Here is a 109044-nt window from a genome sequence, read left to right on the forward strand (position 1 = left end):
TGGGTTGATCCCGCCAAACTCGTCGGCTACGGCCTCACCGCCGACGACGTCAACAAGGCGATCACCGCGCAGAACGCCCAGGTCGCCTCCGGCAGCGTCGGCGCCGAGCCGAGCACGCCGGAACAGAAGATTTCCGCCCTGGTGCTGGTCAAGGGCCAGCTTTCTTCGCCGGACGAGTTCGGCGCGATCACGCTGCGCGCCAATCCGGACGGATCGACGGTGCGGCTGCGCGACGTCGCGCGCATCGAGATCGGCGGGCTCAGCTACCAGTTCAACACGCGACTCAACGGCAAGCCGACCGCGGGCCTCTCGGTGCTGCTGTCGCCGACCGGCAATGCGCTCGCCACCGCCAGCGCCGTCGAAGCCAAGATGAAGGAACTATCGAAGTTCTTTCCGGCCAATATCGGCTACGAAATCCCCTACAACATCACGCCCGTCGTCAAGGCCTCGATCAACAAGGTGCTGATGACGCTGATCGAAGCGGTGGTGCTGGTCTTCATCGTGATGTTCCTGTTCCTGCAGAACATCCGCTACACCATCATCCCGACCATCGTGGTGCCGGTGGCGCTGCTCGGCACCTGTGCGATGCTGATGGCGGCCGGCTATTCAATCAACATGCTGACCATGTTCGGCATGGTGCTGGCGGTCGGCATCCTCGTCGACGACGCCATCGTCGTGGTCGAGAACGTCGAGCGCATCATGGCGGAGGAGGGCCTGCCGCCGAAGGAGGCCACCCGCAAGGCGATGTCGCAGATCACGAGCGCCATCATCGGCATCACGCTGGTGCTGATGGCCGTGTTCGTGCCGATGGCGTTCTTCCCGGGGTCGGTCGGCATCATCTACCGCCAGTTCTCGGTCACCATGGTTTCGGCGATCGCCTTCTCGGCGCTGATGGCGCTGTCGCTGACGCCGGCTTTGTGCGCGACACTCTTGAAACCGGTCGAAGCCGGCCACGGCCATGCGCGCACGGGCGTGTTCGGCTGGTTCAACCGCGTGCTGGAGAGCAGCCGCGGCGGCTATACGCGTACCGTGAAGGGTTCGCTGAAGCGCACCGGGCGCCTGATGCTGATTTACGCCGTGCTGCTGATCGGGCTCGGCTGGGCCTTCGTCCGGCTGCCCGGCGGCTTCCTGCCCGTCGACGACCAGGGCTTTATCACCACCGACGTGCAGACGCCGTCGGACTCCTCCTATGCCCGCACCGAGGCGGCGGTCGAGCAGGTCGAAAAATACCTGCGCGAGCGCGCTGGCGTCGAGGACGTCACCTTCCTCACCGGCTTCAGTTTCCTCGGCCAGGGCATGAACACCGCGCAGGCCTTCATCACGCTGAAGGACTGGTCGGAACGGGGCAAAAGGGATTCCGCTGCCGCCATCGTCGCCGACATCAACCGCGATCTCTTGTCGATCCGCGACGCCAAGATTTCGGCGTTGCAGCCGCCACCGATCGACAATCTCGGCAATTCCTCGGGCTTCTCGTTCCGCCTGCAGGACCGCGGGCAGAAGGGCTATCCGGCGCTGGTCGCCGCCGCCGATCGCCTGATCGCCGAAGCCAATGCCAGCCGGGTGCTGCACAAGGTCTATGTCGAGGGTCTGCCGCCGGCGCCGCAGGTCAATCTGATGATCGACCGCGAAAAGGCCGGCGCGTTCGGCGTCACTTTCGAGGACATCAACCAGACCATCTCGACCAATCTCGGCTCGAACTACATCAACGACTTCCCGAACCGTGGGCGCATGCAGCGCGTGATCGTGCAGGCCGACCGCGCCAGCCGCATGAACGCCGACGACATTCTCAATTACAACGTCAAGAACAGCCGCGGCCAGCTGGTGCCGTTCTCAGCCTTCGCCACCGTGCAGTGGTCGAAGGGGCCGACCCAGATCGCGGGCTTCAACTATTATCCCGCCGTGCGCATCTCCGGCGAAGCCAAGCCCGGCTTCACGTCCGGCGACGCCCTCGCGGAGATGGAGCGGCTCGCGGGCAAGCTGCCGCGCGGCTTCGGTTTCGAATGGACTGGGCAATCATTGCAGGAAAAGCTGTCGGGCTCGCAGGCGCCGTTCCTGCTTGGCCTGTCGGTGCTGGTGGTGTTCCTGCTGCTCGCCGCCCTTTACGAAAGCTGGACCATTCCGCTCGCCGTGCTGCTGACGGTGCCGCTCGGCATCTGCGGCGCGGTGATTGCAGCCACGATGCGCGGCCTGCCGAACGACGTCTATTTCACCGTCGGCCTGATCACCATCATTGGCCTCGCGGCCAAGGACGCCATCCTCATTATCGAATTCGCCAAGGATCTGCGCGCGCAGGGCAAGCCGTTGATCGAGGCGACAATCGAAGCCTGTTCGCTACGCTTCCGCCCGATCCTGATGACCGGCCTCGCCTTCGTCTGCGGCGTCTTGCCGATGGCGATCGCCACCGGCGCCGGCGGCGCCAGCCAGCAGGCGCTCGGCACCAGCGTCATGGGCGGCATGATCGCGGTGGTGATCCTGGCCCTATTGATGGTGCCGGTGTTCTTCGTCAGCGTGCAGCGCGTGCTGGCGGGAGACCGGGAGAAGGTGGAGGAGGGGGCCGTGGCCGAGCCGTATGGACCGCCGGCGCCGGTCAAGTCCTAACCCGTCATGCCCCGCCACCGGGTCTCGCCTTCGGCGAGCCCGATGACAGGCTCCGGCGGGGCATCCAGTACTCCGTGCCGCCACGTGGCACGTCACTGCTGCCGCGGCGTACTCATCCGCCGGAGCCTGTCATCGGGCGCGCATTCGCGCGACGCGTTGGCGGATGATGACAGCAAACGTGGTGGCGCCTACGACCCCGGCGGCTTCAGAATCTTCACCAGTGAACTCATCAATTTGCGGGGCTGACGCCGCGCCAGAGTCCGCTATGTCCCCGATAGCCGACGTACTGCCGCATGGCAACGAAACGGTGCTATGTGCCAATTGGCGACATCCGGTCGCTCACTGAAGTCTCGACAGAATCGGCCAAGGTAACGCTTCCTTCCTCCAGCGGTATCATTCGGGGAGCCCGGCTCGCCGCAATCCTTCTTCGTATCGCGAGATGTCTTCGGCACGCCGATAAGGTCCCAGCACGTTTTTGAGGTTGGAAACCCGCAGTGTAGAATTGAGTTGGCGCAGGCGCACGACCGCCTTCTGCGCTTGATCCAGCCGTCCCGCCATCGCATTGCTCGCAGCGCCAATACGAAGTAGAGGTTGAGAGTTTGGATTGTCCTGCAACGCCATTGCCGCCCACGATGCCGCTTCGTCATAGCGACCTAGGAAGAAATGTGCATGCGCAGTCCCAGCTCGCATCGGTGCGACCCACGGATCAAGTGGGCTTAGGCGTATGGCACGCGTGAAGCGCTTGATCGCCAGCTCGTACTCGCCGAGCCAATTCTTTACCCAGCCACCGCAATCCCACGCCTCGGCCACATTGGAATTGAGCGCAAGCGCGCGATCGATTAAAGCGGCGCCTCGATCGAGATCGCGAACAACATATGCCAATGCCCATCCGCTATTAGCGAGCGCGATCGCATCATCCCTACCTAGCTCAACCGCTCGCTGAGCGAGCCTCGATACCTCGGCAACCTCTTCCGGTGTGAGTGAAATCCAGCCAAAGGCCTTGGCATTGGCATAGCAAAAGGCGGCACGAGCGTAGGCTGTCGCAAAGTCTGGGTCGAGCTTGATCGCGCAGTTGAATAGGTGCAGTGCCTCGCTGCACGCTTGCTGACTAGCATCTTGATAAGACTTAGCTAAACCGCGCAAGTAGTGATCATAGGCGTCGAGACGCTCGGTCGGCTTGCTTCTGGCGCGCTCGATCTCGGCTTTTTCAACCGCCGGCGCGATCGCTCCGACAATGCTCTCGGTTACCTGGTCCTGCAGATCGAAAATGTCGCCGAGCCCACCATCAAACCGGTTCGCCCAAAGATGCGCGCCAGTAGCGGTATCGACAAGCTGTCCCGTGATGCGCACCCGGTTTGCGGCCTTGCGAACGCTTCCTTCCAACACATAGCGCACTCCAAGCTCACGCCCGACTACCTTCACGTCGACGGCGCGCCCCTTGTACGTGAAGCTGGAGTTGCGGGCGATGACAAACAGCGCCTTGAAATGAGATAGCGCCGTGATGATGTCCTCGACCATTCCATCGGCAAAGTAGTCCTGTTCTGGATCCCCGCTCATGTTGGTGAAAGGCAGTACGGCAATCGACGGTTTGTCCGGTATCGCGAGTGCGGGGTTTGCCGATTGCGTCCGCAGTTCGATATCCGGTGTTGCAATCCGGAAGACGCGGACCGGCCGGGCGATGTTTTTGAGCTGCCGCTCGCCCAGATCCTCGAAGCCCAGACCCAGCTTGTCGCGCACCTGATCGTGTACGACTCTGCTTACGCAGATCCCATTGGCTTCGGCGAGGCCTTCGAGCCGTGCCGCAACGTTAACGCCATCGCCATAAATATCGTCGCCGTCAATGATGATGTCACCGAGGTTGATGCCGACGCGGAACTCGATGCGATGGTCCGCCGGCACGTCCGAATTACGCTCCTGCATCGCGCGCTGGACCTCGACCGCACATTGGACGGCTTCGATCACGCTCGGGAATTCGATCAGAAGGCCATCGCCAGTTGTCTTGACGATGCGGCCCTGGTGCTCGGCAATGTTCGGGTCGATCAAATCTCGTCGATGCGTCTTGAGCGCTGCCAAGGTCTCGGCCTCGTCGACACCCATCAGCCGGCTATAGCTGACAACGTCGGCGGCGATGATGGCGGCGAGCTTCCGGGCCATGCGCATACCCGTTCCCGTTCGGGAGCTTAGGCAACAGTCTACCCGACGAGGTGCCGACGGTCATCCGGTCCGTAGCGCGGTTCCGGAATTCCGTTAGGGGTCAATCGCGACGTTTCGACCGGAGGCCGACCACTTGCGCTCTTCCCCGACTAGTAGACGTTTGCGCGAACCACTCAAGTTGAGTTTCGAAAAATTAATCGGTAAATCACCCTACGTGTGTGAAATCACTCACACCCATAATTTTATTTTGACATATCGATGAGGCCGCTTCATCTCTGTAGAGAGAGAATGTTTGCTTTGGGTCAAAATGCGAAGAACTCAACGTGAGCAAATCGGGTCCGCTATACCCCGCTGTCCGGACCTCGACGAGGTGGGCGGACAATTCGCAGAAGGGCCAGCGCCGGACCTCGGCTAAAGCCCGTACGCTAGTTCACCTTTGATGTCCGGCAAAGCTCAAGTGTCTGCGCACGATTCTCGGCTCCTTGATGACGATCTAACGCTTTGCGTCGATCAAGATCACCTTATCTTGCGCGTTGACGGCCGCGCAGTTTACCGTGGAGGCGCGGCGCTCCCCGTGGTCGGCGCCGGAATCTTGTACTCGCCCCGGAGTTCGTCCCACAAGGCCGTGTCGCTGACCAGCACGACGTGGTACTCACCGCGGCCCGTGATTCCTGCATATTTTCCCGTGCCGCCAGTGAACTCGAAGGTGCCGCGGAACTCTTTCGGCTTCGCGTCTTTCAGGACGTACTTGGCAAATACCTTGGATCCGTCGGCCTCTGTGAAGGTCTTGTGGCCGCCGCTGGAAGTGCCAGCATCCGTTAGATCAACCACCTGATAGCGGGCTTTGTCGAGGAAGGGCTTGCCGTCGGCATTGAACACGGCGCCGTCGAATTCCGTGACCGACACCGTATGGTCAGCCCGGTCTTCCACCTTCACGCTCTTGCTGGACAGGGTGACCAGAACGGCTCGACCGAACCATTGGCCCGCTTCTTCCGCCGCGGCTGGGATAGCGGCCGCCGGGGCCGCCAAAGCAAGCACAACACAACCACATATGCATGATGAATTGAGATCATACCTCATGGTTTCCTCCCAGATGGGTTGCAGCTTACAATTTTGTCGGAGCAAATGCCTCCATGATTGCCCTTCTAGAATTCTTACCTCGACCCTTTGGTTGCCCGTCTACTTAAACAAACGCCTCCATTTGTTGAGTAGCATTCACATCGCGCAACCGCAGCGGACCTCTTCAACGACTGGACCATCGACCATCAAGCCTCGCAAGCCGCCTTTTGGCGACTGGCTCCCAAAGCGTGACTTACCTGCATACCAGCAATCCGGACGAGGAGCGTGGGCCGCGTTGCACGCAGGAAGCGGAAAGCAGCAGCGAACACGACCAGTCGTCTGATTCTTGATTGACGCATAACAACAGGCTGTCCCCTTTCTTCAATCCAGGTTTGACAATTTCCGGTTTGGGTCAATCGCTACTCGGGCGATCCAGCGCCAAGTCCGGCCATGTCGGCCACGCCTCCAGAAGCGGAAGTAAATTCAGAGCAGTCGGTTTCGCGATAGGCCGGTGCGCGTGCTCGATGGCATCTTTTGGGTCCTGCATTCAGGCGCGCCATCGCGCGAGCCGCCGGCGACCCATGGTCCCCGCACGACTTGTTACAATCGCTTCGTTCGGTGAATGATGGACTTATCTCGCTGATTTGCCCGACGTGTCAAATGTCTACTTCGGCAATCGACGAGTGCCGGCTACTGTGCATGGGGTTGTTTTCAATATTTTGGCTGGGAGCGCTGAGGCTCCTCCGTGTCCTTCCGCCGCCTCCGGAAGGCTGCATCACCCCGATCGCGGATGATGCGACGGCGCGTCGCTTGGAAACGTCGCCCTACTTCTCCAGCGGCTTCAGTATCTTCACCAGCTCCCCGTGCACGAACTCGTTGCCGCAGATCACGTGCCCGGTCTTCAGCGGATCGTCGTTGCCCTCGATGCCCGAGATCGTCCCGCCCGCTTCCCGTACCATGATCTGCCCGGCTGCGATGTCCCAGGGCTGCAGGTTACGTTCCCAGTACCCGTCAAGGCGGCCGGCGGCGACGAAGGCGAGGTCGAGGGAGGCGGCGCCGAAGCGGCGGAAGCCGGCGACCTTGTTTTGCAGCGCGGCCATTTCCTTCAGCGCCAGTCCATGGTCGCCGCGGCCGATATGCGGCAGGCCGCAGGCGACGACGCATTCGTCGAGCTGGCGGCGGCCGGCGACGCGCAGGCGCTGGTCGTTGAGGAACGCGCCCTTACCGCGCTCGGCGATGTAGAGCTCATCATTGGCGGGGTTGTAGATCACGCCGGCGATGATGGTGTCTTCGCGCCGCAAGCCGATCGAGATCGCAAACTGCGGGATGCCGTGCAGGAAGTTGGTGGTGCCGTCGAGCGGGTCGACGATCCAGGTGTGGGTCTTGTCGGCGCCCTCGCGCGTGCCGCCTTCCTCGCCGATGAAGCCATAGCCCGGCCGCGCCTTGGCGAGGTCCTCGTACAGCATTTCCTCGGCGCGCTTGTCGGCCTTGCTGACGAAGTTCGCCGGCCCCTTCAGCGATACTTGCAGATGCTCGATCTCGCCGAGATCGCGCTTGAGGCTGCGGCCGGCGCGGCGCGCGGCTTTCACCATGACGTTGATAACGGCTGAATAGAGCATGATGCGGGCTTGTGGTGTGAGGGAACGGCCCAACGCCGTCAGAGGTTAGGGACTGGGTGCCCTGCAGATGTGCCGCCGTCAAGGCGTCATTTGCTGGCCGTTGTTCCGGTCCATTTCTTCGCCGCCTCCTGAACCTTGGCGCGATCCTCGGGGCTGAGCTCCGAGAGCCGCTCGTCCAGCTCGGGGTCGCCCTTGCCGGCGGTCTTGGCGACAAGGTGCCACTTCAGGCCTTCGATCTTGTCCATCGGCGCCCCCTGTCCGCTGATCAGCACGCGCGCGAGGCGGTTTTGTGCGATCGGCGAGTTCTGTCGCGCCGCCTTGCGCAGCAGCGCGACCGCCGCGGGCTGGTTCCTGGGCGTGCCGGTGCCGTTATAGAGTGCAATCGCGTATTCGACCTCGGCGTCGACATTGTCGGCGAGCGCAGCCGCCTGCAGCAGCCGCACCGCCTTGTCGAGGTCCTTCGGCACGCCGGTGCCTTCCTTGTAGAAGGTCGCGAGCGCGTATTGCGCCTCCGGGTTGCCTGCGTCGGCGGCGCCGCGCAGCAGTTCGGCGGCGCGCCGCACGTCCTGCGGCAGCGTGTTGCCGTCGAGATAGAGCAGCGCCAGATTGTAGGCCGCCTTCGCGTTGCCGAGCTTGGCCGAAGAAGCCAATAGCTTCACCGCCTGCTCGCGATTGGTGTTACCGCCGCGGCCGGACAGCCGCATCATGGCGAGCGCGAACATGGCCTCGCGGTCGCCGGCATCTGCCGCACGCTGGTACCAATCGGCGGCCTTGGCATAATCGCGCTTGACGCCGAGCCCGTTGGCATAGAGCTCGCCCAGCATCGTCATCGCCTTCGGGTCGCCGTTGTATTGCGCGCGCGTCGTCGCGAGATCGAACGCGGTCTTGTAGAGGCCGCGCTGATAGGCGCCATAGACGAGGTCGGCGTTCGGGTCCTCGAAGGCGGCCGTCGGTGAAGGGAAGGGCGTCGGCGTGGCCGCCGGTTTGGGCGCTGCCGCCGGCTTCGGCGTAGCGGCCGGCTGCTTCGCGGCCGGCGGCGCCTTTGGCTTGGGCGGCGCTTCCTTTTTTGCCGCCGGCGGGCTTGCGGCCGGTGGCTGCGCCGCAGGCGGCGTCAGCGAGACCTGCGCGGAGGCGCCGGCCATCGTTATCGAGAGGCAGGCAAGCAGCAATATGGGACGCAGCAGTTTCATATCCGGTGTTATCCGTGCCCGGCCTGATCGGCGCCGGGTTTGGCCTTTCCGAACGTTGCTTCGTATCCTTCCGCGATCGCCTGCGCGGCATCGATCAGCGCAGCCTTGGCGCCGCGCGGGTCGGCCCAGATGAAATCGCCGGCGAGCACGAAGTCCGCCCCGGCTGCTGCAAATTCGAAAGCCTCCTCGCGCGAGGTGGCAAAGCCGACGCAGGGCGGTTCGAACAGTTCGTCCCACCATTGCAGGCGCTCGGCAATTGCTTCCGTCGAGGGTCGCTGACCCCTGGCATCGGGCTCGCCGAACAGCACGTAATCGGCGCCCGCCTCGCCCGCGGCCATCGAATCGTGCCGTGTGGCAAGGCCGCCGACGCCGGCAATCCGGTCCGGCTTCAGCGACGGGAAAGCATCATCCAGTGCGGCAAGGCCGTTCAGATGCGCGCCATCGGCGCCCGCGCGCGCCACCAGCTCGACATGGCCGTCGAGCAGGAGCGCTGCGCCGGCATTCTGGATTGCCGGCGCCAGCGTTTTCACGCGGGAAGTCATGGTCTTTTGATCGGTCTGCTTCAGCCGCAGCAGCACCGCCGCGACGTCGGCCGCGGCCAGCAGCTCGGTGAGCTGACTTGCGAGCCCAGACGGATCGTCCACTTCAGGCGTCGCGAGATAGAGGCGCGGCGCCGGGCGCGGCGGGAGAGGTTTGGTAGCCAAGTCTAGGCGACCTTCTTTTCCAGGCCGGTTTCCCACTCGCCCTTGCTCGCCAGCGCATTCATCCGCGCACGGTGCGTGAACGCGCGCTGGCCTGCGGCGACGTTCTCGGCCTTGCCGGACCACGCCTTTTGCGGCGCTGCCTGCAGCGCGCGGCCATAGGAGAAGGTCAGCCGCCACGGCAGGCCGCCGATCCGGTTCATGGCGTCCAGATGCGCGGTCGCTTCCTCGTCGGATTGTCCACCGGAAAGGAAGGCGATGCCCGGCACGGCGGCGGGAACGCAGCTCTTCAACAGGCGAACGGTCTTCTCCGCGACTTCATCGACAGGAGCCTGCTTCGCGCACTTCTTGCCTGAGATGGCCATGTTGGGCTTCAGCACCATGCCTTCGAGCTCGACGCGCTGAACCCGCAATTCCTGGAACGTCTTGTTCAGCACGCGCTGGGTCACGTCATAACAGCGATCGATATCGTGATCGCCGTCCATCAGCACTTCCGGCTCGACGATCGGAACGATCTGCGCCGCCTGGCACAGCGCGGCGTAGCGCGCCAGCGCATGCGCGTTGACGCTGATCGCGGTCATCGTTGGGATGCCGCTGCCGATATCAATCACCGCGCGCCATTTGGCAAAGCGTGCGCCGCGGTCGTAATACTTCTTCAGCCGCTCGGCGAGCTTGTCGAGACCGACGGTGACCAGTTCGCTCGGGCACTGCGGCAGCGCCTGCGTCCCTTCGTCAACCTTGATGCCGGGGATCGCGCCGGACTGCTCGATCAGCTTGACCAGCGGCGTGCCGTCCTTGGCATTCTGCCAGATGGTCTCGTCGTAGAGGATCACACCCGAGACATACTTGCTCATCGCCTCGGTGGAGCGGAACAGCATCTCGCGATAGTCGCGGCGGTTCTCCTCTGTCGATTCGACCTTGATGGCGTCGAAACGCTTCTTGATCGTCCCTGAGGATTCGTCGGCGGCGAGAATGCCCTTGCCTGGGGTGACCATGGCGAGGGCAACCTTGTTGAGGTCAGCAAGATTCATGGGAACGTTCTCCGGAAACATCATGCCCTTGCTGGCCAAAATAGGCGGTTCTCGGGCAATTGCCTAGAAAACGTTCGTCGCACCTTGGGTGTTTGCTGGGCGCGCGGGTGCCGGCCCAGGCGACCTTGTCAGGCGACCTTGGTCAGGCGACCTTTTCAGGCGATCTTGGGGTCGAGTTCACCCTTGGTGTAGCGCTTGGCCATTTCGGCCGTCGTCAGCACCTTCTTGATCTTGCTGGCTTGCCCCGCGGTATTGAACTCCTGCAGCCGCTGCTTGCACAGCTTGGCCATGGCTTCCATCGCGGGCTTCAGATACTTGCGCGGATCGAATTCTTCCGGATTGTCCTTCAGCACCTTGCGGATCTGCCCGGTCATCGCCATGCGGTTATCGGTGTCGATGTTGATCTTGCGCACGCCGTTCTTGATGCCGCGCTGAATTTCGGAAACCGGCACACCCCAGGTCGGCTTCATCTTGCCGCCATTGGCGTTGATGATTTCCTGCAGGTCCTGCGGCACCGAGGACGATCCGTGCATCACCAGATGCGTGTTCGGCAGCTTGCGATGAATCTCCTCGATCACATTCATGGCGAGGATGTCGCCATCCGGCTTGCGGGTGAACTTGTAGGCGCCGTGCGAGGTACCCATCGCAATCGCCAGCGCGTCGACCTTGGTCTCTTTCACGAACTTCACGGCTTCGTCGGGATTGGTCAGGAGCTGGTCGTGCGACAGCTTGCCTTCGGCGCCGTGGCCATCTTCCTTGTCGCCCATGCCGGTCTCGAGCGAGCCGAGCACGCCGAGTTCGCCTTCCACCGAGATGCCGCCGAGATGGGCCATGTCGGTGACGGTCTTGGTCACGCCGACATTGTAGTCCCAGTCGCCGGGGGTCTTGCCGTCGGCTTTCAGCGAGCCGTCCATCATCACGGAAGTGAAGCCGGCCTGGATTGCGGTCATGCAGGTCGCGGGCTCGTTGCCGTGGTCGAGATGCACGCAGACTGGAATCTGCGGATAGATTTCGGTGACGGCGTCCATCATGTGCTTGAGCATGACGTCATTGGCGTAGGAGCGCGCGCCGCGCGAGGCCTGGATGATGACGGGCGCATCGAGCGAGGAGGCGGCCTCCATGATGGCCAGCGCCTGCTCCATGTTGTTGATGTTGAACGCCGGCACACCGTAATCGTGCTCTGCCGCGTGATCGAGCAGTTGACGCAAGGTAATGCGAGCCATTCAGATTCTCCTGTATTTGCCGCGCCTGTGGCGCCCATCGAGTCTGGATTTAACGCTGTTTCAGAACTTCCACGCCGGGCAACGGTTTCCCTTCCATCCATTCGAGAAACGCGCCGCCGGCCGTCGAAACATAGGAAAAATCGTCGGCCACGCCGGCCTGGTTCAGCGCCGCGACGGTGTCGCCGCCGCCGGCGACCGAAATCAATTTCTTGGCCTTGGTCCGCTCTGCGGCGTGCTTCGCCGCTACTATGGTGCCACGGTCGAACGGCGTCATTTCGAACGCGCCGAGCGGGCCGTTCCAGACCAATGTCTTGGCGTCATCGATCGCGGCGTGAATGCGCGCGGTCGATTGCGGGCCGACATCGAGGATCATGCCGTCGGCCGGAATGGCGTCGAGGCCATAGGCATGCGAGGGCGAGTTGGCCGCGAAGTGATAGGCGACCACGGCATCAACGGGGAGGATGACGGCGCAGTTCGCGGCCTCGGCCCTTTCCATGATGCGCAGCGCGGTTGCCGCGAGATCTTTCTCCGCCAGCGACTTGCCGACGCTGACGCCCTGCGCGTGCAGGAAGGTGTTGGCCATGCCGCCGCCGATCACCAGCGCATCGACTTTGGTCACGAGGTTTTCGAGCAGATCGATCTTGGTCGAGACCTTGGCACCGCCGATGACCGCGATGACCGGCTTGGTCGGCGCTTCCAGCGCCTTGGAAAGCGCGTCGAGCTCGGCCTGCATGGTGCGGCCGGCATAGGCCGGCAGCTTGTGGCCGAGGCCTTCGGTGGAAGCGTGCGCACGGTGCGCGGCCGAGAATGCGTCGTTGACCCAGATGTCGCCGAGCTTGGCGAGTTCGGCGACGAACGCCGGATCGTTCTTCTCTTCCTCTTTGTGGAAGCGGGTGTTCTCCAGGCAGAGGATGTCGCCGTCCTTCATGGCGCCGACGGCCTTCGCTGCAGCCTCGCCGATGCAGTCGTCGGCAAACGCAACCGGCTTCTTGATGACCTCGCCCAGCGCCGTCGCGACGGGCTTGAGCGAATCCTTGGCATCGCGCCCCTTCGGGCGGCCGAAATGGGCGAGCAGGATGACCTTGCCGCCCTTGTCGGAAATTTCGGTGATGGTCGGCGCGACGCGCTCGAGCCTTGTCGCGTCGGTGACGCGGCCGTTCTCCATGGGCACGTTGAGGTCGACGCGCAGCAGCACGCGCTTGCCCTTCACGTCGACGTCATCGAGGGTGCGGAATGATTTTGTCATGGGCGGGCTCGGACTCTCGGCGGTCATTCCGGGGCGATGCGAAGCATCGAACCCGGAATCTCGAGATTCCGGGTCTGGTCCTTCGGACCACCCCGGAATGACGGAACAAGAATGCCCGGCACAAGGCCGGGCATGACGACATCTAGAATCTTACAGCAGCTTCCCCATCGCAACGGCCGTGTCGGCCATGCGGTTGGAGAAACCCCATTCGTTGTCGTACCAGGACATCACGCGCACCAGCGTGCCGTTCTGCACCTTGGTCTGGTCCTCGTGGAACGTGGACGAGTGGGGATCGTGGTTGAAGTCGATCGAGACGTTCGGCGCAGTAGTATAGCCGAGGATGCCCTTGAGCTGCTGCTCGGACGCGCGCTTCATCGCTGCGTTGATTTCCTTGGCGTCGGTGGCGCGCTTGGCGACGATCTTGAGGTCGACCACCGAGACGTTCGGGGTCGGCACGCGGATCGCGACGCCGTCGAGCTTGCCCTTGAGCTCGGGGAGCACGAGGCCAATCGCTTTCGCCGCACCGGTCGAGGTCGGGATCATCGACATCGCCGCGGCGCGGCCGCGATAGAGGTCCTTGTGCAGGGTATCGAGCGTCGGCTGGTCGCCGGTGTAGGCGTGGATCGTGGTCATGAATCCCGTCTCGATGCCGACGGTGTCGTTCAAGACCTTGGCGACCGGCGCCAGGCAGTTGGTGGTGCAGGAGCCGTTGGAGACGACCAGATGATCCTTGGTCAGGGTGTCATGATTGACGCCGAACACGATGGTCGCGTCGGCATTGTCGGCGGGCGCCGAGACCAGCACGCGCTTGGCGCCGGCAGTCAGGTGTGCGGAGGCCTTGTCCTTGGCGGTGAAGATGCCGGTGCATTCCAGCGCGATGTCGACGCCGAGCGCCTTCCAGGGCAGCTTGGAGGGATCGCGCTCGGCGGAAACCTTGATCTTGCCATTGCCGAGGCTGAGCGAGTCGCCGTCGACGGTCACCGTGCCGGGGAAGCGGCCATGCACGGAGTCGAAGCGCAGCAGGTGGGCGTTGGTCTCGACCGGGCCGAGATCGTTGATCCCGACCACTTCGATATCCTTGCGGCCAGATTCCGCAATCGCCCGCAACACGTTGCGGCCAATGCGGCCAAATCCGTTGATCGCGACGCGGATTGCCATGCTGGTCTCTCCTCTAATAGCCGGTGCCGGCCCCGCGGAGTCGTTCCACGGAGGGGCTTACGGCGGAACGCCCGGTTCTGCCGGGCGGGAACGGTCAAGATGGGGGTCTAGGTAGTCCTTTTTCCCCAAGAGCTCAACCGTCAGCCCAGGCCCTTCACGGCAGCGTTAACGACGGCCTCGGCGGTAATTCCGAAGTGCTTGAAAAGGTCCTTGGCTGGCGCGCTGGCGCCGAAACCGTGCATGCCCACGAATTCACCATCGTGGCCGATGATGGCATCCCAGCCCCACCGTACCGCGGCCTCGATGGCGACCTTGACCGGTGCATTGCCGATGATGGCTTGCTGGCGGTCCGCCGGCTGCGCCAGCAACAGCTCCAGCGAGGGTACCGAGACCACCCGCGACGGGATGCCGCGTTCAGCCAGTTGCTTCTGGGCGGCCACGGCGACCTCGACCTCGGAGCCCGAGGCGAACAGCGACACCTTGGCCTCACCCTGGGCTGCGACCAGTTCATAGGCGCCATGCGCGCAAGGGTTATCGTTCGGCGCGTTGGTGCGCAGTTGCGGCAGGTTCTGGCGGGTCAGCGCCAGCACCGTCGGACCGTCGACACGGTTCAGCGCGAGCTCCCAGCACTCGGCGACCTCGACGGCGTCGCAGGGGCGGAACACGCGCATGTTGGGAATGGCGCGAAGTGCTGCGAGATGCTCCACCGGCTGGTGCGTCGGTCCATCCTCGCCGAGCCCGATGGAATCATGGGTCATCACATAGACGACGCCCGCGCCCATCAGCGCGGCAAGCCGCATCGCGGGCCGCGCATAGTCCGTGAACACCAGGAACGTCGCGCCGTTCGGCGCGAAGCCGCCATGCAGGAAGATGCCGTTCATCGCCGCGGCCATGCCGTGCTCGCGGATGCCGTAATGGATGAAGCGACCCTTCGGCGTCTTGGCCGAAAACGCGACAGCCGATTTTGCCTTGTTGTTGTTGGAGCCGGTGAGATCGGCCGAGCCGGCGAGGAATTCCATCGGCATCGCAGCCGCAATTGCCTCGATCGCGGATTCGGAGGATTTCCGCGTGGCGACATTCTGCGGCGATTCCAGCAATGCCTTCTTGTGCGCGCGCAGCGCCTTCGACAGCGCGGCCGGCCGCTCGTGCCGCATCCGCCGCTCAAACTCGGCGCGCTTGCGGGGGCCGAGCTCGGCGAAAACGCTTTCCCATTCCTGGCGCGCGGCAGCGCCACGGCTGCCGGCCTCACGCCATGCCTTCAGCACATCGTCAGGTACCGAGAAGGCTTCCAGCGAGATGCCGAGCTTTTCCTTGGCGCCCTTGAGCTCGTCGGCGCCGAGCGCCTCGCCGTGGGCCTTCGCCGTGCCGGCCCGCGTGGGCGCGCCATAGCCGATGGTGGTCTTGCAGGCGATCAACGACGGCTTGTTGGATTTCTGCGCGCGGGTGATCGCGGCGGCAATCGTCTTCGGATCATGGCCGTCGATCAATTCCGCCGCCCAGCCGGCGGACTTGAAGCGCTTCACCTGATCGACCGAATCGGCGAGCGAGGTCGGGCCGTCGATCGAGATGCCGTTATCGTCATACAGCACGATCATCTTGTTCAGCTTCCAGTGCCCGGCCAGCGCGATCGCTTCCTGCGACACGCCTTCCATCAGGTCGCCGTCGGAGGCGAGCACGTAGGTGTGATGGCCGACCACCTTCTTGCCGAACTCGGCGGCGAGCATCTTTTCCGCCAGCGCCATGCCTACCGCGGTGGCGATGCCCTGGCCGAGCGGGCCGGTGGTGGTCTCGACGCCGCTGGTCTCGAAGTTCTCAGGATGGCCCGGCGTCTTGGAGCCGAGCTGGCGGAAATTCCTGATCTGGTCGAGCGTCATGTCCTTGTTGCCGGTGAGGTACAGCAGGGCATAGAGCAGCATCGAGCCGTGTCCGGCCGAGAGCACGAAGCGGTCGCGGTCCGGCCAGTTCGGATCAGTTGCATCGAATTTGAGGAACTGTGTGAACAGCACGGTCGCGATGTCGGCAGCGCCCATCGGCAAGCCGGGATGGCCGGATTTCGCCTTTTCGACGGCATCCATGGCAAGCCCGCGAATCGCATTGGCCATACGGGTGTGATCGACTTGCGTCATGATGAAAATCCGCCTGAAATGAGGTGCTTGGTTAGGGGTACGTACCGGGCGAAGGCCGGAATACGGGCGTGCTTAGGGGAAAGTGCGGGCTGGATAGCACCTCAATCCCCCCGAGTCCAAGGCGGGGAAACGCCCTTCCGGTCCAAAAAGTTGCTTAGCAGTGCATAGCTTCGCGTCGGCGTTGCGCTTCCCTCGCTTGCCACGTAAATTTCGGGCTCTAACCGCTTGCCGAACCGCGGATTTTGCTGCCGTCCGGCGGGCTCACGCGAAGGTGCGCGCTGTCTCTCATGAGCGATCGTCACACTAACGGTATCGGCAATGCCGAGCCGGTCCAAGTCGACATCGATGTCGCCACTCGGCGCCTGATGCTGGCACTCGACGCGCTCGAGGCTGCGGCCGAGCGGCGGCGCGATGCCGACCGCGACGAGAACGAACTGGCGAGCCGGATCCAGGCGCTCGGCGCCGATCGCTCGCGTCTTGCCGACGAACTCGACGGCTCGCTGGTGAAGACGCGCAGGCTGGAGCGCGCCAATCGCGAGATATCAGAAAAACTCGATGCCGCGATCGGCACCATCCGCGCGGTGCTCGACGCCGGAGAGGATGAATGAGCCACATCAACGTCACCATCAACGGCCGGCAGTACCGCATGGCCTGCGAGGAAGGGCAGGAAGTGCGGCTCCTCAAACTCGCCGAGAGCCTGGAATCGCGGGTCGGAGAGTTGCGCGGCAAGTTCGGCGAGATCGGCGATGCGCGGCTGACGGTGATGGCCGCGCTGACGGTGTGCGACGAACTGGTCGATGCCAACGCGCGCATCCGCGCGCTGGAGGGCGAACTCGAAACCCTGCGCAACGTTCGCACGGCCGCCGCCGACCGCGCCAAGGCCACCCAAGTGGCCGTCGCCAACGCCCTCAACGCCGCCGCCGACCGCATCGAAAAGACCACGCAGGTGATCAACCGCACCATCGGCAACGGCGTCGCAATCGGGTGATGTCTCTTTCACCCTCCCCTGGACGGGTCGAGACGAGCGAAGCTCGCTCTTGGGGTCGCCGCGCAGCGGCGGGGCGGGGTGACAGTCTATCGTCGTCGATGGTGTCTGAGGCGCAGGGGCCTCCGTTCACGTGCGCCGCATAAAGCCACGCAAAAGCGCTCAAGCACCGCGTTGAGATCACCGCTGGCGGATTCCGCCCGTAACGCCTACATTGGTCCTTGCGAAGCTGCGTCGCGCGTCAGGAGCCATATATCCCCGGGGCCTTATCGATCCTTTAGGGAACTGTCCCTGGCCGGGTCCGTGGATCCGGACATATGGTGCCCACCTACTTTCGTAGGGAACTCCGGGATCGAGTGCTTCAACGGCGATCGCGGCTTCGCACTCTTGTTTGTTCTTGCTCGTGACTTTGTCCTACCCGCGCACGTCCCGTCATACCCCGCGCATGCGGGGTATCCAGTACGCCGCGGCGTCTCGGTTGAATCACTGAAGTCTCTGGAATACTGGATCACCCGCATTCGCGGGTGATGACGGCGAAGAGCAGCATGGCATGACGACAACCCTCTCCAAAGCCGACCTCCGCACGACAGCGCTCGCCAAGCGCGACGCATTGAGCGACGAGCAGCGCGCCGCTGCAGCGCAGGCGATCGCCAAGCGCGGCCTGCCATTTGGAATCGAGCCGGGCCTCGTTGTGTCAGGATATTCGCCGATCCGCAGCGAGATCGATCCGGCGCCCCTGATGCGCAAGCTCGCCGGGCAGGGCGCAAAGCTCGCGTTGCCGGCCGTGCTGTCGCGCGGAAAATCGCTGGCGTTCCGCGCGTGGTCGCCCGACGATCGCCTGATGCTGGGCCCGCTCGGCATCCTCGAACCATCGCCTGCGGCCGAAGAACTGATTCCCGACATCATGCTGGTGCCGCTGGCGGCGTTCGACCGCGAGGGTCACCGCATCGGCTATGGTGCAGGACATTACGACTTCACGCTGGCGCATTTGCGAAAAGCCAAGGCGATCACGGCGATCGGCGCCGCCTTTTCCGTGCAGGAAATAAAAACCGTTCCCGCGCTGCCGCACGACGTGGCGCTGGATTATGTGCTAACGGAAAAGAAAGTGTTCGATTTCCGGAGCTGAACTTTGCGTATTCTTTTCGTAGGCGACGTGGTCGGTCGCGCTGGCCGTACCGCGATCGCGGAACATCTTCCCGGCATGATCAGGGGCTGGGCGCTCGATCTCGTCGTCGTCAATGGCGAGAACTCCGCCGGCGGGTTCGGCATCACCGAGACGATCTATCAGGAACTGCTCGATGCCGGCGCGGATGCCATCACGCTCGGCAATCACGCCTGGGATCAGCGCGAGGCGCTGGTGTTCATCGAGCGTGCGCCAAAGCTGATCCGCCCCGCAAACTTTCCCAAGGGCACGCCGGGCCGCGGTGCGGCGCTGGTCGATACCAAGAACGGCAAGCGCGCGCTCATCGTCAACGCCATCGGCCGCGTCTTCATGACGCCGTTCGACGATCCGTTTCAGGTCCTCAATCGCGAGCTCGAGGCCTGTCCGCTCGGCGAGGCGGCGGACGCGATCGTGATCGATTTCCATGGCGAAGCGACCAGCGAGAAGCAGGGCATCGGCTATTTCTGCGACGGCCGCGCCAGCCTCGTCGTCGGCACCCACACCCATGTGCCGACCGCGGATCACCAGATTCTCGCCGGCGGCACCGCCTACATGACCGACGCGGGCATGACCGGCGACTATGACTCTATCATCGGGATGCAGAAGGAGGAGCCGCTGCGGCGCTTCACGACGGGCATTCCGTCAGCCCGCTTCGAACCGGCGGCCGGTGTTGCGACACTCAGTGGCGTTGCAGTCGAGACCGATGATGCCACCGGCCTCGCGCTGCGCGTTGCGCCGGTGCGGGCCGGCGGCAGGCTCGAGCCGGCAGTGCCGGGATTCTGGAGCTGACAAGTCCTCTCAATTGAACTGAATCACCTTGTCCAGCGTGATCGGCAGGTCGCGCACGCGCTTTCCCGTTGCATGGTAGACCGCGTTGGCGATCGCCGCCGCGACGCCGACGATGCCGATCTCGCCGAGGCCCTTGATGCCGAGCGGGTTGACCATCTCGTCCGGTTCGTCGACAAAGATGACCTTGATGTCGTGGATGTCGGCATTCACTGGCACATGGTATTCGGCGATATTGGCGTTCATCACCCGTCCGAAGCGATGGTCGTAGAGCGTTTCTTCGTGCAGCGCCATGCCGATGCCCCAGACCACGCCGCCCATGACCTGGCTGTGGGCCGTCTTGGGGTTGAGAATGCGGCCCGCGGCGACGGCTTTGACCACGCGAGTCACGCGGACGATGCCGATCTCTTCGTCGACCTTGACCTCGGCGAAGATCGCCGAGTGCACATTGCGCGCGTGAGACTTGTCTTCGGAAGGCTGGTTGGTTTCCTCGCGCGTGATGCGCTCGGCCTTGCCTGATTGCATCGCGCTCGCGATCGAGACCGCGCGGCCTGCATCCCGCTTGCTGACGATCTTGCCGTCGATCAGCGCAACGTCGTCTACGCCGGCGCCCGACAGCGGTGAATCCGTCGTCGTCTTTGCAAGCTCCAGCAAGTCGCCGCGAACCGCGCGGGCGGTATTCGCGATGGCGTTGCACACGGATGATGCGATCCACGAGCCGCCTTCCACCGGACACTGCGGCAGGGTGGAATCGCCGAGCTTGACGCTGATATTGTCGATCGGCAGGCCGAGCATGTCGGCCGCCACCTGCGCCATGATCGTGTAGGTTCCGGTGCCGATATCGGAGGCGGCGGTCGCCACTTCGGCGTGGCCGTTCGCCGTCAGCACGATGCGGACCGTGGCCGGCACCTGCAGCGCTTCCCATACGCCGGATGCCATGCCCCAGCCGACCAACTCGCTGCCGTCGCGCATCGAGCGCGGCTCGGCGTTGCGCTTGTTCCAGCCAAACACCTCCGCGCCCTGCGCGTAGCACTCGCGAAGTTGCTTGCTGGTATAGGGAAGGTCCTCGCCCTGATGGCGGTCGGAATAGCATTGCAGCCGTAACTGCACCGGATCGGTCTTGAGCGCGGTGGCAAGTTCGTCCATCGCGCATTCCAGCGCATAGACGCCGGTCGCAGCGCCCGGCGCCCGCATGTCGCAGGACGTCGGCAGATCGAGCTTGACGAGTTTGTGCTCGAATTTCGCGTTGGGACTCTTGTAGAGCAGATTGCCCCAGCCGGTGTCGTTGCGCGCAAATTCCTCGAACTGCGAGGTCACGGCGATGGCTTCATGTTGCATGGATTCGAGTGTGCCGCTGCTGCTCGCGCCGAGCGCCAGCCGTTCGATGCTCGCCGGCCGGTAGCCGAGCGCGTACATCTGCGCCCTCGTCACCATAACGCGGACCGGGCGCTTGAGCGCGGTAGCTCCCAGCACGGCCAGCACGACCTGATATTGCGGACGCAAGCCCGCGCCGAAACCGCCACCCATATAGGGCGACATGACACGAACCGCGTTGGGCTGCAGCTTGAAAACCTTGCAAAGATACTGCTGGACGTTCTGCACTCCTTGCGTCTTGTCGTAGACGATAAGCTGGCCGTTCTCCCAGATCGCGGTCGAGGCAAACAATTCCATCGGATTGTGGTGCTCGGTCGGAATGGTGTATTCGGCCGCGTGGCGGACGGCGGCGGACGCAAATGCCTTTTCGGCATCGCCGCGCGGCTTCTCCGACGTGTCGATGGCATACGCCCTGGTGCGCTCTGCGTGCAGGTCGGTGACGTGCGGCTCCTTCTGGTATTCGATCCTCACCTGCGAGGCGGCGACGCGCGCTGTTTCCCAATCTTCCGCCAGCACCAGCGCGACCGGCTGCCCGGTGAATTGGATCCTGTCGTCGTAGAGCGGGCGGTAGGGCGAACCCTTCTCGGGCGCGACCTCGTCCTTGTAGGCGTCATCCTTGTCGGCCATTGGCGGTCGATTGTGGTGGGTGAGCACGTCGATCACGCCGGCAATGCCCAGCGCGCCGCTGGTGTCGATGCGCACGATCCGCCCCTTCGGGATGACCGACTCGACGACATAGCCGTGGACGAGACCGGGAACGTTGAACTCGCCGGCATATTTGGCTTCGCCGGTAACCTTGGCCCGGCCGTCGACACGGGACGTCGCTGTTCCGATGTAGCTTGCCATTGCATTCACCGTATTTTCTTATCGGAGATCGATTGCGGCGTGCCTCGCGCAGCCTGACCAAGCGTCCGCACGATGGCGCGCCGCGCCAGGCCGATCTTGAAGTCGTTGTGTCCGAAACCCCTGGCGCCGCGCAGCAGGATGTCTGCGGCGTTCGCAAATGCGCTCGCGTCAGCGCGCTGGCCGCGCAGAACGACTTCGGCCGCCGAACTGCGCCATGGTTTGTGCGCCACGCCCCCGAGCGCCAAGCGTGCCTCCTTGATCGTGTCGCCGTCAAGCTCGAGCGCTGCCGCCACCGATACCAGCGCGAACGCATAGGACAGGCGATCGCGGATCTTCAGGTAGGAGTAGTTTGTGCTGAAACCTTTTGCCGGCAGTTCGATTGCCGTGATGATCTCGTCGGGCTCCAGATTGGTGTCGATCTGCGGTGTGTTGTCGGGCAGGCGGTGGAAATCCGCGAATGCAATGGTGCGCGCTCCGGCCGGACCTGTGACATGCACGATCGCTTCCAGAACGGCGAGCGCCACGCACATGTCGGATGGATGGGTGGCGATGCAGGATTCGCTCGTGCCCAGTATTGCATTGATGCGGTTGATGCCGTCGACTGCCGAACAGCCGCTGCCCGGTTCGCGCTTGTTGCATGGCGTCGTCGCGTCATAGAAATAGAAGCAGCGCGTCCGTTGCACGAGATTGCCGCCAGTCGACGCCATGTTGCGCAACTGCTGCGACGCACCAGCCAGAATTGACCGTGACAGCAGCGGATAGCGCGCTTCGATCAGCGGATGGTAGGCGAGGTCGGTGTTCGGGACCAACGCCCCGATCAGAACGCCGCCGGTCGCGGTCTCCTCCACGTTCCTGAGCGGCAGGCGTGAGATGTCGATCAGCCGGGTAGGCGTCGCGACATCGTACTTGATCAGGTCGATCAGGTTGGTGCCGCCCGCGATGAATTTGGCGGACGGGTCTGCGGCGATCTGCTTGATGGCGTCGGCGATGTCGCTGGCGCGCGTGTATTGAAACGGGGTCATGATCGCTCCATCGCCTGCTGAATCGCCGCCACGATGTTCGGATAGGCGCCGCAGCGGCAGATGTTGCCGCTCATCAGTTCGCGGATCTCGTCGGCCGTCCTCGCCTTGCCCTCGGCGATCAGGCCGGCGGCCGAGCAGATCTGTCCCGAGGTGCAATAGCCGCATTGAAACGCGTCGTGATCGATGAAGGCCTGTTGCAGCGGGTGCAGTTCACCGTTGCGTGCAAGGCCCTCGACGGTGGTCACCTCGGCGCCTTCCTTCATCACCACCAGCGTCAGGCAGGAATTGATCCTCCGTCCGTCGACCAGCACGGTGCAGGCGCCGCACTGGCCGTGATCGCAGCCCTTCTTGGTGCCGGTCAGGTCGAGACGGTCGCGCAGCGCATCCAGCAGCGTCGTCCACGGCGCGACTGAAAGCTTTACCTCTGCGCCATTGACAGTCAGTGTGACCGGGATTTTCTCCAGCGCGGCGGTGATCGTCGCTTTGGACTCCGCTGTCCCAGAATGCGTCATTTTCATCTCCGCCTGCTTCGGTGCTAGGGGATGTCATATCCGCGCGTTAGTACGATGACTTTCACCGGCCTGTTTGTCGTGCGCAAAAGCGATGGATGTGATATGCTGATTTTGCGGATCGGGCACACGCCACGATACGCGTCTGCAACGGCGAAGAGATTGGATGGCCCTACAGAAACGCCGTCGCGCTGCGCTTTCTGCAGGCGGCCTGCGGCAATTCGGGCGAAGCGACGCGTGCTATTTGATGAAATGTGCGATTACATCTTGTGGGCCATGGCGTCGCCCCAGTGACGGCGCCCGCATGTCGAAGGCCAAGTCACGACAACCGATTATGCGTTAGTTTTGCCGAAAACCCATCCGGAAGGCGCCCCAGTGGCGGCCGCGGATGAAGATCGGTGACGACAGGTCTTTCATCAGCACGAAATTGCCGCCGCCCATGTCGCGCCGGTAGGTCTGCAGCAGAAACGGTTTTGTGTTCGCCGCCACCTTCTTCACCGCGCGGTCGTTGAACAGGCGGCGGTTGCGGCAATTGGCGTTGTTCCAGACCGGATCGGGGCCCTGCGGCAGGCGGTAGTTCGGATTGTGGGTCGGCAGATAGCCGCCTTTGGCCCAGGCGACGCAGAACACGATGCGCGGATCGGATTTCTGGATGGGATCCTGGATCTCGGGCAGCACGCGGTCGGTGAAGTCGACGTAATTGGTGAGATACTGCTTGGGATCGGTGCCGGATATCTCGCGGTACTTCTCGTCCATGAACTGGTCGAGCGTGATCTCGCCGCGGTCGATCGCGGCCTCGAATTCGGTCGAGATGCGCTTGGCGGTGTCGACGACGACGCGGATCAGCGGTGCATCCGAGGTCTCGACGCCGCTGTCGGCGATCAGCGCGATCAGGCCTTCGGAGGTCTCGAGCAGCTTTGCCACCCGGTCGTCTGCGTGCTTGAGATCGTGCGAGGAGAGGTCGACGCCCTTGGCGAGTTCGCTGAGCTCGGTGATGACAGTGTCGCAATGGCCGAGATTGGACGTCGCGGCCCTGGCGACGCCGTCGATCTCCTGGCCTACGGACGCGATGCCCTGGTGCACGCGCGCGATGATACCGCTGATCTCTTGTGCGCCTTCACCGGCGCTCTTGGCGCGGAGTGAGGCGTCGCTGCTCTCGCCGATCAGGCTGCCGATCTGGCCGTCGAGATCGCGCATGGTATCGGAAATCTGTTGCGTGGCCTGGCGAGTCCCCTCGGCCAGGTTCTTCACTTCGCTCGCGACCACGGCAAAGCCGCGGCCGGCGGTCCCGGCGCGCGCTGCCTCGATCGTGGCATTGAGCGCCAAGAGGTTAGTCTGCTTCGCAATCGCCTCGATCGAGCCGGAAACTTTTGCAACCTGCGACAGCGCCGAGCCGACGGCGCTGAGCCGGGCCTCGATGCGGCCGACCGCTTCGACGAGTTCGGCGATGTGCTGGACGGCCGCATCCACCGCACTGCGCGACTGAACGATCTCTACGACGGCTGCGGACATGGTCGATTGCACCGCCTGCGATGCGTTGGCGATGTCGCGGTTGGCCGAGACCATCGTCTCGGCCGTCTTCTGCAGGTGGTGGAACCGCTCCGACTGGTTCGCGACGCGGCTCGCGACCTCCTGGACGTTGCCGGCGATATCGGCAAGCTCCACGCCGAGCCCGCCGATGCGGTCGGCGAGCTGGTCAATGAGCCGTTCGGCCAGTGTCTGGTTGGATTGCGTGTCCAGGACTGCACGCTGCACAACGGACATATCAGAGCATTCTCCAGTCGGAGCCGATGATCGGCCCACCGCGGTGATCGCATTCCAATTCCAAGTTTAGGATGTGATTCGCGCCTTGGAGTCTTGCCTGAGAGCGCACTAGAGCCGAGAGCGCACTAGAGCCGGTAGGCCGTGCGGAACCCGCCCCAGTGGCGGCCGTTGACGCTGACAGGCACATCGATCTCGCGCATCATCACCGTGTTACCGTTGCCCATGTCGCGGGCGTAGCTCTGGATCAGATAGGCGCGCTGGTTGCGCCCGGCGGCAAGTCCCGCGGGATCGTTGAAGATGCGGCGGTTGCGGCAGTTGGCGGTGTTCCAGGTGACGTCGCCCGGCCGCTGCGGATGCGAATAGATCTTGTTGTGTACCGGCAGATAGCCGTTGGTGTCGATCATGGCGCAGAACGCCATTCGCGGATCCTTGGCGAGGAACGCTTCCTGGAACGGCGGCAGCGCGCGGTCGGCCCAGTCCAGGATCCTGGTGCGATATTGCACCGGGTTGCTGCCCGCGATCTCGACATAATTGGTGTCGAACATGTCTTCCATCGAGATGGCGCCGCTGTTGACGCCGTTCTCGAAAATCTTCTTCAGCGCCGCGCCGGCTTCCATCGCGCGGGTAACCGCCTCGGTGTTGTCGTCCTGGATCGAAAACAGCTTGTCTTCGACCTTCTCGGTCAGCGCGGCATTCGTGCGCTCGAACCGCGCCTGCGTGCCGGCCTTCGCGCGCTCACTGACGCGAATGCGGCACGCGCCGACATCCTGCAGCGTCGCATCAAAACTCTGGCCCTGCGCCAGCCTGTCGGCATCGGGTCCGCTGACCAGGATGCCATCCATCGAAATCTCGTAAACCGGCGCCGATATCACGCCGCGTGGCGTCTGGATTTCGATCTTGAGGCTGCAGGGCAGCTTTTGCGGTTCGCGGCGCTCGGTGTGTCCGCCCTGACGCAGCAGCACGGCGCAGCGCGATTTGAGCTTCTGCGCGAACGCAGTAACGGCCCGTCCAGCCTTGGCGACGCTTTCGCCATGGGCCTCGGCTTCCTTGGTCGCGTGGTCGATTTCGCCGGCGCTGTCGCCGACCGAGGCGATGAAGGAGGAGGCGGAGGCTGCATTGTCGGCCATCTCGCCTGTGGTGGCGTTCTGCTCGGCGACCGCGCCGTTGACGTTCTCGAACACCGGGCGGATCGCCTCGATCGACTGCGTGATGCGATGCACGGCATCGACCGAGCCCGCAGCGTCGCGCTGCAGCGCCTCGATCTTCTTGGTGATTTCCTCGGTGGCGTTCTGGGTCTGCACCGCGAGCGCCTTCACCTCGGTGGCAACTACGGCGAAACCGCGTCCGGCCTCGCCGGCGCGCGCGGCCTCGATGGTGGAATTGAGCGCCAGCAGTGTGGTCTGCCGCGCGATCTGGGCAATCAGGTTGACGACGTTGCCGATCGCCGCCGATGATTCCCTGAGGCGATCGACATTAACGCTGGCTTCGCGGGCGGCCTCGCTGGCCTGATCGGCGAGCTTGCCGGCGTCGCGCACCTGGGAGCCGATTCCCTGCGCCGACTGGGTGAACTTGTCGGCGGCGTGCGAAAAGGTCGTCGCCGTGCCCTGTGCGGCGCTGGTGCGGTCGGTCAGGGCATTGGTGCGCTGGCGGATGGTCGAGAGAGTCGCAGCCGTCGCCTCGGCGCCGCCGGCGACCGAATTGGCCGCGCGCTCGAGCTGGCGGATCATCGCGCCGAGTTCGAGCTCCAGCAGTTCGAGGATCGCCTTGGCCGAATCGCCATCGCCGGAAGCGATTTCCGCCGGGGTCGAAGCCGTCTGGGCCTTGGGCTGGACGGCAGGTGCGACCGGTCCCGGGGCCTGCTTTTTGAACAATCCGAAGGCCATGACGTCTCTTAAAAATTGAGGATCGGTGCGAAATCCTCTCATCCGAGCATGAAGTCATGGTTAACAACTGCCTGATATTTCGTCGCGCGGCAGTACTTACATACCCGATGGGGTCGTAAATCTTTGATTTCGGCCGATTCTGGGCCTATAAGGCCGCGCTTCAAGCCCCCACATCCTTCCGGACGAATCCAAGAGACCTCGCATGGCCGGCCATTCCCAATTCAAGAACATCATGCACCGCAAGGGCCGGCAGGATGCCCAGAAGTCAAAACTGTTCGGCAAGCTGGCGCGCGAAATCACGGTCGCGGCCAAGCTCGGGACCCCGGACCCGGCCATGAATCCCCGGCTGCGCGCGGCCGTGATCGCGGCGCGCCAGGAGAACATGCCAAAGGACAATATCGAGCGCGCCATCAAGAAGGCGACTGGCGGCGAAAGCGAGAGCTATGACGAAATCCGCTACGAGGGCTATGGCCCCGGCGGCGTGGCCGTGATCGTCGAGGCGCTGACCGATAACCGCAACCGCGCCGCCTCCGACATCCGCTCCTACTTCACCAAGTCCGGCGGCAATCTCGGCGAAACCGGCTCGGTCGCCTTCATGTTCGACCGCACCGGCATCATCGAATATGACGCCAGCGTCGCCTCCGACGACGCCATGCTGGAAGCCGCGATCGAAGCCGGCGCCGATGACGTCGCATCCAGCGAAAGCGGCCACGAGATCTACGCCTCGCAGGAAACCTTTCGCGAAGTGGCAAAAGCGCTGGAAGCCAAGTTCGGCGAAGCCCGCAAGGCGGCGCTGACCTGGAAGCCGCAGAACACGGTGTCGGTCGACGATGAGACCGGCGAGAAGCTGTTGAAGCTGATGGACCTCCTCAACGAGCACGACGACGTCCAGAACGTCTACGCCAATTTCGAGATCTCCGACGGCCTCGTCGCCAAGATGGGCGGGTAGGGACGAACGCGTCGGCTGCGACCCGCCTGCGCGGGGATGACGTGCGGAGTGAGGAGCTGGTCCCAGGGCAGGGGATTTCCGTTCTCTTTATGTTTCGTTCACCTGGCTCTGGCGTTATCACTACGCCATGACACTCCCACCGATTCGCCAACCCGTCCGGATCATCGGTATCGACCCCGGCCTGCGCCGCACCGGCTGGGGCGTGATCGAGACCGAGGGCAACCGCCTGGTCTTCATCGGCTGCGGCTCGGTCGAGCCGCCGGACGATCTGCCGCTGGCCAGCCGCCTGCTCGCGATCCATGAGGGGCTCGCCACAGTCCTCGGCGATTTCCGCCCCGCCGAGGCCGCGGTCGAACAGACCTTCGTCAACAAGGACGGCGTCGCGACGCTGAAACTCGGGCAGGCCCGCGGCGTCGCCATGCTGGCGCCCGCGATGTTCGGTATTGCCGTTGCGGAATATGCGCCCAATCAGGTGAAGAAGACCGTGGTCGGCGCCGGACACGCCGACAAGAACCAGATCGCCGTGATGCTGAAAATTTTGCTGCCGAAGGCCGAACCGAAATCCGCCGACGCTGCGGACGCGCTGGCGATTGCGATCACGCACGCGCATCACCGCCAGGGCGCGGCGCTGCGGCTGAAGGTGGCGAGCCTATGATCGGTCGATACATCTCCAACCCGTCATGCCCGGCCTTGTGCCGGGCATCCACGTCTTTTGTCGTCGATGCCGGAGACGTGGATGGCCGCGACAAGCCCGGCCATGACGAAATCTCCATCGTCTGCGGGTCACCAGCATGATCGGTAAACTCAAGGGCCTGATCGATTCCTACGGCGAGGATTTTGTCATCCTCGATGTCGGCGGCGTTGGCTATCAGGTGCATTGCTCCTCGCGCACGCTGCAGGCGCTGCCGTCGCCCGGCGAGGCCGCGGTACTGTCGATCGAGACCTATGTCCGCGAGGATCAAATAAAGCTGTTCGGCTTCCGCACCGACACCGAGCGCGAATGGTTTCGCTTGCTGCAGACCGTGCAGGGCGTCGGCGCCAAGGTCGCGCTTGCGGTGCTTGGCACCTTGCCGCCGTCCGAACTAGCCAATGCGATTGCGCTGCGCGACAAGGCTGCGGTGTCGCGCACGCCGGGCGTCGGCCCGAAAGTCGCCGAGCGCATCGTCTCGGAGTTGAAGGACAAGGCGCCCGCGTTTGCCAATGTCGACCCGGCCGTGGTGCATCTCGCCGGCGCCATCGACAACGACCGCGCGCCGCGCCCGGTCACCGATGCGATCTCGGCGCTGGTCAATCTCGGCTACGGCCAGCCGCAGGCGGCCGCCGCCATTGCCGCCGCCTCGCGCAGTGCGGGCGAGAATGCCGAGACCGCGCAGCTTATCCGGCTGGGCCTGAAGGAATTGGCGAAATGAGCGTTGAGGCCGTAGGGTGGGCAAAGCGAAGCGTGCCCACCATTTAATGTATTAACCGGATGGTGGGCACGGCGCGAGACCTGCCTTTGCCAGCCCACGATCTACGATCGCCACTGACCGACGAAGGAATGCATTTCCGCCATGTTGAGCGAAAAGGACAAAGAACTGATCGCCGCCGCGACTGACGCGATCAGCCGGCGTTATCGCAACGACTGGCAGGAGGTCGGCGCTGCGCTGCGCACCCGCGACGGCCGCATCGTCACCGGCGTGAATATCGACGCCTATATCGGCCGCATCGCCGTCTGTGCCGAAGCAATTGCCATCGGCCGCGCCATCACCGAAACCGGCGATCGCGGCATCGAGACCATCGTCGCCGTGCGCCATCCCAAGCCGGACGAGCGCGGCAGTATCGCCGTGGTATCGCCCTGCGGCATCTGCCGCGAGCTGATCCACGATTACGACACCAAGGCGCAGGTCATCGTTCCCGACAATGGCCGCGAGCCGAAGGTCGTCACCATCGACGAGCTTTTGCCCAACAAGTACCGCAGGGGCAACGAGTGAACACCCCCTCCCGCATCGTCACGCCCGAGCGCCGTTCCGACGATGTCGGCGACACCGCGCTGCGCCCGCAATTGCTGTCCGAATTCGTCGGCCAGGCGCAGGCGCGCAAGAATCTCTCGATCTTCATCGAGGCGGCGCGCAAGCGGGGCGAGGCGCTGGATCACGTGCTGTTCGTCGGGCCTCCCGGCCTCGGCAAGACCACGCTGGCGCAAATCGTCGCGCGCGAACTCGGCGTTGGCTTTCGCGCCACCTCGGGTCCCGTGATCGCCAAGGCCGGCGATCTCGCGGCGCTGCTCACCAATCTCGAAGAGCGAGACGTTCTGTTCATCGACGAAATCCACCGCCTCAGCCCGGCAGTGGAAGAAGTGCTCTATCCCGCAATGGAGGATTTTCAGCTCGACCTCATCATCGGCGAGGGGCCGGCGGCGCGTTCGGTCAAGATTGAGTTGGCGAAATTCACGCTCGTTGGCGCCACCACGCGCGCGGGGCTGTTGACCAATCCGCTGCGCGACCGTTTCGGCATTCCGATCCGGCTGAACTTCTACACCGAGGAAGAGCTGGAGAAGATCGTCAGCCGCGGCGCCCGCGTGCTCAACATCGGCATGACGGCCGACGGCGCCAACGAGATCGCGCGCCGCGCCCGCGGCACGCCGCGCATCGCCGGCCGGCTGCTGCGCCGCGTGCGCGATTTTGCTTCCGCAGCGGATGCCAGTTCCGTGGACCGCGCCATCGCGGACCACGCGCTGAGCGCACTGGAAGTCGATGCCGCAGGCCTGGACGCCATGGACCGGCGCTATCTCACGACGATCGCAATGAATTACGGCGGCGGCCCGGTCGGCGTCGAAACCATGGCGGCGGCGCTGTCGGAACCGCGCGACGCGATCGAGGACATCATCGAGCCGTATCTCATCCAGTGCGGCTATCTGCAGCGCACCCCGCGCGGTCGGCTGCTCACCTCGCACGCCTTCCGCCACCTCGGCCTCGCGGAACCCGCGCGCGATCCTGCGCAGTTCGGCCTGTTCGGCAACGGCGACAGCGACGATTGAGCCCTTCGAACCCGATCATTCCAGAGATGCACTAAGGGCAAAACGTCTAGCGCTGAGCGCCTAGCTTTGCTTGCCCTGGAGTGCAGATACCGATGGCTTCGACCGAAGACGCAGACATGCTTGCCCTGATAGCGGCGGCGCCGGAACTGGCGACGCCCGACGATACCGAGACCTTCCTCGATGCCATGCCGATACCGGAACTGGCCTCGATGTGGGGCGCGTTGCAGCGCCTGAGCCGTCGCGACCAGACCGGCGCCGCCTGGGCGGCGATCCTCTATTTCGACCATCTGCCGCACAAGCGGCCGGACCGCGCGTTCGACCTCGCGCTCGAAGTGCTGCGATCCGAGAAAGACAAGCCGACCGTGATGCAGCTCAACGACAAGTTCATGCTGTCGCTGCTCTATGCGCATGGCGACGCCGCGATCGAGCGGATCGAGGCCGAGGCGAAACACAGTGCCGCCCTGCGCTGGCTGCTCGGCGGAATTCACTTCGGTCCCGATGAGCCGCTCAAGCGCCGCATCGAGGCGATTGCCGACAGCAAGGGCTGGCGCGCCGACGATCGCGCGCGCCGCACGCCAAAACGCCCGCTCAATTGTGAGGCGATGTCGGTGGCCGAACTGGCGCGCGCCTGGGTCGAGCAATATTCGAAATCCGAGCGCGACCGCGACGACAATTTCTTTGCCATGATGGACTACGAGCGTGATCTCCGGGAGGAGTACCCCGATAAGGCTATCGACTTAATCGTCGAGATCCTGAAGATCGAGGCCAATCCGGTGTTGCTGTCGCTGCTAGCGGCAGGTCCGCTCGAGGACGTCATCAGCATGGAGACCATCGACCGCATCGAGCGCGAGGCTGCCGCCAACAAGCGCTTCCACGATTTGCTCGGCGGCGTCTGGTATTATCGCGCGCCGGATGAACTGAAGGCGCGGCTGGATGCCCTGGTAGGGCAGAACCGCTGGTGAGAAGTTGCTGGAGCTCTGCTGGCGTTCTGCACAAACGGACCGCAATTCGGGCTCAATCCGCCACCATGTTGGCGGTGCATCACGATTGGATCACATGTTAACACGCCGTCATTTTCTAAAGGGCATAGGTGGATTGGGCGCGCTGGGCGTCTCCACCACCGCTTATGGATTCAGCGCGCCGGTCGTCCGGCTTCGCGTCACCAGGTACAACATCTCGCCGCCGCAATGGCCGGCCGGGCTCAAGCTCAAGATCGCTGCCATCGCCGACCTCCATGCCTGCGATCCCTGGATGTCGGTCGATCACATCCGCGACATCGTCGAACGCACCAATGCGCTCAAACCTGACATTGTCGTCATGCTCGGCGACTATGTGACCGGACATCGCAAGGTGACGCGCATCATCCCCGATGCCGAATGGGCGGCGGTGCTGGCGGGATTGAAGGCGCCGCTCGGCGTGCATGCGGTGCTCGGCAATCACGACTGGTGGGAAGACAAGACCGTGCAGCGCGAGGGGCAGGGGCTGCCGAGCGCGGGCCGCGCGCTCGAAGCCGCCGGCATTCCCGTTTACGAAAACGACGCCAAGAAGCTCAGCAAGAATGACCACTCGTTCTGGCTGGCAGGTCTCGGCGACCAGCTCGCTTACATGCCGGCGCGCCGCTTCCGGCCGCTCAAGCGCATCGGCGTCGATGATCTCGGCGCGACGCTGGCGAAGGTCACCGACGATGCGCCCGTGGTTCTGATGGCGCACGAGCCCGACATCGCCCGGCGCGTGCCCTCGCGCGTCGCGCTGCAGCTCTCCGGCCATACCCATGGCGGCCAGGTGCGGATGCTCGGCTGGTCGCCGATCTCACCGTCCGGACAGCAGCTCGCCTATGGCCACATCAAGATGAACTGCGACGTCGTCGTCTCCGGCGGCCTCGGCTGCAGCATCATGCCGTTCCGCCTCGGCGTGCCGCCGGAGATCGTGCTGGTGACGCTGGGTGCGGCAAGGCCGGCGGTGGCATAGCCGCCAGCGCTTGCGCGCCTGCTGGATTTGCGCAAAACCAGTGCTTTCCAGCGCGTCAGGAACCGCAAGTGACATTACCCATTCTCGACGGCGAGATCCGCGATGGCCGCCATCACATGCAGGTTCGTGTCTATTACGAGGACACCGATTTTTCCGGCATCGTCTATCACGCCAATTACCTGCGCTTCATGGAGCGTGGGCGCACCAACCATCTGCGGTTGATGGGCGCTTCCCAGCACGCGCTGTTCGAACAGGCGCAGGAGGAAACACCGGGCTTTGCCTTCGTGGTGCGCTCGATGGAGCTCGATTTTCTGCGCCCCGCGCGGATGGACGATGTGCTCGACGTCGTGACCTGGCCGGTCGCGGTGAAGGGCGCCTCGATCACGCTGGCGCAGGAGGTGCGGCGCGGCGACGAGGTGCTGGTCAAGGCCGAGGTGCGCGTCGCCTTCATCAGCGAGGGGCGGGCGAAGCCGATCCCGAGATCGTTGCGGCTGTTGATGAAGGCGGATCTGGTGGAATAATCTGCGGATTGACTCTCTGTACCGATCGGTACAATCTCCGCATCGCCAATCCGGAGAAATTGTCATGTCGCGTCCGCCGCTGCCGCCCTTCACCCGTGAAACCGCCGCGCAAAAGGCGCGCATGGCCGAGGACGCCTGGAACTCGCGCGATCCGGTACGGGTGTCGCTGGCCTATACCGAGGACAGTCGCTGGCGCAATCGCTCCGAGTTCTTCCAGGGCCGCGAGGCCATCGTCGAATTCCTCACCCGCAAATGGGCCAGGGAGCACGACTATCGCCTGATCAAGGACCTCTGGGCGTTCGACCAGAACCGCATCGCGGTGCGCTTCCAGTATGAATGGCACGACGATGCCGGGCAGTGGCATCGCTCCTATGGCAACGAGCAGTGGGAGTTCGACGAGCACGGATTGATGCGACGGCGCGAGGCCAGCATCAACGACATCACCATCAAGGAGAGCGAGCGCCGCTTCCGCTGGCCGGCCCCGGGCCCCCGGCCCGCCGATGTCGCGGGATTGAGCGAGACCCCGCTATGACCGGATGTTGAAGAAGGGCGTCGAGCGCACAGAGGTGCTGCGCGCGCTCGGCGAGGTATTTCGCGCCCACGGCTATGAAGGCGCCTCGCTGACGCTGATCACGGAGGCCACCGGGCTTGGCAAGGGCAGCCTTTATCACCTGTTTCCGGGCGGCAAGGAGCAGATGGCCGCTGAGGTGCTGGCCGAGATCGACGCCTGGTTCGAGCTCCATATCTTTGCGCCCTTGCGCGAGGCCGACGATCCCGCGCGCGCGATCGCCGCGATGATCGCGGGCGTCGACCAGTATTTCCATTCCGGCGATCGCGTCTGCCTGGTCGGACTGGTGGCGCTCGGCTCGGCGCGCGATGCTTTTGCCGAGGCGGTCGATGGCTATTTTGCGCGCTGGCAGGTGGCGTTGGTATCGCTGTTGCGGCGGTCAGGATTGAGCAAGAGCCAGGCGCAGCGGCGCGCGGAAGATGCGCTGTTGACCATTCAGGGCGCGCTGGTGCTGGCGCGGGCGCGGGGCGACGCTTCGATCTTTCGCCGGGCGTTGACGGAACTGACGAAGCGGCTGCTGGCGCCGCCGGAGTGAGATCCGCAGCCCGGATGGAGCTTTCGCTCCATCCGGGCTGCGCTTTCTCGTAAACTACGCCTTACGCCGCCGCCTTGTGCCGCGCGAGTTCGGCCTTGTACAATTCGAACTCCTCGGCGGTCGCCTTCGCGATGCTCGGGCGGGCGCGCAGTCGTTCGTAATAGGCCTTCACGTTTGGCCATTTCGCCAGTTCGACCGGCGGCGTCGCCATCGTCCAGTTGATGATGGTGACGAGATAGGCGTCCGCTACGCTGAAGTGATCGAGCAGGAATTCACGGCCCTTCAGGTAGTTCTCGAGATAGTCGAGCCGCGACAGGTTCTTGGTGAGCGCATAGGTCTTGGCGTCCTGCGGCGCCGTCTTGTCGAGCAGCGGCACGAACAGCGCCTTGTGCAGTTCGGTGCCGATGAAGCAGAGCCATTGATGCAGGCGGCTGCGCTCTTCAGCGGAGTTGGCCGAAATGCCGGCCGTTGGAAATCGATCGGCGACATATTGCAGGATCGCCGCGTTCTCCGTCAGCACCGTCCCGTCGTCGGTGCGCAGCGTCGGCACCAGCCCGAGCGGATTGACCGCGCGGAAATCCGAGCCGTCCTTCTGCACCACCTTGGTCTTGGGGTCGACCTCGAGATAGTTGGCCTCGGCACCGGCCTCATACAGCGCGATCCTGGTCGCCAGCGAGCAGGCGAGCGGCGAGAAATAGAGATCCATAGTTGCCTCCTTGGCGGTTGATCAACCGCGCCGTCTGGGTCGGGTCGGTTGATTTTTATACCGTCCCGCATAATATAAATCCGGTCAAGGGATTTATTGCGAAATGGTACAAAAAAGTAAGCCGCCGGTCCCCCGGATCGATGCCCCGGTCGCGCCCAAGCGCCGCGGCCGCCCGCGCGCCTACGAGCCGGACGTGGCGCTCGGCAAGGCGCTTGACCTGTTTCGCAAGGACGGCTTTGCGGCGACATCGCTGGACGATCTCTCCGCCGCCACCGGCATGAACCGGCCGAGCCTCTATGGCGCGTTCGGCGACAAGCGCGAACTCTTCATCAAGAGCTACCGGCGCTATCGCGAGGATGCGCGGGTCGCGATGGGCAACGTTTTCAGGGATGAGCTGCCGATCCGAAAGCGCCTGGAACGCATCTATGCGGTGGCGCTCGACATCTATCTATCAGGGGAATCCGGCCCGCGCGGCTGTTTTACGGTCATGACCGCGGCCTCCGAGGCGGTGCACGATCCCGATATCCGCGCCATGGTGCTGGAAGGCTTCACCGAACTCGACAAGGCTTTTGCCCGCTGTTTCCGGCTCGCCAAGGAGAAGGGCGAGCTACCGGAGAGCGCCGACGCGATCGTGCTGGCGCAACTTGCCTCCGCCACCATTCACACCATCGCCATCCGCGCCCGCGTCCGAACCCCGCGCAAGGATCTCGAAGCGCTCGTCAACGGGGCAATCGATGTGATGGTCGGGGCGACGAAATAATCGGTCGTCCCTGCGTTCGCACGATCTTTGCTGTGCCCTGTCGGTTTCCGGTTTCCTCGCTCGTCTTCATGACGTGCTCCAAAAAGGAGGAACCTCGAAATGACCGAACCCGTCCAGATCGTCACCCCCCATCTCGTCGTTCGCGACGCGAACGCCGCGCTCGAATTCTACAAGAAGGCGCTCGGCGCCACCGAAACCATGCGGATGCCGGCCGAGGACGGCAGGCGGCTGATGCATTCGGAGATCCGCGTCAACGGCGCGCGGATTTTCGTCATGGACGACTTTCCCGAGCACCGCGGCTCCCACGGCGTGGACGCGGTGTTTTCGCCCGATCAGATCAAAGGCACGTCGGTGACCATCCATCTCGAAGTCGAGAACTGCGATGCCGCCGTGACGCGCGCGAAGGACGCCGGCGCCACCGTCACGCTGGAGCCGTGGGATTCATTCTGGGGCGACCGCTACGCCCGCATCATGGACCCGTTCGGCCATTCCTGGAGCTTTGCGCACGCGCTGCCGGCGAAGGGGTAGGGGCTCCGTCATTGCGAGGAGCGCAAGCGACGAAGCAATCCATCCATCCGCACGTGCGGAGAGATGGATTGCTTCGCTTCGCTCGCAATGACGGAGATCAATACCCCCGTCCGCGATCCACCACATTCTCCAGTGCCCCGCCGGCCTCAAACCGTGCGATCTGCTGCGCGACATATTTCGATATCTCGTCGGGATCGGTGTCGGCGGCGTTGTGCGGGGTCAGCACCACTTTTGGGTGGGTCCAGAACCGGCTGTCGGCGGGCAACGGCTCGGTCGCGTAGACGTCGAGCGAGGCGCCACCGAGCGTGCCGTCGTCGAGGCATTGCAGAATGTCGGCCTCGTTCTGCAGGCCGCCGCGGCCGGCGTTAATCACGACCGGCGCGCCGAGCGGGCTCGTCCGGTTCAGTTTCCCGAAAACGTCGCGATTGAGAATGTGCCGCGTCTCCGGCGTCAGCGGCAGCAGGCAGACCAGGATGTCGGTCCGCCGCAGGAACGCGTCGAACTGTGCTTCGCCATGAAAGCAATCGATGCCGTCGATGGCCTTGGGGCTTCGGCTCCAGCCACAGACGCGGAAGCCGAGGCGCCGCAGCACGTCGGCGGCATCGGCGCCGAGCGTGCCAAGCCCCATGATGCCGACGGTAACAGCCCCCGCCGCCCATTGCGATTTCGGCGCCCAGCGTTTTTCGCGCTGCGACTCCCGCAAATAGAGTTCCTGTCGGTGATGCATCAACACATGCAGCACGACATATTCGGTCATCCGCGCGGTCAGGTCGGTGACGGCGACGCGCACCAGCGGCACGTCGGGCAATGAACGATCGGCCATCAGCGCATCGACGCCGGCGCCGAGATTGAAGATGACGCGCAGATTGGGAAAGGCGGCAAGCTCGCCCGGCTGTGGCTTCCACACCGCGGCGTAATGTACATCGGCCGGGTCGAACGACGTGCTCGGCAATTGCAGCACGGGCCGCCCCGCGCAAACTTCGTCGAACCGGTCCTTCCAGCGCTGTGGCGACCAGTTTTCAGTCCCGCCATGCACCAGCAGCGCGAGCGCACCCTTCGTCATTGCCATTCCTTTCGCCTCGCCATCCGGCGTGACCCGTCTCACATCGCGGATCGAACCGCTTCTCTAGCCTCCTTTGATCCAGCAAGGGAGGCTTCAGATGCGCAAATTGATGCCGTTCCGCGCCAATCATGGCTTGTCATGGTGATAGCGGCTGTCATTGCCGCAGTGGTAGCGGTCTCGCTGGCGCTTTCCTGGCGGAACAGCCGCAGCAGGGGCATCACCGGGATCGAAGCCTTCTGGAGAACGGCAAAGACCTTCCTTCTGGTTCTCGCCGTGTGCAGCCTTTGTTCCAAGGCGATCGTCCACACCTGCCGGCACTTCAATCCGCCGCCGCCTCCGATCATCGGTCCCTGAAACATCTCAAAATTTCTTCGACGCCCCTGTCGGCTCCGGGCATAATCGTTCGTCATCATGACAACGGAGATGCTTTGCCGCCATGCTTTACGCCATCCTTTGCTATCACGACGAAGACCATGTCGGTTCCTGGACCAAGGAACAGGACGCCGCGGTCATGACGAAGCTTGCGGTCGTACAGGAAAAACTCGCCAAGCAGGGCCGGCTCGGCCCGGTGGCGCGGCTATTGCCGACGACGGCGGCGACCACGCTGCGCAAGGACGATCCGCCGCTGGTACTCGACGGACCCTATGCCGAAACCAAGGAGCAGTTGCTCGGCTTCTATGTCGTCGACTGCAAGAATCTCGACGAGGCGGTCGAGGTAGCGCGGGATCTGGGCGCAGCCAATCCCGGTGGCGCTTATGAGATCCGCCCTGTCGGCGTGTTCAGGCCGGGGAGCGTGCAGCCATGACCGATACCGCCTGGATCGATGCCGCGCTGACTTCGGCTCGCCCCCAGGCGGTCGGTGCGTTGCTGCGTTACTTCCGCAATCTCGATACCGCCGAGGAAGCATTCCAGAACGCCTGCCTGCGGGCGCTGAGGAGCTGGCCGCAGAACGGCCCGCCGCGCGATCCCGCGGCGTGGCTGATCATGGTCGGGCGCAATGTCGCGATCGACGACATCAGGCGGAGCAAGAAGCAGGAGGCGCTGCCGGAGGACGAGGCGATCTCCGACCTCGACGACGCCGAGGAACAGCTTGCCGAGCGCCTCGACGGCTCGCACTACCGCGACGACATCCTGCGGCTGCTGTTCATCTGCTGCCATCCGGACCTGCCGGCGACGCAGCAGATTGCGCTCGCGTTGCGGATCGTCTCGGGGCTCACGGTCAAGCAGATCGCGCGCGCCTTCCTGGTCTCGGAAGCCGCCATGGAGCAGCGCATTACCCGGGCAAAGGCGCGCGTTGCCGATGCCGACGTGCCGTTCGAAACGCCGGGCGCAGTGGAGCGCTCCGAGCGCCTCACCTCCGTCGCCGCCATGATCTATTTGATCTTCAACGAGGGCTATTCGGCCTCCGGCGACACCGCTGAAATTCGCTCGCCGCTGTGCGAGGAAGCCATCCGCCTGGCGCGGCTCTTGCTGCGGCTGTTCCAGAGCGAGCCGGAAATCATGGGGCTTACGGCGCTATTGTTGCTGCAGCATGCGCGCTCCGCGGCGCGGTTCGATGCCGACGGCGCGGTGATCCTGCTCGACGATCAGGACCGGTCGCTCTGGAACAAGCCGATGATCGCCGAGGGGCTGGCGCTGATCGACAAGGCGATGCGCCATCGCCGCAGCGGGCCGTACCAGGTGCAGGCCGCGATCGCAGCGCTGCATGCCCGCGCCGAGAAGCCTGAGGATACCGACTGGACCCAGATCGACCTGCTCTATGGCGCGCTGGAGATCATGCAGCCATCGCCGGTGGTGACGCTGAACCGTGCGGTTGCGGTGTCCAAGGTGAAAGGGCCGGAGGCCGCGCTCGACATGATCGAGCCCTTAGGCCAGCGCCTCTCGAACTATTTCCATTACTTCGGCGTGCGCGGTGCCTTCCTGATGCAGCTAGGCCGCAACGAGGAGGCCCGCACCGCCTTCGACCGCGCCATTGCGCTGGCGAACACGTCGGCCGAAGCCGCCCACATCCGCATGCACCTCGACCGCCTGCAGCGCGACAGCCAGCCCCGCGGCAAGAAGGCAGGGAAGTAGCCTCTTTTCCTTCTCCCACAAGGGGAAGTGTGCAGCACACGACATCTATCGCCAGCACGACAGCGGATAGCGCCGACCATTCCAGGTGGTCCAGCCTGTGGCCTTATTGCCTGCGGGTTTAGCCAAATACCAATGATTGCCGTCGGCATGACGGAAGTTGAGCCCGCCTCGCGAGCCCTCACGTGCGTCAGTCAGCCTCACCTCACGCGAGCCATTGTCGGAAAAACCGCCCAGCCAGCGTAGCCTGTCGTTTCTGACGCAGTTCCGACCATTCTCGTCACACATGTTGACTCCGGCCTCTACTGGAGTCCACCTCATGCGGGCCGAACGGCCGTCGATATTGCACGACCACTTACCGCCCCACCAGCCAACGAGCATGCTGGCAGAGGCCGAATCTGAAACGGCAAAGCACAAGGCCAAGCCGCAGGGGATCACGAGCATCATTCGCTTCGCTGCCGTCATTGGCGATTTTGAACGGGCCATCGCTATTCTACCTCTATTGGACAACGGATGAAGATCACGCAAAGGTAGTATTGCTTCCTGCCTGCTCGCTTCTGATATGAAGCAGCTCACACCATCCAGAAGGGATGACTGAGGTCTTTCGTCGCGGTCCAGCGCGAAAGAAATGCAAGCCCCTGTCGGTTTCCGCCTGCCTCGCTCGTCTTGAATCCGAACCGCCATTCAAGACAACGGGGTCCATCATGACCATCATCACCGAGACTGCGCCCGTCTCCAATCCCGCACGCTGGGTTGGCCGCATCCTGTCCGGCCTCGTCATCCTGTTCCTGATGGTCGACGGCGCCATCAAGCTGGTGCCATGGCCGATCGTCACGGAAACCATGGACCGGATGGGGTACGGTTCAAGCGACGCGATGATGCGCGGCCTCGGCGCCATCACCATCGTCTGCACCTTGCTCTACGCCATTCCGCCGACCTCTATCCTCGGCGCGATCCTGCTCACCGGCTATCTCGGCGGCGCGATCGCCTCACATGTCCGGATCGACAGCCCCTTGTTCACGCACACGCTGTTCGGGCTCTACCTCGGCCTGATGCTGTGGGGCGGGCTATGGCTGCGGGATCGCAATCTGCGTGGCCTGATCCCCTTCCGCCGCTGACGTGTTTTAACGATAATCTTCCGCCATGGAGCCGAACATGCTCGAAGTCATTGCCATCATCGCCATCATACTTGCCGTCGCCGTCGCAGCCGTTCTCGCGATCGCCGCGACCAAACCGGGCACGCTCCGCGTAGAGCGCGCGATCCGCATCAAGGCGCCGCCGGAAACGATCTTCCCGCTGATCTCTGATTTTCATCAATGGCTGAAATGGTCGCCCTATGAAAACAAGGACCCCGCAATGAAGCGCAGCTATGAGGGCGCCGAGCGCGGCAAGGGTGCCGTCTACGCCTGGGACGGCGACAAGAATGTCGGCTCCGGCCGCATGGAGATCCTCGAAAGCACGGCGCCGTCGAAGATCGTCATCAAGCTCGATTTCTTTACTCCGTTCGAAGGCCACAACACCGCCGAGTTCACAATGCTGCCGCAGGGCGATGCCACTCATGTCACGTGGCTGATGTATGGTCCGGCCAACTTCATGTCCAAGCTGATGCAGGTGTTCATGAATCTGGACCGCATGATCGGCCGGGACTTCGAAGCCGGTCTCGCCAATCTGAAGACGCTCACCGAAAAATGAGCGCCACTATCGTGTGGCGGACGCGGTGCAGCCTAGGCGATGCAACGCACGTCCGGTAACGCTACGCCGCAGACCGTGACCCCAAGGAGCCAGCGATGCAGGTCAATCCCTATCTTTTCTTCAACGGCAATTGCGAGGAAGCGCTGAACTACTACCAAAAGGCGCTCGGCGCCCGGATCGAGGCGAAGATGCCCTACGGCGACGGCCCCGCCGAGATGCCGATCCCGGCGGACTGGAAAACCAAGATCATGCATGCCCGCGTCACCATCGACGGCGAGGTGCTGATGGCGTCAGACGCGACGCCGGGCGATTACCATCAGCCGCAGGGTATTTCGGTGGCGCTCGCGGTCGAGGATCCCGCAGATGCCGAGCGCCGATTCAATGCGCTGGCCGAAGGCGGCACGGTGCGGATGCCGTTCGGCAAGACCTTCTTCTCCAACGGTTTTGGCATGTGCGTCGACAAGTTCGGCATTCCCTGGATGGTGAATTCCCCGAAGGAAGGGATGTAATTCGTAGGGTGCCGTAGGGTGGGTTAGGCGAAGCCGTAACCCACCGCCGGACCAGCCGCGCATCGAGACTTCGGTGGGTTACGCTTCGCTAACCCACCCTACAATCATCTGCACCTTGGATAGATCGCGGCGAGCTCGCGCCCGCGCAACAAGAGCAGCCGCGACGTCAATCCGCCGCGTCGGGCGATCCAGTCCCGTACCGGCGCCGGATAGGCTGCGTGCACCGCGCGCGAGGCTTCCGGTTCCGCATAGATGCGGCCGCGGCCGTCGATCGAGCGCGCGGCGTGAAATCCCAGCACCGCGCGGCGGGTCACGCAGATCCGCTCTTCCGGTATAGTCATCAGCACCAGTGTGCACGCCGACAGGCATGGCCCGTCGATCACCACCCGTTCGCCGGATTGGCGTACGCGATCGAACAGTTCGAGGAACGGCCCGACCTGTCCGCCGGGGCTGGCGAGAATGCGGATCTCGGCCCGCACCGGCAGGATCGCCGCAAGCAGCGCGGCGGCGACAACGATTAGCTTGATAACCGCCCTTTGCATCCGCAGCTCCCTCGGCAGCACTGCCCTCCCGGCAGTTACGCCGAGATATGTGGCAAGGTTTCGTCAAACATCCGCGCCGGAGACCCCGGCCTGCGCAAAGGTTGCCATCCCGGTGTGGCAGGCCAGCGCCGCGCGCGCCAGCAGGATCGCGACACCTGCGCCCGACGCTTCGCCGAGCCGCATGTTCAGATCGAGCAGCGGATCAAGCTTCAGTTCGCGCAGGAGCTCGCGGTGGCCGGATTCTGAGGAAACATGCCCGGCACGGCAATGATCGAGCGCGCTCGCCTCGAGACGCGCGAGCGGCAGTACTGCTGACGTTGCCACGAAGCCATCGAGCAGCACTGGAACCTTATGCTGACGGGCGGCGAGCACGGCGCCGGCGATCGCCGCGAGCTCGCGGCCGCCAAGGGCTGCTGCCACCGCCAGCGGGTCGCCGAGAATATCGCGATGGAAAGTCAGCGCCGTCTCGATCGCCGCGCGCTTGCGCGCCAGGCCGTCATCGTCGACGCCGGTGCCGCGGCCGGCCCAGCGCGCCGCGCCACCGCCGAGCAGGGCCGCGCATAGTGTTGCCGCCGCCGTCGTATTCGCGATGCCCATTTCGCCGACCGCAAGCAGGTCGCAATCCCCAGGTACGGAGCGATAACCGGCATCGACTGCGCTGAGAAATTCTCCTTCGTCCATCGCTGCAGCCTCGGTGAAATCGCGCGTCGGATGGTTGAGTTCGATCGGCACCACGCAAAGCTCTGCGGAAGCGGCCTTTGCGATCTGGTTGATCGCCGCGCCACCGGCTGAAAAATTCGCCACCATCTGCGCGGTGACGGCTGATGGATAGGCCGAGACGCCGCGCGCGGCGACGCCGTGACTGCCGGCGAAGACGGTGATGGTCACGCGCTCCAGCCGCGGCATCTCGCGGCCCTGCCATTGCGCCAGCCAGATCGCGAGTTCTTCGAGGCGCCCGAGGCTTTCAGGCGGTTTTGTCAAATTCTGCTGCCGCCGCGCGGCGCTGTCAGCTAGCCGCTGGTCACCGCGCGGCAAGTCGCGACAGAAGGTGCGGATGTCGTCTAGACTGTCGAACTGCATGCGATTCTCACCTCGGATGGGGGCCGCACGCTAGAACGAATCCCCGGACATCTCCATGAATGAATGGTTCGACGACTTCAAAACCGCCGTCGCGTTCCTGACGCGATTGCCGATGCCGCATCCGGACGGCGCCATGCCGCCAAATTTCGTGCGCGCGCACCGGATGTTTCCTGTCGTTGGCGCGCTGATCGGCGCCGTGGTGGGATTGTTGTGTCTCGGCCTGCGATCCGTCGGCGTGCCCGATCTCGCGGCGGCTGCGCTGGCGCTCGGCGGCAGCGCGATCCTGACCGGCGCGCTGCACGAGGATGGCCTCGCTGATATTGCCGATGGATTCGGCGGCGGCCGCGACCGCGAATCGAAGCTGGAGATCATGCGCGACAGCCGGCTCGGCACCTACGGTGCGATGATTCTGCTGGTGAGCTTTGCCGCAAAATTGTCCGCGCTGGCGGCAATTCCGGACGGCCAGGTCGTGCCGGGTTTGATCGCCGCGCACGCACTGGGGCGCGGCATATTGCCCGCGATGTCCCTGCAGCTGCCCTATGCGCGCAAGGATGGGCTGGCCCGCAACGCCGGCCAACCCGATGCGGCGACGGCGGCAATCGCTGTCGGCCTTGCGCTGCTCGTCGCGCTGTTGTCTCTGCCGTGGAGCAACGCGCTTCTTGCCGCGGTTGCGGCCGGCATCACCGCGTTTGCCGTGGCGTGGCTGGCGCTGCGGCAGATCGGCGGCCAGACCGGTGACGTATTGGGCGGCGCCGAGCAGGTCGCGGAGACCGCAATCCTGGTCCTGCTTGCAGCGAGATTGGCGCCTTGAGCACGGAAACAAATCTCTGGCTGATCCGCCATGCGCCGGTTGACGGACCGCGCGGCGTGATCCACGGCCCCGACGCGCCGGCCGATCTTGGCGATGCCACAGCCTTTGCGGCGCTGAAGGCACGCTTGCCGGCGAGTGCCTTTGCGGTGTGCAGTCCGGCCCGTCGCACGCGCGAGACCGCCGAAAAGCTCGGTCTCGATCCGGTCGATCAGCCGGCCTTTCGCGAACAGGACTTTGGCGCGTGGACCGGACAGCGTCACAGCGAACTCGAACGCGAACTTGGTCCGGCCTATCACGAGTTCTGGAAATCGCCCGCCGGCAACCGCCCGCCCGGCGGCGAAAGTTTCATCGACCAGATCGATCGCGCGCGGGCAGGGCTTGCGCTGCTGCCCGCAGGCGAGGTGATCCTCGTCGTGCATTCAGGCACCATCCGCGCCGTGCTCGCCATCGCGCTCGATCTTAAGCCCGAGCAGGCGCTGCGCTTTGTGATCGATCCGCTGTCCCTGACCCGGGTCGACCGGCTCGATAACGGCTGGCGCGTGGTTGCGGTGAACAAGTAATGCCGCGCGAAATACCTTGCACAATGGTTCAATGCCGCGGATGCGGGGAGAGGTCGGCGCGCTGCGCCGGGTAAGGGGAACAGGTCTTTCCACGTTCACGAGTGCCGCAGGTGGAGGGGCCCGTACGCAGCCGGTGCCCGGAACGAAACGTACGGTCATTCGTTGACGCCCGATGATGGATCATCTTTTTCTCAGCACGATCTGCGCGGGCGTCTTGCTGCTCGTGACGGCGTTCGCCTTGGGACTGCCGGGTCTCAATTCGGATGTTCCGCCGGAAAAGCCCGTGCTGCTGCGCACGGTCTCGCGCTAAACGAAACTCCCTCCACGATTTGACAAAGATACTGCGGAACTACCCGTTGGGCCGCTGACCGCGCAACGTCGGCAGGCCGATACCGGCGGCGTCGAAGCCGCCATCGACGGCGAGAATCTGCCCGGTGATGTAGCTCGAGCGCTCGCTGCACAGGAAGAAGATCGCCTCCGCCAGTTCCTCTTCGAGGCCGTAGCGGTTGAGGGGGATGGCGTCATGGTAGTCGGCGCGGATTTCCGGCGTATGCACCTGCTTTGCCATCGCGGTTTCGACCGGTCCCGGCGCCACGGCGTTGACGCGAATGCCGAGCGAAGCCAGTTCCACCGCGAGCTGCTTTGTGAGATGCGCAAGCCCGGCTTTGCTGGTGCCGTAGGCCGCGCGCAGGGTGGAAGCACGCACCGCCGAAATGGACGTGATGTTGACGATCGCGCCGCCGCCATGCTCGCGCATCAAGGGTGCCGCCGCCTTGGTGCATAGGAACGGACCGGTGACGTTGACCGCCAGAATCCGGTTCCAGTCTTCATCGGACGTGTCAAGCAACGGCGCGAACACCGCAATGCCGGCATTGTTGACCAGCGCGTCGAGCCGGCTGAACCGGCCGCTCACCGCTGCCATGGCCATGGCCACCGCGCCTGCATCGGAGACGTCGCAATGCAGCGCCAGCGTATTGTCGGGGTCGGCGAGCGCGGCCACCGCGCGGTCGAGCAACTCGCCCTCGATGTCGAGCAGCGCCACCTGCCAGCCCTCGGCGAGAAAGCGCTTTGCCGTCGCAAGCCCGATGCCGCGCGCGGCGCCGGTGACGAGAGCAGTTTTTTGCGGGGAGGGGGGCATGGACGGGTCCGTTGGCGAGAGAGATTTCCCGCTCCTATAGCGCAAGCGCTGATGCGTGTCGCGGCGCCAGCGATGCAGAATTCGGCATGCAAAAATCCGATACGGGCGGTCCCGTATCGGATCAAGCCGATGGCGATGTCTGACACGCTAGCGCTGCGCGATCGCCTTTGCCTCCGCAGCGGCGCGTTGCATGCTGGAGGACATCTCGCTGGTCACCGTGCTCTGTTCCTCGACTGCGGCGGCGGTCGCGGTGACATATTCGCTGACGCCCTGGATCGCCTGCTTGATGCTGTCGAGCGCGCCGACGACGTCGCCGGAGATGCCATTGAGATTGCCGATCTCGTGCCCGATCTTGTCGGTCGCCTGCTTGGCCTGGGTGGCGAGGTTCTTGACCTCGGACGCCACCACGGCAAAGCCGCGGCCTGCTTCGCCGGCGCGCGCCGATTCGATCGTCGCGTTCAGCGCCAGCAGGTTGATCTGGCCGGTAATGTTGCCGATCAGTTCCACGATGCCGCTCATCGCCTGCGCCGCTTCGTTCAGGCGCTTGGCCTGAGCGTCGGCCGCCTCGACCCGCTCGACCGCGGTCGATGCCGTCTCGCGCGACTTGGTCATGGCCTCCGAGATTTCCCGCACCGAGGTGTTCAATTCCTCCGCGCCCGCGGCGACCGATTCCATCATGCCGCGCACGCGCTCATTGCCCATCCGAACCAGCACCTGCGCGGTGGTGTCGGTGGCGTATTTCACCACCTTGAACGGCTTGCCGTTGAGATCGAGGATCGGATTGTAGGACGCCTGGATCCAGACTTCCTTGCCGTTCTTGCCGATCCGCTTGTATTCGGCGGCCTGGTATTCGCCGCGGTTGAGCGCCGCCCAGAATTCGCGGTAGGCCGCGCTGTCGCGCTCGGCCTGGTCGACGAACATGCTGTGGTGCCGGCCGCGGATTTCGTCCAGCGAGTAGCCGACGGTCTTGAGGAAGTTCTGGTTGGCGCCGATGATGCTGCCGTCCATGTTGAATTCGATCACCGCCTGCGACTTGCCGATGGCGGCGATCTGGCCGGCGAGATCGGCGGTCGCAAGCTTCTGGCTGGTGACGTCGGTGGCGAACTTCACCACCCGGAACGGCTTGCCCTTCTCGTCGAGCACGGGATTGTAGGAGGCGAGGATCCAGACTTCGCGGCCGCCCTTGCCGATCCGCTTGTATTCGGCCGACTGGTGTTCGCCGCGGTTAAGGCTCGCCCAGAACTGCCGGTAGGCCGCGCTGTCGCGCTCCGCCTGCGCGACGAACATGCTGTGATGCTTGCCCCGGATTTCGGCGAGCGTGTAGCCCATCGCCTTCAGGAAGTTTTCGTTGGCGGTGACGATGGTGCCGTCCATCTCGAACGCGATGACCGCCTGTGCACGGCTGATCGCGGCGATCTGGCCGGAGTCCTCCATGCTCTTGATCTTGCGCTCGGTGATGTCGGTGGCGAACTTCACGACCTTGCAAGGCTTGCCGCTGCCGTCGAGGACAGGGTTGTAGGACGCCTGAATCCAGACTTCCTTTCCGCCCTTGCCGATCCGCTTGTATTCGGCGGACTGGTATTCTCCGCGCTTCAGCGCCGCCCAGAATTCGCGGTAGGCCGCGCTGTCGCGCTCGGACGGGTCGACGAACATGCTGTGATGCTTGCCCTGGATTTCGCCGAGCGTGTAGCCGAGGGCTTTGAGGAAATTGTCGTTGGCGGTGAGGATGGTGCCGTCCATGCCGAATTCGATCACGGCCTGCGAGCGGCCGAGCGCATCAGCCAGCGCCTTGTCTGAAGACGAATTCTTGAGAAATTGAAACACAGTGACCCCGTCCAATGTGGTGGAAATGGCGAGGCTGTGATCAATGCCAGTTCGAGCCTTGTCGCCTCAGAATGGTACATTTGATCTGAAGGAAAGAAGAATGCGTTAACGGTGTTCTCCGTAGAATGACGGATTCCATTGTAAAAACATAGATTTGCAGGATATATCGGCACGGCGCCACGCGCTGTACGAGCGCAACGCACGGTGTTGAATCAAGTCGGACACGACTTACTTGCGGCGCACCACGCTCTCATACGCCGCCTGCAATCGCTCGCCGACCGATGGACCGATTCGCTTGCGCCGCTTCGCGCCGAGATGGCTCTCGCGTAACTCGTCCATGAACTCCGCCCATAGTTTCGGTCCGCCCTCGCTGAGCAGCCGCGCGCGGATGCCGAGTTCTTCGCTGACCGGCAGATATTTGTAACCCCACGCCGCCATCTGCGCGAGAACGGGAAGCAACTCGATGCCCTGCTCGGTGAGCGAGTAGATTCCCTTTTGCTTGTGCGTCGGATCGTCCTCGCGGGTGATGATGCCCTCGTCGAGCAAGGTCTTCAGCCGGTCGGCGAGAATGTTGGAGGAGATGCCTTCCTCCGATTTGGTCAGCAACTCGCGAAAATGCCGCCGGTTGCCGAACATCATGTCGCGGATGATCAAAAGGCTCCATTTATCGCCGAGCACTTCCAGCGAGAGATTGGTCGGGCAGCCGGAGCGGCTGATGTCGGTCATGTTCGGTTCCAGGCGGGATCAGGGCGGCCAAAAAAACTGCTTGCAATATTGCACCGGTTGCCTCAGGATACAACCAGTTGCAAAATGCAATCGGTTTTGAAAAGGAGGAACGCGATGGCGAAACTGATCATGTGGAACCTGATGACGCTGGACGGCTTCGTTGAAGGCCCGAACCGCGACATTTCCTTCCATTCCGACGTCTGGGGCAAAGAACTGGAGCAGTTCTCGATCGAGCAGTTGAACGCCGCCGGTGGATTGCTGTTCGGCCGCGTCACCTATGAATTGATGGCGAACCATTGGCCGAGCGCGACCGGCGAGATCGCCGATTTCATGAACGCTGCGCCGAAATTCGTTTTCTCGCGCACGGTGAAGAAGTCCGATTGGAACAACACGCAGATGTTCGAGGGCGACGCGGCCGGCACCGTCGCCAGGCTGAAGCGCGACAGCGCCAAGGACATCTTTCTGTTCGGCAGCGCCGATCTCGCCAGCAGCCTGATTCCGCATGGCCTGATCGACGAGTTCCGCATCGCGGTCAACCCCGTCATTCTTGGCGGCGGCACGCCGTTGTTCAAGCAGGGCGAGAAGGTCAAGCTGAAGCTGATCGACAGCCGGCCGTTGTCGACCGGCGTCGTGATCCTCCGCTACGTGCCGGCTGCCGCAAACTAATCATTTGGGGCAAATGTCGGCGCGCGGGGTTGCGGGTCGTCTTGTTAACCGGGAGTTTTCCATGTCGCTCACGCTGCATTTCCACCCGCTCGCCTCGTTCTGCTGGAAGGCGCTGATCGCGCTCTACGAGAACGACATCCCGTTCACGCCGAACCTGGTCGATCTCGGCAACCCGGGCGACCGGGCCGCGCTGGTGAAGCTGTGGGGGATCGGCAAGTTTCCGGTGCTGCAGGATGACGCGCGAGGCGAGATTGTTCCGGAGTCCAGCATCATCGTCGAATATCTCGACCGCCACCCTGGCAGCCGGACGCGGCTGATCCCAACCGATCCGGACAGGGCGTTACAGACGCGGCTGCGCGACCGCTTCTATGATCTCTATGTGCATCTGCCGATGCAGAAGATCATGGTCGACCGCTTGCGTCCGGAAGGAAAGCGCGATCCGCACGGCGTCGAGGAGGCGAGGGCGCAGTTGCGGACTTCCTACGCCATGATCGAGCAGCAGATGGCCGGCGGCGGCTGGGCGATGGGGGCAGATTTCACGCTCGCCGACTGCGCCGCCGCGCCGTCGCTGTTCTACGGCAGCATGGCCGAGCCGTTCGGCGATACGCAGAGGCACCTTGCTTCCTATCTTGAGCGGCTGAAGGCGCGTCCCTCGTTCGCGCGCGTGCTGAACGAGGCCGAGCCGTATTTCCAGATGGTGCCCAAGGAAAATTGAGAAGGGAGTGCCGGATGGCCGAAGCCAACAGGGCAGACACGATCCGCAAGATATTTGCAGCCTATCTGTCCAACGATCGCAAGTTCGTCGCGGATGCCTTTAGCGACGAATTCCGCTTCACCAGCCCGTTCGATGACAATATCGACAAGGCGACCTATTTCGCGCGCTGCTGGCAGAACAGCGACTGGATCGAACGGCACGAGCTGGAGCGAATTTTCGTCGACGACGATGCCGCCTTTGTGACCTATCGCTGTACCGCGAGGGGCGGAAAGAGTTTCCGCAATACCGAGTTCTTCGTCTTCGATGGCGACAAGGTGAAGCGCATCGACGTCTACTTCGGCGCCTCCTACCAGGACGGCAAGTTCGTCAGGCAGCAGCCATAGACCGGCCTGCCGGTCAAATTACTTCCGAAATAATTTTTCCCGACATGTCGGTGCCGTAAAACCCCGATCGTCTTGTTGATGAAGGCGGACGAAGGGTAGCCGCCCAGCGAGATGTAACGGAGCACGACAATGCGATTCATGGTGATTGTGAAGGCGAGCAAGGATACGGAAGCCGGCGTGATGCCGAGTACGGAACTGCTGGCCGCGATGGGCAAGTTCAACGAAGAGCTGGTCAAGGCCGGCGTGATGGAGGCGGGCGAGGGCCTGCATCCGACCTCGAAGGGCGCGCGGATCAAATATCAGGGCGGGCAGGGCAGCGCCAGCCGCGGTCCGTTCCCGCTCTCGGGCGATCTCGTTGCCGGCTTCTGGCTGATCAACACCAAATCGCTGGATGATGCGATCGCGTGGATGAAGCGCGCGCCGTTCCTGGATGGCGACGAGGTCGAAATCCGCCAGGTGTTCACGGCGGAAGATTTCGGCGAAGCGCTCACCCCCGAACTGCGCGAGCAGGAAGAGCGGCTGCGCGCGCAAGCAGCGAAGAAGTAAGGGCCCACCGTCATTCCGGGGCGATGCGAAGCATCGAACTAAGGTGCGCAATGCGCACCTTAGAATCTCGCTACACAATCTCCAGATTCTCCAGTGCGCAATCGCGCACCGTAGTTCGCGCTTTTGCGTGCCCCGGAATGACGACAACAGAGCAAGGATCCCACCATGCGATTCATGATGCTGATGATTCCCCTCGGCTACGAGACCGCGCCGCCCGACGTCCAGCTCGACCCGGAGCGCGTCAAGGCAATGATGAAGTACAACGAGGCGCTGAAGGAGGCCGGCGTGCTGATCGCGCTCGATGGCCTGCATCCGCCGTCGATGGGCGCGCGGGTTTCCTTCGCCACCGGCAAGCCTGTTGTCACGGACGGCCCGTTCACGGAAGCCAAGGAAGTGCTCGGCGGCTACTGGATGATCAACGTGAAGTCGCGCGAGGAGGCAATCGCCTGGGCGAAAAAATGCCCGGCCAGCGAGAACGAAATCATCGAAATCCGCCAGGTGCAGGAGATCGGCGATTTCTCCGAGGAAGTGCAGCAGGCGGCCGCCGGCTTCGAGGAATTGCAGAAAGGAAATCAACACAGGGCGCGGTGAGTTTTGGCCTGCTTCGAAGCGCAGCCGTCAAGTCGAGAGTCTATCGTCGATCCGTCAACCGCAAGGGAGGAGAAACCTCATGAGCACCAACGACACGTTCCTCGCTGTCTTCCTCGGCAGCAAGACCAGTACGAAAATGGCGGCCTGGAATGCCCTGCCCGAGGCTGAGCGGCACGCCAGGGAGCAGCAGGGGATCGCGGCGTGGAAGGCTTGGGTCGAAAAGCACCAGGCGGCGATCGACGCCATGGGGGGTCCGCTCGGCAGGACCAAGAAGGTCGATTCAAACGGTATTGCTGACATCAGCAACGAAATGGGCGCCTTCACGGTGGTGCGGGCCGCTTCACATGAGGCGGCCGCGAAACTGTTCGAGAACCATCCGCATTTTGCGATCTTTCCGGGCGAGCGGGTGGAGATCATGCCGGTCCTCCCCATCCCGGGCGGTTAAGAAATTGGAATTTTGCGGCGTTCCGTTAACCTTCATGAACGGCGCAAAATAAGTGACCTTTGCGCCTCACTCATGTAAAGATCTTTCACATGAGTTGGCAAAAGGATCGCCACGGCGAGCGTGGCTACCATCACGGCAATCTGAAAGAGGCATTGCTGCAGGCGGCGCTCGATCTGATTTCGCAGAAGGGCCCGGCTGGTTTCACCTTTGCGGACGCGGCGCGGATGGCCGGCGTCAGCCCCGCCGCGCCGTACCGGCATTTCCGCGACCGCGATGAACTGCTGTCCTCGATCGCCCAGCGCGGCTTTGAGCAGTTCGAGGCCTTGCTCACGCAAGCCTGGGACGATGGGCGCCCGGATACCGTCACGGCGTTCGAACGGGTCGGCAAAGCCTATCTGGCGTTTGCCCGCAATGAGCCCGCGTTCTATTCGGCGATGTTCGAATCCGGCATTCCCATCGAAGCCAACCCGACCTTGATGGCCGCGAGCGAACGCGCCTTTGCCCTCATCCGCGCGGCGGCCGAACGGCTGGCGGCGATGTCGCCGCCCGGCGTGCCGCGGCCGCCGGCGATGATGATGGCGTTGCACATCTGGTCGATGGCGCACGGCGTGGCCTCGCTGTTCGGCCGCGGCGATGGCGCGCGGCGCAAATTGCCGATGTCGCCGGAGGACCTCCTGGAAGCGCAGGTGCTGATCTATCTGCGCGGCCTCGGCTTCCCGACCGACCGCCGGGCTTCGGACCAGAAGCCGTCCGGCCCGCCGCCCGTTCCCCCGGCCGGCGGCTCTTCGGGTCCCTGGGGCAACCCCAGATAAATTTTTGCAGCGTGCGGCCAGCTGCGCGCTTGACAAAAACGCGGGATGGTTTAGGTATGTAAATGTTATTTACATTCACAACGGCGTGATCGCCGTCATGGAGAGGGAAATGGCCTACACCGCAGATGTCAATCGATGGCGCGGCCCGACGGAAGAGAACTATCGCCCGAATATGCTTGAGAGCCCCTGGCACCCCGGCTGGATCGTGGTGACCATCCTCGGCTTCATCATCTGGTGGCCGATCGGCCTCGCCCTCCTCTTTTTCACACTAGGGAGCAGAAAGATGGGTTGCTGGAGCCACGGAGACCGCTGGCAGAACAAGATGGAGCGGATGCAGTACAAGATGGACCGGATGCGCAACCGCATGGAGCGCCGTGGTTTCGGCGGCTTCGGCTTCGGCCCGCCCTCGAGCGGCAACCGCGCCTTCGACGAGTACCGCATGGAAACCCTGCGCCGGCTCGAGGAAGAGCAGGTCGAGTTCAGGAATTTCCTCGACCGCCTGCGCCACGCCAAGGACAAAGAAGAGTTCGACCAGTTCATGGCGCAGCACAAGCAGCGCCCGACCCCGCCGAACGACCAGCCGCAGCAGGGCTGAGTGTCAACACTACGTGAAGTTCAGCCGCAGGCGTGATGCCCCCTTGACGCCTGACGGCGGATACAGCCGCCCATCTGCGATGCGCAGGTGGGCGGTTTGTTTTTGTCCGCGCAGACGGCGACCCTCGAACGGTTTGTAATTGCGGTGGCGTCCGTCGTATAATCGACCAATGGTGTTCCTTGGGATGATCCTGCGAATGGTCGGGACGGCGGTCGTTTTGGCCGTGCTGTCGTTTGGTCCATCTGCAGCCTACGCCCATTCGGGCCATCATCAACATCAGGCCGTGCATCACGCGGCTGTTGCATCCATTGCGACGGCAAGCACCGATCACCAGGCCGTTCTCTCCGCCGCAGTGGAGGTGAAGCTGAACCAGGATGGGGATCAGGCATCCCCGGAAAGGCCGTGTCTGGGCGGATGCTGCTCCTCGGCCTCCGGCCCGTGTTGCCCCTCAGGACTTCCAAGCGCCTCACTGTCGATTCCTTATCTGCAGATTGTTTCGCGCCTGAGTTTTCCGCCTTCGCAAGCGGGGATACGCCGCGCGCCGGAATCTTTCGAGCGTCCTCCAAGAACCTCCCTCTGAGTGCCGAATCCGCGTGAGGCGCGCCTGCGTGGCGCGTCTCGCGGCATGAATCTCGAGTGAGGACGACCGCTATGTTTCGAAAGTTTCGGCGCATTTCATGCGCCATCGCCGTTGCCGTTGTTGCGACCTGCGCCACGCTAACGGCCACGCCGGCCCATGAAGGCCATGATCACACGGATGAACCGCAGGCGAGCGTTAGCGCTACGCCGCGCGGCGAAGCCGTCTCCGCAGAGTTTGAACTGGTTGCAGTCGCTCGCGGCGACAGCATCGACATCTATGTCGACCGTTTCGCGACCAATGAGCCGGTAACCGGCGCCAGCCTGGTCGTTGAGACGCCTGCAGGACCTGCCACGCCGAGCGAGCAGCCGGATGGTGCCTATCGGCTGCCGGCACCCTGGCTTTCCAAGGGGGGCCGAACCGATCTTGTCGTTTCGATCACGGCCAAGAACCTGACCGACATCTTGCCGGTTACCATCGAAACGCCACCTCAGAAATCTTCCTCGCCGGTTGCGCATGTCGAATGGTCGGCTGTCCTGCGCACGATTTTGCTCGTCGGCGGCGGCTTCATTGCCGGTCTGCTTGCGGCAGCGGCCGTTCTGCGCCGCCGCCCGGCTCTCGTCGTGCTGGCCTGCATGGCACTCGTCAGCGGAGCGGGAGAAGGAAACGCCCATGAAGGCCATGGTCATGAGGAGGAAAAGGAGCAGGTCGCGATCAGGGCAAATTTAGAGGAGCGTGCCCAACGCCTGTCGGATGGCACGGTGTTCGTTCCGAAGTCCATCCAGCGCATTTTTGCCCTGCGATCGCTGGTGACTGAGAAGGCGCGTCATCCCAAGGTCGCCGAGCTTCCAGGTCGCATCATTCCGGACCCGGCCGCCAGCGGTTACGTGCAATCCGCCGTCGGTGGCAGGCTGTCGGCATCGCCGGACGGTTTTCCCCGTCTCGGCACGCGCGTGAAGCAGGGCGATATCCTGGGCTACGTCACGCCGCCCTTGCAGGCCATCGATCTGTCCGACATGCGCCAGCGTCAGGGTGAGCTGGATCAGCAGATCTCGATCGTGGAGCGGCGCGTGGCGCGCTACGAGCAGCTCGCGGCAGGCGGGGCCGTATCCCGCACCCAGCTTGAGGAGGCCCGCCTTGAGCTCGAGGGCTTGCGCGACCGCCGAGCCTCGATTGAGAAGGCCCGGCGCGAACCCGAACCCCTCGTCGCTCCGGTGGCCGGCGTGATTGCGGAAGGCACCGCGGTCGCCGGACAAATCGTGCAGCCGAGTTCGATCGTGTTCAACATTGTCGATCCGTCGCGTCTCTGGGTCGAAGCATTGAGCTTTGAGACGATCGAAGGCGTCAAGACCGCGCGCGCCACGACCTATTCCGGCAGGAGCTTCGAGCTTGAATATCGCGGCGCCGGCTTTGCCGATCGCAGTCAGTCGGTTCCGGTGCACTTCTCGATCATTGGCGATACCGCCGGCCTGAGGGCAGGACAGTTCCTGACCGTTCTCGTCCCGACTCGGGACGAGAAGGAAGGAATCGCGGTCCCGCGCACCAGCCTCGTCCGCGGCTCGAACGGTCAGGACTTCGTCTATGAGCATGTCGGGCCTGAGCGGTTCGCGCCGAGGAGCGTACGCGCGGAGCCGCTCGACGGCGAGAACGTGTTGATCATGTCAGGCGTTGCGCCCGGCAAACGTATTGTCTCGCAAGGAGCAGAGCTCCTTGAACACGTACGCTGAAGGGAGACGTCGCGATGTTTTCGCTTCTCGTCAGCGCCTCCCTCCGCAACCGGCTGTTCGTGCTGGCCTTGGCGGGCCTCCTCGTGGTTCTCGGCGCCTACACCGCCCGACAACTCCCCGTCGACGTCTTCCCGGACCTCAACCGGCCGACCGTCACGATCATGACGGAGTCCGAAGGCTACGCGCCGCCAGAGGTCGAGCAACTCATCACATTTCCGATCGAAACGCAGATGAACGGCGTTCCCGGTGTCAGCCGCGTTCGTTCGGTTTCGGGAATCGGGCTTTCGATCGTCTACGTCGAGTTCGACTGGGGAACGGATATCTACCGCAACCGGCAGCTCGTGGCCGAGCGTCTGGCCCGTGTGCAAAGCCAGCTTCCCCTCAATGTCACCTCGCAGATCGCCCCGATCAGCTCGATCATGGGGCAGATACTTCTCGTCGCCGTCACCTCGACGACGGCCTCGCCGATGGAAGTGCGCGAGATCGCCGACTTCACGATCAGGCCGCGCCTGCTCGCCATCCCCGGCGTCGCGCAGGTGATCCCGATCGGTGGAGAAGTCAGGCAATATCGGATTGCGCCGCAGCCCTCCGCGTTGCGCGCGCTGTCCGTGACCTACGAACAGCTCGAGCTCGCGCTCGCCCAGTTCGGAACCAATACCGGCGGCGGCTTCACCGACCAGAACGCCCGCGAATACCTGATCCGGAATATCGGGCGAACGACGAGCCTGGAGGATTTGCGCAGCATCGTCGTGGCCACCATCGACGGGCGGCCGGTCTACATGCGTCAGGTCGCCGATGTCGAATTCGCGCCCAAGATCAAGCGCGGCGATGCCGGACACATGAGCAAGCCCGCCGTCATCGTCTCGGTTGAAAAGCAACCCGGCGTCGATACAGTGCGGCTGACCGGTCAGATCGAGCAGGCGCTTTCGGAACTCGAGCCGTCACTTCCGCCTGGCGTCAAGGCTGGCGAAATCGTGTTTCGCCAGGCGGATTTCATCGAGAACTCGCTCCGTAACGTTGGCCGGGTTCTGATTGAGGCGGCGGTTGTCGTCTCGGTCATCCTGTTCGCATTCCTTCTCAATTGGCGTACGACGGCGATCTCGCTGACGGCCATCCCCGTTTCGATCCTGACCACGGCCATCATTTTCAAGCTCTTCGGCCTGTCGATCAACACGATGACGCTCGGCGGACTTGCGATTGCCATCGGTGAGCTTGTCGATGACGCCGTGGTCGACGTCGAAAATATCTTTCGGCGCTTACGGGAAAACCGGGAGCAGGGCAATCCACGGAGCGTGTTCGACGTGGTCGTTGCTGCCTCCAGCGAAGTCCGTTCCGGCATCGTCTATGCGACGACGATCATCGTGCTGGTGTTCGTGCCGCTGTTCGCGCTCTCCGGCGTTGAAGGACGCCTGTTCGCTCCGCTCGGCCAGGCCTACATCATCTCGATCCTCGCAAGCCTCGTGGTCTCGATCACGCTCACGCCGGTCATGGCCTACTACCTGCTGCCGGGCGCCAAACGCATGGCGGAGGGCGAAAGCTGGCTGGTCCGGCAACTCAAGCGTATCAACCACGCCGCACTTGATGCGGCCTTCGCCCGCGGAAAACTTCTGCTGGCGCTGACCTTGATCGCGGTAGCGGCGGCGGGATGGGGCGCATTCCAGCTCAAGCGTGCCTTTCTGCCCGCGTTCAACGAAGGCACGTTCACCATCAACCTCGCCTTCAATCCCGGCGTTTCACTCGCAGAATCGAACCGCGTCGGCGCAATCGCCGAACGGCTGCTGCTGGACGTCCCGGAGGTGATCAGCATCGGCCGAAGGACCGGCCGCGCCGAACTGGATGAGCATGCCGAAGGCGTGCATTCCTCCGAGCTCGATGTCGCCTTGAAGCATTCGGATCGTGCGAAGCCGGACATCGTTGCCGACATCCGTTCACGCCTCGCTGTCCTGCCGCTATCCGTCAACGTTGGACAGCCGATCTCGCATCGGCTCGATCACCTGCTCTCCGGTGTCCGCGCGGAGATCGCCTTGAAGCTGTTCGGCGAGGATCTCGACATCCTTCGCGGTACCGCGGAGGAAATCCGCAGCCGGATCGCCGGTCTGCCCGGCATCAAGGACCTTCAGGTCGAAAAGCAGGTGCGAATCCCCCAGCTTGAAATCCGCGTCAATTATACCCGTGCAGCACTGTACGGCGTTCAGCCGGGCGCGGTGGTCGAGCAATTGTCGCGGCTGTCGAGCGGCCGGGTGATATCGCGCGTCGTCGACGGCTATCGCCGCTTCGATGTTGTCATGCGCCTGCCGGACCGTCTGCGAACCACGGAGAAGCTCGGCGATCTCCTGATCAAGACGCCGACCGGCTGGATACCGGCGCGGCAGATCGCCGATATCACGGAGACCGACGGACCCAATCAGATCCTGAGAGAAAATGGACGGCGGCGCATCGTCATCCTCGCCAATTCGGATGCCAAGGTTGACATGGCGAAGCTGGTCGAGGGGATTCGCGGCGAGCTGCAGGCGACGAGACTGCCACCGGGCGTGACCGCAAGCCTCGAAGGAACATTCCAGGCACAGGAAGAAGCGAGCCGGACCATCGGCATTCTGGCGCTGGTCTCGCTCTCCCTGATCTTCGCGATCCTCTACAGCCGCTATCGGTCCGCGGTGCTGGCGCTGATCATCATGGGCGGCATTCCACTCGCCTTGATCGGATCGGTTGCCGCGCTGGCCATCACCGATCAGCCGCTCTCGGTTGCGAGCCTGGTCGGGTTTGTCACGCTCACCGGCATCGCCGCGCGCAACGGCATCCTCAAGATCAGTCACTACATCAACCTGGCGCTGCAGGACGGCGTGGAATTCGGAAGAGAGCTGGTCATCCGGGGAAGCCTCGAACGGATGACGCCGGTGTTGATGACGGCGCTTTCGGCGGGGGTGGCACTGGTGCCGCTTTTGATTGGCGCCGATGAATCGGGCAAGGAGATTCTCCATCCCGTTGCCGTGACAATCTTCGGCGGCCTCATCAGCGCGACACTGCTCGATACCGTCGTGACGCCGGTGCTGTTCCTGTGGTTCGGGAAAAAGCCGCTTGCGCGTTTGTTGCAACGGCAGGCCGACGACACCGGCAAGGCAACCGCCGCGGCTCACTCCTACTGACGCAAAGCTGAAAAGGAAGAATTCACATGAGACACAAAGCCATTGTCCTTCGTCTTGCGATTCTGATGGCACTGGCGGCCTCGCCGGCCGGCGCTCACTCAGCGAAAGGGCCGCATGGCGGGCGGATGGCGGAAGCAAAGCCTTACCACGCCGAACTCATCACCAACGGCGACAGTGTGGAGATCTTCGTCAGCGACGCCGACGAAAAGCCGATGAATGCCGCCGGATTCAAGGGCGTTGCCATTTTTCAGGTTGACGGCAAGGTGGAGAGGATCGAACTGCGCCTGAGCGAGTCGGGCGCGCTTGCTGGAAAAGCCGGTGTAGCCGTTCCTCAGACCGTCAAGGGGGCTGTTCAGCTTACCGGGCCGGACGGGAAAACGATCAACGCACGTTTCGACTGATCTCATGCACCATTTGCGTCATCGCCGGGCAAAAGCGCGGAGCGCGTCTTCGCGCGAGACGTCTCGGCATCCACGTCTTTCTTGCAGACGCGTAACGAAGGACGTGGATGCCTCTCACAAGGCCGGCATGAACGCGCTGCTGGCGCTTTCTCGCTGATGGCCTATATTGCGCGGGCAGCACTACTTCCGAGGCGGCCATGATTCCAGACGGAACTGCACCGGTTGATCAACTTTGGGAGTCCGTCCGGCGTGAAGCGACGAGCGCGGTGGCACGCGACCCGGTATTCGGCGCGGCGCTGTCATCCGCCATCCTCGATCAGCCCGATTTCGGCAGTGCATTGTCACACCAGCTCGGTGATCGGCTCGGCAAGAGCCCGGCCGATCGGAAGCACGTTGCCCAGCTTGCCCGTGACGCCTTTGCGGCTTCGCCCGACCTGATCGACGCGGCTAGCCGCGATCTGCAAATCATCGCCGTTCACGATCCCGCGAAGACGACGCTGCTGCCGCCGCTGTTGAACTTCAAGGGGTATGTCGCGCTGCAGGCCTTTCGCGTCTCCGGCTGGCTCTGGCGTCAAGGCCGTAACGATCTCGCACTCTTGCTGCAAAGCCTGTCGTCCGATCAGCTTCAGGTCAGCATTCACCCCTCGGCCGTGATCGGCACGTCGGTGTTTCTCGACCACGCCACCGGCATCATCATCGGCGCCTTTGCCGTGATCGGCGACGAGGTGACGATCCTGCAGAACGTCACCATCGGCCGCAAGACTTCGGAGCCGGACCGCGCGCCAAAGATCGGCAGGGGCGTTTATCTCGGCGGCGGCTCGACCATTATCGGCAATGTCAGCATCGGCGATTTCGCCAAGATCGGCGCCGGCGCGGTCGTCGAGCATGACGTGCCGCCCGGCTGCACCGCGGTCGGGGTGCCAGCGCGATTGACCAATTGCCCGGAGCCAAAGGTCTCCGTCTGAGCACGGCCGCGTAGCCCGGGTGAGCGCAGGGTAGGGCAAATCAATTCTGATTTTCCGAAATCGTGTCAAGCCCGGAATCAAAAAATATTCCGCTTAACAGGTTGGGCAAATCAGTCGCATAACTCCGCTCGTCTCACGGCAAGATGAGGGGCGCTTCGCGATCGTCACGAACGTGCGGTGAGATGCGATGGACGCTGATGTCACGACGACGTACGTGACGTGAGGCGTACGGCGAAGTCGTGTGGTTCGGACGCCGCGGTGCTGGCGTTAAGTTCTTAAGAAGCGAAGCTTCTCAGGGATGACGGAGGCAAAAGAGCCGTTCTCCGGGGAGAGCACGAAGTAAGCCGTAAAGCCATTGCGCAGGGAAGGCCGGAGTGTTTCCGCTGTACCTGTATGCTCGTGTGCGTTTTTTGCTATGCGCAACGGCACACGAGACCTCGGGTGCAGCCAGCACCCGGTCTTCCCTGCGCCCTCTCCCAAGAGGGCAGGAAAGAAGATACAAACCTCGGGCGATCAGCGTCGCGAGAATGCGAAACTGTATCCACCCGTCATTGCGGCGTAGAGAGAACTGGCGACTTGCCACCTTGAGGAGGCTACGCTTCGGGCCGCCCGAAAGGTGCGGCTACCGGCCCAGCCATAACCCGGGAACGCCTCGTGGAACCCGGTTCCCGGCCCGTAACCGCCCGGCTTGGCTGGATTTCCGGCTGTTGGATTTCCCTTTGGTAACCTAAAGTTAACCAAGCTTAGCGTCTGGTTAGGGACGGAATGACGCGCGGACAGCCCTCGTTTTGACATGTTGGCAGGGGAAGCAGAGCCCGGCTTTCGGCGGGCCCCCCATGCGACACAAGAGAGGCTTCTCGCGCTGGCGCAAATCGCCGCGCTCGACGCGCGGCTGTGGAACCGGCAGCCATTTGCTCCCGGAGGAATTAGGGACACTTGCGTTGAGAGGATACCGCTTATGAATCCCGCCGACGTGGCGCCGTCAGCTTTGCCGATGATCGCGGCCGATGTGTCGCTGATCTCGCTGTTCATGCAGGCCCACTGGGTCGTCAAAACGGTCATGCTGGGCCTGCTCGCCTGCTCGGTCTGGGTGTGGGCGATCGCGATCGACAAGATTTTCCTTTATTCGCGCACCAAGCGCGCCATGGACCGCTTCGAACAGGCGTTCTGGTCGGGGCAGTCAATCGAGGAGCTTTACCGCGCGCTGTCGGCAAAGCCGACGCAATCGATGGCGGCGTGCTTCGTCGCCGCGATGCGTGAGTGGAAGCGCTCGTTCGAGAGCCAGACGCGCTCCTTTGCCGGCCTGCAGATGCGGATCGAGAAGGTGATGAACGTCTCCATCGCCCGCGAGGTCGAACGGCTGGAGCGGCGGCTCCTGGTGCTGGCGACAGTCGGCTCGGCGGGTCCGTTCGTCGGCCTGTTCGGAACCGTCTGGGGCATCATGTCGAGCTTCCAGTCGATCGCGGCCTCGAAAAACACCTCGCTCGCCGTGGTCGCGCCCGGCATCGCGGAAGCGCTGTTTGCGACCGCTATCGGTCTTATCGCCGCCATCCCCGCGACCATTTTCTACAATAAATTCACGTCCGAGGTGAATCGGCAGGCGCAGCGGCTGGAAGGCTTTGCCGACGAGTTTTCCGCCATCCTGTCCCGCCAGATCGACGAGCGGGCGTGAGGGCCACATGACGAGCGCAGCGTGAGAGCACGATCATGGCGATGAACATGGCAGGTTCGGCAGGCGGTGGCGGTGGACGCCGCGGCCGGCGTCGCGCCGCCGTGATGGCGGAGATCAACGTCACGCCGATGGTTGACGTGATGCTGGTGCTGCTCATCATCTTCATGGTGGCGGCGCCGTTGATGACGTCCAGCATCGATATCGACCTGCCGGTCGCCGGCGGCGGCAGGCAGATCCAGGCCAACGCGCCGCCGCTGACATTGTCGGTCAAGCGCACCGGTGGTGCCTGCAATTCCAACGTCGAGCTTTATCTCGGGGATACGCCGATTCCGGCCAATGAGCTCCTGCCCAAGATAACGGCGATCAAGGAGACCCGGTCCGAGGCCGAGCGCGTGGTATACCTGCGGGGCGACAAGGACGTTTGTTACACGGATATGATGAAGCTATTGGGGTATATTCGGCAGGCGGGGTTCAAGGCGAATATCGTCATCGTGCCGGAGCAGGGCTCCTGAGCATGCAATGGCGTACGATGGCTGACGGGGGAGCGGGATAATTCGGGTGAAGATCAAGGTCGACAAGACGGTGATGGCATCGGTCGCTCTGCACGTCCTCGTGCTGGGGTGGGTGATGCTGTCGTTCTCGACCAAGGCGCTCGAAATTCAGCTGGAAGAGGTCGTGCCCGTCGAGGTCAGTTTGTCCGACCAGCCTGCCAAGGCGATGGCAGGCTTGAAGACCGGCAAGAAGGAAAACCCCAAGCCGCTGGTCGACAAGATCGCCGAAGCGAAGCCGGTCGAGGAGACTGTCGGCAAGATCACCGAGAAGGCGCCTGTGGTGACCGAGACCGCGGCGCCGCCTCAGCCGAAGGTCGAGGAGAAGCCGGTCGAGAAAAAGCCCGATCCGCCGAAGGTCGATCAGATCGGCGACACCATCAAGAAGGAAGAGAAGAAGCCGCCGCCGAAGCCGCCGGTGCAGGCCGCCAAGCCGCCGCCGCCAGAGCCGCCGAAGCAACGGATCGTGGAACGGCACTTCGATCAGAACCAGATCGCGGCCCTGCTCGACAAGCGTGATCCGACGCGCCAGGCCACGGCCGGCGATACGCTGAATTCCAATGCCGCCCTCGGCACGGCGAAGGGGTCGGCTGCGAGCAATTCGGCGAATTGGCAGAGCGCATTCATGCAACGCGTCCGCCAATGCTTTAACTTTCCCTACAATGGCGTTGATGTCGACGCGTACTTCGCCGACATCGATATCCCTATGAAGCCGGACGGCACGCTCGGTGGCCAGCCGGTCGTCCAGCGGACGTACGGTCCTGCTTCCGGAGTCGCAAAGGCGATGGCCGACAACGCAGTTCGCGCGATCGTTCAGTGTGCGCCCTACACATCCTTGCCGAAAGAGCAGTATGCCTCGTGGAAACTCATTGAAACGCGGTTTGGCCTGAAGGAATTCAGATGAACTGCACCCGTGGGACGAATTTTTACGGCGAACCGATGGAAAAAAAGAAACTGTATACGCGACGTCAACTCATGAGATTCGGCGCCGGCCTCGCTGGCGCTGCAACCATCTGGTCTCGCGAACAGGCTTTCGCGCAATCCCAGTCCCGGTTGCAGATCAATCCTAACGAGTTCAGGCCGATCGTTATCGCGATCCCCAATTTCGTGGCGGGCACGCCTGGAGACGCCGAGGTCGGCGTCGGCGTATCGCAGGTCATCACCAACAATCTCAAACGCAGCGGGCTGTTTGCGCCGATCGATCAGGCCGCCTTCATCGAGCGCATCACCAATATCGACACCGCGCCGCAATTCCCGAGCTGGAAGCAGATCGACGCGCAGAACCTGGTAACCGGCCGCATGACGCGGCAGGGCGACGGCCGGCTGAAGGCGGAATTCCGCCTCTGGGACGTCAACCAGCAGCAGCAGCTCACCGGCCAGCAATACTTCACCTCGCCGGAATATTGGCGGCGCATCGCCCACATCATTTCTGACCAGATCTACGAGCGTCTGACCGGCGAGAAGGGCTATTTCGACAGCCGCGTCGTATTCGTCGACGAGACCGGATCGAAGGAGCGCCGCGTCAAGCGGCTGGCACTGATGGATCAGGACGGCGCCAACGTTCGCTATCTCACCAAGGGCTCCGACCTGGTGCTGACGCCGCGCTTCTCGCCGTCGACGCAAGAGATCACCTACATGGAGTTCGGCCAGGGCGATCCGCGCGTCTATCTGTTCAACGTCGAGACCGGGCAGCGCGAGATCGTCGGCAACTTCCCCGGCATGTCGTTCTCGCCGCGGTTCTCGCCGGATGGTCAGCGCATCATCATGAGCCTGCAGCAGGGCGGCAACTCGAACCTGTTCGTGATGGACCTGCGCTCGAAATCGACGACGCGGCTGACCGATACGCCGGCGATCGACACCTCGCCGTCCTATTCGCCTGACGGCAGCCGGATCTGTTTCGAATCCGATCGCGGCGGCAAGCCGCAGATCTACGTGATGCCGGCCAATGGCGGCGGCGCGCAGCGCATCTCGTTCGGCGAGGGCAGCTACTCGACGCCGGTCTGGTCGCCGCGCGGCGACTACATCGCCTTCACCAAGCAGGGCGGCGGCGCATTCGCCATCGGTATCATGAAGACCGACGGTTCGGGCGAACGCATCCTCACCTCCGGCTTCCACAATGAGGGGCCGACGTTTGCGCCGAACGGGCGGGTCGTCATGTTCTTCCGCGATCCCGGCGGCAGCGGCGGGCCGTCGCTGTACACGGTCGACATCTCAGGTCGTAACGAATTGCGGGTGCCAACGCCCGGTTTCGCCTCCGACCCCGCATGGTCGCCGCTATTGTCCTGATGGAACCCGCTCGCGCGGGAGCACCATCGCTAATCGGCAAACATTGCCTAGCCCGCTGATTTTGCGGGCAAATTTTTTCGTTTACCAATCGATAGCAATGTCTCGCTAACGATGTTCCCTCAGAAAGACTTCACCTGCGATAGGTACAACGTCTAATCCCAAAGGACGTGCGCCCGAAATGCAGCTTGCCGATCAGCGAGAATTACCCGAGCAGGAGACACCGCCGTCCATCCGCGCGGCGTTGATCGATTCGCTCTTCGAAACTCCGGGCACGGTGCATGTGGGCATCGTCTTCGCGACGATCACCGCGGCCATGACCGCGCTGAAGACCGGAAGCGATCTCATCTGGGCCTGTGTCGCGCTTCTCGCCCTTGCCGGCGTTGTCCGGGCGATCGATTTGCAGCTCTACCAGTCGCGCAAATCGACCCTCACTGCCGATGGTGCTGCGTTGTGGGCGACGCGCTACCAGGTCGGGGCAATGATCCAGGCCGTTGCGATCGGAATATGGTGCAGCACCACGCTGTTGAGCACTGACGATGCTGTGGCCCACATGATTGCTCTGTCCGTGACGATCGGACTCCTCGCCGGCGGCGCGGGCAGGGCCTATGGACGGCAGTGGATATTCAGGCTGCAGCTTCTCCTTGCCCTGGGTACGACGGTGATCGCGCTGGCGGTGCGCGGCACGCCCTATTACGTCGCCATGTCGGTCGTCACCGCCGTGTTCCTCGTGACTCTCATCAAACTCTCGGCCAACCTGCACAGAATTTTCATGCAGGCGCTTGTGGCACGCGAGCGCGAAGCGGCGCTGGCAGGCCAGTTCGATACCGCGCTGAACAACATGCCACACGGACTGTGCATGTTTCGCGCCGATGGCCGGCTTGCGGTGATGAATCACCGCTTCAGCAAGATGATGAATTTGGCCGACGACTTCGTGCAGCGAGACGCCAACGTATCCGAGATCTGCCTGGCCTGCGTCGCAGCTGGAGCGATTTCGGCGGCAAGCGCCGATCTTATTCTGCAGCAGGTCGAGTACTCCCGCGCCAGCGACATCGTGACGACCGATCCGGATTTCAACAAGAACCGGGCGCTGTCCTGGACCTTTCAGCCGATGGCCGACGGCGGCACCGTCATGCTGGTGGAGGACATCACCGAGCGCAAGGATGCGGAAGCCAGGATCAGCCATCTGGCGCGCTACGATGAACTCACCGAGCTGCCCAACCGGGTCAATTTCCGCGACGAAATCGGCCATCTTCTGGCGGTTCAGCAGGGCGCCGAACAATTGTCGGCGCTGTTGTTCGTCGACCTCGACCAGTTCAAGCAGGTCAACGACACGCTCGGCCATCCCTGCGGCGATCAGCTATTGTGCGCGGTGGCCGATCGGTTGCGCGAGATGTTGCGGCCGGAGGATTTCGTGGCGCGCTTCGGCGGCGACGAGTTCGTGGTGTTCCAGCAGAACATCCATTCGCCCGAGGACGCGGCCGGCCTTGCCCGTCGCATCGTCGATCGCCTGAGCGAGCGCTACAAGATCGACAATCATCTGGTGGAGATCGGTGCCAGCGTCGGCATCGCGATGACCTCGCGTGGCGTCAGCGCCGACACGCTGTTGAAGAATGCCGACATGGCGCTGTATCGCGCCAAGGCCGACGGCCGCGGCACCTTCTGCTTCTTCCGGGACGAGATGGCGCAGGTCGTCGAATCCCGCCGCATCCTCGAACTGGACCTGCGCAAGGCGCTGGCCAACGAGGAGTTCGAACTGTTCTTCCAGCCGCTGGTCAATCTCAAATCGGGCCGGATATCCACCTGCGAGGCGCTGCTGCGCTGGAATCATCCGGTTCGCGGCACGGTGTCGCCGACCGACATCATTCCGATCGCCGAGGATATGGGCCTGATCGTCGATCTCGGCCGATGGATTCTGCGCAAGGCCTGCATGGAATGCATGAAGTGGCCCGAAGGCGTCAGCGTCGCCGTCAACTTCTCCCCGCAGCAATTCCACCAGCGCGACGTGTTGAGCGAAGTTCGCTACGCGCTCGAAGTCTCCGGCCTGCCGGCGAACCGGCTTGAAATCGAGATCACCGAATCCTCGCTGCTGCGTAACACGCAGGTGACGCATGACGTGCTGTCGCAATTGCATTCGCTCGGCGTGCGGATCTCGCTCGACGACTTCGGCACCGGCTATTCGAGCCTGAGCTATTTGCACAACTTCCCGTTGCAGAAAGTGAAGATCGACCGCTCCTTCCTGGAAGGGATCGACACCGACCGTCCGCTGACGCTGCTGCGCGGCGTGGCGCGGCTGTCAGCCGATCTTGGAATGTCGGTCGTGGTCGAGGGCATCGAGACCAACGAGCAGCTCGAGCTGATCAGCGCCGATGGTGCGGTGACCGAGGCCCAGGGCTATTTGTTCAGCCCGCCGGTGCCCGCTGTCCGGGTCCGCCAATTGCTGAATGCCTCGCACGGCCGTCGCTCGCCGGACGACCAGCTTCGCGCGATCGCCTCGCGATCGATCGCCTGATATCCCCGCAAAACTACGGATCATCGCTCACATTGGGTAGCCCGGCAGGCTTAACCCTAACGGAGTGATTCGTTTGCAAAGCATTAAGAAGCTGTTAAGCTTTTTCGCGCTCGCACAGGTTGTTTGAGTGTTTTCAAGGAGTATTGGATGAAGTCCGGAGTCGAAACGCGTGCTTCGCACTCTGTCTGGGGATCACGGCTCCTTGATCGCGTCGAATACCGGCTTGTCGAAACTGCCGAGGAAAAAGATCGCATCTCTTCGTTGCGTTACAGAGCCTATCTGAATGGCGGATTGATCCCGCCTTCAGAGTCTGAGCGCGTCCACGATCCCTATGATGATGCTCCCAACGCCCGGACGTTTGGAATTTATATTGACGGAGAACTCTGCAGCTCTGTTCGCCTCCATGTCCTGACGTCGGAATGGCGGATGTCTCACACAACCGATTTGTTCGGCGATGTGCTGCACCCTCGACTCGATAAAGGCGAAGTTTTCGTCGATCCATCGCGCCTGGCTGCAGACCCGGAAAAAGCCGGGCGGTTTCCGGAACTTCCCTACCTGACGGTGCGGCTGGGCTATATGGCGTGCGCTTATTTCAACGCCGACACCGGGCTGGCGCTCGTTCGCGCCGAGCATCAGGCATTCTACCGCCGAGTCTTTTTGCAGGAGGCCATCGCCGAACCGCGTCCGATTCCGATCATCTCGCACAAGGTGGCCTTGATGGCCTGCGATTTCGGGGCCGTGCGGGATAAGGTATTGGCGCGTTTTCCCATCATGCGTTCGACGTCCGCCGAGCGTCGAATGCTGTTTGAGCGCGACGGCGAGCGACATTCGTCGCCGCACGGCGTTGTTACTTCCTTCGAGCGGCCCTCGATCGTTCTGACTTCCTGACGGCGAACCCAGAACCGGCTGCGCGCACGCCGCCGCGGATTCTCCGGCCGCGGCGCTTTATGTCCCGAGCTGCCGGTCCGTCCAGCGACGCGGAACTACCAAATCCGGTGATTTCGGCCGGTACGCCCTTGCCTTCACCGTCGCGCCACATTTACAAACCATTAACTATCGCGGTCGCTTTTCGCGGTTTGTCGGCATTTGATCGAGCCTGGCAAGGTTCCATCAAGGTTGACGGAACGTTCGCTTAACCATCGACCTGTAGACCGGATAACAGTCGAAAAACGTGAGCGTTGGAGGCTCCGGAATGAAATATCAGATGCGTATCCTCCAGGGATGGAAGCTGGCGGCTGTGGTCGCTGTGGCGCTGTCGATGGGCGCCTGCGCCAAGAACAACGTCGGCGCCGACGGCGCGATGGCGAGCGCGGCCACCCCGGGCAGCCAGCAGGACTTCGTGGTCAATGTCGGCGACCGCGTGTTCTTCGAGAGCGACCAGACCGATCTGAGCCCGCAGGCGATCGCGACCCTGGAGAAGCAGGCGCAGTGGCTGCAGACCTACAACCGCTATTCCTTCACCATCGAAGGCCATGCCGACGAGCGCGGCACCCGCGAATACAACATCGCGCTCGGCGCCCGCCGTGCCCAGTCGGTGCGCAGCTATCTCGCCTCGCGCGGTATCGATCCGAACCGCATGCGCACCATCTCCTACGGCAAGGAGCGTCCGGTCGCTGTCTGTAACGACATCTCCTGCTGGTCGCAGAACCGGCGCGCCGTCACGGTGCTGAACGCTGGCGCCTGACGAGTTCGACCTTACAGAGTTTCAAGCCGGCGCCTTCGGGCGCCGGTTTCATTTTGGGCGCAAGATGAAATCCCGGATCGCGGCCAGGGTGCGTTCGGGCGCGTCCTGTATGCAGGCGTGCCGGCAGTCAGCGAACCGTTCGAACCGCACCAGATGCGGCGGCAGCGCGGCTGCGATGTCGGCTTGGCTCTCGATCGGGTGAATGGGATCGTCTTCGCCGCCGAGCACCAGCGTCGGGCACTGGATGCGATCCAGGTCGGGGAAGAAATTGTAGCTGTGACTCTCGCCGCCGGGCCGGGTGAACCATTGCAGCACCTGCGGCCGGTTGATGGCGCGGCGTCCCATGTCGGGGTTGCGCGGGACGCGCGTGTAATGTGGCATCGCCAGCCGCACCCAGGCCTCTACCGAAGCCTGGTCTGGATGGCCCCGTTCTTCCAGCAGGCGACGCCGCGCCAGCGCGCCGACCTCCGGTCCGCCGAAGCGTTCGAACAACTCGACCCGCCGCTCGAGATATTCGTCGCCGGCGGCGGCGGTACTGACCAGGACCAGTTTCGAAGCATGGGTTGGATGGCGCGTCGCGTAGGCCAGCGCCACCATGCCGCCGAATGAGGCGCCCAGCACGATCGGGTCGGCGATGCCGAGCACCTCGCAGAACGTGCGCACGTCGTCGCCCCATTGTGCCAGGGTCCAGCCCTCTCGTGGGCCGTCCTCGCTGCGGCCGTTGCCGCGATGGTCGAGATAGACGATCTGGGCGACGTCGGCCAAGGCGGAGTAGGCTGGCTTGTAAATCGAATGATCGAAGCCTGGACCGCCGTGGAGGAGCAGCAAGGTGGGCTTTTCCTGCATGGTGGGCCCATCCGGGACCAGCTTCGCCCCCTCGACATCGAAGAACAGGCGCACTTCGTTCACGGATACGTGCATGAGTGGGTTTCCCTCGATTTGTGAACGGTCCGCCGGGCTGGGCGGCTTGTCTTGAAGGAGATACTAAACCATACCGGAACCCGGCGTCCGGATTCGGAAATGCCAGTCACAATTCCGGCGTACTCGCTCTCTCAATGTGTTCTGCTTTCGTTTGACACGCGACTTCGTCATCAGGGCAAAATGTCATCCAGATTCCTCAATGCTACCGGCGCCGCGGCGATGGCCGCGATGCTGGCTTTGTCCGTGCAGTCCTCGTCCGCACAGATCACGTTCCCATGGGAGCGTTCACCGCAAGGCCCCCCGCAGGGCCAGATGCAGTCCGATGACGCCGATCTGGAGATGCGGATCCAGCGGCTGGAAAATCAGCTCCGGCAACTGACCGGCCAGAACGAGGAGCTGCAATACCGCAACCGCCAGCTCGAAGAGCGGCTGCGCCAGCTAGGCGCCGCGCCGCCGGCTCCGGGCGGCCAGCCTCCGCAGGCGCAGCCCAGCGTGGCCGCCGCTCCTCCAGTGCAGCCCGGCCCGCCCCAGGGGCAACAGCAACAGGGCTATCCGCAGCAAGCCTACCCGCAGCAGGGGCCTCGTCAGCCGCAGGGTTACCCGCAGGCACAGCCCGGCTATGACCAGCAACCGCAGATCGCCTCGCCCGCGCCGATCGCGCAGGACCCGGCTGCACCGCAGGCAGGCGGCCGCCGCCGTGGCGATGCGTTCGATCCGAGCCAGAATCCCAACGCCCCCGGTGCGCCGCGCGCGCTCGGCGGCGGCCAGATGCCGATCTCGAATGAAGCTTCCGTCGGCGCGCCAGGCGGCCGCGGACCTGGTGAGCCGCTCAATCTCGGCGGTCCGCGCGATGCCGGCGCCCCGCCGCCCGCAGCCGCGCCGCAGCGTGGCCCCGGTCCGGGCGCCAGCGCCGCATTGACTACGCTGCCGCCCTCGGCCACGTCGAAGGACGAGTTCGATCTCGGCATCGGCTACATGCAGCGCAAGGATTATGCGCTGGCCGAAGAGACCATGAAGAACTTTTCCCAGAAATACCCAAGCGATCCGCTGATCGGTGATGCGCAATACTGGCTCGGCGAGAGCTATTTCCAGCGCCAGCAATATCGCGACGCCGCCGAAACCTTCCTCGGCGTGACCACCAAGTTCGACAAGTCGGGGAAAGCGCCCGACGCGCTGCTGCGGCTCGGCCAGTCGTTGGCGGCGCTGAAGGAAAAGGAAGCCGCCTGCGCGGCGCTCGGCGAGGTGACGCGGAAATATCCGCGTGCATCTGCCGGCGTCAAAGCCGCCGTCGATCGTGAGCAGAAGCGGGTTAAGTGCTAAAGCATAAGCCGGTCGAGGCCGCCGTCGGCCTCGAATAGACTGGCGATGCCATGACTGACGACGACCACGCGCCGATCTCGGTACAGCAAGCGAAACACCTGTTCGCGCCCTGGAAGGCTGCGTCCGCGCTCGTGCTGGCGGTGTCCGGCGGCCCCGACTCCCTTGCGCTCCTGTGGCTTGCCGCCCGCTGGCGCCGCGCCGCAAGGCGCGGGCCGCGATTGATCGCCGTCACCGTCGACCATGGTCTGCGGGTCGAGGCCGCGCGCGAGGCGCGTGACGTCAAGCGCCTCGCACGCACGCTCGATGTGCCCCATCGCACGCTGCGCTGGACCGGACCCAAGCCAAAGACCGGCCTGCCGGCCGCAGCCCGCGCGGCGCGCTATCGCCTGCTGGCGAAAGCGGCTCAGGCGAGCGGCGCCACGCACATTCTCACCGCGCACACCCGCGACGACCAGGCCGAGACGCTGTTGATGCGGATGCTGCGCGGCAGCGGCATCGCTGGCCTCGCGGCGATGGCGCGCGAGAGCGAGCGCGAGGGCGTATGGCTGGCGCGGCCGTTGCTCGACATTCCGAAGTCCCGACTCGTTGCGACACTGGACAAGGCGAAGATCGCGTTTGCCGACGATCCCACCAATCGCGACATGAGCTTCACGCGACCGCGGTTGCGCGCATTGATGCCAGCTCTGGCCGAGGAGGGCGGCGACAGCCGAAATCTGGCGCGGCTGGCATCGAGACTGGCGCGGGCGAATGCCGCGATCGAAGTGCTGGCCGACGGCGCCGAGCGCTATCTCGCGTTGAGAGATCGCGACGATGCCGCGCGTTTCGGCTTCGATGCCGGCGCGTTTGCCGGTCTGCCCGAGGAGATCCGGCTGCGGCTGCTCAAGCGCGCCATCGACCGGGCCGGTTACGAAGGGCCGGCGGAACTCGGCAAGCTCGAGGCGCTGCTGGCGGTACTGGACAACGCCATTGCAAACGGCGAGAAGCAGACAAGGCTGAAACAGACGCTTGCCGGGGCGGCAATCAGCCTGATCGAAGGCCGGATTCATGTTAATCCAGCGCCGCCGCGCCGGGGTAGCCGAGCCTGAGAAGCGTCCCCATATCGAAATATCAGCGATATCGGGGACGAAGAGCCTTAACCACCCGGGAAAAACCCTGATTTCTGCGTCATTTTTTGACCGGGAATCGCGTTAAGATGCGTTAAATAGTCCTGAGTGGTTCCCTTGGCATTGACCCGGGCGCCACCTAAATTGGGTGCAGTGGACCGGGGATTCTCGCCTCACTACCCAAGGAATACTCAAGGTCACTGCCAAGGACATAGGGCCGCGATCCGCGCGACCACGAAGGAAGATCAATGAACGCCAATCTGCGCAACTTCGCCCTCTGGGTCATCATTGTATTGCTGCTATTGGCATTGTTCACGCTCTTCCAGAATCCGGGTCAGCGCACGTCCTCGCAGGACATCTCGTTCTCGCAGCTGTTGAGCGAGGTCGAGCAGAACCGCGTGCGCGACGTCGTGATCCAGGGGCCGGAAATCCACGGCACTTTCACCAACGGCTCCTCGTTCCAGACCTATGCGCCGAACGACCCGACGCTGGTCAAGCGCCTCTATGACGGCAAGGTCTCGATCACCGCGAAGCCGCCCGGCGACAACGTGCCGTGGTTCGTCTCGCTGCTGGTCTCCTGGCTGCCCTTCATCGCGCTGATCGGCGTGTGGATCTTCCTGTCGCGGCAGATGCAGGGCGGCGCCGGCAAGGCGATGGGCTTTGGCAAGTCACGCGCCAAGATGCTGACGGAGGCCCACGGCCGCGTCACCTTCGAGGATGTCGCCGGCGTCGACGAGGCCAAGCAGGACCTGCAGGAGATCGTCGAATTCCTCCGCGATCCCGGCAAATTCCAGCGCCTCGGCGGACGGATTCCGCGCGGCGTGCTGCTGGTCGGCCCTCCCGGCACCGGCAAGACGCTGATCGCGCGTGCGGTCGCCGGCGAAGCCAACGTTCCGTTCTTCACCATCTCGGGTTCGGACTTCGTCGAAATGTTCGTCGGCGTCGGCGCTTCCCGCGTCCGCGACATGTTCGAGCAGGCAAAGAAGAACGCGCCCTGCATCATCTTCATCGACGAAATCGATGCGGTCGGCCGTCATCGCGGTGCTGGTCTCGGCGGCGGCAATGACGAGCGCGAACAGACGCTCAACCAGTTGCTGGTCGAGATGGACGGTTTTGAAGCCAATGAAGGCGTGATCCTGATCGCGGCGACCAACCGGCCCGACGTGCTCGATCCCGCGCTGCTGCGTCCCGGCCGCTTCGACCGTCAGGTCGTGGTGCCGAACCCGGATGTCGTTGGCCGCGAACAGATCCTCAAGGTTCACGTCCGCAAGGTGCCGCTGGCGCCGGATATCAACCTCAAGACCATCGCGCGCGGCACCCCGGGCTTCTCGGGCGCCGACCTGATGAACCTCGTCAATGAGGCCGCGCTGACGGCCGCCCGCCGCAACAAGCGGATGGTGACGCAGGCCGAGTTCGAGGAAGCAAAAGACAAGGTGATGATGGGCGCCGAGCGCAAGTCGCTTGTCATGACCGAGGAAGAGAAGCTGCTGACGGCTTATCACGAGGGCGGTCACGCCATCGTCGGCCTCAACGTCGTCGCCACCGATCCGATCCACAAGGCCACGATCATTCCGCGCGGCCGTGCGCTCGGCATGGTGATGCAGTTGCCCGAGCGCGACAAGCTGTCGATGTCGCTGGAGCAGATGACCTCGCGGCTCGCCATCATGATGGGCGGCCGTGTCGCGGAAGAACTGATCTTCGGCCGCGAGAAGGTCACCTCGGGCGCCGCCTCCGACATCGAGCAGGCGACGCGCCTGGCCCGCATGATGGTGACGCGCTGGGGCCTGTCGGAAGAACTCGGCACCGTGTCCTACGGCGAAAACCAGGACGAGGTGTTTCTGGGCATGTCGGTGTCGCGCACGCAAAATGCGTCGGAAGCGACCGTCCAGAAGATCGACAAGGAGATCAAGCGGCTGGTCGAGGAAGGCTACAACGAGGCCACCAAGATCCTCACCGAGAAGCGCGAAGACCTCGAGACGCTGGCCAAGGGCCTGCTCGAATTCGAGACGCTGAGCGGCGACGAAATCATCGACCTGTTGAAGGGCAAGAAGCCCAACCGCGAGTCGGTGCTGGAGCCGAGCACCCCGCGCGCTTCCGCCGTGCCTCCCGCCGGCAAGCCGCGCCCGCGTCCCGATCCGGACCCCGGTCTGGAGCCGCAGCCGCAGGCGTAACGGACGTAGATCGATGGCCGGTTATTCCGGCAAACCGGTTGTGCAAAAGCTCGGCATCAAGCCGGGCTTTTGTATTTTCACGGTTGGGCTGTCGTGCGCTTATGGCGATGTCGTCGGCGAATTGCCCGATGGTGTGACGATCAGGCCCCGGCTCAAGGCGCCGCTCGACATGGTGCATCTGTTCGCGACCGAGGCGAAAGGGTTCGCCACGAAATTGCGGAGCTACCGCGCCGCGATCGAACCCGACGGAATGATATGGGTATCGTGGCCGAAGAAGGCGTCCGGCGTTGCGACCGATCTGACGGAAAACATCATCCGCGACACCGCGCTGCCGCTTGGCCTCGTCGACATCAAGGTCTGTGCGATTGACGATACCTGGTCCGGATTGAAATTCGTGATCCCCAAGGACCAGCGAGCCAAGCAGACGAAGTAGTTGTTCGTCCGTTAAATACAGCGAGTATCCCATCGCGTTGCCAGCGATGAGCGGTTCGACGAGTTGTTGACCGCGAGTTGACGCGTGTCACGCTTTTGGTTCGGCGCCAAGATGCACGGCCAGGATATGTTCCGGCGTCTCCGTGACGTCGATCGTCTGTCCGTCGCCGCCGACAAAGGCGAGCACGGTGCGCTCGCCGTCGCGGGACATGCTGCCGACCAGCGCGATGTTGATGTGGATGGGCTGTCCCGTCTCGAACCTCGTGCATTCAATCCAGAAGCGCATGGTGGTCTCCTTCGATCTCATAAGAGCACGCAGTAGGTGCGCTGAGCTGGCAGCAGGGGAGCAATGCGTGCTCCCTCCGCTCGTCGTCCCCGCCTGGTGCGCAATTGCGCACGGGCGCGTGGACCCAGACCGCGTGATCTATCGGTAAGGCACGACGGAAGGCGCCTTGCCGTCAACCACCGGCTTCAGTGGTTATGGGTCCCTTGCGTTCGTGGGGACGACGGGAAACCGCCGTCGCCGCGCTAGAACTTAAGATTTCCTCAATTCAGTCCGGCCTATTGCTTGGGGACGTGCGCTTTCGGACAGCGTGCGCCAGGCAAGGACCGCGCATGACCGCCTCTCTTTCCGCCCTCCGGCCCACGCCGGAGCAAAGCGCAATTCCCGCGTGGCTCGTCAGGGTCTGCCTGGTGCTGGCGGTTGCGAATGTGACCCTGTGCGGGACGGCGTATCTCTCACAGTGGTGGGTTTACGATGCGAACGGCCTCGGCATCCCGACCGATTTCATCAACGTCTGGGCGGCCGGCCGCCTGGTGCTCGATGGCCTCCCGGCACAGGCCTATGACTGGGACATCCAGAAGCAGGTCGAGGTCGCAAAGCTCGGCAAGGATTTTGTCGGCTATTTCGCCTGGCACTATCCGCCGCCATTCCTGTTCGTCGCATCCGTGCTGGCGCAGCTTCCCTACCAGGTCGCGTTTATCGGCTGGGTTGCGGTCAGTTTTGTGCCCTTTCTTGTCGCGATGCGCGCGATCGTCGGCCGTACCTTCGGCTATCTGCTCGCATTCGCCATTCCGATGGCATTCATCAATGCGCTGGTCGGGCAGAACGGCTTTCTCACCGCGGCGCTGATCAGCGGCACGCTCTATCTAATCCCGGTACGGCCGGTACTGGCAGGTATCTGCCTCGGGCTTTTGACGTACAAACCGCAATACGGGCTGCTGTTTCCGATCGTACTGATCGCGGCCGGGCATTGGCGCGTGTTCATCAGCGCCGCCGTAACGGCGCTCGTGGTGGCCTTCGCTTCTCTACTTGCCTTCGGCTTCGAAAGCTGGCTGGCATTCTTCCACTGGATGCCGAAATTCTCGCAAGCCTTCCTCACCGAAGGGAAGGCACCATGGTGGAAGATGCAGAGCATCTTCTCGATGGTGCGCTATTTCGGCGGCAGCGAGCCGCTCGGCTGGGTGTTCCAGTGGGTTCTCACTGCTTCCGTCGCCGTGGTGGTGGTGCTGGTGTGGCGAAGCCGCGTGCCCTACACGTTGAAGGCCGCAGCGCTTGGCGCCGGCACGCTGCTGACCACGCCTTATCTCTTCATGTACGATATGATGGTGCTGGCGATCCCGGTCGCCTTCCTGATCCGCACCGGATTGAAGACCGGCTTTCGTTCTTACGAGCTTCCGGCGCTCGGCGTCGTCGTCGGGCTCCTCCTGTGCTACATGTTCACGGGGCTACCAACGGGCCTTGGCGCCACGCTGGTCGTGGCCGCGCTGGTTCTGCGCCGTGCCGGATCGTGGTGGCGGCATGAGCCGGTGCCGGCGCTTGCTGCCATACGTGCTTGATTGGCGGGCTTCGGATCGCTTGCCGCTATTTGATGAACGCCGCCCACAGGGCGGCATTCGCTAGCGTACCGATCTCGTTCATATGGCAACCGTCGGAGCTGCGGCCTTCGTTTCCGATCGTATCGGTGTCGGGCCCTTGACGGATATCCAGCGCTTCATCGACTGCGGCCAGTTGTCCGGCGCGTACAGCTGCTATGTTCGTCGGCCCGGCATAGTCGCATTTTGTGCTGCGTGACAGATAGAAGGGCGCATCGATACCGGCGTCGCGAAAACGCTTCACGAGTTGATGCAACAGCGATGCATATTGTTCGGCCGACGTCGTCTCTAGCGCGTCCCTCTCCCCCTGCTGAAACAGAATATGCGTCGGCGTCAGTCCTGCGGCCTTCAGCTTCGCGCTGCCGTTGGTGACCACCAAAGCGCCCTCGTTGTTCAGAAAGAAAAGCGAGGCTCCGCCGATGGCGAGCGGTACGAGGATCACGCGGTCGTAACGCCCGGCCTGGATCAGGATGTCGCCGAGACGCGTTGCAAAGCTCCCGCCCATGCCATCGCTACCGAGCAAGGGGTCGGCCGCGGCGAAGCATTTGCCGGTCACCGGATCGAAATTGTCGACGGCGTCTCGCGCCGCGTGCCGGACACTTCCAAAGTTAGCTGCGTTGCTCTGGCCGTGCACGACGATGACGGCCGTCTTGCCCGATACGGGAAGGCACGGCCGTTCGATGCGCGCCGGCGGTGCAACCGCGGTCCAGTCAGCCTGGCGGGCGTTCCAGGTCCAGAGCTTGCCGGCGATCGCGCCGATCAGCAGGCCACCAACCAGAAAGGCGACAAGGCGAAACAAGGGAAATGTTCTCCAGGATTGTTCAGCGCGCACACGCCCGCCCGGTCGCCGCCAGATGGCGCGCATCGGACAAGTTCACCGCTGCCCAACGTGAAGCGCGAGGACGGTAATCTGAGGCCGCCCAATTCGACCCATGCTAACCGGGCCGCGTTGAGAGCCTGTTAAAGGTGAAAAGCCCCGCCGGACATCGGCCTGCAAAACCGGCTTGTCATGAGGCGTGAATAGTTGTTCACTTCTTCAAGGCGATGACGGAGCTTATCGCTCAAGACATTGAAGGTGCGCGCGTTCTAGCAGGCTCCCTGGGGCTCAAGGGCGCGCGGGGGACGGAAATCGCGCCATGGTGTATCGGCGAACCCATCAGGTCGTAAAGCGGCTGGCGGCACGGCGCAGCGCCATCCTGGCGGCGGCGCGGGATGCCGCGGCCGAGGGCGGCATGGCGGCGGTGCAGATCGCCCCGGTTGCGATCCGCGCCAATGTCGCGGCCGGCACCGTTTATCGCTACTTTCCCTCCAAGGCCGAGCTGATTTCCGAGCTGATCGCCGAGGTCTCGCGCGACGAATTGGCGGCGATCCGCCGTGCGGCGGACGCGGCCCCGGGACCGTCCTCGGCGCTCGCCGCCGCCGTCACCACGGTCGCCGTGCAAGTGCTGTCGCAGCGCAAGCTCGCCTGGGGCATTCTAGCCGAGCCGGTCGATGTCGACGTCTCGGTGTCGCGTCTTGCCAGCCGCCGCGAAATATCGGGCGAGATTGCCGCTCGAATCGACGCCGCGGTGCGCGCCGGTCATCTGCCGGCGCAGGATACCGCGTTGGCCGCGACCGCGCTGCTCGGCGCGCTGCATGAATCGCTGGTTGGTCCGCTGGCGCCGGAGAGCCACGATGATTCCGCGAAGCTGCGCGACGCCGTGCAAACGGTCACGCTATTGGCGCTGCGCGCCGTCGGCGTCATGGATGCCCGCGCCCGCGGCCTCGTGGTGCAGGCGGTGCTGCCGGCAAAAGCGCTGGTCGGGGCGTAAAACGCTCTTTCAGCGACACGCCCTTGTCGCAACCATTTGCCACGCTACGGCTTATCGACGGTCCAACCCGTGACAGGAGCATGCGATGACGACGACATCAGGGTCTGCCAAATGGCAGGGCGGCATCAAGGACGGCAAGGGTGCGATCTCGACGAAAAGCGGCGCACTGAACGATTATCCCTACGGCTTCGCTAGCCGCTTCGAGGGCAAGGCGGGCTCCAATCCGGAAGAATTGATCGGCGCGGCGCACGCTGCGTGCTTCACCATGGCACTGTCGCTGATCATCGGCGAAGCCAAGCTCACCGCCGAGCAGATGGAAACCAGGGCCGACGTCACGCTGGAAAAGCAGGGCGATGGTTTTGCCATCACCTCGGTTCATCTGACGCTGAATGCGAAGATCCCGGGCGCTGATGATGCAAAATTTCAGGAGCTGGCGGGCAAGGCCAAAGCCGGCTGTCCGGTGTCGAAGCTGTTCAATACGAAGATCACGCTGGACGCGAAGCTCCAGTAGCTTGTCTTCGGTCATTCCGGGGGCGCGCATCAGCGCGAACCCGGAATCTCGAGATTCTCAGGTGCGCAAGTGCGCACCATAGTTCGATGCTTCGCATCGCCCCGGAATGACGGTTACGCCATCACTTCTTCGTCTCGCCTTCGGGCTCGACATTGGCGATGCGCACCATGTTGGTGGTGCCGGGAATGCCGAGCGGCACGCCGGCGACGATGATGACGCGCTGGCCGGCCTTGGCAAAACCGTCTCGAAAGGCGATGGAGCCGGCGCGATCGACCATGTCGTCCTGGTCGTGGGCGTCTTCGGCCACCACGCAATGCACGCCCCAGACGACAGACAATTTGCGCCCCGTCGCAAGATTCGGCGTGATCGCGACCACCGGCGGCTTCGGGCGCTCGCGCGCCACGCGGATGCCGGTGGAGCCGGACGAGGTCCAGCAGATGATTGCCGACAGTTCCAGCGTCTCGGCGATCTGCCGCGCGGCGTCGGCAATGGCGTCGCCGACCGTATTCTCCGGCTGCATGCGCTGCGCGGTGAGAACCGAGCGATAGGTCGGGTCGCGTTCCACCTCTTCGCCAATGCGGTTCATGGTCGAAACGGCTTCGACCGGGAATTTGCCGGCTGCCGACTCGGCCGACAACATGATGGCATCGGCGCCTTCATAGACGGCGGTCGCGACGTCGGAGACTTCCGCGCGCGTCGGCACCGGGGCCTGGATCATCGATTCCAGCATCTGGGTCGCAATCACCACCGGCTTGCCGGCGCGGCGCGCCATCCGCGTCATCTGTTTCTGCAGGCTCGGCACCCGCTCCAGCGGCAGTTCGACGCCGAGGTCGCCGCGCGCCACCATCAGCGCGTCGGACGCATCGATGATCTCGGCGAGACGGTCGATCGCCTGCGGCTTTTCGATCTTGGCCATCACGGCGGCGCGGCCGCGGATCATGCGCTTGGCCTCGTGGACGTCCTCGGCGCGCTGCACGAAGGAGAGCGCGATCCAGTCGACCCCGGTCACCAGCGCGGCTTCGAGATCGGCGCGGTCCTTCGGCGTCATCGCCGACACCGGCAGGTCAGTATCGGGCAGGCTGACGCCCTTGCGGTCCGACATCTTGCCGCCGATCACCACCCGCGTCACCGCGCGTTCGGGCGAGGTTTCCTCGGCGATCAGGCGCACCTTGCCGTCGTCGAGCAGCAGCGCATGGCCCGGCCGCAGGGCGGCGAGGATTTCCGGATGCGGCAACTGCACGCGGCTGTTGTCGCCCGGCGCCTTGTCGGAATCGAGCACGAAGCTTTGGCCGTTCTTGAGCTGGGTCGAACCTTCGGCGAACGCGCCAAGGCGCAGCTTCGGTCCCTGCAGGTCGACCAGGATGCCGATAGGGCGGCCGTAGCTCGATTCGACATTGCGGATGGTCGTGACCAGTTCGCGCATCTTGTCGTGCGGCGTGTGGCTCATGTTGATGCGGAACAGGTCCGCGCCCGCCTCGAACAGCTTCCGGATCATCGCGCTGTCTGATGATGCCGGGCCGAGGGTCGCGAGAATCTTGATGCGACGAAGCCGTCTCATTGCTTGGGAGCCGGGGCTGGCGGCAAACCCGGTCCGCCCGGCTGGCTGGGCAGGCCCGGAACCCCGCCGGGGCCGCCCGGTCCCATCGTTCCTGGAATGCCCGGCACGCGCTGCGCGGGCTGCTCGTTGGCTTCGGTCAGTTGCACTGTCCACGCTCGCTGTTCGCCTGTGTCGACCTCGAAGAACCCGGTGCGGTCGTAGCCGCGCGCCAGACAATTCTCGGTACCCTTGATGGTGAATTCCTTGTCCCGCGAACACATGAAGGCCTGCCCCGACCATTCACCGCCGCGGTCATAGTCGAGCGCGTAGATGTAATAGTAACGCGCGACGAGAGTTCCGCGCAGCAGCGTTTCGCAACTGCGCGATGATACGTTCCACCAGCCCTCGGTGGTCCAGCCTTCGGCGTCCTTGTAGCCGAGCGCGATGCCGACCCGGCTGGAAGTATTGTTGCAGAGCCGGAAATCGGCCGCCGCCGGACTGCTCCACAGGCATGTCGCCGCCAATGCAAGCACCGGCATCAGGCCGACGGTCATGCGAGCGGAGAGGGGGGACAAGCAGCGGGAATCTTTTGCGGTCATGCAGCGAAGCTATATCAAATCATTGAAGATTTCGCGTGACCCGGCGGGAACTGTCAACGGCCGGGGAACGCCTTTCCCGCGCTATGGGAAATCGGGACTCCCCGTAAGGCTGCCAATTTTGCGCGCAGATATGGCAGAATCTGTGACAAGTCCCACCTGATATCAATATGCTCGGCACATGTGACGCGGGAGCCAAGGGCCATGACGATCGACGACAAAACCAGAACGGAACTGGAAGCCGCCGTTTTCCGGCGCCTGGTCAGCCACCTGCGCGGCCGCACCGACGTCCAGAATATCGATTTGATGAATCTGGCCGGCTTCTGCCGCAACTGCCTGTCCAACTGGATGAAGGAAGAGGCCGACGCCAAGGGGGTCGCCGTCAGCAAGGACGAGAGCCGCGAGGCGGTCTACGGCATGCCCTATGAGGAGTGGAAGGCGAAATATCAGGGGACGGCCACGCCTGAGCAACTCGCAGCGATGAAGAAGGTGCATCCCGGGCATTGAGGTCTCAGTCCGTCGTGCGATCTGACACCTAAGTTCTCCGTCATGCCCGGGCTTGTCCCGGGCATCCACGTCTTAACCGCATAGGGCAAGGGAAGACGTGGATGGCCGGGCCACAGGCGAGCGGAACCGACGCCGTCCTTCAGACGACTATGCCCGGCCATGACGTGGCAATTGATTGCCGTCATCTCCTGTGGGCGCGCTGTGGATGAGCGCGATGCTGCCTTGACGCAAGGCCCCCCGATCTTGAGGGTCATCTGGGCAAAGCGCCGCGCGGTAACGCGTGCGGCGCTTGATTTTTCACCTTCACCATCAGTTCCACTCAGGAGTACCCGATGGCCACCTCCGCCGCCGCAGCCGTCCAGGACGAGCCCGCGACAAGATTCGCTAAAGACCAGCTCAAGGCCATCATCGAGCGCATCGAGCGTCTGGAAGAGGAGAAGAAGACGATCTCCGACGACATCCGCGACGTCTATGCCGAAGCCAAGGGCAACGGCTTCGACACCAAGGCGCTGCGCACCATCGTGCGGATGCGCAAGCAGGACGCCAACGAGCGCGCCGAGCAGGAAACCATTTTGGAAACCTACATGCAGGCGCTCGGGATGATCTGAGGCGTACGCTTCGCGAAGCCCGGATGGAAGCCAACGGATCGCGCGAATGCGCGCCCGATGACAGGCTCCGCGAAATCCGCGGTCATCTCACAACACGGCTCGACTGATCCCGGATTGCGCTGCCATCCCGGGCGACGGCTGTGTCAGTGCGTGGAGACAGGGAACTCTAGCGCAGCGCGGCGGTGCGCATCATGAACGACTGCGTCGGCAGTTGCGTGGTCGCTGATCCCGTGAAGCGGTCGCAGGTCATGCCCATCATCGGATCTTCCGAGAAGGTCATGGCCACCGCGGCCAGCGGCTTGACGAAGTGGGCGCGCATCTGGGTCATCTCGGTGTCGCCGAGCACCGTAGTCGACATCGCGCTGCTCGCGCTCGGCGCCAGCATCATGACCCGCATCCAGATATTGTCGCCCTTCGCAGCGGCGAGGCGAGTGGAGGTGGCGACCACGTTGTCCTGACCCTGAGGGCCCTGCGGCCCCTTGGCGACCACGGTGTTGATTTCGGTCGATGCAGCACCGGCGTTGCGCACCGGACGCACGCTGCTGCGCGGCACCGGCGCGGAGGCCGCGACGATGTTGGCGCGGTCAACCGGCGAAGCAGCGGCCGGCGCATAGGCCATCGCCCTGTTGAAGGTTTCGCTGACGCTGGCGGTCGGCTGCGGATCGGTAGCAGTGGCGGCGGCGAGGGCCTGGCGGGCGCGGAGGGCTGCGACTTGCGCGGGAGTGGCCTGATTCGCCGCCTTCGGCACGTCGTCCCAGAAACCGCGGGAATTGATGATATCGGCCGGCGTCTGTGGCTTCGGCTCGCCTGTATCAGCGGAAACCGCCCCGGCCTGCTTCGCCTCCGGCTTGATCTCAGGCCTTGCCTTGGGCGCCGCTGCGATTTGCGCGTCAGCCGCGGCGAGCTGGATGGTCGCGCCGACCGGCTTGGCACGCGGGGTCGGGACCGGGTCGGCGGATTTCACAGCAGCCACACTCGCCGGTGCGGGCTTCTCGTTCTTGACGGGTGCGTTTGCGCCCTCGTCATCTTCCTCAGTGGCCTTGCCGCCCCGGAACAGCGCCGCGAACAGGTTCGGCATCTTGCCGCCGGTTGCGCCGCCATCGCCATTGCCGCGTCGCTCGATGTCGGCGCGGGCCAGTTCATAGCCCTTCATCGGACCGCTGGAAGACTGGTGGACGGTGCGCCCATCCGGGAAGACCTTGGCCAGCTGATCGTGGGTCATGCGCGGCCAGTGGCGGACGCTGCCGGTATCGAGGTGGACGAAGGGCGATCCCGAGGTCGGGTAGAAGCCGACGCCGCCACGCTGCAGGCGGAGCCCGGCGGTGCGAACCTGCTCAAGCGGCACGCCGGGAATGAAAAAGTCCATCGCATGGCCGAGCATGTGCTGGCTGAAGCGCGCCACGCCGGACGACCGGCGGCGGAGCATGGCATTGGTGGCGGGGGAGCGGTAGGCGGAGATGACCTGGATCGGCTGCTTGCCGTCGACGTCGCGGTAGACTTCCCAGAGGATGTCGAACAGGTGCCGATCCATCGTGGTGGAGTCCTGGCTGCGCCAGTCGCGGAGGAAATGATTGAGCTTCTTCAACGCATCTTCGTCGTAGCGGCCGTCGCGCTTGAAGGTGACGGTCAGGTCTTCGCCGGAATGGGTGTGGTGCAAGGAAAGGGTGCGGGTCTCGTTCCGCGCCGTCGCGTCATGCACCGTGCCGGCGCCCGCCAGGAGCAACAGCGAGGTCAGGCCGATCCGATATCCGGCCTTCGAAGACAGCGGATTGAATTGGCGCGCGAAACCAGCCAGCACGTATGAGCCCACCCAGTCGACGAGCGTTCACGATGTTCTTTTGCAGACCCCCGGCAAAAGACGGTGAACGCTTTCTTAAAGCAGGAGGGTTAAACCGAGGTTTACCGACCTGCCCCCAAGCAAGCTTTAACCTAACGCGTGGACTGTGGCGAAAAAGCGCCGGATGGCCGATACGGCAGGGATAATGGTTAACGTAAATAACCTCTCCGGAGAGGAGAGGTTATTGATTTCATTAAGAAATTCTACCCGTAGACCGTAGTCCTCCGGACTACCGGGTGAACCGCGGCTGCGGTCTGCGGCCGATCGGTGCCGGCGGCGTCGCGGGCGACGGACCGCCGAACAGGCGCTCGAAGAACGACGGGCCGGAGGAATAGGTGTTGTCGCTGGCGAAGCTGACGCCGGCCGGCAGAGCGTCCTTCGGCCGCGAATAGTTCGGCTGCGCATGAGCGATCATGGCCTCCAGATCCCTGCTGCGGCTGTTCTTGAGCAGGGCGATCATCGCAGCGTCACGGCCGTAGATATCCTTGCGGAATTGCAGCTTGCCGGCGTCATCCACAAACGCGGTCTGGTAGGTGATGTTGACCGGAATCGGCGTCGGGAATTTCAGGTCGATCTCGCTGCGGCCGTACATGCTGCGGATTCGCTCCGGCGTGTAGCGCTCGTTCGGCATGGTGATGTTGAGCAGCGTCGCGGCGTATTGGTCGGGATTCTGCACCCGCATGCAGCCATGGCTGAACGCGCGTTCTTCCTTCGCGAACAGGTGCTTGTCCGGCGTGTCGTGCTGATAGACCAGGAACTTGTTCGGGAAGTTGAAGCGGATACGGCCGAGCGCGTTGGCTTCGCCCGGCGGCTGCGAAATGTGGATGCTGCCGTCGCGGTTGCGTTCCAGCCGCAGGCCCATGCGCTGCAGCACCGTCGGATCCTGCTGCAGGGCGGGCAGGTATTCGTTGTAGATGATCGATGGCGGCACGTTCCAGGTCGGGTTGACGGTGATGAACTTCATCGTCTCGGTCAGCATCGGCGTCGCATGCTTGCCCGGCTTTCCGGTCACCACACGGGTGGTCCAGACCTGTGCGCCGTTCTGCATCACCTTGAGCGTGAAGTCGGGCACGTTAAGAATGACATAGGCATTGCCGAGCGAGGCGGCACCGAGCTGGCGCGGCAGCCAGCGCAGGCGCTCCATATTCACGAGGACGGTGTCGATGTGCCGGTCGCGCTTCGGGCTGTTGATCGCCTTCACGGTACGATCGTCGAGCACGCCGGTCGGCTTGAGATCGACGCTCTCCTGGAACTTGCGCACGGCGGCTGCGACCTTGGCGTCGTAGCGGGGATCGTCGGGGTGCTCGAGGCCGAGCTTGGCGCGCAGTTGCGGTACGCGCGAATCTTCCGGCGCCACCTCAGCTTGCTTCTTGGTGGCGGCCTTGAACGCCAGCGCCGGACCTTCGGCGATATGGATCATCGGGCCATCGCCCTGGCCGCGCAGCTCAGCAAGCTTGGCTTTCAGATCCTTGTAGAGTTTGTGCGGGGGGTTGTAGCCATCGAGCGCTACGGACGCGTCCTTCGCGGTCGAGATGTTGGCGAGCACTTCAGCCGGATCGATCGGGTGCTCGGGATAGAGGATGTCGGAAGAGGCCTGCGACCAGTGCATCCGGCCGCTCTGAGCCTGGCGCGCATAGTCGAGCATGCTTGCGGTCAGCTTCAACTCGGCTTCGGCGAGTTGGTCCGGCGAACCGGCGGCCGCGAAATCCGGCAACGGGTAGTCGGCCGGATTGAGGCCGTCTGCGGCGGCATCCTTCAGGCGCGCGATCACGCCCTTGCCGCTGTCGGTCAATTTGCCAGCCTGCGTCCATTGCGGCGCGTAGTCACGCGCGGCGTAGAATTTCTCGACGGCCGCGCGCTCGTTCTTGCGGTCGAAATAGCGCAGCGACCTGGTGCCGAGCATATCGCGCAGCCTGTCCGCAACCGGCTGGTCGGCCGGTGCGACGGTGCTGACCTTCACCGGCTCCTTGGCGGGTTCGGGGACGGGCGCGGTGGCTGTTGCAGCCGGAGGCGTGGTGGTTGCGGTGTCGCTGGCCGCGGGCGCCGTGACGGTCTCGGCCGGCTTGGGCTCGGCTGCCTTTGCGGCGGCACTGGGTTCGGCCGGTTTGTCGATCGACTTGGTCGCGTCAGGCACCGAGGCGGTGGAGTCCATCTTGAAGTCGCCGATGGTCGGAGGCGGAACATTGGCGGGCTCGGGACGGGGGACTGCTGCGTCGATCGCGAGCTCGGCGGCGCTGGCACGCGGCGTGGTCGACTGACCCGCCAGTGCTGAGGTCGCGGACACCGTGAGGAAGGTTGCCGCGACGGCCATCAGCACGCGGTCAAATCCTGCACGATTCGTCGAACAGTCACGCATCGTCACACCCCCTGGGCGAAACTGCCCCGGCATGGAGCAGTTCGTTGGCATCGTCATAGCTTGCGCGGGAAGCGCCGGCTTCGATCGGTCTTCGTACGCCTGCACGCAATGATTCAACGCAGACGATACATGTGCCCCATTCATGCAGCCAGCGCCATGCGGGACAACTCACGACAAACTGACCTCAAACTACCCGTTCACATTTCGGGTCACGTGTTTTTGCCACGCGCCCCGCCTTTTGTCTGTCACCGGCAAGCCACGGTTCAAAAGCTTCCGAACGTGTGATGTCGTTGGTTTGCCACGATCTTTGCCATGCGGAGGCCATAATCGCGGACGGCTGTTTGCTCAGCCAGCATCCTGCGCGCCGCCTCCGGCCGGGTCGTTGGCGGCCGCCTCATCGAGCTTGCGATAGAGCGTGGAGCGGCCGATCTTGAGCCGGCGCGCGACCTCCGACATCTGGCCGCGATAATGCGAGATCGCGAAACGGATGATCTCGTTCTCCATGTCTTCGAGCGGACGCACCTCGCCGGTTGAAGTCAGCATCGCAAGACTGCCGGCAGCGGCGAGCGGAGCAATGGGTATTTCGCTACCTGACACCAGGGACGGTGCCGCCGACGGCGCGACGACCAGGGGTTCGCTGTGCGCGAACTGGCCGTCCGGAACGGCGTGACCGACGGTCTGCGGGAAATCAGACAGACCGAGCTGGTCGCTCTCGCTCATGACGACAGCGCGATACACCGTGTTCTCGAGCTGGCGGATGTTGCCGGGCCAATCGAGCTGGGCGAGATGGGCCACGGCCTCGCCGCTGATGCCGGTGATGGTGCGGTTTTCCTCGGCGGCAAAGCGCGCCAGGAAATGCCGCAACAGATGCGGGATGTCTTCGCGCCGCATCCGCAATGGCGGGATGGTCAGCGGCAGCACATGCAGCCGATAGAACAGGTCCTCGCGGAACGCGCCGCTCTTCACGAGGTCGAGCAGCTTGCGGTTGGTCGCGGAAATTATGCGTACATCGACCTTCACCGGCTTGCGGCCGCCGACCGCCTCGACGGTTCCCTCCTGCAGCGCGCGCAGCAGTTTCACTTGCGCGGCCAGCGGCAACTCGCCGATCTCGTCGAGAAACAGCGTGCCGCCGGAGGCTTCGACGAACTTGCCCATGTGGCGTTCGGTGGCGCCGGTGAAAGCGCCCTTCTCGTGACCGAACAGGATCGATTCCACGAGATTGTCGGGAATCGCGCCGCAATTGACGGCGACGAAGGGTTTCGATTTGCGCTCACCGGAACCATGGATGGCGCGCGCGAACAATTCCTTGCCGACGCCGGATTCGCCCTCGATCAGCACCGGAATGCCCGAGGCTGCCGCCTTCTGCGCGGTGCGCAGCACGGCTGCCATGGTTTCGCTGCGGGTGATGATGTCGGCAAAGGTCAGCCGGCCTTCGCGGCTGTGACGGATGCGCTGCAGTTCGCCCTTGAGCGCGCTGGTATTGAGCGCGTTGCGCAGCGAAACCTGCAGCCGCTCGAAGCTGGCCGGCTTGACCACGAAATCCTGCGCGCCGGCGCGCATCGCCGAAACCACGTTGTCGATACCGCCATGGGCGGTCTGCACGATGACGGGGATGCTCAGGCCTGCATCACGCATTTTTGCGAGCACGCCGAGCCCGTCGAGGCCGGGCATCACCAGATCGAGCACGACTGCGTCGATTGCCTGCGCGTCCGGCGCGGTCAGCAGGACCACAGCCGCATCGCCACTGTCGACGACGAGGGGCTCATAGCCGCACTTCTGCACCATGTTTTCAACCAAACGGCGCTGCACGGCGTCGTCATCGGCAATCAAAATGGTGGCAGCCATGGCTCTCCCCGCACGCTACAGCAATGTATCGAATCGGGGCACTTTCGCCGATGCCGATTAACACCCTCTTAATCGTTGAAGAACGGCGATGTTGTGGAGGACCTAGACGTTGAGGTGTGGCCACACCTCAAGCGCGCCGCGATAGCACATGTCGAGCGCCACATAGAGGATGATGGCGAGGCCGACATAGGCGATCCAGCGTTGCTTTTCCAGGAGGCGCGCGATGAAGTTGGCGGCGAGCCCCATCAGGGCGATGGATAGCGCCAAGCCGAAGATGAGAATCATCGGATGCTCGCGCGCGGCGCCCGCGACGGCGAGCACGTTATCGAGCGACATCGAGACGTCGGCGAGGGTGATCTGCCATACGGCCTGGCCAAGCGTCTTTTGATGGCCGACCGGAGCGGAGCCTTCGATCGTGCTTGCGGCCGAGAGACTCTGCATTTTCGGTTCATGATGATGCGACGTACGCAGCTCGCGCCACATCTTCCAGCACACCCAAAGCAGCAGAACGCCGCCGGCGAGTAACAGCCCTATGATCTGCAGCAACTGGACCGTCACGGAGGCGAAGCCGATACGCAACAGCGTTGCGGCCAATATGCCGATCACAATCGCCTTCTTGCGCTGACCCTCCGGGAGGCCGGCGGCTGCAAGCCCGATGACGATCGCATTATCGCCGGCGAGCACCAGGTCGATCATGATGACCTGGAAGAGCGCTGTCAGGTGTTGCGAGGAGATTAATTCCAGCATGCGGGCCACTCCGTTGATGGTCCAATCCGACATCGCAGTTCGCTTGAACTGCCAGAGGGGCCCGGGCTTGGACGCGCGTAGACAAAAGACGCAGTCAGACTGCGGAAAATGCTTTCCCGTTACTCAGGTTGATCCGCGAAGAGCCTGACCATCTGGTCCGGTTCGATCAGAACGGAGAGGACGACGCCGATGAACGTCAGGCTTCCGGCGAGGTCGAACCACATGATGCGGAATCGATCGCGCCGGCAGAGCAGCGCGAAGCCGGCCGTCAATGCGGCAACGCCAAAAAGCAGGGTGACGATCGCGGGTGCCAAGGCATCCACCGGCACCACGTTCCGGATTCCCACGCTCGCGAGCAGCGCCACAAGCAGGATGCCGGCAAACAACTCCTTGCCGCGAGCCGCGGGGGTCCGGGGGGTCGTTTCAACAATCTGACTGCGGTCTAAGAAAGCCATCTGATTCTTATTCGCGAGCAGAGATTGTGGTAGGGAACATCACCTACCCGGTTATTCACTCTAGCTAGTTTAGTAAACATGAAACGAGTAAAACATCAAGACGTTTTCGCTGAACGGCTTGCCGGTAAGGCTGTGCCGGAAGTGAAGCAATTGCGGAAACTGGCTGGGGACTGGCTCAAGCAGCGACGGGCGGATGCCGAATTGTCGCAGGCGGATCTCGCTGCACGTCTTGGCCTGAAGTATTACACTTTCATCTCACAGGTCGAGAACGGCTTCAGCCGAGTTCCAACTGAAATCATGGGGGCATGGGCCAACGAATTAGGTATTGAACAAGCAGCCTTCGCGAAGCATCTATTAATGTACTACGAGCCGGAATTGCACCGGCTGCTGTTCGGAGCGGAAAGCAAATGAGCGTCGTTGCGTTCGAGCGCAAACAGAACCCCGGCGAATGGAGCGAAAGGGAACTGAGCACCATCCTGGTGGCACTGAGCGCCGCGACTGCGCCGGGGACCGGACGCGAATGGGAAACCGGCACGACGGAAAAGGGCGACGTCCAGTTTTATCTGCTGAGCCCGCTGCCGGATCAGGCTTGCGAATTGTGCGTTTCCCGAATCGACGGCCGCTACATCCTGGAAGACGGCTTCGGGCGGCTGCTGTTCGAACATCGAAACCTCGATCTTGTTGCGCTGCACGCCAAGGCCGCCGTCCCGTCGACATCGTGGCTCATGGTCCGTGCGATTACTTTGTGGTGTGCGGTTCGGGGCGCGCTCCACGAAAAGGCCGAGCCGTGGCTCGTCGAAGGTGAAGAACTGTTCGTTCAGTTCGTCCCGCAACTCGCGGCTTTCGCCTGATCTCCTGCCCATTTCCTGATCACCTCCCAATTTTGAAAGTGCCATGAGCGCAAAATCTGCGACATCCCGGGCGCGCAAGACGCCCCGCAAATCGGCAATCGGCAAGGCGGCCGGAGCCGCCAAGGCGACAGCGACCAAATCAAAGACCGGGCGGTTGCCGGAATGGAATTTGGCCGATCTCTATTCCGGCATCGACGCCCCCGAAATCGCGCACGATCTGCAAAAGATGGACGCGGACTGCGTTGCGTTCGAGACGGATTACAAAGGCAAGCTGGCGGAAGGCGTCGCCAGGGATGATGGCGGAAGCTGGCTCGCCGCAGCCGTCAGACGCTACGAGGCGATCGACGACCTTGCCGGCCGGCTTGGCTCCTACGCCGGCCTCGTTCATGCCGGCGACAGCGTCGATCCCGCGATCTCCAAATTTTATGGCGACGTCTCCGAGCGGCTGACCGCGGCCTCGCTGCATTTGCTCTTCTTCGCGCTTGAACTTAACCGCGTCGACGATGCCGCAATCGAGCGCGCGATGCAGACGCCGGAGCTTGGGTACTACCGTCCCTGGATCGAGGATCTGCGCAAGGACAAGCCGTATCAGCTCGAAGATCGCGTCGAGCAGTTGTTTCATGAAAAATCCCAGAGCGGCTATGCCGCCTGGAACCGGCTGTTCGACCAGACCATCTCCGGCCTGCGCTTCAAGGTCGGGACCAAGGAGCTTGCGATCGAGCCGACGCTCAGTCTGTTGCAGGACCGCGCACCGGAAAAGCGCAAGGCTGCGGGCCAGGCGCTGGCCAAGACCTTCAAGGATAATGAACGTACCTTTGCGCTCATCACCAACACGCTCGCCAAGGACAAGGAAATTTCCGATCGCTGGCGCGGCTTCAAGGATGTTGCGGATTCGCGCCATCTGAATAACCGCGTCGAGCGCGACGTCGTCGATGCCCTGGTCGCTTCGGTGCGCGCGGCGTATCCGCGGCTGTCGCACCGCTACTACAAGCTGAAAGCCGGCTGGTTCAAAAAAAAGAAGCTCGCGCATTGGGATCGCAACGCGCCGCTACCGTTTGCGGCGACCGGCACCATCGCCTGGCCCGAGGCGCAGAAGATGGTGCTGACGGCGTATCGCGGCTTCTCCGCCGAAATGGCCGCGATCGCGGAACGCTTCTTCACCGATCGCTGGATCGATGCGCCGGTGCGGCCGGGCAAGGCACCGGGCGCGTTCTCGCACCCGACCACACCCTCGGCGCATCCCTATGTGCTGATGAACTACCAGGGCAAGCCGCGCGACGTGATGACGTTGGCGCATGAGCTCGGCCATGGCGTGCATCAGGTGCTGGCGGCGAAGAACGGCGCGCTGATGGCGCCGACGCCGCTGACGCTGGCCGAGACCGCGAGCGTGTTTGGCGAGATGCTGACCTTCAAGCGCTTGTTGTCGCAGACCGGTAACGTCAAACAGCGCCAGGCGCTATTGGCCGGCAAGGTCGAGGACATGATCAACACCGTGGTGCGGCAGATCGCGTTCTATTCGTTCGAACGTGCCGTGCACACCGAGCGCAAGGACGGCGAACTGACCGCCGAGCGCATCGGCCAGATCTGGCTCAGCGTGCAAGGCGAGAGCCTCGGGCCGGCCATCGACATCCGCCCCGGCTACGAAAACTTCTGGATGTACATTCCGCACTTCATCCATTCGCCGTTCTATGTCTACGCCTATGCGTTCGGCGATTGCCTGGTGAACTCGCTCTATGCGGTCTACGAGAACGCCACGGAAGGCTTCGCGGAGCGCTATCTCGCCATGCTCGCGGCCGGCGGCACCAAGCATTATTCCGAACTGCTCAAGCCGTTCGGGCTCGACGCCAAGGATCCCAAATTCTGGGACGGCGGGCTGTCGGTAATCGCGGGCATGATCGACGAACTCGAAGCGATGGGCTGACGGGTTCGGCCACGACCACGAAACGAATTTGTGATGGGCGCGGACACAATTTCAGCCGCCGTCGCCCTCCATGATGACGGTGGCGACAGGAGGGGAGGGCCCCATGATCGACACCCCCACGCGGCGCGTTGTACTTGGAGCGGGAGTCTTCGCAGCCGGTTCGCTGCTCATGATCGATGGTAGCGTGGCTCAGGCCTCGCTTGCGCCGACGCCCGAATGCCGCGACGGCGACGACGCCACCGTGGCGCAAACCGAAGGACCATACTTCAAGCCATCGTCGCCTGAGCGAACCGAGCTGTTCGAAGAGGGCATGGCGGGGCAGCCGATCGAACTGGTCGGCTTCGTGCTCACCCGTGCCTGCAAACCGCTCGCTGGAGCCTTGCTGGATTTCTGGCAGGCAGATGACAAGGGCCGCTATGACAATTCCGGCTTCCGTCTGCGCGGCCACCAGTTCTCCGATGCGGAAGGGCGCTACAAGTTGCGCAGTATCGTGCCCGGCGCCTATGTCGGCCGCACCCGCCATATCCACGTGAAGGTGCAGCCGCGCGGCGGCCGTGTGCTGACCACCCAGCTCTATTTCCCCGGCGAGTCGAAAAACCGCTCCGACGGCCTGTTCCGCAAGGACTTGCAGATACGCACGGCCAAGAACGCGGGGTGGCTGGCCGGGCGTTTCGACTTCGTGCTCGGGTAGGGGCCGCCGCGCTAGAGGCCGTAAAACATTTGTTGAACAGGTGGCCTGAGGCGTGTTATACAGTTTGTATAACGGAGCTTGCGCCCATGAACAAAACCCCTCGCGGTATGGAGGAGGCCTCTCGCGAATACAAGCTGGAGGACACTGCCCTTCAAATTCGGAAGATTGGCAATTCGGTTGGTGTGATCCTGCCGAAAGAGCTTCTTGCCCGGCTCAATCTCAAGGAGGGGGACAAGTTCTACCCGGTCGAACAACCGGACGGCAGTCTGCGGCTTTCGCCATTCAACCCAAAGCACGCACGGACCATGGAAATCGCCCGCCAGGTCATGCACGAATATCGCGATACGTTTGCCGCGCTTGCAAAATGAGCGAGCCAATTCGGCTCGACGTCGATGAAGTCATCGACATGCATGCCGAGCAACTGGCGATATTCGGCGGTCCGGAAGGCATTCGGGATCACGGCCTTCTCGAGTCGGCGGTTTTGCGGCCGGTCAACCAATGGAATTACGGACAGAAGGATATGGCTGCACTCGCTGCGGCCTATGCCTTTGGTCTCGCCCGTAACCATGCATTCGTGGACGGCAACAAGCGTATCGCGTTCCACGCCATGATGGTGTTCCTGCGCGTCAACGACATACCCTTTGCTCCTGATCCGGCACACGCAACGGCCATCATCCTCTCCCTCGCCGCGGGCGAGGTCAGCGAGGAAAGCCTGACCCGCTGGATCCGGGATAATTGGCCTTCCGAATGACCCGATAGGCAGGGGGCCGTTGCCCTCCCAAACGCTTTGCGGTAATTGCACGCGAGAAACACGGATTTTCACTGGGGATACCGATGGCAGACCATAACGAAGTGGCCTACACGACCGCTGACGGCAACGACTATGTGGCCCATGAGCAGACCTATGAAGGTTTCATCATGCTGGTCAAATACGGCACCGCCGCCGTCGTGATCATCGTCGCCCTGATGGGCTACTTCCTGACCTGACGCGTCGCTGCCTGCACCCGCCCACGCCGGCGGTGAAAAAAATTGCACGCATGCCGGTTGCGAAACCGGTATCCAACTAAGCGAAAAAGACGCTAGTTTGCTTGCGCGCGCCTGCCGCGCAGCGGGGGAGGCCTCATGAAGATTGCCGTTGCCAAGGAAATCGATCCGTCCGAACCGCGGGTTGCCGCTTCCCCTGATACCGTGAAGAAGTTCAAGGCGCTCGGCGCCGAGGTCGCGATCGAGCCGGGCGCGGGCATCAAATCGGGACTGCCGGATTCCGAATTCACCGCTGTTGGAGCCACCGTCAGCGCGGACGCGCTGAAGGACGCCGACATCATCATCAAGGTGAAGCGGCCGGAAGCCTCCGAGCTTTCGCAATACAAGCGCGGCGCGTTGGTCATCGCGATCATGGACCCCTACGGCAATGAAGCGGCCTTGAAGACGATCGCGGATGCCGGCGTCGCGGCATTTGCAATGGAATTGATGCCGCGCATTACGCGCGCACAAGTCATGGACGTGCTGTCCAGCCAAGCGAACCTCGCCGGCTATCGCGCGGTGATCGAGGCGGCCGAGTCCTTTGGTCGCGCGTTCCCGATGATGATGACCGCGGCCGGCACCGTTCCGGCGGCGAAAGTGTTCGTGATGGGCGTTGGCGTCGCCGGCCTGCAGGCGATTGCGACCGCACGCCGGCTCGGCGCCGTCGTCACCGCGACCGACGTGCGGCCGGCGACGAAAGAGCAGGTCGAGTCGCTCGGCGCCAAGTTCCTCGCGGTCGAGGACGAGGAGTTCAAGAACGCCCAGACCGCCGGCGGCTACGCCAAGGAAATGTCGAAAGAGTATCAGGCCAAGCAGGCCGCACTGACCGCCGAGCACGTCAAGAAACAGGACATCGTCATCACGACGGCCCTGATCCCTGGCCGCCCGGCGCCAAAGCTCGTCAGCACTGACATGGTGAAATCGATGAAGCCGGGCTCGGTGCTGGTCGACCTTGCCGTCGAGCGCGGCGGCAATGTCGAGGGGGCCAAGGCCGGCGAGGTCGTCGATGTCGATGGCATCAAGATCGTTGGCTACACCAACGTCGCCGGCCGTGTCGCGCAGTCGGCCTCCAGCCTTTATGCCCGCAACCTGTTCTCGTTCATCGAGACGATGGTCGATAAGCCGAACAAGGCACTCGCGGTCAACTGGGACGACGAGCTGGTGAAAGCCACTGCGTTGACCAAGGACGGCGCCGTCGTCCATCCGAACTTCCAGCCGAAAGCCTAAAGGAGAGAAGCCATGGAGCACGTCGCTCAAGCCGTCGATCCCTTCGTATTCCGGCTGTCGATTTTCGTCCTCGCCGTCTTCGTCGGCTATTTCGTGGTCTGGTCGGTGACCCCGGCGCTGCATACGCCGCTGATGTCGGTGACGAACGCGATCTCCTCGGTGATCGTGGTCGGCGCGTTGCTCGCGGTCGGCGTGCCGATGATCTCGAGCGGCAGCGGCTGGGCGCGCGGCTTCGGCTTCGTCGCGCTGATCTTTGCCTGCGTGAATATCTTCGGCGGCTTCCTTGTCACCCAGCGCATGCTGGCGATGTACAAGAAGAAAGCCAAGTGAAGATCGAGTGAAACGACGAGCGAGCGGCGTGCACCTCGCGGTGACGAAGACAATGGGGACCTGAGATGAACGCCAATCTGGCTGCATTGCTGTATCTCGTGGCGGGGGTGCTCTTCATCCTGTCGCTGCGCGGACTGTCCAGTCCCGCGACGTCACGCCAGGGCAACCTGTTCGGCATGATCGGCATGGCGATCGCGATCGGCACGACGCTCGCAAGCCATCCGCCGGCGGACGGCGTCGCCTGGGTGCTTGTGATCCTAGGCATTGCCATCGGCGGCGCGATCGGTGCCGTCATCGCGCGCAAGGTGCCGATGACGTCGATGCCTGAGCTGGTCGCCGCTTTCCACTCGCTGGTCGGTATGGCCGCGGTCCTGGTCGCCGCCGGCGCCTTCTACGCGCCCGAGGCCTTCGACATCGGCAAGCCCGGCGCCATCCACGCCTCGAGCCTGGTCGAGATGTCGCTTGGTGTTGCGATCGGCGCGCTGACCTTCACCGGCTCGGTGATCGCGTTCCTGAAGCTTTCCGCGCGCATGAGCGGTGCGCCGATCATCCTGCCCGGCCGCCACATCATCAACATTGCGCTGGCGCTTGCGCTGGTATTCTTCATTTTCGGCCTGGTGCGGTCCGGCAGCGCGATCGACTTCTGGCTGATCACCATCATCGCGCTGGTGCTCGGCGTGCTCATGATCATTCCGATCGGCGGCGCCGACATGCCGGTCGTGATCTCGATGCTGAACTCCTATTCGGGATGGGCCGCGGCCGGCATCGGTTTCACACTCGGCAACTCCGCGCTGATCATCACCGGCGCGCTGGTCGGCTCCTCGGGCGCGATCCTGTCCTACATCATGTGCCACGCGATGAACCGCTCGTTCATCTCGGTCATCCTCGGCGGCTTCGGCGGCGAGACCGCGGCCGCGGGCGGCGGCTCCGGCGAGCAGAAGCCGGCAAAGCTCGGCTCGGCCGATGACGCCTCCTTCATCATGAAGAACGCATCGAAGGTCATCATCGTGCCCGGCTATGGCATGGCGGTGGCGCAGGCCCAGCACGCGCTGCGCGAAATGGCCGACCTCTTGAAGAAGGAAGGCGTCGAGGTGAAGTACGCGATTCACCCGGTCGCGGGCCGCATGCCCGGCCACATGAACGTGTTGCTAGCGGAAGCCAACGTGCCCTATGACGAGGTGTTCGAACTCGAGGACATCAACTCCGAATTCGCCCAGGCCGACATCGCCTTCGTGATCGGCGCCAACGACGTCACCAATCCGGCCGCGGAAGAAGACAAGACCTCGCCGATCTACGGCATGCCGGTGCTGCAGGTCTGGAAGGCCGGCACCGTGATGTTCATCAAGCGCTCGCTGGCGTCGGGTTATGCCGGCATCGACAATCCGCTGTTCTATCGCGACAACACCATGATGCTCCTTGGTGACGCCAAGAAGGTCACCGAGAATATCGTCAAGGGGATGTGACGCGATCGAAGGAAATTCATGACCGCGCTGAAATGGCTGCTGATCATCGTTTCGGCGGGTTATGTCTCTGGTCTGCTTGCGCTGTTCTTTGCGCAGCGCGCCGTCCTGTATCCCGCTCCGACGAGCGCGCGCACGGCACCTGCTTCGGCGGGTTTTCCCGAAGCTGAAGAACATGTCCTGGCCACGGCTGATGGCGAGAGGGTCATCGTCTGGCATGTTCCGGCGAGGCCTGGGCGTCCGGTCGTCCTCTATTTCCACGGCAATGGCGATTATCTCGCCGGTTTCTTCGGCCGCTTTCGCGGCCTGATTGCCGACGGGATCGGAATCGTCGCGCTGTCTTATCGCGGCTACGCCGGCTCCAGCGGGCAACCGAGCGAGCAGGGATTGCTGCAGGATGCCGCGGTCGCCTACGGCTTCACGGCGACGCGATACAGCACGGACAGAATCGTCGCGTGGGGGTTCTCCCTCGGCACCGGCGTCGCCGTCGCGCTGGCGGCCGAACAGCCGGTCGGAAAGCTGATCCTGGAATCGCCCTATACGTCCATCGTGGACGTCGCCGCTTCGGCGTTCTGGTTTGCGCCGGTACGGCTATTGATGCGGGATCGGTTTCACTCCGACCAGCGCATCGGCCGGATCCGGGTTCCGCTGCTCGTGATGCATGGCGCACTCGATCCCACGATACCCGTTGTCTTTGGCGAACGGCTGTTTGCGCTGGCGAACGAGCCGAAACGGTTCGTCCGCCTCGCCCGCGGCGGTCATAACGATCTGGACAATTTCGGCGCGATTGAAATCGCGCGGAATTTCATCAACCTTGCGAAAGGGTCGATGCAGGGACGGTTGCATCTTCCATCCCCGAACCGGTTGGGAACTTGACCGCATGAGTGCACACGGACGAATGCCGCAATCGGCGTGGATATTCCCCGCGCTGGCGATGCTGCTGTTCGCCGTGGCCACCGGCTTCGGGCTCACTTTCACGCCGTCCGTTGGTGGTCTTGTATTCGCGGTGGTACTGCTGTCGATCCTGTTCGGCACCGTGTTCGCCGCCGTGCACCATGCCGAGGTGATCGCCGAGAGAATCGGCGAGCCCTACGGCACCCTGCTGTTGACGCTTGCGGTCACCATCATCGAAGTCGCGCTGATCGCCACCATCATGCTCGGCGAAAAGCCGCAGCCCGCGTTGGCGCGAGACACCGTGTTTGCCGTGGTGATGATCGTGTGCAACGGCCTCGTCGGCCTCTGTATCTTCATTGGCGGCCTGCGCTACCGCGAGCAGGATTTTCAGGTCTCGGGCGCGAACCTCTATCTCAGCGTGCTGTTCGTGCTGGCTACGATTACGCTGATCATGCCCAATTATACGCTGACAACGCCGGGGCCGATCTATTCGTCGGTGCAGCTTGGCTTTGTGGACCTGGTCACGCTCATGCTCTACGGCGTGTTCCTTTATACCCAGACGATCCGGCATAGTGATTACTTCATCAAGGGAGGCGCCGGTGCTGCCACCGAAACGTCATCCCTGTCGAACCGGATGCTGGTGCTCAGCATCGCGCTGCTGCTTGTCTCCTTGCTTGCGGTGGTGCTTCTGGCGAAGAAGTTTTCGCTCGTGGTCGATGTCGTGACCGCGATGATCGGCGCCCCACCGGCGTTTGCCGGCGTGCTGGTCGCGGTCCTGATTCTGCTCCCGGAGGGGGTCACCGCCATTGCAGCTGCGCGCAACAACGATCTGCAGAAGAGCATCAATCTTGCGCTCGGATCGTCGCTGGCGACCATCGGGCTGACCATTCCAGCGGTCGGCGTGGCCACCTATGTGCTCGACAAGGAACTCGTGCTCGGGCTCAACAGTCAGGGCATGGTGTTGCTGCTCCTCACGTTTTTCCTGAGCATGCTCACCTTCGGCACCGGCCGAACCAACATCCTGTTCGGGCTGGTGCATATGGTGGTGTTTGCCGTGTACCTGTTCATGGTATTCGTGCCGTAATTGCCCCGGAGTGAACCCGATATGCTCGCCGCCAAGTCCGATGTTCAGGTCGATACAGCCGAAGTCCGCGTCACCGAATGGCGGCTGGCGCCGGGCAGCGCCACCGGCCATCACACCCACGAGATGGATTACGTGATCGTGCCGGTGACCTCGGGCGAGATGACCATCGTCGCGCCAAACGGCGAACGCACCAAGGCGCAGCTCGGGGCCGGCAAATCCTATTTCCGGAAAGCCGGCGTCGAGCACGATGTGCTGAACGAGACGACAAGCGAGATCGTGTTTCTGGAGGTCGAGCTGAAGCCCTGACCCGCCACCTCAGGTCCACGTCTGCTTCGCCGGGCAGGGACGTCGTACGCTGCACTGTGGCCTGGAGAAGGACAGACGCAACCTGGTTCCACTCGACCTGCACAGGAACTGCTGAATTGCCACCGATCCGTCGCAGTTGATCCCTCAATGTGCCTCAAAGTTCCGGCAATTGAGCACCCCGCGGGGAGTGGCAGGAATGCTGAATTATCTGAAGAAATTTGCGGTGGACATCTTCCCCTCGGTGGCTGCGACCGTCATCGGGGCGTACATCGTAAACCACTACATCGTGAGCAAGCCCGCGGACGCTCCTCCCGCCGCCGCGGTATCGCCTGCCACCCCCAAGGGGGACGGCAAGGTTGAAGCCAAATCCGATGCCAAGTCTGATGATGCCAAGGCTGATGATGCCAAGTCTGATGCTACCAAGTCGGTTGAGAGCACGGCCAGCAATCTCCCGGCCGCAGGCGTCAAGGCGCGGGGAATCTCCGAGAAGGCCATCATGGAGAAGACCGCGGCCGAACGGCCGGCGGTGGTCGAGAAGGCCCAGAAGGCCGACGAAAAGGCTGAGGCCAAGGCCGACGCCAAATCCGATTCGAACAAGTCCGATACGAACAAGTCCGACGTGAAATCGGCCGAAAGCCCTGCTGACGCCGATCGCCGTCACGCTGCGGCGCCGCGTGAAAAGGAAAAAATTCGGGTCGTGCTGCCATCGCCGATCCAGCCTGTGAATTCTTCACCGGCTCCGGTTGCGGCGGCTGCCCCGCCCGCGCCGGCCGCCCCTGTCGAGACTTCGGCTGCGCCGGAAGAGCGCCGCGATGCCAACGATCTGGCGCGTGCCGCGATCGAGCGCCTGCGTGCCAACGGCGAAACGTCGCCACGCAGCCCCGAGACAGTCCGCGCTCCCGAGGCGCCGAAGGTCGCGGCTGCGCCGGCGGTCACGAATGCGCCTGCCACCGCGCATGCGCCCGCGCTTCGTCCGCTGCCGCCGCCGATCATGGTCTCGGGCTCCTCCGCCGGCGAACCCTATGGTCAGGCTTCGTCGGGTCAGACTTCATCGCAGGCACGGCCGCCTTATGCCGACGCCGGCAACCCGAACCGCCCGATCCCGCCCGCCGAGATTCCCGTCTCGCGTCCGCTCGATCTGCGTGCGGAAGTCGCAGAACCTTCCGTACGCGAGCGCGCCACGGCGGCTGCCGAGGACGCGCTGTCGACCGCCAAATCGATCTTCCACTCGGTGCTGCCGAGGTAATCCAACATAGCGTTTTCGAGCGAAGCATGCCCCCAGGCTTGACCCGGGGGTCGCATCCTGCGCGCAAAGAAAACGCGCCAGTATGAAAAGATCTAACCGCCGGTGCGCGCAAGCCCGCTTCGCGCGGCCTCGTCCTTGGGCCGGAGCGCGAGCGCACGGCCATAGGATGCGAACGCCTTGGCCTTGTCGCCGAGCCGCTCATAGGTGACGCCACGGGCCGACCAGGCTTGCGCGCTGTTGGGATCGGTCTGCACCGCCTCGTCGAGATCGGAAGCGGCTTCCTTGGCCTTGTCGATCGCGAGGTAGCTGGTGGCACGCGCCAGCAGCGGCTCGACCCGTTGCGGGGTCAGGCCATTGGCCGCAGTGAAATCCGCGATCGCCTGCTCGTGCTGCTTCTCGCCCTGATAGATCAGGCCGCGGCCATACAGGGCCGGCACGTTGTAGGGATCGAGTACGAGCGCGCGGTCGAATTCAGCCATCGCCTCATCGGTCTTGCCGGCCTTGGCGAGCGCCTGGCCGCGCGCCGCGTGACCCTGGGCATCACTGACGCTTTGTCCGCTGATGGTGCCGGTCGGCTTCTGTTCGAGGACCTGCGGCTTTTCCTTGTCCGATCCCCATGAGCCCAGGTCGAACGAACAGCCGCAGAGAGGAAGAGCAAAAACAGTTGCGAGCAGCGCGACAGATGCGGCCGTCAAGCGCGAGGCGCGGGAAGAGGCATTGCAATCCGTAACGGCCATGCAGCGGAAGACTTTCGGATTCGATGCAGTAATTCGTAACCTGCCGGGCGCTAAAATGCATCGACCAAAATAGCCGCAACGCGACCGGGGCGATTGCCGTCCAACGTTTTTCCGGATCGCGGCGGGTCACCGCGGCCTTTGCGCAAGTGATGCGGAAGACCGGACGGAACGCGCACGACGTATTCCGGCCGAATCGCCTGCTATCAAAAACAAAAACGCGGACCCGAGGCCCGCGTTTTCAATTCAGAACTCTTTGAGAACGCGCTCAGCGCGGTCCGCGCGGACCTGCACCCGGGCCGCCACGACCGCCAGCGCCACCACGGTCGCCACCGGGACCAGCGCCGAACACCGGCTTCGGCTTCATCGGCAGCAGGCCTTCGCGCTGCAGCTTCTTGCGGGCCAGCTTGCGCGCGCGGCGCACGGCTTCGGCCTTTTCACGGGCCTTCTTCTCGGAGGGCTTTTCGTAGTGTCCGCGGAGCTTCATCTCGCGGAAGATACCCTCACGCTGCATCTTCTTCTTCAGCGCCTTGAGGGCTTGATCGACATTGTTATCGCGAACGAGAACCTGCACGCGGCATCCTCTTTCAATTGATCGGATAGGAATTCTGGTAAAGTGAAGGGCCGGCGAAAGGCCTGGCCCTCAACCCTGAGCGCGGGCATGTAGCAGACAAAACCGCGAATGTCCACCGGAGAAGGCGGTTTTCGGCCCGGGGACGTCACGAAAATCGGCGGAATTCGGCCAATACAGGCCCGGTTTCCGCAGATAACGAGCCCCTCACGGGCCCTCCCTAGCATCCGGGAACGCAAAACATGCGGGAGGCGAGTATGAATACCAAAAAATATACCGCTGAAGCGATCGGCACGTTCTGGCTCACTTTTGCGGGATGCGGCAGCGCGGTCATTGCCGCCGGCTTCCCGCAGGTCGGTATCGGCCTGGTCGGTGTGTCCCTGGCGTTCGGGCTGAGCGTCGTGACCATGGCCTATGCGATCGGGCACGTTTCCGGTTGCCATCTCAATCCCGCCGTGACGGTCGGCCTTGCAGCTGGTGGCCGCTTTCCGACCGGTCAGATCCTGCCTTATGTCATCGCGCAGGTGATTGGCGCGGTCGCGGCCGCGGCGCTGCTCTACGTGATCGCGAGCAGTGCGCCTGGCTTCGATCTGGCCAAGGGCTTTGCCTCCAATGGCTATGACGCACATTCGCCCGGTCAGTACGGCATGGTGGCCTGCTTCATTACCGAGGTGGTGATGACCATGATGTTCCTGTTCATCATCATGGGCGCCACCCACGGCAAGGCGCCTGCGGGCTTTGCGCCGCTGGCGATTGGCCTTGCGCTGGTGATGATTCATCTCGTCAGCATTCCCGTCACCAACACGTCGGTGAACCCAGCACGCAGCACGGGCCCAGCGCTGTTCGTCGGCGGCTGGGCGCTGGCGCAGCTCTGGCTGTTCTGGGTTGCACCGCTGATCGGCGGTGCGCTTGGTGGCGTGCTCTATCGCTGGCTCAGCGAGGAGCCGGTCGGCATCGTGGAAGGCGTAAGGACGGCCTGATCTGCAACCGAACTCGGCGAGCACACCGCGCTATTTGTTGCTCGCCGGGACCACTTCGGTGACATGGCCCATCTTGCGGCCCGGCCGGGGCGGGCCCTTGCCGTAGAGGTGCACGGTGGCGCCGGGCACCGTCAGCCACTGCTCGTAGTCGAGGATATCGTCGCCGATCAGGTTGGTCATGACGATCTCGCCGTGACGAACCGGCTTGGCGAGCGGCCAGCCGGCAATCGCACGGATGTGTTGCTCGAATTGCGAGACCGAGGCGCCATCCAGCGTCCAGTGCCCGGAATTATGCACCCGCGGCGCGATCTCGTTGACCAGCACGTGCGGTCCGCCGTTTCCGCCAACGACGAACAACTCGACCGCGAGCACGCCGACATAGTCGAGCGCATGGGCGATCTTCTCGGCGACGGCACGCGCCTGTGCCGCCAACTCATCCGAAATCGCCGCCGGCACGCGCGAGAATTTAAGGATGTGATCGCGGTGCTCGTTTTCGGTGACGTCGTAACACTCGACCGTACCGTCCGCTCCGCGCGCGGCGATCACGGAGACCTCGCGCTCGTAGGGAACGAAGGCTTCGAGAATCGCGGATTTGGTGCCGAGGTCTTCCCAGACTTGGGCCGGATTATCGCCCTCGCGAATGATCGCCTGGCCCTTGCCGTCGTAACCGAAGCGGCGGGTCTTGATCACGGCGGGAAGGCCGATGCGGGCAATGGCGCTCTGCAGGCTTTCCACCGACGATACGTCGGCATAGTCGGCGGTGCCGATGCCGAGCCGCTTGACGAAATCCTTTTCGATCAGCCGGTCCTGCGTGGTCTCCAGGATCTTCTGCGCCGGCAAGACCGGACGCCGCGCATTCAGCACCATGGCGGTGGCGGCCGGCACGTTCTCGAATTCATAGGTGATGACGTCGACATCGTTGGCGAACAACTCCAGCGCCTCGACATCGGCGTATTCGGCGCAGGTTGCGTTCAGCACCACATCGAAGGCGGGCGAATCCGGATCCGGCGAAAACACCTGGCACTTGAGGCCAAGGCGCGCCGCCGCCATGGCCAGCATCCGGCCCAATTGTCCGCCGCCGAGAATTCCGATGGTGTCGCCCGGCTTCAGCTTCACCTTGCCTGAAGCCGTCACGCCGAACCCTCCGGACGCTCCTTGACCGCATCGGTCTGCTGCTGGCGCCAGGCGGCGAGCCTGCCCGCGAGCGGTGCGTCATTCAGCGCGAGCACGCTGGCCGCGAGCAGGGCGGCGTTGACGGCGCCGGCTTTGCCGATCGCCAGCGTGCCGACGGGAACGCCGGCTGGCATCTGCACAATCGAGTAGAGCGAGTCGACCCCCGACAACGCCTTGGATTCAACGGGAACGCCGAAGACGGGCAGTTCGGTCAGGGCCGCCGCCATGCCCGGCAGATGCGCGGCGCCGCCGGCGCCAGCGATGATCACCTTGAAGCCGGCGGCCTTGGCGCCCTTGGCGAAGGCAAATAGCCGGTCCGGGGTCCGGTGGGCCGAAACGATGCGTTTTTCGCAGTCGACCCCGAGTGCGGCCAGGGTCTCGGCGGCGTGGCGCATGGTCTCCCAGTCGGACTGGCTGCCCATAATGATGGCGATCGGTGCGGTCATCTCGTCAATTCTGTCCGGGAATCCAGAAACATAGGCCGATTATAGGATCGGCCAGGGGCTCATCCAAGGCGTGGCAAGGGATCAGGAATGGACTATCCTGTCTTGGTGAATCCCGGCAAGCCTTCATAAGCGTGCCTGCACAGGGAAGGCCATGAAGAAGAAAACCAGGGCGACCGCCTCCAGGGCCGGAAAACGGCCCAAAAGCGCGGCTTCCGGGCAAAAATCCGCACCGCGGCGATCCTCCGCACCGACCTCCCGGCCGCCGGCCACCTCCAACGACACCAAGACGACGATTCGCCGGTTGAGGGCGCAACTGGCCCAGACGCAGGCGCAGATCGAGGAACTTCAGGCCTCCGCCGATACCGACTTCCTGCTGGGCATCCCGAACCGGCGCGGCTTCGAGCGCGAGCTCCATCGCGCGATCGCTTACATCAAACGCTACCGCGCCTCCGGCGCCCTGGTCGTGCTCGACGTCGATCGCTTAAAGCCGATCAATGATGCCTTCGGACATGCCGCGGGCGACCAGGTGCTCAAGGCCATTGTCGCGGCGCTGTTGGCGCAGGTGCGCGCTTCCGACGTGGTCGGCAGGCTCGGCGGCGACGAGTTCGCACTGCTGCTCTGGAATCTCAGCGAGACCGACGCCAGGGCCAAGGCGGCCGCGCTTGAAGAAGCGATCGATCGCCTCACCTTCGTGTTCGCTGGTCGCACCATCACTGCGGGCGCTTCCGCGGGCGTCTCCGTTCTCGATACCCACTCCGAAGTCAGCCGCGCGCTGGAAGCGGCCGACAGCGCCATGTATGTGCGCAAGGCCCTGCGGCGGCATGAAGCGAATTCGCAGAATATGTAGCTGGGCAAAGGCGCGAAGCGCCGTGCCCACCATCAGACAAGCGTTAAAGAAGGTGATGGGCACGCTTGCGCATTGCCCACCCGGCGAACTCCGATCAGCGGTCCGTCACAACCCGCTGAGATCGTCCGGCACATTGCCGAACGTGCGCAGCAGTTTCGCGTCGCCGAATTCGCCGATCATGGGATCGCCGCTGCGGCTGAAGGCGACGGCACCGATGCTGCCGGCCATCCGCGACATCGTCTCGGCACGGCGCAACGCAGCGGTCGGGCTCTGGCATTCTTCCGCTGCGCCCGCCACCGGCGAGCCGCTATCGTCCTGCAGGAATGGCATTGCGACGTAGTAGGTGACATCGGCCATTGTCTTGCTCCGGGTTTGAATGATCAGGCGGCGTCGCTTTCCACACGGGAGGCTCTCGCCGGCACGCAGCCGGCGGCGATGGCCGCCTGCAATTCCTCCAGCTCGATTTCCAGATACTCGTTCGCCATGATCAGCGCCTTGATGGTCGAGCGCAGATTGCCGTCGCACATCGCAATGGCCTGGTCGCAGGCCTGCTCGTAACGGCTGTTGTCGGACAGGGGTGAAGGGGCGGACATGGCAGACTCCCTGGGCTGGCGGCAGGGAGATATGTTCTCTTTTTGTTCTCATGGAGTCAAGGCGCATCGGCCATCGACAGCCTGTTTTTGCGCCGGCCGCCCGGCGCGAGCGTCGCCCCCGTCGCCGGGGTGTGGATGTCGGGGAAAAACGATCTGCCGAAACGCTGACGATTTTGCGCGCCGAACTGGCCGAACCAAGCCAGCGCAACGGTCAGGCGATGATGTCAGGCGTGATCTGATCTTCGATGAAGGCGATGCGGTCGCGCAATTGCAGCTTGCGCTTCTTCAGCCGCTGGAGCCGTAACAAGTCCGGTGCCGGCGACTGATGCAGCGCGTCGATCGCCGCATCGAGATCGCGATGCTCCTGCTGCAGGCGGGCGAGCTCGTTCTCAAGCTCGCGCTCATCTTCGTCGGTCATGGTGTACGTTAGCTGAAAGCGCGATCAGGTTGCGAACGGATTCTTCGAAGGCTGGCGGTGAATATCGTCGCTGCGCGGCCGCTCCGCAAGCTGACCCGGTTCCATAGTCACGATTGGTTACAGATAAATCCGAAAATATGAGGAGGCTCGCTTCTGGAAATCCCATCGACAGATTCCGGGGCTGGTGTACACTCCGCCGTCCGGATCGAATCTGAGGTTTCACCCACCGAGGAGATTTCGTATGGCTCTACAGGCGCATCTTGTTGAACTTGAACGTAAACACAAGATCCTCGAGAACGAATTGCACGAAGCGCTCGTGCACCTTTCCACAGACGACCTGCAAATTGTCGAGTTGAAGCGCCGCAAGCTAATGGTCAAGGACCAGATCGAGCGGTTGAAACAAACCGCCGACGAAACCCTCCACTAACCAGTCCCACAGAGTATTCGAAACGCCACGCAGCCAGCCGATGGGCGCAGATGCGCTCATCGGGCTGATGATGCTTGTACGGGCCCGTTCAGCGTTCGGCCAGCGTGCCGACATGATCGGCGATCGCGAGCGACGACGTCAGCCCTGGCGATTCGATACCGAACAGGTTGATCAATCCGGCCACGCCATGATCGGCGGGGCCCTGGATCAGAAAATCCTGCGTGGCGACGGCCGGCGGCACGATCTTCGGCCGGATTCCGGAATAGCTTGGCATCAGCGCGCCGTCCGGCAGCGTCGGCCAGTAGCGCCGGATCGCGGGATAGAATCGTTCGGCGCGGGCAGGGTCCACCGCATAGTCGATGCTCTCGACCCATTCGACGTCGGGGCCGAACCGGGCCTGTCCGGCCATGTCGAGGGTGAGGTGCACGCCTAATCCGCCGGGCTCCGGCACCGGATATATCAGCCGTGAAAATGGGGCCCGTGCGCTGCAGCTGAAATAATTTCCCTTGGCGAGATAGGCGCAAGGAATCATTTCGATCGGCATGCCCTCGATGCTGCGCGCGACGGCGGGCGCGCTTAAGCCAGCCGAATTGACGAGCAGGTTGCATGCAAGCGTCATCGGCGCATCGCCACCGGCCTCGATTTCGATCCGGCCGCCGCTGGCCTGAGCGTGCAACAGCGGGGTGTGGAATGCGAAAGCCGCGCCGGCTTCCTCCGCATCGCCCCGCAGCGCCAGCATGTAGGCGTGGCTGTCGATGATGCCGGTGGACGGCGAAAGCAGCGCCGCATCGCAATTCAGCGCCGGCTCCAGTTCGCGCGCCGCCTCGCCCGTGAGCAATTGCATGTCGCCGACGCCATTGGCTTCGGCATGAGCGCGGATCGATTGCAGCTTTTCGGTTTCCTTCGGCGTCGTCGCCACGATCAGCTTGCCGCAGTTGCGGTGCGGGATGCCGTGGTCGCGGCAATACCGGTAGAGCGCACGTTTGCCGCTGACGCACATCTGCGCCATCAGGCTGCCCGCGCGGTAATAGATCCCGGCGTGGATCACCTCGCTGTTGCGCGAGGAGATGATGGTGCCGATACCCTCGGCGGCCTCGAGCACGATCACTTCGCGGCCCGACTGGGCCAGCCGTCGGGCGATCGCGAGCCCGACGACCCCCGCTCCGATGACGACGCAATCGACCTTGTCCATGTCTGCTTCAGGCTCGGAAATCTGGCGCAGGAATCGGCGCTTGCCACGCTCGGTGATGACAGCTTCGTTCGCTGAAGCCGTCGAACAACCCATTGGTTTGTCTCGACATACGCCGCCAACGCAGTCCCGTTAGTAAAGCATTAATCATGTCAGGCCAATTGCCGTAATTTGGGTCACATTTTAGAATTGCACGGGTAGGCGTTTACCCGATCCAAACTCGTCAAGCCAGACACTCCGCCCGCAAACCTCGGGGCGGTAATGGCTGACAGGAACTGGCAGGTAGGACGGAAGAATTCGATTCCGGCGCAGGCCCTCGTCTGTCTGCTCGCCACCGCCATGCCGTGCGGAATGGCGTGGGGCGCCGGCCCTTCGGCGGGCTTTGCACCGGCGGGCTATATCGGCGAATTCGATCCGAATAGGGTGTGGGAATTCCTGATCGGCGGAATCGTCGTCGTCTCCTTCCTGGCTGCGATCGGCATCTGGATTCTGGCGGCGTTGCGTGGGGCGAAGCGCGCGCAAATGCAGCGCAGCGCCTTCATCAGTTCGGCGCTGAACAACCTCAACCAGGGCGTGATGATGACCAACGCGCAAAACCGCGTGGTCTTCTGCAACGATCGCTTTCTGGAAATGTATGGGCTGAGCCGCGCCGAGATTTCGAGCCGCATGACCGGCCGCGAACTGCTCGAACTGCGGCGCGCGCGCGGGCTGCTCGATCTCACCGTCGAGGAGTTCGGCAAGCTGGCCCGCCGCCCCGAAGGCGTCGTCACCGAACTGCCGGACGGGCGATCGGTGCTCTCGAAGATCTTCCGCCTGCCCAATGGCGGGACGATCGGAACGCACGAGGACTACACCGAACAACGCCAGCTGTCGCGCAAGTTGGCATCGACCACCAAGTTTCTGGAATCGGTGCTCGACAACGTTCCGGTCTGCGTCGCCGCCAAGAACATCGAGGACGGCCGCTACATCTTCGCCAACCGCGCGTTCGAGCGCTTTTCGCGCTTCTCCCGCGATCACATCGTCGGCAAGCGCGCCGACGAGATTTTCCGCCCCGAAACCGCAAAGAGCATTGAGGCGGCGGACCGGGCGGCGTTGGCGGCGCCGGAAGGCTATCATCGCAGCGAATACAGCGTCGAACGCGGCGACGACGAGCGCATCCTCTCGTCTAACCGCGTGGTGGCGCGCAACGAGAACAACAAGCCGGAATTCCTGATCACGCTGTTCGATGACGTCACCGACCGGCGGTCGCTGTCGCGCGAACTCGAAAATACCAAGAAATTCCTCGAGCTGGTGGTCGACAACATCCCGGTGTCGCTGATCGTCGAGCGCGTCAGCGACGGGCGCTATCTACTCGCCAACCGCAGCGCCGAGACCATTCTCAATCGCCGCCGCGAGGACGCCACCGGCCTGACCGCCGCCGACATCTTCAATCCGCGCGAGGCCAAACTGATCATCGCGCGCGACGAGGCTGCGATCAAGAAGCGCAGCCTGCTGACCGAAGAGCACCCGATCTCCACCAAGGATGGCTTGCGGCTGTTTCTGACCCGCCGCATGACCGTGCTCGATGAGGCCGGCGAGCCGCAATACCTGATCAAGACCCATGAGGACGTCACCGACCGCCGCCAGACCGAGTCGCGGATGGCGCACATGGCCTATCATGACGGCCTGACGGACCTGCCGAACCGCGCCGCCTTCCTGCAGGCGCTGGCCCAGATGATCGAGGCCTGCGCCGGC

At 63.5% G+C, this 109044-nt stretch carries 114 protein-coding genes, 1 other RNA gene and 1 pseudogene (2 of these 116 only partly in view); 75 read left to right on the forward strand and 41 right to left on the reverse strand.

The window, feature by feature from the left end:
- Nucleotides 1-2598: the 3' portion of a multidrug efflux RND transporter permease subunit gene (locus tag AC0QUY_RS17470; RefSeq protein ID WP_475387714.1), read on the forward strand. 558 nt of this gene lie to the left of the window's left edge; the window shows 2598 of its 3156 coding nt (coding positions 559-3156); its start codon lies beyond the left edge, outside the window; the stop codon is at nt 2596-2598.
- A gap of 393 nt (nt 2599-2991) precedes the next feature.
- On the opposite strand, the gene AC0QUY_RS17475 is transcribed toward AC0QUY_RS17470, so the two are convergent.
- Both AC0QUY_RS17475 and AC0QUY_RS17480 read right to left on the reverse strand, forming a co-directional pair.
- Entirely contained in the window at nt 2992-4752 is a 1761-nt protein-coding gene (locus AC0QUY_RS17475) for an adenylate/guanylate cyclase domain-containing protein (RefSeq protein WP_475387715.1), read from the reverse strand.
- A 549-nt stretch (nt 4753-5301) separates the two neighbouring features.
- Nucleotides 5302-5832, reverse strand: a complete 531-nt coding sequence (locus tag AC0QUY_RS17480) for a hypothetical protein (protein WP_475387716.1) — start codon at nt 5830-5832, stop codon at nt 5302-5304.
- 493 nt (nt 5833-6325) lie between these two features.
- On the opposite strand from AC0QUY_RS17480, the pseudogene AC0QUY_RS17485 reads away from it, so the two are divergent.
- Nucleotides 6326-6430: pseudogene (locus AC0QUY_RS17485) on the forward strand (IS5/IS1182 family transposase); the annotation flags it as partial.
- 205 nt (nt 6431-6635) lie between these two features.
- On the opposite strand, the gene AC0QUY_RS17490 reads toward AC0QUY_RS17485, so the two are convergent.
- The 8 genes from AC0QUY_RS17490 to tkt form a co-directional block, all read right to left on the reverse strand.
- Complete coding sequence (locus tag AC0QUY_RS17490; protein WP_161850169.1) at nt 6636-7430, reverse strand: inositol monophosphatase family protein; 795 nt, start codon at nt 7428-7430, stop codon at nt 6636-6638.
- 86 nt (nt 7431-7516) lie between these two features.
- A complete protein-coding gene (locus tag AC0QUY_RS17495; RefSeq protein WP_475387717.1) occupies nt 7517-8620 on the reverse strand; it encodes a tetratricopeptide repeat protein in 1104 nt (367 codons plus the stop codon).
- 8 nt (nt 8621-8628) lie between these two features.
- Nucleotides 8629-9324, reverse strand: a complete 696-nt coding sequence (locus AC0QUY_RS17500) for a thiamine phosphate synthase (protein WP_475387718.1) — start codon at nt 9322-9324, stop codon at nt 8629-8631.
- Nucleotides 9325-9326: 2 nt separating this feature from the next.
- A complete protein-coding gene (locus AC0QUY_RS17505; RefSeq protein WP_475387719.1) occupies nt 9327-10352 on the reverse strand; it encodes a class I fructose-bisphosphate aldolase in 1026 nt (341 codons plus the stop codon).
- Between the two features lie 155 nt (nt 10353-10507).
- On the reverse strand, nt 10508-11575 hold the full coding sequence (fba, locus tag AC0QUY_RS17510) for a class II fructose-bisphosphate aldolase (RefSeq protein WP_161850165.1): 1068 nt from the start codon (nt 11573-11575) through the stop codon (nt 10508-10510).
- A gap of 49 nt (nt 11576-11624) precedes the next feature.
- Nucleotides 11625-12821, reverse strand: a complete 1197-nt coding sequence (locus AC0QUY_RS17515; RefSeq protein ID WP_475387720.1) for a phosphoglycerate kinase — start codon at nt 12819-12821, stop codon at nt 11625-11627.
- 150 nt (nt 12822-12971) lie between these two features.
- Nucleotides 12972-13979, reverse strand: a complete 1008-nt coding sequence (gap, locus tag AC0QUY_RS17520) for a type I glyceraldehyde-3-phosphate dehydrogenase (RefSeq protein ID WP_065752092.1) — start codon at nt 13977-13979, stop codon at nt 12972-12974.
- Nucleotides 13980-14119: 140 nt separating this feature from the next.
- Nucleotides 14120-16105 (reverse strand): transketolase, encoded by a 1986-nt coding sequence (tkt, locus tag AC0QUY_RS17525; protein ID WP_475387721.1) that lies wholly within the window; start codon nt 16103-16105, stop codon nt 14120-14122.
- 287 nt (nt 16106-16392) lie between these two features.
- Between tkt and AC0QUY_RS17530 the strand changes: the two genes are divergently transcribed.
- From AC0QUY_RS17530 to AC0QUY_RS17550, 5 genes are all read left to right on the forward strand, one after another.
- Complete coding sequence (locus AC0QUY_RS17530) at nt 16393-16713, forward strand: DUF4164 domain-containing protein (RefSeq protein WP_161850162.1); 321 nt, start codon at nt 16393-16395, stop codon at nt 16711-16713.
- On the forward strand, nt 16710-17093 hold the full coding sequence (locus AC0QUY_RS17535) for a cell division protein ZapA (RefSeq protein WP_057863148.1): 384 nt from the start codon (nt 16710-16712) through the stop codon (nt 17091-17093). Before AC0QUY_RS17530 ends, AC0QUY_RS17535 begins: the two co-directional genes overlap by 4 nt.
- A 220-nt stretch (nt 17094-17313) precedes the next feature.
- A non-coding RNA gene (ssrS, locus tag AC0QUY_RS17540) (6S RNA) lies at nt 17314-17474 on the forward strand.
- Nucleotides 17475-17640: 166 nt separating this feature from the next.
- Nucleotides 17641-18216 carry a 5-formyltetrahydrofolate cyclo-ligase gene (locus AC0QUY_RS17545; RefSeq protein WP_161850160.1) on the forward strand — a complete coding sequence of 192 codons (576 nt, stop codon included), beginning with the start codon at nt 17641-17643 and terminating at the stop codon, nt 18214-18216.
- 3 nt (nt 18217-18219) lie between these two features.
- Nucleotides 18220-19041 carry a TIGR00282 family metallophosphoesterase gene (locus AC0QUY_RS17550; protein WP_475387722.1) on the forward strand — a complete coding sequence of 274 codons (822 nt, stop codon included), beginning with the start codon at nt 18220-18222 and terminating at the stop codon, nt 19039-19041.
- Between the two features lie 9 nt (nt 19042-19050).
- Here AC0QUY_RS17550 and AC0QUY_RS17555 read toward each other — a convergent pair whose 3' ends face one another.
- From AC0QUY_RS17555 to AC0QUY_RS17575, 5 genes are all read right to left on the reverse strand, one after another.
- Entirely contained in the window at nt 19051-21258 is a 2208-nt protein-coding gene (locus AC0QUY_RS17555) for a xanthine dehydrogenase family protein molybdopterin-binding subunit (protein WP_475387723.1), read from the reverse strand.
- Nucleotides 21259-21263: 5 nt separating this feature from the next.
- Complete coding sequence (locus AC0QUY_RS17560) at nt 21264-22280, reverse strand: FAD binding domain-containing protein (RefSeq protein ID WP_475387724.1); 1017 nt, start codon at nt 22278-22280, stop codon at nt 21264-21266.
- Nucleotides 22277-22792: a (2Fe-2S)-binding protein gene (locus AC0QUY_RS17565; protein WP_475387725.1), complete on the reverse strand. Its 516-nt coding sequence runs from the start codon at nt 22790-22792 to the stop codon at nt 22277-22279. The genes AC0QUY_RS17560 and AC0QUY_RS17565 overlap by 4 nt, the downstream gene beginning before the upstream one ends.
- Nucleotides 22793-23128: 336 nt before the next feature.
- Nucleotides 23129-24553 carry a methyl-accepting chemotaxis protein gene (locus AC0QUY_RS17570; protein ID WP_475387726.1) on the reverse strand — a complete coding sequence of 475 codons (1425 nt, stop codon included), beginning with the start codon at nt 24551-24553 and terminating at the stop codon, nt 23129-23131.
- Nucleotides 24554-24678: 125 nt separating this feature from the next.
- A complete protein-coding gene (locus tag AC0QUY_RS17575) occupies nt 24679-26436 on the reverse strand; it encodes a methyl-accepting chemotaxis protein (protein ID WP_475387727.1) in 1758 nt (585 codons plus the stop codon).
- 202 nt (nt 26437-26638) lie between these two features.
- Between AC0QUY_RS17575 and AC0QUY_RS17580 the strand changes: the two genes are divergently transcribed.
- The 10 genes from AC0QUY_RS17580 (at nt 26639) to AC0QUY_RS17625 (ending at nt 33993) form a co-directional block, all read left to right on the forward strand.
- Nucleotides 26639-27385 (forward strand): YebC/PmpR family DNA-binding transcriptional regulator, encoded by a 747-nt coding sequence (locus tag AC0QUY_RS17580; RefSeq protein ID WP_475387728.1) that lies wholly within the window; start codon nt 26639-26641, stop codon nt 27383-27385.
- A gap of 127 nt (nt 27386-27512) precedes the next feature.
- Entirely contained in the window at nt 27513-28040 is a 528-nt protein-coding gene (ruvC, locus tag AC0QUY_RS17585; protein ID WP_475387729.1) for a crossover junction endodeoxyribonuclease RuvC, read from the forward strand.
- Nucleotides 28041-28176: 136 nt separating this feature from the next.
- Entirely contained in the window at nt 28177-28794 is a 618-nt protein-coding gene (ruvA, locus tag AC0QUY_RS17590; protein ID WP_161850151.1) for a Holliday junction branch migration protein RuvA, read from the forward strand.
- Nucleotides 28795-28935: 141 nt separating this feature from the next.
- Nucleotides 28936-29355, forward strand: coding sequence for a cytidine deaminase (locus tag AC0QUY_RS17595; protein ID WP_475387730.1), 420 nt, complete (start codon nt 28936-28938; stop codon nt 29353-29355).
- Nucleotides 29352-30401 carry a Holliday junction branch migration DNA helicase RuvB gene (gene ruvB / locus AC0QUY_RS17600; RefSeq protein WP_475387731.1) on the forward strand — a complete coding sequence of 350 codons (1050 nt, stop codon included), beginning with the start codon at nt 29352-29354 and terminating at the stop codon, nt 30399-30401. Before AC0QUY_RS17595 ends, ruvB begins: the two co-directional genes overlap by 4 nt.
- 92 nt (nt 30402-30493) lie before the next feature.
- Nucleotides 30494-31363, forward strand: a complete 870-nt coding sequence (locus AC0QUY_RS17605) for a DUF6869 domain-containing protein (protein ID WP_475387732.1) — start codon at nt 30494-30496, stop codon at nt 31361-31363.
- Nucleotides 31364-31457: 94 nt separating this feature from the next.
- Nucleotides 31458-32369: a metallophosphoesterase gene (locus tag AC0QUY_RS17610; protein WP_475387733.1), complete on the forward strand. Its 912-nt coding sequence runs from the start codon at nt 31458-31460 to the stop codon at nt 32367-32369.
- Nucleotides 32370-32437: 68 nt separating this feature from the next.
- Entirely contained in the window at nt 32438-32890 is a 453-nt protein-coding gene (gene ybgC, locus AC0QUY_RS17615; RefSeq protein WP_475387734.1) for a tol-pal system-associated acyl-CoA thioesterase, read from the forward strand.
- Nucleotides 32891-32954: 64 nt separating this feature from the next.
- On the forward strand, nt 32955-33422 hold the full coding sequence (locus AC0QUY_RS17620) for a nuclear transport factor 2 family protein (protein WP_475387735.1): 468 nt from the start codon (nt 32955-32957) through the stop codon (nt 33420-33422).
- A 4-nt stretch (nt 33423-33426) separates the two neighbouring features.
- Nucleotides 33427-33993 carry a TetR/AcrR family transcriptional regulator gene (locus AC0QUY_RS17625; protein ID WP_475387736.1) on the forward strand — a complete coding sequence of 189 codons (567 nt, stop codon included), beginning with the start codon at nt 33427-33429 and terminating at the stop codon, nt 33991-33993.
- A gap of 61 nt (nt 33994-34054) precedes the next feature.
- On the opposite strand, the gene AC0QUY_RS17630 is transcribed toward AC0QUY_RS17625, so the two are convergent.
- On the reverse strand, nt 34055-34699 hold the full coding sequence (locus tag AC0QUY_RS17630) for a glutathione binding-like protein (protein WP_161850143.1): 645 nt from the start codon (nt 34697-34699) through the stop codon (nt 34055-34057).
- A gap of 103 nt (nt 34700-34802) precedes the next feature.
- Between AC0QUY_RS17630 and AC0QUY_RS17635 the strand changes: the two genes are divergently transcribed.
- Nucleotides 34803-35459 carry a TetR/AcrR family transcriptional regulator gene (locus AC0QUY_RS17635; protein ID WP_475387737.1) on the forward strand — a complete coding sequence of 219 codons (657 nt, stop codon included), beginning with the start codon at nt 34803-34805 and terminating at the stop codon, nt 35457-35459.
- Between the two features lie 99 nt (nt 35460-35558).
- On the forward strand, nt 35559-35987 hold the full coding sequence (locus tag AC0QUY_RS17640) for a VOC family protein (protein ID WP_475387738.1): 429 nt from the start codon (nt 35559-35561) through the stop codon (nt 35985-35987).
- Between the two features lie 97 nt (nt 35988-36084).
- On the opposite strand, the gene AC0QUY_RS17645 is transcribed toward AC0QUY_RS17640, so the two are convergent.
- A complete protein-coding gene (locus AC0QUY_RS17645; RefSeq protein ID WP_475387818.1) occupies nt 36085-37050 on the reverse strand; it encodes a 2-hydroxyacid dehydrogenase in 966 nt (321 codons plus the stop codon).
- Between the two features lie 138 nt (nt 37051-37188).
- Between AC0QUY_RS17645 and AC0QUY_RS17650 the strand changes: the two genes are divergently transcribed.
- From AC0QUY_RS17650 to AC0QUY_RS17660, 3 genes are all read left to right on the forward strand, one after another.
- Entirely contained in the window at nt 37189-37404 is a 216-nt protein-coding gene (locus AC0QUY_RS17650; RefSeq protein ID WP_161850140.1) for a hypothetical protein, read from the forward strand.
- A gap of 82 nt (nt 37405-37486) precedes the next feature.
- A complete protein-coding gene (locus AC0QUY_RS17655; RefSeq protein ID WP_161850139.1) occupies nt 37487-37855 on the forward strand; it encodes a YciI family protein in 369 nt (122 codons plus the stop codon).
- Complete coding sequence (locus AC0QUY_RS17660; protein WP_161850138.1) at nt 37852-39123, forward strand: RNA polymerase sigma factor; 1272 nt, start codon at nt 37852-37854, stop codon at nt 39121-39123. Before AC0QUY_RS17655 ends, AC0QUY_RS17660 begins: the two co-directional genes overlap by 4 nt.
- Before the next feature lie 45 nt (nt 39124-39168).
- Here AC0QUY_RS17660 and AC0QUY_RS17665 read toward each other — a convergent pair whose 3' ends face one another.
- Entirely contained in the window at nt 39169-39501 is a 333-nt protein-coding gene (locus AC0QUY_RS17665; RefSeq protein WP_371419449.1) for a DUF6006 family protein, read from the reverse strand.
- Between AC0QUY_RS17665 and AC0QUY_RS17670 the strand changes: the two genes are divergently transcribed.
- The 4 genes from AC0QUY_RS17670 to AC0QUY_RS17685 all read left to right on the forward strand — a co-directional run bounded on the left by AC0QUY_RS17670 (nt 39440) and on the right by AC0QUY_RS17685 (nt 41321).
- A complete protein-coding gene (locus AC0QUY_RS17670; RefSeq protein WP_161850137.1) occupies nt 39440-39637 on the forward strand; it encodes a hypothetical protein in 198 nt (65 codons plus the stop codon). The genes AC0QUY_RS17665 and AC0QUY_RS17670 overlap by 62 nt on opposite strands.
- Nucleotides 39638-39824: 187 nt before the next feature.
- On the forward strand, nt 39825-40238 hold the full coding sequence (locus tag AC0QUY_RS17675; protein WP_161850136.1) for a DoxX family protein: 414 nt from the start codon (nt 39825-39827) through the stop codon (nt 40236-40238).
- Nucleotides 40239-40275: 37 nt separating this feature from the next.
- The gene (locus tag AC0QUY_RS17680) at nt 40276-40812 is read left to right on the forward strand and encodes an SRPBCC family protein (protein WP_475387739.1); all 537 of its coding nucleotides are present in this window, start codon (nt 40276-40278) and stop codon (nt 40810-40812) included.
- A 95-nt stretch (nt 40813-40907) separates the two neighbouring features.
- Nucleotides 40908-41321 carry a VOC family protein gene (locus tag AC0QUY_RS17685; protein WP_161850134.1) on the forward strand — a complete coding sequence of 138 codons (414 nt, stop codon included), beginning with the start codon at nt 40908-40910 and terminating at the stop codon, nt 41319-41321.
- Nucleotides 41322-41425: 104 nt separating this feature from the next.
- Here AC0QUY_RS17685 and AC0QUY_RS17690 read toward each other — a convergent pair whose 3' ends face one another.
- Together AC0QUY_RS17690 and cobT are read right to left on the reverse strand one after the other, a co-directional pair.
- On the reverse strand, nt 41426-41863 hold the full coding sequence (locus AC0QUY_RS17690) for a hypothetical protein (RefSeq protein WP_475387740.1): 438 nt from the start codon (nt 41861-41863) through the stop codon (nt 41426-41428).
- A 63-nt stretch (nt 41864-41926) separates the two neighbouring features.
- Nucleotides 41927-42943 (reverse strand): nicotinate-nucleotide--dimethylbenzimidazole phosphoribosyltransferase, encoded by a 1017-nt coding sequence (gene cobT, locus AC0QUY_RS17695; RefSeq protein ID WP_475387741.1) that lies wholly within the window; start codon nt 42941-42943, stop codon nt 41927-41929.
- A 55-nt stretch (nt 42944-42998) separates the two neighbouring features.
- Between cobT and cobS the strand changes: the two genes are divergently transcribed.
- The 3 genes from cobS (at nt 42999) to AC0QUY_RS17710 (ending at nt 44624) form a co-directional block, all read left to right on the forward strand.
- Nucleotides 42999-43754: an adenosylcobinamide-GDP ribazoletransferase gene (gene cobS, locus AC0QUY_RS17700; RefSeq protein ID WP_475387742.1), complete on the forward strand. Its 756-nt coding sequence runs from the start codon at nt 42999-43001 to the stop codon at nt 43752-43754.
- On the forward strand, nt 43751-44314 hold the full coding sequence (locus AC0QUY_RS17705) for a histidine phosphatase family protein (RefSeq protein ID WP_475387743.1): 564 nt from the start codon (nt 43751-43753) through the stop codon (nt 44312-44314). The genes cobS and AC0QUY_RS17705 overlap by 4 nt, the downstream gene beginning before the upstream one ends.
- 175 nt (nt 44315-44489) lie before the next feature.
- The gene (locus AC0QUY_RS17710; RefSeq protein WP_256380300.1) at nt 44490-44624 is read left to right on the forward strand and encodes a hypothetical protein; all 135 of its coding nucleotides are present in this window, start codon (nt 44490-44492) and stop codon (nt 44622-44624) included.
- 39 nt (nt 44625-44663) lie between these two features.
- Here AC0QUY_RS17710 and AC0QUY_RS17715 read toward each other — a convergent pair whose 3' ends face one another.
- The 3 genes from AC0QUY_RS17715 to AC0QUY_RS17725 all read right to left on the reverse strand — a co-directional run bounded on the left by AC0QUY_RS17715 (nt 44664) and on the right by AC0QUY_RS17725 (nt 48002).
- On the reverse strand, nt 44664-45452 hold the full coding sequence (locus AC0QUY_RS17715) for an SDR family NAD(P)-dependent oxidoreductase (protein WP_475387744.1): 789 nt from the start codon (nt 45450-45452) through the stop codon (nt 44664-44666).
- Nucleotides 45453-45599: 147 nt separating this feature from the next.
- Nucleotides 45600-47276 (reverse strand): methyl-accepting chemotaxis protein, encoded by a 1677-nt coding sequence (locus AC0QUY_RS17720; RefSeq protein ID WP_475387745.1) that lies wholly within the window; start codon nt 47274-47276, stop codon nt 45600-45602.
- Between the two features lie 228 nt (nt 47277-47504).
- On the reverse strand, nt 47505-48002 hold the full coding sequence (locus AC0QUY_RS17725) for a winged helix-turn-helix transcriptional regulator (protein WP_475387746.1): 498 nt from the start codon (nt 48000-48002) through the stop codon (nt 47505-47507).
- Nucleotides 48003-48116: 114 nt separating this feature from the next.
- On the opposite strand from AC0QUY_RS17725, the gene AC0QUY_RS17730 reads away from it, so the two are divergent.
- The 19 genes from AC0QUY_RS17730 to pal all read left to right on the forward strand — a co-directional run bounded on the left by AC0QUY_RS17730 (nt 48117) and on the right by pal (nt 68267).
- Nucleotides 48117-48668: a dihydrofolate reductase family protein gene (locus tag AC0QUY_RS17730; protein ID WP_161850126.1), complete on the forward strand. Its 552-nt coding sequence runs from the start codon at nt 48117-48119 to the stop codon at nt 48666-48668.
- A gap of 61 nt (nt 48669-48729) precedes the next feature.
- The gene (locus tag AC0QUY_RS17735) at nt 48730-49383 is read left to right on the forward strand and encodes a glutathione S-transferase family protein (protein ID WP_475387747.1); all 654 of its coding nucleotides are present in this window, start codon (nt 48730-48732) and stop codon (nt 49381-49383) included.
- Nucleotides 49384-49397: 14 nt separating this feature from the next.
- Nucleotides 49398-49766: a nuclear transport factor 2 family protein gene (locus tag AC0QUY_RS17740; RefSeq protein WP_475387748.1), complete on the forward strand. Its 369-nt coding sequence runs from the start codon at nt 49398-49400 to the stop codon at nt 49764-49766.
- Between the two features lie 129 nt (nt 49767-49895).
- Nucleotides 49896-50312 (forward strand): YciI family protein, encoded by a 417-nt coding sequence (locus AC0QUY_RS17745; protein WP_475387749.1) that lies wholly within the window; start codon nt 49896-49898, stop codon nt 50310-50312.
- Nucleotides 50313-50477: 165 nt separating this feature from the next.
- Nucleotides 50478-50903 carry a YciI family protein gene (locus AC0QUY_RS17750; RefSeq protein ID WP_161850122.1) on the forward strand — a complete coding sequence of 142 codons (426 nt, stop codon included), beginning with the start codon at nt 50478-50480 and terminating at the stop codon, nt 50901-50903.
- A gap of 79 nt (nt 50904-50982) precedes the next feature.
- On the forward strand, nt 50983-51348 hold the full coding sequence (locus tag AC0QUY_RS17755) for a hypothetical protein (RefSeq protein ID WP_161850121.1): 366 nt from the start codon (nt 50983-50985) through the stop codon (nt 51346-51348).
- Nucleotides 51349-51437: 89 nt separating this feature from the next.
- Nucleotides 51438-52160 carry a TetR/AcrR family transcriptional regulator gene (locus AC0QUY_RS17760; protein WP_475387750.1) on the forward strand — a complete coding sequence of 241 codons (723 nt, stop codon included), beginning with the start codon at nt 51438-51440 and terminating at the stop codon, nt 52158-52160.
- Nucleotides 52161-52269: 109 nt separating this feature from the next.
- Nucleotides 52270-52755 carry a DUF2852 domain-containing protein gene (locus tag AC0QUY_RS17765; protein WP_475387819.1) on the forward strand — a complete coding sequence of 162 codons (486 nt, stop codon included), beginning with the start codon at nt 52270-52272 and terminating at the stop codon, nt 52753-52755.
- Between the two features lie 651 nt (nt 52756-53406).
- Entirely contained in the window at nt 53407-55059 is a 1653-nt protein-coding gene (locus AC0QUY_RS17770; protein WP_475387751.1) for an efflux RND transporter periplasmic adaptor subunit, read from the forward strand.
- A 14-nt stretch (nt 55060-55073) separates the two neighbouring features.
- A complete protein-coding gene (locus AC0QUY_RS17775; protein WP_475387752.1) occupies nt 55074-58202 on the forward strand; it encodes an efflux RND transporter permease subunit in 3129 nt (1042 codons plus the stop codon).
- Nucleotides 58203-58267: 65 nt separating this feature from the next.
- On the forward strand, nt 58268-58603 hold the full coding sequence (locus AC0QUY_RS17780) for a hypothetical protein (protein WP_475387753.1): 336 nt from the start codon (nt 58268-58270) through the stop codon (nt 58601-58603).
- Between the two features lie 197 nt (nt 58604-58800).
- Nucleotides 58801-59568, forward strand: a complete 768-nt coding sequence (locus AC0QUY_RS17785; RefSeq protein ID WP_475387754.1) for a serine acetyltransferase domain-containing protein — start codon at nt 58801-58803, stop codon at nt 59566-59568.
- Nucleotides 59569-60526: 958 nt separating this feature from the next.
- Nucleotides 60527-61240, forward strand: coding sequence for a protein TolQ (gene tolQ, locus AC0QUY_RS17790; protein ID WP_161850115.1), 714 nt, complete (start codon nt 60527-60529; stop codon nt 61238-61240).
- Nucleotides 61241-61275: 35 nt separating this feature from the next.
- The gene (locus AC0QUY_RS17795) at nt 61276-61752 is read left to right on the forward strand and encodes a biopolymer transporter ExbD (protein ID WP_475387755.1); all 477 of its coding nucleotides are present in this window, start codon (nt 61276-61278) and stop codon (nt 61750-61752) included.
- Nucleotides 61753-61804: 52 nt separating this feature from the next.
- Nucleotides 61805-62692: a protein TolA gene (locus tag AC0QUY_RS17800; RefSeq protein WP_475387820.1), complete on the forward strand. Its 888-nt coding sequence runs from the start codon at nt 61805-61807 to the stop codon at nt 62690-62692.
- Nucleotides 62693-62727: 35 nt separating this feature from the next.
- Entirely contained in the window at nt 62728-64074 is a 1347-nt protein-coding gene (tolB, locus tag AC0QUY_RS17805) for a Tol-Pal system beta propeller repeat protein TolB (protein ID WP_475387756.1), read from the forward strand.
- Nucleotides 64075-64252: 178 nt separating this feature from the next.
- The gene (locus AC0QUY_RS17810) at nt 64253-66583 is read left to right on the forward strand and encodes a putative bifunctional diguanylate cyclase/phosphodiesterase (protein WP_475387757.1); all 2331 of its coding nucleotides are present in this window, start codon (nt 64253-64255) and stop codon (nt 66581-66583) included.
- Between the two features lie 147 nt (nt 66584-66730).
- Nucleotides 66731-67471 carry an N-acyl amino acid synthase FeeM domain-containing protein gene (locus AC0QUY_RS17815; protein ID WP_475387758.1) on the forward strand — a complete coding sequence of 247 codons (741 nt, stop codon included), beginning with the start codon at nt 66731-66733 and terminating at the stop codon, nt 67469-67471.
- A gap of 304 nt (nt 67472-67775) precedes the next feature.
- Entirely contained in the window at nt 67776-68267 is a 492-nt protein-coding gene (gene pal, locus AC0QUY_RS17820) for a peptidoglycan-associated lipoprotein Pal (protein ID WP_057838504.1), read from the forward strand.
- 48 nt (nt 68268-68315) lie between these two features.
- On the opposite strand, the gene AC0QUY_RS17825 is transcribed toward pal, so the two are convergent.
- A complete protein-coding gene (locus AC0QUY_RS17825; RefSeq protein ID WP_475387759.1) occupies nt 68316-69188 on the reverse strand; it encodes an alpha/beta fold hydrolase in 873 nt (290 codons plus the stop codon).
- Between the two features lie 180 nt (nt 69189-69368).
- Here AC0QUY_RS17825 and ybgF point away from each other — a divergent pair, with 180 nt between their 5' ends.
- The 4 genes from ybgF to AC0QUY_RS17845 all read left to right on the forward strand — a co-directional run bounded on the left by ybgF (nt 69369) and on the right by AC0QUY_RS17845 (nt 74215).
- Complete coding sequence (gene ybgF / locus AC0QUY_RS17830) at nt 69369-70508, forward strand: tol-pal system protein YbgF (protein WP_475387760.1); 1140 nt, start codon at nt 69369-69371, stop codon at nt 70506-70508.
- 50 nt (nt 70509-70558) lie between these two features.
- Nucleotides 70559-71593, forward strand: coding sequence for a tRNA lysidine(34) synthetase TilS (gene tilS, locus AC0QUY_RS17835; protein ID WP_475387761.1), 1035 nt, complete (start codon nt 70559-70561; stop codon nt 71591-71593).
- Nucleotides 71594-71859: 266 nt separating this feature from the next.
- Nucleotides 71860-73782 (forward strand): ATP-dependent zinc metalloprotease FtsH, encoded by a 1923-nt coding sequence (ftsH, locus tag AC0QUY_RS17840; RefSeq protein WP_475387762.1) that lies wholly within the window; start codon nt 71860-71862, stop codon nt 73780-73782.
- A 13-nt stretch (nt 73783-73795) separates the two neighbouring features.
- Nucleotides 73796-74215, forward strand: coding sequence for a DUF3052 family protein (locus AC0QUY_RS17845; protein ID WP_161850108.1), 420 nt, complete (start codon nt 73796-73798; stop codon nt 74213-74215).
- 87 nt (nt 74216-74302) lie between these two features.
- Here the strand turns inward: AC0QUY_RS17845 and AC0QUY_RS17850 are convergent, their stop codons facing one another.
- Nucleotides 74303-74500, reverse strand: coding sequence for a hypothetical protein (locus tag AC0QUY_RS17850; RefSeq protein WP_161850107.1), 198 nt, complete (start codon nt 74498-74500; stop codon nt 74303-74305).
- A gap of 329 nt (nt 74501-74829) precedes the next feature.
- Between AC0QUY_RS17850 and AC0QUY_RS17855 the strand changes: the two genes are divergently transcribed.
- Complete coding sequence (locus AC0QUY_RS17855) at nt 74830-76053, forward strand: glycosyltransferase family 87 protein (protein WP_475387763.1); 1224 nt, start codon at nt 74830-74832, stop codon at nt 76051-76053.
- Between the two features lie 25 nt (nt 76054-76078).
- On the opposite strand, the gene AC0QUY_RS17860 is transcribed toward AC0QUY_RS17855, so the two are convergent.
- Nucleotides 76079-76888, reverse strand: a complete 810-nt coding sequence (locus tag AC0QUY_RS17860) for a sialate O-acetylesterase (protein WP_475387764.1) — start codon at nt 76886-76888, stop codon at nt 76079-76081.
- Nucleotides 76889-77225: 337 nt separating this feature from the next.
- Here AC0QUY_RS17860 and AC0QUY_RS17865 point away from each other — a divergent pair, with 337 nt between their 5' ends.
- Both AC0QUY_RS17865 and AC0QUY_RS17870 read left to right on the forward strand, forming a co-directional pair.
- Nucleotides 77226-77900 carry a TetR/AcrR family transcriptional regulator gene (locus AC0QUY_RS17865; protein ID WP_161850104.1) on the forward strand — a complete coding sequence of 225 codons (675 nt, stop codon included), beginning with the start codon at nt 77226-77228 and terminating at the stop codon, nt 77898-77900.
- An 85-nt stretch (nt 77901-77985) separates the two neighbouring features.
- A complete protein-coding gene (locus AC0QUY_RS17870) occupies nt 77986-78411 on the forward strand; it encodes an OsmC family protein (protein ID WP_475387765.1) in 426 nt (141 codons plus the stop codon).
- A gap of 121 nt (nt 78412-78532) precedes the next feature.
- On the opposite strand, the gene pyk is transcribed toward AC0QUY_RS17870, so the two are convergent.
- Complete coding sequence (pyk, locus tag AC0QUY_RS17875; RefSeq protein WP_161850102.1) at nt 78533-79969, reverse strand: pyruvate kinase; 1437 nt, start codon at nt 79967-79969, stop codon at nt 78533-78535.
- Nucleotides 79966-80502, reverse strand: coding sequence for a DUF1036 domain-containing protein (locus tag AC0QUY_RS17880; protein WP_475387821.1), 537 nt, complete (start codon nt 80500-80502; stop codon nt 79966-79968). Before AC0QUY_RS17880 ends, pyk begins: the two co-directional genes overlap by 4 nt.
- A gap of 246 nt (nt 80503-80748) precedes the next feature.
- On the opposite strand from AC0QUY_RS17880, the gene AC0QUY_RS17885 reads away from it, so the two are divergent.
- Together AC0QUY_RS17885 and AC0QUY_RS17890 are read left to right on the forward strand one after the other, a co-directional pair.
- A complete protein-coding gene (locus AC0QUY_RS17885) occupies nt 80749-81051 on the forward strand; it encodes a DUF1244 domain-containing protein (RefSeq protein WP_057858646.1) in 303 nt (100 codons plus the stop codon).
- Nucleotides 81052-81383: 332 nt separating this feature from the next.
- Nucleotides 81384-81659, forward strand: coding sequence for a DUF2312 domain-containing protein (locus AC0QUY_RS17890; RefSeq protein WP_475387766.1), 276 nt, complete (start codon nt 81384-81386; stop codon nt 81657-81659).
- Nucleotides 81660-81825: 166 nt separating this feature from the next.
- Here AC0QUY_RS17890 and mepK read toward each other — a convergent pair whose 3' ends face one another.
- From mepK to AC0QUY_RS17915, 5 genes are all read right to left on the reverse strand, one after another.
- A complete protein-coding gene (gene mepK / locus AC0QUY_RS17895; protein WP_475387767.1) occupies nt 81826-83457 on the reverse strand; it encodes a peptidoglycan L,D-endopeptidase MepK in 1632 nt (543 codons plus the stop codon).
- A 268-nt stretch (nt 83458-83725) separates the two neighbouring features.
- On the reverse strand, nt 83726-85852 hold the full coding sequence (locus AC0QUY_RS17900; RefSeq protein ID WP_475387768.1) for a L,D-transpeptidase family protein: 2127 nt from the start codon (nt 85850-85852) through the stop codon (nt 83726-83728).
- Nucleotides 85853-86197: 345 nt separating this feature from the next.
- Nucleotides 86198-87697, reverse strand: a complete 1500-nt coding sequence (locus AC0QUY_RS17905) for a sigma-54-dependent transcriptional regulator (RefSeq protein ID WP_475387769.1) — start codon at nt 87695-87697, stop codon at nt 86198-86200.
- A 102-nt stretch (nt 87698-87799) separates the two neighbouring features.
- On the reverse strand, nt 87800-88444 hold the full coding sequence (locus AC0QUY_RS17910) for a TerC family protein (RefSeq protein WP_161850097.1): 645 nt from the start codon (nt 88442-88444) through the stop codon (nt 87800-87802).
- Nucleotides 88445-88563: 119 nt separating this feature from the next.
- Complete coding sequence (locus AC0QUY_RS17915; RefSeq protein ID WP_161850096.1) at nt 88564-88899, reverse strand: hypothetical protein; 336 nt, start codon at nt 88897-88899, stop codon at nt 88564-88566.
- 78 nt (nt 88900-88977) lie between these two features.
- On the opposite strand from AC0QUY_RS17915, the gene AC0QUY_RS17920 reads away from it, so the two are divergent.
- The 14 genes from AC0QUY_RS17920 (at nt 88978) to AC0QUY_RS17985 (ending at nt 99932) form a co-directional block, all read left to right on the forward strand.
- A complete protein-coding gene (locus AC0QUY_RS17920) occupies nt 88978-89310 on the forward strand; it encodes a helix-turn-helix domain-containing protein (protein ID WP_475387770.1) in 333 nt (110 codons plus the stop codon).
- Nucleotides 89307-89750, forward strand: a complete 444-nt coding sequence (locus tag AC0QUY_RS17925; RefSeq protein ID WP_161850094.1) for a hypothetical protein — start codon at nt 89307-89309, stop codon at nt 89748-89750. The genes AC0QUY_RS17920 and AC0QUY_RS17925 overlap by 4 nt, the downstream gene beginning before the upstream one ends.
- Before the next feature lie 43 nt (nt 89751-89793).
- Nucleotides 89794-91671: a M3 family oligoendopeptidase gene (locus AC0QUY_RS17930; protein ID WP_475387771.1), complete on the forward strand. Its 1878-nt coding sequence runs from the start codon at nt 89794-89796 to the stop codon at nt 91669-91671.
- Between the two features lie 103 nt (nt 91672-91774).
- Nucleotides 91775-92362 carry a dioxygenase family protein gene (locus tag AC0QUY_RS17935; RefSeq protein WP_475387772.1) on the forward strand — a complete coding sequence of 196 codons (588 nt, stop codon included), beginning with the start codon at nt 91775-91777 and terminating at the stop codon, nt 92360-92362.
- 107 nt (nt 92363-92469) lie between these two features.
- Nucleotides 92470-92730 (forward strand): AbrB/MazE/SpoVT family DNA-binding domain-containing protein, encoded by a 261-nt coding sequence (locus AC0QUY_RS17940; RefSeq protein WP_057838483.1) that lies wholly within the window; start codon nt 92470-92472, stop codon nt 92728-92730.
- The gene (locus tag AC0QUY_RS17945) at nt 92727-93113 is read left to right on the forward strand and encodes a type II toxin-antitoxin system death-on-curing family toxin (protein WP_161850091.1); all 387 of its coding nucleotides are present in this window, start codon (nt 92727-92729) and stop codon (nt 93111-93113) included. The genes AC0QUY_RS17940 and AC0QUY_RS17945 overlap by 4 nt, the downstream gene beginning before the upstream one ends.
- 83 nt (nt 93114-93196) lie before the next feature.
- Entirely contained in the window at nt 93197-93349 is a 153-nt protein-coding gene (locus AC0QUY_RS17950) for an aa3-type cytochrome c oxidase subunit IV (protein ID WP_057858656.1), read from the forward strand.
- Nucleotides 93350-93484: 135 nt separating this feature from the next.
- A complete protein-coding gene (locus tag AC0QUY_RS17955) occupies nt 93485-94612 on the forward strand; it encodes a Re/Si-specific NAD(P)(+) transhydrogenase subunit alpha (protein ID WP_161850090.1) in 1128 nt (375 codons plus the stop codon).
- Nucleotides 94613-94624: 12 nt separating this feature from the next.
- Nucleotides 94625-94942, forward strand: coding sequence for a proton-translocating transhydrogenase family protein (locus AC0QUY_RS17960; RefSeq protein ID WP_475387773.1), 318 nt, complete (start codon nt 94625-94627; stop codon nt 94940-94942).
- A 65-nt stretch (nt 94943-95007) separates the two neighbouring features.
- Complete coding sequence (locus tag AC0QUY_RS17965) at nt 95008-96405, forward strand: NAD(P)(+) transhydrogenase (Re/Si-specific) subunit beta (protein WP_475387774.1); 1398 nt, start codon at nt 95008-95010, stop codon at nt 96403-96405.
- A gap of 18 nt (nt 96406-96423) precedes the next feature.
- Nucleotides 96424-97278 (forward strand): alpha/beta hydrolase, encoded by an 855-nt coding sequence (locus AC0QUY_RS17970; protein WP_475387775.1) that lies wholly within the window; start codon nt 96424-96426, stop codon nt 97276-97278.
- A 4-nt stretch (nt 97279-97282) separates the two neighbouring features.
- Nucleotides 97283-98380, forward strand: coding sequence for a calcium:cation antiporter (locus AC0QUY_RS17975; protein WP_475387776.1), 1098 nt, complete (start codon nt 97283-97285; stop codon nt 98378-98380).
- A 21-nt stretch (nt 98381-98401) separates the two neighbouring features.
- On the forward strand, nt 98402-98686 hold the full coding sequence (locus tag AC0QUY_RS17980) for a cupin domain-containing protein (RefSeq protein WP_475387777.1): 285 nt from the start codon (nt 98402-98404) through the stop codon (nt 98684-98686).
- Between the two features lie 196 nt (nt 98687-98882).
- The gene (locus AC0QUY_RS17985; RefSeq protein WP_475387778.1) at nt 98883-99932 is read left to right on the forward strand and encodes a hypothetical protein; all 1050 of its coding nucleotides are present in this window, start codon (nt 98883-98885) and stop codon (nt 99930-99932) included.
- 92 nt (nt 99933-100024) lie between these two features.
- Here the strand turns inward: AC0QUY_RS17985 and AC0QUY_RS17990 are convergent, their stop codons facing one another.
- Both AC0QUY_RS17990 and rpsU read right to left on the reverse strand, forming a co-directional pair.
- Nucleotides 100025-100627, reverse strand: a complete 603-nt coding sequence (locus AC0QUY_RS17990) for a tetratricopeptide repeat protein (RefSeq protein WP_475387779.1) — start codon at nt 100625-100627, stop codon at nt 100025-100027.
- A 307-nt stretch (nt 100628-100934) separates the two neighbouring features.
- Nucleotides 100935-101240 (reverse strand): 30S ribosomal protein S21, encoded by a 306-nt coding sequence (rpsU, locus tag AC0QUY_RS17995; protein ID WP_057838472.1) that lies wholly within the window; start codon nt 101238-101240, stop codon nt 100935-100937.
- 254 nt (nt 101241-101494) lie between these two features.
- Here rpsU and aqpZ point away from each other — a divergent pair, with 254 nt between their 5' ends.
- Nucleotides 101495-102217 carry an aquaporin Z gene (aqpZ, locus tag AC0QUY_RS18000; protein WP_161850082.1) on the forward strand — a complete coding sequence of 241 codons (723 nt, stop codon included), beginning with the start codon at nt 101495-101497 and terminating at the stop codon, nt 102215-102217.
- Between the two features lie 30 nt (nt 102218-102247).
- Here aqpZ and AC0QUY_RS18005 read toward each other — a convergent pair whose 3' ends face one another.
- On the reverse strand, nt 102248-103351 hold the full coding sequence (locus AC0QUY_RS18005) for a 5-(carboxyamino)imidazole ribonucleotide synthase (protein WP_475387780.1): 1104 nt from the start codon (nt 103349-103351) through the stop codon (nt 102248-102250).
- Complete coding sequence (purE, locus tag AC0QUY_RS18010) at nt 103348-103836, reverse strand: 5-(carboxyamino)imidazole ribonucleotide mutase (RefSeq protein ID WP_475387781.1); 489 nt, start codon at nt 103834-103836, stop codon at nt 103348-103350. Before purE ends, AC0QUY_RS18005 begins: the two co-directional genes overlap by 4 nt.
- 151 nt (nt 103837-103987) lie before the next feature.
- On the opposite strand from purE, the gene AC0QUY_RS18015 reads away from it, so the two are divergent.
- The gene (locus AC0QUY_RS18015) at nt 103988-104683 is read left to right on the forward strand and encodes a GGDEF domain-containing protein (protein ID WP_475387782.1); all 696 of its coding nucleotides are present in this window, start codon (nt 103988-103990) and stop codon (nt 104681-104683) included.
- 105 nt (nt 104684-104788) lie between these two features.
- Here AC0QUY_RS18015 and AC0QUY_RS18020 read toward each other — a convergent pair whose 3' ends face one another.
- From AC0QUY_RS18020 to AC0QUY_RS18030, 3 genes are all read right to left on the reverse strand, one after another.
- Entirely contained in the window at nt 104789-105040 is a 252-nt protein-coding gene (locus tag AC0QUY_RS18020) for a hypothetical protein (protein WP_475387783.1), read from the reverse strand.
- Nucleotides 105041-105063: 23 nt separating this feature from the next.
- Nucleotides 105064-105276: a hypothetical protein gene (locus AC0QUY_RS18025; RefSeq protein ID WP_057838466.1), complete on the reverse strand. Its 213-nt coding sequence runs from the start codon at nt 105274-105276 to the stop codon at nt 105064-105066.
- Between the two features lie 211 nt (nt 105277-105487).
- Complete coding sequence (locus AC0QUY_RS18030; protein ID WP_027538800.1) at nt 105488-105694, reverse strand: YdcH family protein; 207 nt, start codon at nt 105692-105694, stop codon at nt 105488-105490.
- A 241-nt stretch (nt 105695-105935) separates the two neighbouring features.
- Here AC0QUY_RS18030 and AC0QUY_RS18035 point away from each other — a divergent pair, with 241 nt between their 5' ends.
- Nucleotides 105936-106121, forward strand: a complete 186-nt coding sequence (locus AC0QUY_RS18035) for a YdcH family protein (protein ID WP_057858669.1) — start codon at nt 105936-105938, stop codon at nt 106119-106121.
- Between the two features lie 88 nt (nt 106122-106209).
- On the opposite strand, the gene AC0QUY_RS18040 is transcribed toward AC0QUY_RS18035, so the two are convergent.
- Nucleotides 106210-107313 carry an NAD(P)/FAD-dependent oxidoreductase gene (locus tag AC0QUY_RS18040; RefSeq protein ID WP_161850076.1) on the reverse strand — a complete coding sequence of 368 codons (1104 nt, stop codon included), beginning with the start codon at nt 107311-107313 and terminating at the stop codon, nt 106210-106212.
- Nucleotides 107314-107571: 258 nt separating this feature from the next.
- On the opposite strand from AC0QUY_RS18040, the gene AC0QUY_RS18045 reads away from it, so the two are divergent.
- Nucleotides 107572-109044: the 5' portion of a sensor domain-containing protein gene (locus AC0QUY_RS18045; RefSeq protein WP_475387784.1), read on the forward strand. Its footprint extends 1233 nt past the window's final position; the window shows 1473 of its 2706 coding nt (coding positions 1-1473); the start codon lies at nt 107572-107574; its stop codon lies beyond the right edge, outside the window.

The organism is Bradyrhizobium sp. WYCCWR15520, from assembly GCF_056174665.1.

What these genes read in the sequence shown, in the direction of transcription:
- AC0QUY_RS17475 (WP_475387715.1), bottom strand. Translation starts at nt 4,752, where the DNA reads ATGGCCCGGAAGCTCGCCGCCATCATCGCCGCCGACGTTGTCAGCTAT.
- AC0QUY_RS17480 (WP_475387716.1), bottom strand. Translation starts at nt 5,832, where the DNA reads ATGAGGTATGATCTCAATTCATCATGCATATGTGGTTGTGTTGTGCTT.
- AC0QUY_RS17490 (WP_161850169.1), bottom strand. Translation starts at nt 7,430, where the DNA reads ATGCTCTATTCAGCCGTTATCAACGTCATGGTGAAAGCCGCGCGCCGC.
- AC0QUY_RS17495 (WP_475387717.1), bottom strand. Translation starts at nt 8,620, where the DNA reads ATGAAACTGCTGCGTCCCATATTGCTGCTTGCCTGCCTCTCGATAACG.
- AC0QUY_RS17505 (WP_475387719.1), bottom strand. Translation starts at nt 10,352, where the DNA reads ATGAATCTTGCTGACCTCAACAAGGTTGCCCTCGCCATGGTCACCCCA.
- fba (WP_161850165.1), bottom strand. Translation starts at nt 11,575, where the DNA reads ATGGCTCGCATTACCTTGCGTCAACTGCTCGATCACGCGGCAGAGCAC.
- AC0QUY_RS17515 (WP_475387720.1), bottom strand. Translation starts at nt 12,821, where the DNA reads ATGACAAAATCATTCCGCACCCTCGATGACGTCGACGTGAAGGGCAAG.
- gap (WP_065752092.1), bottom strand. Translation starts at nt 13,979, where the DNA reads ATGGCAATCCGCGTCGCGATCAACGGATTTGGCCGCATTGGCCGCAAC.
- tkt (WP_475387721.1), bottom strand. Translation starts at nt 16,105, where the DNA reads ATGACGCAAGTCGATCACACCCGTATGGCCAATGCGATTCGCGGGCTT.
- AC0QUY_RS17530 (WP_161850162.1), top strand. Translation starts at nt 16,393, where the DNA reads ATGAGCGATCGTCACACTAACGGTATCGGCAATGCCGAGCCGGTCCAA.
- AC0QUY_RS17535 (WP_057863148.1), top strand. Translation starts at nt 16,710, where the DNA reads ATGAGCCACATCAACGTCACCATCAACGGCCGGCAGTACCGCATGGCC.
- AC0QUY_RS17545 (WP_161850160.1), top strand. Translation starts at nt 17,641, where the DNA reads ATGACGACAACCCTCTCCAAAGCCGACCTCCGCACGACAGCGCTCGCC.
- AC0QUY_RS17555 (WP_475387723.1), bottom strand. Translation starts at nt 21,258, where the DNA reads ATGGCAAGCTACATCGGAACAGCGACGTCCCGTGTCGACGGCCGGGCC.
- AC0QUY_RS17560 (WP_475387724.1), bottom strand. Translation starts at nt 22,280, where the DNA reads ATGACCCCGTTTCAATACACGCGCGCCAGCGACATCGCCGACGCCATC.
- AC0QUY_RS17565 (WP_475387725.1), bottom strand. Translation starts at nt 22,792, where the DNA reads ATGACGCATTCTGGGACAGCGGAGTCCAAAGCGACGATCACCGCCGCG.
- AC0QUY_RS17570 (WP_475387726.1), bottom strand. Translation starts at nt 24,553, where the DNA reads ATGTCCGTTGTGCAGCGTGCAGTCCTGGACACGCAATCCAACCAGACA.
- AC0QUY_RS17575 (WP_475387727.1), bottom strand. Translation starts at nt 26,436, where the DNA reads ATGGCCTTCGGATTGTTCAAAAAGCAGGCCCCGGGACCGGTCGCACCT.
- AC0QUY_RS17580 (WP_475387728.1), top strand. Translation starts at nt 26,639, where the DNA reads ATGGCCGGCCATTCCCAATTCAAGAACATCATGCACCGCAAGGGCCGG.
- ruvC (WP_475387729.1), top strand. Translation starts at nt 27,513, where the DNA reads ATGACACTCCCACCGATTCGCCAACCCGTCCGGATCATCGGTATCGAC.
- ruvA (WP_161850151.1), top strand. Translation starts at nt 28,177, where the DNA reads ATGATCGGTAAACTCAAGGGCCTGATCGATTCCTACGGCGAGGATTTT.
- AC0QUY_RS17595 (WP_475387730.1), top strand. Translation starts at nt 28,936, where the DNA reads ATGTTGAGCGAAAAGGACAAAGAACTGATCGCCGCCGCGACTGACGCG.
- AC0QUY_RS17605 (WP_475387732.1), top strand. Translation starts at nt 30,494, where the DNA reads ATGGCTTCGACCGAAGACGCAGACATGCTTGCCCTGATAGCGGCGGCG.
- AC0QUY_RS17610 (WP_475387733.1), top strand. Translation starts at nt 31,458, where the DNA reads ATGTTAACACGCCGTCATTTTCTAAAGGGCATAGGTGGATTGGGCGCG.
- AC0QUY_RS17620 (WP_475387735.1), top strand. Translation starts at nt 32,955, where the DNA reads ATGTCGCGTCCGCCGCTGCCGCCCTTCACCCGTGAAACCGCCGCGCAA.
- AC0QUY_RS17625 (WP_475387736.1), top strand. Translation starts at nt 33,427, where the DNA reads ATGTTGAAGAAGGGCGTCGAGCGCACAGAGGTGCTGCGCGCGCTCGGC.
- AC0QUY_RS17630 (WP_161850143.1), bottom strand. Translation starts at nt 34,699, where the DNA reads ATGGATCTCTATTTCTCGCCGCTCGCCTGCTCGCTGGCGACCAGGATC.
- AC0QUY_RS17635 (WP_475387737.1), top strand. Translation starts at nt 34,803, where the DNA reads ATGGTACAAAAAAGTAAGCCGCCGGTCCCCCGGATCGATGCCCCGGTC.
- AC0QUY_RS17640 (WP_475387738.1), top strand. Translation starts at nt 35,559, where the DNA reads ATGACCGAACCCGTCCAGATCGTCACCCCCCATCTCGTCGTTCGCGAC.
- AC0QUY_RS17645 (WP_475387818.1), bottom strand. Translation starts at nt 37,050, where the DNA reads ATGACGAAGGGTGCGCTCGCGCTGCTGGTGCATGGCGGGACTGAAAAC.
- AC0QUY_RS17650 (WP_161850140.1), top strand. Translation starts at nt 37,189, where the DNA reads ATGGTGATAGCGGCTGTCATTGCCGCAGTGGTAGCGGTCTCGCTGGCG.
- AC0QUY_RS17655 (WP_161850139.1), top strand. Translation starts at nt 37,487, where the DNA reads ATGCTTTACGCCATCCTTTGCTATCACGACGAAGACCATGTCGGTTCC.
- AC0QUY_RS17660 (WP_161850138.1), top strand. Translation starts at nt 37,852, where the DNA reads ATGACCGATACCGCCTGGATCGATGCCGCGCTGACTTCGGCTCGCCCC.
- AC0QUY_RS17670 (WP_161850137.1), top strand. Translation starts at nt 39,440, where the DNA reads ATGCGGGCCGAACGGCCGTCGATATTGCACGACCACTTACCGCCCCAC.
- AC0QUY_RS17665 (WP_371419449.1), bottom strand. Translation starts at nt 39,501, where the DNA reads ATGCTCGTTGGCTGGTGGGGCGGTAAGTGGTCGTGCAATATCGACGGC.
- AC0QUY_RS17675 (WP_161850136.1), top strand. Translation starts at nt 39,825, where the DNA reads ATGACCATCATCACCGAGACTGCGCCCGTCTCCAATCCCGCACGCTGG.
- AC0QUY_RS17680 (WP_475387739.1), top strand. Translation starts at nt 40,276, where the DNA reads ATGCTCGAAGTCATTGCCATCATCGCCATCATACTTGCCGTCGCCGTC.
- AC0QUY_RS17685 (WP_161850134.1), top strand. Translation starts at nt 40,908, where the DNA reads ATGCAGGTCAATCCCTATCTTTTCTTCAACGGCAATTGCGAGGAAGCG.
- AC0QUY_RS17690 (WP_475387740.1), bottom strand. Translation starts at nt 41,863, where the DNA reads ATGCAAAGGGCGGTTATCAAGCTAATCGTTGTCGCCGCCGCGCTGCTT.
- cobT (WP_475387741.1), bottom strand. Translation starts at nt 42,943, where the DNA reads ATGCAGTTCGACAGTCTAGACGACATCCGCACCTTCTGTCGCGACTTG.
- cobS (WP_475387742.1), top strand. Translation starts at nt 42,999, where the DNA reads ATGAATGAATGGTTCGACGACTTCAAAACCGCCGTCGCGTTCCTGACG.
- AC0QUY_RS17710 (WP_256380300.1), top strand. Translation starts at nt 44,490, where the DNA reads ATGGATCATCTTTTTCTCAGCACGATCTGCGCGGGCGTCTTGCTGCTC.
- AC0QUY_RS17715 (WP_475387744.1), bottom strand. Translation starts at nt 45,452, where the DNA reads ATGCCCCCCTCCCCGCAAAAAACTGCTCTCGTCACCGGCGCCGCGCGC.
- AC0QUY_RS17725 (WP_475387746.1), bottom strand. Translation starts at nt 48,002, where the DNA reads ATGACCGACATCAGCCGCTCCGGCTGCCCGACCAATCTCTCGCTGGAA.
- AC0QUY_RS17730 (WP_161850126.1), top strand. Translation starts at nt 48,117, where the DNA reads ATGGCGAAACTGATCATGTGGAACCTGATGACGCTGGACGGCTTCGTT.
- AC0QUY_RS17735 (WP_475387747.1), top strand. Translation starts at nt 48,730, where the DNA reads ATGTCGCTCACGCTGCATTTCCACCCGCTCGCCTCGTTCTGCTGGAAG.
- AC0QUY_RS17740 (WP_475387748.1), top strand. Translation starts at nt 49,398, where the DNA reads ATGGCCGAAGCCAACAGGGCAGACACGATCCGCAAGATATTTGCAGCC.
- AC0QUY_RS17745 (WP_475387749.1), top strand. Translation starts at nt 49,896, where the DNA reads ATGCGATTCATGGTGATTGTGAAGGCGAGCAAGGATACGGAAGCCGGC.
- AC0QUY_RS17750 (WP_161850122.1), top strand. Translation starts at nt 50,478, where the DNA reads ATGCGATTCATGATGCTGATGATTCCCCTCGGCTACGAGACCGCGCCG.
- AC0QUY_RS17755 (WP_161850121.1), top strand. Translation starts at nt 50,983, where the DNA reads ATGAGCACCAACGACACGTTCCTCGCTGTCTTCCTCGGCAGCAAGACC.
- AC0QUY_RS17760 (WP_475387750.1), top strand. Translation starts at nt 51,438, where the DNA reads ATGAGTTGGCAAAAGGATCGCCACGGCGAGCGTGGCTACCATCACGGC.
- AC0QUY_RS17765 (WP_475387819.1), top strand. Translation starts at nt 52,270, where the DNA reads ATGGCCTACACCGCAGATGTCAATCGATGGCGCGGCCCGACGGAAGAG.
- AC0QUY_RS17770 (WP_475387751.1), top strand. Translation starts at nt 53,407, where the DNA reads ATGTTTCGAAAGTTTCGGCGCATTTCATGCGCCATCGCCGTTGCCGTT.
- AC0QUY_RS17775 (WP_475387752.1), top strand. Translation starts at nt 55,074, where the DNA reads ATGTTTTCGCTTCTCGTCAGCGCCTCCCTCCGCAACCGGCTGTTCGTG.
- AC0QUY_RS17780 (WP_475387753.1), top strand. Translation starts at nt 58,268, where the DNA reads ATGGCACTGGCGGCCTCGCCGGCCGGCGCTCACTCAGCGAAAGGGCCG.
- AC0QUY_RS17785 (WP_475387754.1), top strand. Translation starts at nt 58,801, where the DNA reads ATGATTCCAGACGGAACTGCACCGGTTGATCAACTTTGGGAGTCCGTC.
- tolQ (WP_161850115.1), top strand. Translation starts at nt 60,527, where the DNA reads ATGAATCCCGCCGACGTGGCGCCGTCAGCTTTGCCGATGATCGCGGCC.
- AC0QUY_RS17795 (WP_475387755.1), top strand. Translation starts at nt 61,276, where the DNA reads ATGGCGATGAACATGGCAGGTTCGGCAGGCGGTGGCGGTGGACGCCGC.
- tolB (WP_475387756.1), top strand. Translation starts at nt 62,728, where the DNA reads ATGGAAAAAAAGAAACTGTATACGCGACGTCAACTCATGAGATTCGGC.
- AC0QUY_RS17810 (WP_475387757.1), top strand. Translation starts at nt 64,253, where the DNA reads ATGCAGCTTGCCGATCAGCGAGAATTACCCGAGCAGGAGACACCGCCG.
- AC0QUY_RS17815 (WP_475387758.1), top strand. Translation starts at nt 66,731, where the DNA reads ATGAAGTCCGGAGTCGAAACGCGTGCTTCGCACTCTGTCTGGGGATCA.
- pal (WP_057838504.1), top strand. Translation starts at nt 67,776, where the DNA reads ATGAAATATCAGATGCGTATCCTCCAGGGATGGAAGCTGGCGGCTGTG.
- AC0QUY_RS17825 (WP_475387759.1), bottom strand. Translation starts at nt 69,188, where the DNA reads ATGCACGTATCCGTGAACGAAGTGCGCCTGTTCTTCGATGTCGAGGGG.
- ybgF (WP_475387760.1), top strand. Translation starts at nt 69,369, where the DNA reads ATGTCATCCAGATTCCTCAATGCTACCGGCGCCGCGGCGATGGCCGCG.
- tilS (WP_475387761.1), top strand. Translation starts at nt 70,559, where the DNA reads ATGACTGACGACGACCACGCGCCGATCTCGGTACAGCAAGCGAAACAC.
- ftsH (WP_475387762.1), top strand. Translation starts at nt 71,860, where the DNA reads ATGAACGCCAATCTGCGCAACTTCGCCCTCTGGGTCATCATTGTATTG.
- AC0QUY_RS17845 (WP_161850108.1), top strand. Translation starts at nt 73,796, where the DNA reads ATGGCCGGTTATTCCGGCAAACCGGTTGTGCAAAAGCTCGGCATCAAG.
- AC0QUY_RS17850 (WP_161850107.1), bottom strand. Translation starts at nt 74,500, where the DNA reads ATGCGCTTCTGGATTGAATGCACGAGGTTCGAGACGGGACAGCCCATC.
- AC0QUY_RS17855 (WP_475387763.1), top strand. Translation starts at nt 74,830, where the DNA reads ATGACCGCCTCTCTTTCCGCCCTCCGGCCCACGCCGGAGCAAAGCGCA.
- AC0QUY_RS17865 (WP_161850104.1), top strand. Translation starts at nt 77,226, where the DNA reads ATGGTGTATCGGCGAACCCATCAGGTCGTAAAGCGGCTGGCGGCACGG.
- AC0QUY_RS17870 (WP_475387765.1), top strand. Translation starts at nt 77,986, where the DNA reads ATGACGACGACATCAGGGTCTGCCAAATGGCAGGGCGGCATCAAGGAC.
- pyk (WP_161850102.1), bottom strand. Translation starts at nt 79,969, where the DNA reads ATGAGACGGCTTCGTCGCATCAAGATTCTCGCGACCCTCGGCCCGGCA.
- AC0QUY_RS17880 (WP_475387821.1), bottom strand. Translation starts at nt 80,502, where the DNA reads ATGACCGTCGGCCTGATGCCGGTGCTTGCATTGGCGGCGACATGCCTG.
- AC0QUY_RS17885 (WP_057858646.1), top strand. Translation starts at nt 80,749, where the DNA reads ATGACGATCGACGACAAAACCAGAACGGAACTGGAAGCCGCCGTTTTC.
- AC0QUY_RS17890 (WP_475387766.1), top strand. Translation starts at nt 81,384, where the DNA reads ATGGCCACCTCCGCCGCCGCAGCCGTCCAGGACGAGCCCGCGACAAGA.
- AC0QUY_RS17900 (WP_475387768.1), bottom strand. Translation starts at nt 85,852, where the DNA reads ATGCGTGACTGTTCGACGAATCGTGCAGGATTTGACCGCGTGCTGATG.
- AC0QUY_RS17905 (WP_475387769.1), bottom strand. Translation starts at nt 87,697, where the DNA reads ATGGCTGCCACCATTTTGATTGCCGATGACGACGCCGTGCAGCGCCGT.
- AC0QUY_RS17910 (WP_161850097.1), bottom strand. Translation starts at nt 88,444, where the DNA reads ATGCTGGAATTAATCTCCTCGCAACACCTGACAGCGCTCTTCCAGGTC.
- AC0QUY_RS17915 (WP_161850096.1), bottom strand. Translation starts at nt 88,899, where the DNA reads ATGGCTTTCTTAGACCGCAGTCAGATTGTTGAAACGACCCCCCGGACC.
- AC0QUY_RS17920 (WP_475387770.1), top strand. Translation starts at nt 88,978, where the DNA reads ATGAAACGAGTAAAACATCAAGACGTTTTCGCTGAACGGCTTGCCGGT.
- AC0QUY_RS17925 (WP_161850094.1), top strand. Translation starts at nt 89,307, where the DNA reads ATGAGCGTCGTTGCGTTCGAGCGCAAACAGAACCCCGGCGAATGGAGC.
- AC0QUY_RS17930 (WP_475387771.1), top strand. Translation starts at nt 89,794, where the DNA reads ATGAGCGCAAAATCTGCGACATCCCGGGCGCGCAAGACGCCCCGCAAA.
- AC0QUY_RS17935 (WP_475387772.1), top strand. Translation starts at nt 91,775, where the DNA reads ATGATCGACACCCCCACGCGGCGCGTTGTACTTGGAGCGGGAGTCTTC.
- AC0QUY_RS17940 (WP_057838483.1), top strand. Translation starts at nt 92,470, where the DNA reads ATGGAGGAGGCCTCTCGCGAATACAAGCTGGAGGACACTGCCCTTCAA.
- AC0QUY_RS17945 (WP_161850091.1), top strand. Translation starts at nt 92,727, where the DNA reads ATGAGCGAGCCAATTCGGCTCGACGTCGATGAAGTCATCGACATGCAT.
- AC0QUY_RS17950 (WP_057858656.1), top strand. Translation starts at nt 93,197, where the DNA reads ATGGCAGACCATAACGAAGTGGCCTACACGACCGCTGACGGCAACGAC.
- AC0QUY_RS17955 (WP_161850090.1), top strand. Translation starts at nt 93,485, where the DNA reads ATGAAGATTGCCGTTGCCAAGGAAATCGATCCGTCCGAACCGCGGGTT.
- AC0QUY_RS17960 (WP_475387773.1), top strand. Translation starts at nt 94,625, where the DNA reads ATGGAGCACGTCGCTCAAGCCGTCGATCCCTTCGTATTCCGGCTGTCG.
- AC0QUY_RS17965 (WP_475387774.1), top strand. Translation starts at nt 95,008, where the DNA reads ATGAACGCCAATCTGGCTGCATTGCTGTATCTCGTGGCGGGGGTGCTC.
- AC0QUY_RS17970 (WP_475387775.1), top strand. Translation starts at nt 96,424, where the DNA reads ATGACCGCGCTGAAATGGCTGCTGATCATCGTTTCGGCGGGTTATGTC.
- AC0QUY_RS17975 (WP_475387776.1), top strand. Translation starts at nt 97,283, where the DNA reads ATGAGTGCACACGGACGAATGCCGCAATCGGCGTGGATATTCCCCGCG.
- AC0QUY_RS17980 (WP_475387777.1), top strand. Translation starts at nt 98,402, where the DNA reads ATGCTCGCCGCCAAGTCCGATGTTCAGGTCGATACAGCCGAAGTCCGC.
- AC0QUY_RS17985 (WP_475387778.1), top strand. Translation starts at nt 98,883, where the DNA reads ATGCTGAATTATCTGAAGAAATTTGCGGTGGACATCTTCCCCTCGGTG.
- aqpZ (WP_161850082.1), top strand. Translation starts at nt 101,495, where the DNA reads ATGAATACCAAAAAATATACCGCTGAAGCGATCGGCACGTTCTGGCTC.
- purE (WP_475387781.1), bottom strand. Translation starts at nt 103,836, where the DNA reads ATGACCGCACCGATCGCCATCATTATGGGCAGCCAGTCCGACTGGGAG.
- AC0QUY_RS18015 (WP_475387782.1), top strand. Translation starts at nt 103,988, where the DNA reads ATGAAGAAGAAAACCAGGGCGACCGCCTCCAGGGCCGGAAAACGGCCC.
- AC0QUY_RS18020 (WP_475387783.1), bottom strand. Translation starts at nt 105,040, where the DNA reads ATGGCCGATGTCACCTACTACGTCGCAATGCCATTCCTGCAGGACGAT.
- AC0QUY_RS18025 (WP_057838466.1), bottom strand. Translation starts at nt 105,276, where the DNA reads ATGTCCGCCCCTTCACCCCTGTCCGACAACAGCCGTTACGAGCAGGCC.
- AC0QUY_RS18030 (WP_027538800.1), bottom strand. Translation starts at nt 105,694, where the DNA reads ATGACCGACGAAGATGAGCGCGAGCTTGAGAACGAGCTCGCCCGCCTG.
- AC0QUY_RS18035 (WP_057858669.1), top strand. Translation starts at nt 105,936, where the DNA reads ATGGCTCTACAGGCGCATCTTGTTGAACTTGAACGTAAACACAAGATC.
- AC0QUY_RS18040 (WP_161850076.1), bottom strand. Translation starts at nt 107,313, where the DNA reads ATGGACAAGGTCGATTGCGTCGTCATCGGAGCGGGGGTCGTCGGGCTC.